Below are 112182 nucleotides of genomic sequence, written 5' to 3'. Positions count from 1 at the left end.
TGGCCGACCGCAGCGCGCACATCGCGATCAACCTCGCCGCCGAAGACATCAGCAGCGGCCGCGCCCTGAAGATGATTTCCCGGCACATGGCCGGCAGCGGCATCCTGCCGCAGCAGATCTGGATGGAGGCCACCGAGCGCGGCTTCCTCGACCTGGACCGCGCGCGCACGATGCTGGCGCAGGCGCGCCGTACCGGGCACAGCGTGGCCATCGACGATTTCGGCGTCGGCTTCTCCAGCCTGCAATACCTGGAACAGCTGCCGCTGGATGCGCTGAAGATCGACAAGTCGTTCATCGATGCGATCGGGACCGAAAGCGCGACCAGCCCGGTCACGCCGCACATCATCGACATGGCCAAGGAGCTGGGCCTGTGGGTGGTGGCCGAGGGCGTGGAAACCGAAGCGCAGCTGGCCTACCTGCACAGCCGGCATGTGGAGTTCGGCCAGGGTTGGCTGTTCTCGCGGCCACTGCCCCGCGATGAGTTCGTCGCCTTCCACCACAAGCGGCAGCAGCAGTACGGCGCTGCACGCGAACACATGCAGAACCCGCGCAGCGTGCCGATCGAGCGTGAGGGGATCGAGTAGGACGGCCAACGGCAGAGCCCCTCGTGGTGGGTCGCGTACAGCTATCCCGGAGTTGGCCGGGGCGGTCGGGTTCCGACTGCGTCCCATCACGGAATCAACAGAAGTAAAGCAAAAGCAAACGCGGGTCGCTGCGCTCAGTAGTTCCACGCCATGCGTGGATGGCGTGGACCACGGTAGTGCCGGCCGCTGGCCGGCACCGCGTCACCGTTGATCGCCGCCTACGCCCACGCCTTCGGCCGTGCCAGCAGCCACGCCACGGTTACCGCCAGCAACAGCAACGGCAGCCATCCCAGCTGGCGTGTGCCGCTGGCCTGCAGCAGCACGCCGCCTGCCACGCCGCCGGCGGCAATGGCCAGGTTCCAGCCGGTCACCAGCATCGACTGTGCCAGGTCCGCGGCGGCACCCGCACGGCGTGCCAGTGCGGTCTGGAACAGCGTTGGCACCGCGCCGAACGCCACGCCCCACAGGATCGTCGCCAGCAGCAGCGCGCTCGCCGCACCCGGCCATACCAGCAACGTCAGTACCGGCACGATGAAGCCGATCACCGCCGCCCACACCAGCGCACGCAGGTGGCGATCCACGCCCCAGCCAGCAATCCCGATGCCGGCAATCGCCGCCACGCCAAACGCCAGCAGCAGCCGGTCCAGCCACGCACCGGCACCCGCATCGACCGCCAGCGGCTCGATGTAGGTGTACAGCACGTTGTGCGCCAGCACGTACAGCACCATCACCAGCAGCGTGCTGCGCACGCCGGGCATACGCCAGACCGTAGCCAGCGAGCTGCGCTGGCCGGCACCGGCCGCCGGCAGCGCCGGCAGTGTCCAGCGCGCGTATGCCAGCAGACCCACGCCCAGCACGCTCATCAATGCGAACGCCCAGCGCCAGCCGATCTGCTGGCCGAGCAGCGTACCGGCCGGCACCCCCAGTGACAGCGCCAACGGCGAACCCACCATCGCCACCGCGATGGCCCGCCCCTGCAACGACGGCACCACCATGCGCGCGGCGTAACCGGCCACCAGCGACCACAGCAGGCCACCGCTCACGCCGGCCAGGAAGCGCGCGGCGAGGATCAGCGCGTAACTGCTGCTCAGCGCGGTCAGCGTGTTGACCACCACGAAACCGGCAATGGCGGCCAGCAGCAACGGACGCCGCGGCAGGCGCTGGGTCAACGCGGTCATCGGCAGTGCGGCCATCACCGAACCCAGCGCATACACGCTCACCAGCTGGCCAACCGCCGCATCGCTCACGCCCAGGCTGTCGCCCATCGGACGCAGTACACCGGCCGGCAGGGTCTCGGTCAGCAGGGTGATGAAGCCACCACCGGCCAACGCCAGCAGGCCCGCCCATGGCAGACGCGTGGCCTCACCGGCCGGGCTGGCCGCATCAATGGCATGGCCACTCATCGCACGGTCTCCAGATCGGCGTACACCGCATCACGCAGCTCATCGACGAAGGCCCCATCCATGCCTTCGTACAGGGTGTTGGTCAGTGCCACCACGCTCAGCCCACGCGACGGGTCGACGAACCAGCTGTGACCATAGGCGCCGCCCCAGCGCCAGGTCCCTTCGCGCTGCGGTGTGCCACTGGCAGTGGCATCGCGCAGCAGCGCAAAGCCCAGCCCGAAGCCCCAGCCGGCCGGTTCCGGCGGCCCCTGCTCGCCCACCTGCGGGCTGGCCATCTCTGCCGCCAGCGCGGGCGGCAGCAGGCCGGAGCACTGCACATCACGCAGCGCCTCCAGCACCGACATCACTTCATCGGCGGTACCCACCAGGCCGGCGCCCGCCGAAGCGTACTGGCTGGCGTCGGTGGCACGCGCGAGGCTGTACTCGATGCCGACCGTACCTTCGAACGGCGCGACCACTTCGCCTTCGCGCAGGCGATGCGGCTGCGGGGTGTCGCTCACATAGGGCGTGGCCAGCCGCGCACCCTCGCGCGTGGCGAACGCGGTATCACGCAGGCCCAAGGGGGCGGCCAGCAAACGCTCGAACAGCACCTGCAGCGTTTCACCGGTCGCCGCTTCGGCAACCGCACCGGCCACATCCACGCCCAACGAGTACAGCCATTGGCTGCCCGGCTCGAACAGGAGCGGTGCCTGCGCGATGCGGCGTACGTTCTCGGCCAGGGAAAGCGTGTTCGCATCCAGGCCATCGCTGACCCCAGCGCGCGCATAGGGGCCCTCCGCATCGGCTTCCAGGAAGCGGTAGCCCAGCCCGCTGCTGTGGCTGAGCAGCTGGCGCAGGCTGATCGGCGGCATGCGGCCATCGGCCAGCGCCGGGCGGAACTCCGGCAACCAACGCTGCACCGGCGCATCGAGGTCGAGCACGCCCTCGGCCACCAGGCGCAGGATCACCGTGGTCAGCAGCGGCTTGCTGACCGATGCCAGCCGGAACAGCTGGTCGCGCTGCATCGGCAGGGCCGACTCGCGATCGGCCAGCCCGGTCGCGCTGGCATGGCGCAGCATGCCGTGCTCGCGCACCAGCACCACCGCACCGACCAGGCGCAGGGGGTGGACCTGCTGCAGCAGCCGCTGCACCAAGGGCAGCGTCGGTGCGGGTTCAAGGGAAAGAGCGGCATTCATCGCGGTGATCCGTGGGGAGAGGCCCGCCACGTTAGGCAGCACGGCTCGGCGCAAAAAGCCGGTTGCCGCTCCGGGCATCATGGACCGTGCAGTCCGCAATCGGCATCATGGCCGGAACTGCAAGGCCGCAACGGCCGGCGACCCCGCCCCGCACCACAGTGTTGCGGTGGCGGCGCCGCCCGCCGCGATCGCGCCCCCCTACCCTGCTGCTTTCATCGCCCGCACGCCCATGTCAGTCCTGGACAACCTCGCCAACCTGCAGACCTTCGTGCACGCCGCCGACACCCGCAGCTTCGTCGAGACCGGGCGCCTTCAGGGCATCTCCGCCTCGGCCGCCGGCAAGTGCGTTGCCCGGCTGGAGCATGCACTGGGCGTGCGCCTGTTCCATCGCAGCACGCGCAGCATCACCCTCACCGCCGAGGGCCAGCTGTTCCTGGCACGCTGCCGGCGCATCCTCGACGAGCGCGATGCCGCGCGCACCGAACTGGCGCAACCGCACGCTGCACCGAGCGGCACGCTGCGCATCGGCCTGCCGTTGGTGGGCGACCTCACCCTGCCGTTGATGGCCGAATTCATGGCCGCGTATCCGGACATCCGCCTTGACCTCGACTTCAGCGACCGGTTGGTCGATGTCATCGAGGAGGGTTTCGATGCGGTGCTGCGTGTTGGTGAACCCAGCGATTCGCGCATGAACGCACGTCGCCTGGGCGTGTTTCCACGCCGCATCGTCGCCTCGCCGGCGTACCTGCAGCGCCGCGGTACGCCACGCACACCCGCCGAACTGCTGCAGCACACGCTGCTGCACTACCGCTTCCCCAGCACCGGCAAGCTGGAACTGTGGCCGATCCACTGGCCCGATGAGGGAACCCCGCAGGAGCTGCCGGTGCACATGGTGGCCAACACCATCGAGGCGCGGGTGGCGCTGGCGCTGCGCCACGTCGGCCTGGCCTTCGTGCCGGTGCACTCGGTGCGCGATGCGCTGGCGGACGGCCGCTTGGTTACCGTGCTGGACGAACACGTGCATTCCTGCGGCATCTTCCACCTGCTGTGGCCCTCGGGCCGCCACGTACTGCCGAAGCTGCGGGTGTTCATCGATTTCGTCAGTGCCCGCCTTGAAACCGTGCCCTAGGCGCGATACCCCCATGCCCGGCCCACAGTAGATCCACGCCATGTGTGGATGCCCTTGTAGAGTCGAGCCATGCTCGACCTACCGGATGCCCGACCCACCACACCCGGCCCACAGTAGATCCACGCCATGCGTGGATGCCTTTGTAGCGTCGAGCCATGCTCGACTTGCCGGTTGCCCAGCCCACCACACCCGACCGTTCAGCCAGCCCCGCTATACTGCCCGCTCATTCCTCCAAGAGGCTCGCGACCAATGCGCCATTGATGCCGCCGTCTTCCCACCAGACGGCCTGACTCTTCCCGCCCCTGCGCGCAGGGGAGAACCCGGCATCCATGGAGGTCGCATGACCACACATTCCCTCACGCTCGATCGCGTGTCGTATCGGCTGGCCGACGGCCGCCCGCTGTTTTCCGATCTGTCGTTTTCCTTCGAACCGGTCGCCACCGGCCTGGTCGGTGCCAATGGCACCGGCAAAAGCGTGCTCGCACGCCTGCTGGCCGGCCACCTGCTGCCCGACAGCGGGCAGATACGCAGCAGCGGCCGCGTGTTCCTGTTGCCGACGCCCGGCTATCCCCCCACCGGCACCGTTGGCGAACTGGCCGGCGTCGGCGCGGAACTGGCCGCACTGCAACGCATCGAAGCCGGCAGCGTGGACGAGACCGACTTCGCCTGCGTCGGTGAACGTTGGGATCTGCGCGAGCGCCTGCAGCAGCAATGGCAGGCGCTACGGCTGCCCGGCGATCTCGATCCTGCCCAACCCGCCGCGCGCCTCAGTGGCGGCCAGGCCATGCAGGTGGCGTTGTCCGGCGCCTGGGCCAGCGGCGCCGATTGGCTGATCCTGGACGAGCCCAGCAACCACCTCGATGCCCGTCATCGCCAACAGTTGTACGAACACCTGCAGCAGTGGCGTGGCGGCCTGCTGGCAATCAGCCACGATCGCGAGCTGCTGGCGCACATGCAGCAGATCGTCGAACTCGACGCGCGCGGGCTGCATCGCTATGGCGGGCCGTGGCAGCACTACGCGGACACGCGTGCCGCCGAACGCGAAGCCGCTGCTGCACAGCTCGACCATGCACGCGCCCAGCACCGGCAGCAGCAACGCAGCGCACGCGAACAGCACGAGCGCCAGCAGCAACGCCAGGCACGCGGCAATCGCGATGCGAAGCAGGCCAACCAGGCGCCGATCCTGCTCGGCCGGCAGAAGCAGCGTGCCGAGGCCAGCCACGGCCGCGCGCAGCAGGTACAGGCCGAGCGCCTGCAGGCCAGCGCCGATCAGCTGCGCGTCGCAGCCTCGGCGGTTCATGCCACGCCGGAACTGGCGCTGTTTGCAGGCGACGGCGAACGCGGCAGCGCGCGTCTGCTGCAGGTGGACTCGCTGGTACTGCCGCATGGCTGCAGTGCGCCGTTGCAGCTGGAGATCCGTCGAGGGCAGCGCATCGCCGTGGTCGGTGACAACGGCAGTGGCAAGTCCACGCTGCTGCGCGTGCTGGCCGGCCAGCTGCCCGCACGCAGTGGCGCCGTGCAACGCCATGCACCGCTGGCGCTGCTCGACCAGCAGCTGCTGGGGTTGTCCGGCGAGTGCAGCATTCTCGACACCGTGCAGGCCGCCAACCCGGCGGCTGATACCGGTGAACTGCGCACACGGCTGGCCCTGCTCGGGCTGGACGCGCAGCGCATCCAGCGTGCAGCCCACAGCCTCAGCGATGGCGAACGGGTGAAAGGCGCCCTGGCCAGCGTGCTGTATGCCGACCCCGCACCGCAGCTGTTGCTGCTGGACGAGCCCGGCAACGCACTGGACCTGAGCGCGTTGCAGGCACTGGAAGAGCTGCTGGCGGCATGGCCGGGTGCCCTGGTGATGGTCAGCCACGACCAGCACCTGCTGCAGGCGTTGCAGCCGACGCAGGTGTTGCAGGTCACCGCCAACAGCTGGCAATGGCGCGACGCCTTGTAGATCCACGCCATGCGTGGATGGATGCATGGCGGGTAGTGCCGGCCGCTGGCCGGCAACCCTTGGATCCTCAATGCACCGTCACCGCTTCCACACCGGGAACGCCTGCGGCAGCTGATGCCACAGCAGCGGGCCGGCACGCAGCTCCTGTTCGTTGAGCAGGCAGGCATCCAGCTCCGCGCGCACCGCACGCTCATCCATGTGCACGCCGATCACCACCAGCTCCTGGCGGCGGTCGCCCCACAGCGGGTGCCACAGCCGCCGCATCGCCGAATGCGCGGCCGCATCCGGGAATTCTTCCAGGCCCGGCAACGGCGCGCTCCAGCAGTCGGCCTGCTGCCGTGCCCACCCCAGGTCGCTGTACGGCAGCGGCGTCGGTGGCAGCAACGGCGCGGTGTCCTCCAGCCCGGCGCGCACGCGATCGCGCGCGGCGTACCAGAATCCCGCCGCCTGCGTCCGCGTCGCGGCACCCACGCTGTTCAGCTCGCCCACCCAGTCCATGCGGTTGGCCAGCCAGAACCAGCCCTTGCTGCGGATCACGCCGGGCATGCCCGACTGCAGCGCGCGCGCGAAGCGCGCGGGATGGAACGGACGCCGCGAGCGGTAGACGAAACTGGCGATGCCGTATTCCTCGGTTTCCGGCGTGTGCTCGCCACGCAGTTCCTTCACCCAACCCGGCGCACGTTGCGCACGCTCGTAATCGAAGCGGCCGGTGTCCAGCAGCTCGGCCAGCGGCACATCACCGAAGCTGGACAGCAGCAGCTTTGCGTCGCGGTTCAAGCCACGCAGCACGGCCAGCGTGTCCTGCAGCACTTCGTCATCCACCTGGTCGATCTTGCTGACCACGATCACATCGGCGAACTCCACCTGCTCGCACAACAGGTCGACCACGCCGCGATCATCGTCCGGCCCGGCCTGCTGCCCGCGCTCGGCCAGGCGCAGCGTCGAACCGAAGTCGGCCAGGAACGCACTGCCATCCACCACCGTCACCATCGTGTCCAAGCGCGCGATGTCACTCAGGCTGAAGCCCTGCTCGTCGCGTACCGCGAAGGTGGCCGCCACCGGCATCGGCTCACCGATTCCGGTCGACTCGATCAGCAGGTAGTCGTAGCACCCGGCATCGGCCAGCCGCCGCACTTCCTGCAGCAGGTCGTCGCGCAGCGTGCAGCAGATGCAGCCATTGCTGAATTCCACCAGCGTCTCTTCGGTGCGGCGCAGTTCGGCGCCGCCTTCGCGCACCAGCTGCGCATCGATGTTGACCTCGCTCATGTCGTTGACGATGACCGCCACGCGCAGGCCCTCGCGATTGCGCAGGATCTGGTTGAGCAGGGTGGTCTTGCCGGCCCCGAGGAAGCCGGACAGCACGGTGACCGGAAGGCGACGGTCGGCGCGGGAAACAGTGTTCATGTCGGAGCGGGTTGGCTGCGGAACGGAAATGTTACTGTATAACAATTGTTGCGCAAGGAACCTCCCCCAATGAAGTCGCCTTCTGCCGCCCTGCTCGATGCTGGCGCGGTCGCCCTGTCCAGCCTGTGCCTGCTGCACTGCCTGGCGCTGCCGCTGCTTGCCGCCGCGCTGCCACTGCTTGGCACCTGGGCCGAAGCGGAATGGGTGCACCTGCTGTTCGTGGCCATCGCCCTGCCACTGACCGGCTACGCGCTGTGGCGGGCCGAGCGCCGTCACCCACTGCCCGTGCTGGCCTGGGCCACTGCCGGCGCCGGGCTCGGCCTGCTGCTGGCCGGCGCGCTGGCGCTGCCTTCGCACGACTGGGAAACGCCGATGACCGTCACCGGCAGCCTGCTGCTCGCCGCCACGCACATCTGGAACGCGCGGCACCGGCACGGGTAGTGCCGGCCGCTGGCCGGCAACCCCATGAACGCCGCACGCAACCTGCAGGTGCCGGCCAGCGGCCGGCACTACCCCTGCTATTTGCCGTAGCGGCGCAGCAATTCCACCAGCACCGCGGCCTCGTCCGCCCGCTGCTGCGGGTCTTCGGCGCCCACCACGTGTTCCTGCAGGTGCTCGTGCAGCAGCTCCATCAGCAGGCTGTGGGCGGCACCGCGCACGGCGGCAACCTGCACCAGCACGTCCGCACAGTCGCCGGCCTCACCCTCCGGCCTGTCCAGCGCCTGCTCCAACGCCGCCACCTGGCCGCCGATGCGGCGCACCCGGGTCAGCAGCTGCTTTCGATGCTTGTGTACATGAGCCATGGCCGGATCATATACCCTATGGGGGTATCCACTCCACCCTTTGACCCCCATGCATCTGGACGCCCTCGCCGCCGCCCGTCGCCACGAACACCGTTTCGACGACGGCAACCCGCTGGCCGAACGCAACACCCGCCGCGCCCTGTGGCTCACCGTCTGCATGATGCTGGTGGAGATCGTCGGCGGATGGTGGTTCAACTCCATGGCCGTGCTCGCCGACGGCTGGCACATGAGTTCGCACGCGCTGGCGCTGGGCCTTTCGGTGTTCGCCTACCGCTGCGCGCGCCGCTACGCGCACGACCCGCGCTTCGCCTTCGGCACCTGGAAGATCGAGATCCTGGCCGGCTATACCAGCGCCATTGCCCTGCTCGGCGTCGCCGCGCTGATGGCCGTGCAATCACTGGAGCGGCTGTGGGTACCGGCACCGATCCACTACAACGAAGCCATCGCCATCGCTGCGGTCGGGCTGGGCGTGAACCTGCTGTGTGCCTGGTGGCTGCACGACAGCCCGGGCCACGCACATCACCACCACGGGCATGAGCATGGCCATCACCACGGGCATGACCACGATCACCACGATCACAGCCATGCGCACGGCCACGACCTCAACCTGCGGTCGGCCTATGTGCACGTGCTGGCCGACGCCGCCACCTCGGTGTTGGCCATCGTCGCCCTGCTCGGCGGCAAGTTGCTGGGCCTGACCTGGCTGGACCCGGTGATGGGCCTGGTCGGCGCCGTGCTGGTGACGGTGTGGGCGATCGGCCTGCTGCGCGACAGCGGCCGCATCCTGCTCGACGCGCAGATGGACGCGCCGGTGGTGGCCGAAGTGCGCGAGGTGATCGAGCAGAGCCCGTGGCCGGCACGCCTGGCCGACCTGCACGTCTGGCAGGTCGGCCGCGGCAAGTACGCGGTCAGCGCCAGCGTGGTCACCAGCGACGCCAGCCTCGATGCCGATACCGTGCGCAACGCGCTGGCCATCCACGAAGAGCTGGTGCATGTAACCGTGGAGATCCATCGCAGCGCGTGACCCGCGCCGGGTAGTGCCGGCCGCTGGCCGGCATGGCATGCTCCGGCCGCCGATGCCCAGTAGAGCCAGGCCATGCCTGGCTGCGTTACCCACAAGTCGAGCATGGCTCGACTCTACAACTAGAGCTTCAACATCATCCGCAGCAGGTACATCAGCAGCGGCAGCGCGCTCAGCACCGCGCCAGCAATGCCGATCCACGGCCAGCGCTCACCGCGCACGCGCGAGGCCACTGCCAGGCCGCCGCCCACCAGCGCCGCACCCAGCACGCCCACGCCCAGCCCTGCGGCCATGCCATTGCCACCCGCAGCGACGGCCGCCTGCGCCGCCACGGTGCCCGCGCCCCACCCCACTGCAATCCCCAGCCAACTGGCCACGCCGCACCACGCTGCCTTGCCCTGCGCCATCCGAAAACCCCTGTGTTCTTGCCGAATTTCTGTACGGGCCGCGCCCGCGTGCTGCCTACACTAGCCGCACCCGCCCTGTAGGGACATCCCATGCGCACGCTCCGCCTGCTGCTGCCCGGTGCCCTCCTGCTGCTGACCGCCGCCTGTAGCGGTGACGCCGGGCTTCCCTTCTCCGCCGACCCGCTGCAGGGCTGCTTCGCCACCAGCGCGCGCAAACCCGCCGACTTCCGCATCGACAAGGAAGGCGGCCAGTACTTCGTCTCCTTCAGCCGTGGCGAGCAGTGGCAGCGCGAGCCCAATGCCCTGCACAAAGCCAACCGCAGCGAGATCAGCCGTTACTTCCGTGATGATGCCGACCAGATCGACAGCGCGTTGATCCGCATGGCTGGCGGCTTCGGCATCTTCCACTTCAACAAGGGCGCCACGTTGAAGGGCAAGGCCAGCGACAGCGATTACATGGCGTTGATGCTGATCGGGGCTGGGCCGGTGTATGCGGTGAAGTGCCTGTAATCCGCAACGATTCTGATGGCTGCATGGACCGGCGTCGGCACATCCTGTCTTCTTTGAGGATGGACGCGGATGCTGCTGTTCCTGCTGCTTGCGGTGAGCGCCCCGAAGACCCAGGGCGCCTATGACGAGGTCCGGGAACTGCCCGATGGCCAGATCCTGATAATGCGCACCCTGGACTGGGACCTCGGCGAAGGCACGAAGGAACGCGTCACCGTGCACTGGCTGCTGCAGGATGACGGCCGCATGCGCTACGACTTCGATCGACAGCCACCGGAAACCCAGGAGGCCCATCGCCGATCGTGCGCCCGGCTGGGTATGCAGCCTTCACGCGGGGTTGGCATGATTGCAGGAGAAGGCGCCACGCACGGCTACAGCTGTACCAGCGGTAGCGTCGGGCCCACGCTCGACTCCGCCCTGCCTGCATCCACGCATGGCGTGGATCTACTGTGACATCGGCTTGGCGCTGCAACAGCTGCGGTACCATGCCCTCCCCCGAACCGCCCCGGTACCCGCCGTGTCCCATTACACCGGCCCCCTGCTGACCCGCGACAGCGCCGACACCCTGCGCCGTGCCCACGACAAGGGCGCCGCCGAATGGCAGGGCTCGCTCGACCTCGGTCGCAGCCAGGACACCGTGGTACTGCACGCCGACGGCTTCCACTTCCGGGGCCAGCCCTACCCGTGGCCGGGCAAGCTGAAGGACCGCACGCTGTACTACTGGGATGGCGATGCGTTCGAGCCGATCTCGCGCTACAGCGGCTCACTGATCAAGCTGGTGCCGACCGAGTGGGGCGCACCGACCTTCGAGATCGACGGCATCAAGATGCTGCCGACCTCGAAGCTGTCGCCGTTCGAGGATGCGCGCCGCAAGGTCGAGCTGGTCACTCCCGCCGGCAAGGTCATCCTCGATACCTGCGGCGGCCTGGGCTACTTCGCCGCCTGCGCGCTGGAGGCCGGTGTCGGCCAGATCCGCTCATTCGAGAAGAACGCCGATGTGATGTGGCTGCGCACGCTCAACCCGTGGTCGCCGGATCCGGACTCCGCTGCCGCCGGTGGCCGCCTGCAGTTCAGCCACGGCGACGTATCGCAGCAGATCGAACAGGTGACCAGCAACAGCGTCGACGCGATCCTGCACGATCCGCCGCGCTTCGGCATCGCCGGCGAGCTGTACTCGCAGGTGTTCTACGACCACCTCGCCCGGGTGATCCGCAAGGGCGGTCGGCTGTTCCATTACACCGGCGCACCGAACAAGCTGACCAGCGGCCGCGACGTCCCACGTGAAGTGGCCAAGCGGCTGGAGAAGGCCGGTTTCAAGGCCGAGCTGGCGCTGGACGGCGTGCTGGCCGTCAAGCGCTGAGCCTTACTCCGAATCGACCTTGGCCAGTTTCATCACCCACGCCGGCACCTCGGGTTCGCCGGCGTAGAAGTCCTTCGGCTTTTTCTCCGCCATCGCCCAGCGGTGCAGCCAGCTCGGGCCGTAGCGGCCGTTATAGCCTTCGGCACCACGGGCATAGGCCGGGTCACGCATCGCCTCGTCCAGTGAAATGAAGCGATAGCCGCGGCGCTTCGTGGCCGCCACCAGTTCGGCAAACGTGGCCGCGTTGAGCTCATTGGCGTGCATCAGCCACACCTGCGGCAGCGCGTACCCCAACAGCGCCTGCGACTGCTTCTCGTAGTAATCCAGTTTGTTCAGCATGTACGGTACGTAGCCTTTGCGCAGCTGCGCCAGCGTCACTTCGCGCGCAGGTGAGTCCGCCTGCTCGTTCATCACGTTGGCATAGGCGAACGCCCACACCCACTCGCCGTTGTCCACCGTCACCGGCGCCACGCGGTAGCCGTGCTGCTTGAAGAACGCATCCATCTGCGCACGCTCTTCCGGTGTTCGCCCGGCGCGCAGGTAGGGATGGCGCATCCACTGCGGCGCCTGCCCCTTCTCGGCCAGCAGCGGCCGCAGCACCGTTTCGCCGCGCAGGAAATCCTGCTGGAACGCCGCCACACCCTTGGCATTCAGATCCATATGCGAGTACGTGTGGTTGCCCAGCATATAGCCGGCGTCCCGCCAGTCGCGCAGCATCTGCACCCGCGCCGGCTGCACCTGCCCGTCCACTTCAAGCTTGTTCTCGTTGACGAAGCCGACCACCGGCACGCCCGCCTGATGCAGCTGGGCCATCAACGCCGCATGCCGCGCCTGCAGGTCCGGCGGCATGATCTGGTCCAGCCGTGCCCATGGCAGGTCATCGATGGTCACCGCAATCCGGCGGTCCACTTCGGCGGCATGCACCGCCAGCGAACACAGCAGCAACGGCAACGCACGCAGCAAGAATCGCATCGGGTCTTCCCTGGAGTGGCGAGGCGTCGACTGTAGCGCGATTGCCGCGCGCCGCCGAGCGTGTGCTCAGCCGGCGATGTACTGCGGCGGCACGTGCACGGTCAGCCACACGCCATTGGCCGAACGGTGGAACACATGGCCATCGGCATGCATGCGCCCGGCATTCACGCTGAGGATGACCGGCGCACCGCGGCGTGCGCCCACCTGCTGCGCGGTCTGGCGATCCAGCGACAGGTGCACGTGCTGGCGCTCGCCAGGCCGCAGGCCCTGCTCACGGATGGCACCGACGAAGCGAGCCACCGTGCCGTGGTACAGCCATGCCGGCGGCTGCAGCGCCTCCAGGCCCAGATCCACCTGGATCGAATGCCCCTGGCTGGCGCGGATGCGCAGACCGTCGTCGCTCAGCGCGAAGCGCTGCTTGTCATTGGTCTCGACCACCGCCTGCAGGGTGTGCCGGTCCAGCGCCACGCCATGACCGGCCATCCGCTGCAGCAGATCATCGACATCGGCCCAGCCCTGCGCATCCAGCTGCAGGCCGATCTTCTCTGGTTCGTGGCGCAACACCAGGCTCATGAACTTGCTGGCGTGCTTGTGTGAAGTATCCGTACTCATCGGCATAGGCTGCCGCAGATCACCGCCGGATGCCAGTTACGCCCCTGCCGATCGTGCCGCCCGGGCCCGCGCGATCGCGCGCCAAAGGGCAACGCCGCCGGCCATCGCGGCCAACAGCAGCACAGTCAACACCAGCGCCAGATCATCCGGATTGCGCAGAAATGGCGCGTTCACCCGCGTCAGGATGTGGAACACCACGCGCTGTGCCTGCTCCAACGGCACATCGCCCTCCGACAACAGCTCCACCAGGCACGCCGTGGGTGACAGCCGCGCCACATTGCTCCACGCATTCTCATACAGGTGCAGCACCCATCCGGCCAAGCCCAGTGCGCCACCGTGCAGCACCATAAGCGCCACGTTCGCCGTGCGCAGCCGATCGCGCAGCCACAGTGCACGGCTTGCGCACACCGCCATGGCCCCCAGCAGCGCCAGCACCACGCCCACCCATGGGATCCAGCCCAGGGGTTGCCAGTCATCCAGCGCGCCCGCGCGCGCCATCACCTGTTCGGCAACCTGCAATCGCGCCTGCGCGTCCGGGCCCCCACAGGCCACCGTCACCGGCTCCAGCAACAGCTCCACACGGTAATGGAAGAAGCCGGCGGCCAGCACCACAGACAGCAGCGCGACCCACTGAAGCATCAACAGGATTGGCCCCTGCCCACAGATACGACGAATTCGGGACGTGGCAGGGCTCATCGGTTCATCCATGACAGCAAAGGGCCATCCTACCCAAGCGCTCCGTGCGTGTCGGCTGGCGGATGCGACAACGATGCCTGCTCAACCGCACCCATCTTCTGCCCCAGATCCGATATCGACCTTCGCGCGCCGATCAGCATCAGGAACGCCCAGACGCTCACAGCACCCAATAGGAACAACGAAGCTGAAGGCATAGCTCCCCTTCAATGTTTGATTGCCCGAACCGAGCAGCCGGCTCGATTCGGGCTCAGCACACTGTACGCAGCCGAAGCGGATCAGTCCTGGGAGCGTCGGATCCTGTCGAAGATATCGGTGTCCTGCACATCGACGAGGTCCAGGCTTTTCACATCGAAATTCAGATAAGTCCCTGACTGTTTCTCCTGCAGAACGGGTACCCCATAGAGGAACACGACACAGGGTGCATTGCTTTCCGCAAAGCGCAGAAGCCGCCTGGCATGCAGGGATTTCATTTCCGACGCCGCCAGTACACTGTTCCAGATCATCGCCGTTGGGCGCAAAGGCTCCTCAAGCGTTTCACCGGCAAGGGACACCACCGGTTCACAGAAAGTGATCCTGAAACCATCGTCGGTCTTCCGGATCCACGCCTTGCTCCAGTACACGCGCGTGTTCCCGGAAAGATGAGGGCGCTTCTCGAAGAAGTTCTCGAACAGTTCCCGATAACTCAAGGCTTCCTGCGTACCCGCGCTGACCATCATCGTGTCGTCCACGGCGTCCCGCCTGGCCTTGAGCCAGCGCGATACCAGCGCAGCGAGCGAGTAGAACTGGGTGCGCCGGCTGCGCGTCCCTCCGGGTTCACCGCTGCCGCTGCGGCCACCCGCGCCAGCGCCAGGCCCACCGGCTGTTCCCTGGCGAACATCGAAATGCCCCGCGGGGCGCGTCAGCAGGAACCGGTCTGGCGCCGGCTGCCCCACTTCGCTGGGGCGGCTTTCTCCATTGCCGCCCCGGAGCTCAAGCTCAGCGATATGGGGGCATCCCTCCCTGTGCGGCGGGCTGTCATGCTGGTTGCGGAAATGGGGCACCTGCTTCAACTGAAGCTGTTCGGTATCCATGTTCGCGCAGGTGTACTTTGCAGGACAGCCGCTCTCGTGCTCGGGGCAGAGGAACGCGCGCTTATCGGCAATTACGTCCGCCCAGTACAACTCGTAGGCGCGCTCGGCGTTGATGGTGTCGTTGAATTCCGTGCTGAAAGCCAGTTCCGTTGCCATTTTCATCTCGCTGGAGTACCGGCAGCGGTATCGACCCGAACGAACGGATCTTCATTAACTCCAGCCAAACACGCCTGAAACCACGGAGTAAATCACATCAATAATGGGAAACGCATCACTCAACGAAGGAAATTCAGCAGCGCCAGATTGAAATGATCCGCATGGCTGGTGTTGCAGCCATGCGGCGCGCCTTCCAGGATCACCACCTCGCTGCCCGCAATCGCCTCATGGGTGCGCTGGCCGGAGCCCTCGAACGGCACGATGGCGTCACTGTCACCGTGCAGGATCAAGGTCGGCACCGTGATCTTCTTCAGGTCATCGCGGAAATCGGTAGTGGCAAACGCCTTCATGCAGCCCAGCGCCGCCACCTGGTCGGATTGATGGCACAGCGCGATCGCAGCCTGTCGCGTCTCTTCGGTCACCATCAACTGGCCGTTGGCGCTGAAGAAATCACGGGTGAACCCATCGAAGAACGCCTCGCGGTCCTTCTCCAGCCCACTGCGCATGTCATCGGCCTTGGCCTGCGTCAGCGGTCCCTCGGGGTTATCGTCACTACGCAGCAGGAACGGCGGTACCGCCGCGGCGAACACCACACTGTGCAGGCGCTCCTGGCCGTGGTTGGCCACGTAGCGCGCCACCTCGCCACCGCCCATCGAGAAACCGACCAGGGTGACGTCGCGCAGGTCACGTTCCTCGATCAGCCCCGCCAGGTCCGCCGCCAGCGTGTCGTAGTCATAGCCTTCGGCGGGCTTCTCGGAACGCCCGAAACCACGCCGGTCGTAGCTGATCACCCGGTGCTGGGCATCGCGCAGGATCGACACCTGCGGTTTCCAGGCATCGGCGGACAACGGCCAGCCATGGATCAGGATCACCGGGCGGCCGTCGCCACCACTGTCTTCAACATGCAGGCGGATGCGGGAAGCAGGCATGGGAGCTCCTGTGGAAGGGGAGGATTGCAGGCTAGCGGCCACGCCCTATGGCAGCCGTGAGGGAATCGCGCCCGCCCGTGACATCGCGTGCACACGCCTCCGCACAGCGCCGCACCGGCATTCCCGGCCTTCGCACCGCGCCTTCCCGGTTTCGTCGCAGCGCCGTACCGCCGTGGTCACCGGCATGCCAGCCTGCGCACATCACTCCCGGGAGTTTCGCCATGTTGCTGCTCACCCTGCCCCTGCTGGCCGCCGGCCTTGCTGCCGCACCGCCGCCCGCCGATGACCTGCGCGAACAGATCCGCCAGGCCGATACCCAGCTGTTTGCTGTGGCCTTCGAGGCCTGCGACGCCGACAAGGCCGCCGCGATGACCACCGAAGACATGGAGTTCTTCCATGACAAGGACGGCAAGTCGGCCAGCAGCCGCGAGGACTTCCGCCGCAGCGTGGCCAGCATGTGCGACAACGCGCGCAAGGGCGGCTGGCACCTGCGCCGCGAGCTGGTGGAGTCCTCGCTGCAGGTGTTCCCGCTGCACGATGAGCGGGCGCTGGAAATCGGCGACCACCGCTTCCACGAGCGCGGCAAGGACGGCGTGGAACGCTGGGTCGGCCAGGCCCGCTTCATCCAGATCTGGCGCCGCGTGGACGGGCGCTGGCTGGCCGAACGGGTGATCAGCTACGACCATCACGCAGCGGACTGACCCATCGGGCGTGCTTCACGGGCCGGATCTATACTGGCGGGGTCCACCACGACCCACCGCAACCGTTCGATCGCCATGGCAGAGATCACCCCCAACCATCCCGAGTACGGCCTCAACCAGCAGATCCGCCAGGGCGTAGCCGCACTGGACGCCCAGCATGGCCGTCCGTTCGACCAGACCAGCGAGCGCCTGACCGCCAGCCTGACCGTGCTCGCCCGCGAGCAGGGCCTGCAGCAGGTCGACCATGTGCTGGTCAGCAATGCGACGGCCCAGCACCCGGCCGGGCACAACGTCTTCGTGGTGCAGGGCGACCCGGCCAACCCCGCCCACCTGCGCGCGATGATGCCGACCGCTGTGGCCGCACAGACGCCGGTGGAGCAGTCCATGCAGAAACTGGGGCTGGGTGTACAGCCGCCGGTGCAGGCCGAGCAGCAGACGCTGGATGCACAGGCGCAGGACCCGCAGCAGAATCCCGTGCATCGCCTGGGGTGAATGCCACCAGGCGTCGATGCCATTGACGCCTGTGGAAAACCCTGTATCAGCCCATTCGCGGCTGGGCGTGCTGCGTCTGCTGCTGCAGCTGATCGTCCTGCGCGACGCGGCTGGCCTCGCGGCTCTGATGCTGCACGCTGGCGAGCTGGTACACCTCTTCAACCGTGCCCTGCTGGGCATCGGCCAGCGAAAGGCGCTGGCGGTTCGCCGCCGGATCCGGTGATGCGGTCTCGCCCGTGCGCTGCAGAAAGACATAGCCCGGCGAATCCGCCGCACCGCCACTGCTGAAGGCCACCTGCAAGGTGTCGCGCTCGGTGTAGCCTCCCTGCACCGCCAAGCGCGTCAGGTGGCCCGCCAGCAGTTCGGGCTGCTGTCCCGGCGGCAGCCCCTGCCGATCGGCGGCCTCACCCAGCGCCGCACGCACGCGCTGGTCCAGCGGATGCAACGCATCACCCGGCGCACGTGCGTCGTTGGCCAACCGCTCACCACTACGCTCACCCAAGTCGTCGTTCTCGCTCAGCAGGTGCTGCTTCCACGTGCGATCGGGCATCGGGTTGGTTTTCGTACGGTTGAGCTCGCTGCCGGGGAACGGCGGATCGATGCTTTCGACGCCGTGGATGTTGCGCAGCGGACGATAAGCGTCCTTGCCTTCGCCCTTCATGCCCAGGGGAATGCGCACATCCGGAAGAAGCTGCGCGGCAGGACCGACCAGCCCGTTCACGTCGATACTTCTCTTCCGCTCGATGCCGGCGTGATTCAGTGCTTCCCAGGTGAAGTCCACGCAGTTGTGGCGAACATCCTGATAGTGCTTGCTGAAGCCGAATTTCTCCGGGTCCGAGCCGAACTGCTGGAGCTTCTTGTACTGATCTTCACTGATCTCGAGCGTGCGCGTATAGCGCGGGTCCTTATAGACCGTTGCGTCGTCCTCCATGATGGTGCCCGGACCATTCATGCTTCCATGCTCCTTGGGAGCAAATCCATAGCTCTTCGCAGGCACGCCGGGTGCATGCAGGACGTAGAACATATGGCCGGGGGCGGACGTCTGCGGAATGCCCTCCGCGTCGACGGCCTGCTTGTGCGTCCTGGGGTCGATCAGCGGTGTGCCAGGTGCAGCGATAACGATCTCTACGGTATAGCGTGGCTTGTCCATAAGGTGGTTCCTTCGTTCCTTCCAGTGGTGAGGTTGTTTACTTGCCTGGCGGCCGGGCTGCGTGTACCCGCAACTGAGCCGCGTAGTGCTGCAGTTCCGGCGTGGCCTGCACAGTGCGAACCTGTACGCGATAGCGCGTATCAGGCTCCAGTGGCAGAGCAACCAGGCTCAGCGTGTACTGGCCGTCACTGCCCATGTGCGGCGACGTATACCGCCATTCGCTGGATGCATGCCATTCCGGAAGCGGCTCACCTGCATTGAGCACCCCGGCTTGATAGCTGTCGTAGGTGGGCACATCCCTCCAGGCATCAGCGCCCCATTGCTGCAGGGTCACCTCGAACGGGACCCTCATCGTGCCCACGTCAGGCTCGTCGGGCCTTCGCGTCGATTGGCGCTGCAACTCCAGCTCCAGCGCATACGTGCGCCCCGGCTGGAAGTTGCGGGCATTCGTCTCGAACTCGAACCGCACCGCCTGGCCGGGTTCGGCCACGTCGATCGGCTTGACCAGATCCAGTGGCTCCGGCGCATCCGGTATGCGGCTGTTGCAGGCGCCGAGTGCGCTCGCCAGCGTGAAGATCAGGCCGGCACGCAGCCAGCGATGGATACCCAGCATGATTCAGACCCTTTGGCTCCCTGCCATGGGCTTCAACCCTAGCGGGCGGCCTCCAGCACTGCAACCGGGCAAGGAAAAAGGCAGGGTCTGCACCCTGCCTTCTTCACGCGGCACGTCGACGGGCGGGGCCCGGCGTCAGCGCCTTACAGCTGAATCCGCGCCACGCTCTCGTCAGCGCCCTTGTCATCCTTCTCGCCGTTCTTGATGCTCACGAACAACACGTTGTTCTTCGCATCCAGCGCCAGGCTGTTCGGGTGGGTCGGCACCGTGTAGGTCGCCACCTTCTGGTAGCTGTCACTGTTGTAGGCGGTCACCGTACCGGCTTCGCGGTTGGTCACGTACAGGCGCTTGCGCGGTGCATCCAGCAGGATGCCCAGCGGGCCGGCGTCGGTCGGGATGCTGGCCAGTTCCTTGCCGGTGCTGCGGTCGAGAACCAGCACGCGCTGGCCCGGGTGCTTGCTGACCAGGCCGCTGCTCTTGGCCTGGTAACCACGCAGGAATTCCGAGCCCTGGTCGGTCACGAACAGGCGTTTGCCGGCCGGGTCCAGCGCGATGTTCATCGGCTGCTCGGCGGCGATCTTGTGCTGCGCCACCACCTTGTTCGAATCGGTGCCCACCACCACCAGGTCGGCCAGCAGGTTGCTGGTGTAGACGCGCTTGTTGGCCGCATCCAGCGCCAGGCCCGGTGCCTTGGCATTGCCCAGGCCGTCGATGGTGTTGATCACCTTCAGCGTGGTGGTATCGATCACGAACAGCACGCTGCTCACGTCCGGCTGGCTGCTGTGGCCGGTCACGTACAGGCGGTTGGCCGCGCTGTCGACCACCAGCTCGCGCAGGTCATGGGTGTAGGCGGCCTTGCCGTCCTTGCCGGTCTTCTTCTCCATCAGCTGGATGGTGCCCACGGCCTTGTTCTGCGCGGTGTCGACCACGGTCACCGACAGGTCCACGGTGTTGCCCACGTACAGGCGGTTGTGGGCGTCATCCAGCACCACGCCGAACGCCTTGCGCTCCAGCGGGATGCGGGTTTCCACGGCCAGCGTGGCCGGGTTCAGGCGCAGCACCTGGGCCGGGCCGGCGTCATCGCCGAAGCCTCCGGACGAGGCCACGAACACGGCGTTCTGCTTCGGGCTGTAGGCCAGCTCGTACAGGCCCTTGGCCACGGCCTGGCGCTGCACCGCGGTGGTGGCGCTGGCGGCAGGTGCGTTGTCGGCGAACGCCGAAGGCACGCCGACGCTGAGCGACACAGCGAGGGCCAGGGCGGCCGAACGGAAGAGAGGATTACGGAACATGCGAGCGTCCTTGAATGGGCACGGGAAGGTGTCCTGGCTCGCTGGGCCGTACTGCGACGGCCCGACCTGCATCTGTCTGCGCGGGTGGGCTGGCTGGGGTTGCGGGGGAATGGTAGCAGGAGGGGGGCGTGGCGTGCGTCTGCCTGCGTATGGCAGACGCGCGGATTACTGCTCCTTCAACCGCAGCGAATCAGCCACATCGGTCTTGGCCGCCACCTCGGTGGCGATGCTGGCGCGGCGGTGCCCCGGGTCGTTGCGGTCGCCCTGCACGATGAAGATGCTCTCGGCGGCATGGCTGTTTTGGGTCGGCTGGCTGAGCAGCACGTGGTCCACGCGCGAGAGATTGTTCTGCTTGGCCAGCACCAGCAGGCTGGCACTGATGCGCTGGCTGGCCGCATCGAACGGACGGCCATGCGCGGCGTCCAGCTCGGCTACCTTCTGTATCAGCTGCGAGAACAGGCGATGGTCCGGATGCGAAGGGTCCAGCAGCGTGCCGGCCACTTCAATCGGCGTCGGCGGCGGCTCGTCGCTGGCACGGTCGCCCTGGCGATGATGCTCGGCCTCGCGCTCGGGCATCGCATGATGGGTTTCGGCATTCAGATCGCTGCCCGGGAACGGCGCGGCAATGCACTGGATTTCCGGCAGGTTGAACAGCACCGCGAACTCGCCCAGGTTGCTGCCGCCATCCAGTGGCGCCGGCAGCGGATGCAGGCCGGCGTAGTGCAGGGCGGCCCAGACGAAGTCGCTGCAACGGTTGATGGTGGCCGGGCGATCCACATCGAATTCGAACTCGGCCGGTTCCTCGGCGAAGTCACGCAGGCAGCCGTAATGCTCCTCGGTGATTTCCAGGGTGCGGCTGTAGTACGGCTGCAGATGCTCGTCGGCATCGTCGTGGCGCACCTGCGCGTACTGCACGCCGGTGCGGGTCTCGCCCGGCGCCTGGCGCGGTGGTGCGAAGCCGTAGCTGTGGGCCTCGTCGCCCGCCGCCACCTGCAGGTACATATGGCCGCGCGGCGAGATGCCCCCACTTTTCAATGGGGTGCCGGGCGCGGCCAGATAAAGCGTTGCTGTGTAGCGTGTTGCCTGCTCCATGCCTGTTCAGCCTTGATGGGTGCTGCGGTCCTGGGCGGATGATGGCATAGGTGGGATGGCGGGCAGGTGGAGGAATAGAGGAGGCCGATCGCGGCTTGCTGAATTTGTGAGCCAGCGTGCAGTACCAGCGCCCCGAAAGCTCGCGGGTGGCGGCACTAGCCCATCTGCATGCCGCCGGACGTCTGTGCAGCCGCCTCGCGCTGCTGCGTTTCCTGACGGGTCTGCTCAGTCACTCGCGTGTCGATCTGCTGACTGCGGGCCAGCCCCTCCTCAAGGCTTTGCTGAGCCTGGTTCAGATCCACCATGGCCCTGAAGCCGGGCGTCGTGCCCATCACGAAGATCTTCTCTTCCTGCAGCACCACATCGCGCAGCTGTTGCGGCTGGTGGATGCCGTTCTCCCGCGCAGCAACCATCGCTGACATCACCTGCGCATCGCTCACCTTCTCAGGCAGGTCCAACCGCATGCGATCAAACAGCCGCTGCGATTCCGGCGAAAGTACAGCTACCCGCTCGTGCGGCGGCAGTTCACCCTCCACCTCGGTCAACAGCTTCTGCAACGTAGTTTGCTTCTTGGGAAGGGGATTCTCGTGCGTCGAATTGAGCTTGCTATCAGGGAACGGCTTGGGAATGCTCTTCAGCGCATCGATGTTCGGAAGCACCTTCATCGTCCCCTCGAAGCTGGGATCGGGCTTCTCGAGCTTGGGCCGCAAACCGGCCTGACCAAGGCCTGTCCACACGTAATCGACGCAGCTGTTCGACAAGCCGTTGTAATAGAGATTGAAACGGTCCTGATCGCGATTGACGCTCGCCTCGCCATACGCCTTCAGTTTGTCGTACTGATCCTTGGTGATCTCGAGCGTGTAGGAGAACCGAGGGTTCTGGTAGTTCTCGAATTCCCCCTTCACCACGTGCCCAGGCCCGGTGATCCCCGTTTTTATCGGCGAGAACCCATATCCGTCTTTCTTGTCACCATCGGCAACCATGAAGTAGGCATGGCCCGCCGAAGATGAGTGGGTCGTCCCATCCTTGCCTGCAACAGGTGTCCCCGGAGCAGCGAGGTAGAGCGTGACGGTGTAAGGGCCCTTCTTGCCTTCCTGAGGTGCGGCTGCACTATTCGATTGACTGTCCATAGTCCTATTTCACGTTGTAGTTGGCGACGAGAAGCTCGATGTTGAGATGTGCAACTTCCGGGTTGCCCTGAAGGTTTGTCACCTTCAGCCGGTACTTCCCGGCCGTGAGATCCCCGGAATCGGCACGGGCCACCTCATATTCCCTGTAGGCCAGGGACATGTCGTACTTTCCTGCGTTGACCAGACTGTTCGAATCCGCGCCGACGGCACTCCTGTACTCGTACACATCGCCCTTGGCCGGTTGATATCGACTGCCCTGCCAGACAGCAGGCAGATCGCGATTCAATACCTGTAGCGCTATGGGTGTTTCGGTGTCGCCCTCCAGCTTCCACAGCTGCACCTTCAGGGGAATCCGGGCGTCTTCAAGGAAGGCGACATCGCCCGGTTTCATATCCGGGCGCTTGGCGGGCCCACCGGTACGGAATCCAATCAGGAACGTGCGAGGTTTGGGATCCTTCTCCCAAGGCGGCGGCAATTCAAAACGCGCCTCCACCGTCGCACCTGCATGGACCAGATCCATCGGCTTGGCAACGGGGAAACCATCGCCATACATCTGGGGTGCCTGCGAACCACAGCCGCCCATAAGCAGGGGCAGCAGTACCATCCATGGCCTCAGTAGGTGTCGCATCCGTTCCTCACATTCGGGCACTCACGTGTCGGCAGTTTATACACCGCACCGGCCGGCAGGACCTGAACTGGCTTCACAAAGCCCCAGGACGGGATGGGGATTCCTGCCGATGAACATTGCACGGGCCAGTTCTGGTGTTAGCAAGCACGCGATAGTGCAGGCACTATTCCTGCACTCAGGAGAATGACCATGACCAAGATCCACCCCGCATGGCTGGATGCCTTCGACAAGGAACTTCTCCACCTGTTCGCCATCGACCATCGCGATGCCGGCATGGATGAGTACCTGCTGGGCTGCTAAACAGACCTGCCGCCGCGCGAGACGGCGTTGGCGTTCGGCAGCGACTACGACCTAGAGCGTGACGATGCGCTGTGGCCACGGCCGGGCGTGCCTATGTGATCCGCGCAGAAATCCCGCACACCGGTATTCAAGGCAAGCGATGCCAGGGGATGGCCGCTATGCTGGCAGCGCACCGGAATGGAAACCACGTATGTCCCGCTTCAACACCGCCCTAGCACTGAACCTCGTTCTGATGCTGCTGGGCGCTACACCTGCCACGGCCATGGCGGCAGACCCGCAGGTTTCCACTGAAGTGTTCGTAGAGGCCGGTGACAACCCCTCCTTCAAGCTGCAGCAGGCGCCCGCCATTGAGTATTCAACGGCCCCTGCCACGCCACCCGATACCTTCCTGCAGGCTCCCATGGCGGTGCTGCTGGTTGCTCAACTGGATGAGCTAGGCCAAGTCTCCAACGTGATGGTGGCGCGGTCCAGCGGACTACGGGAGATGGATCGTGTGGCCCTTGCCGCAGTGGACCAATGGCGCTTTGATCCGGTCGTGGTTGAGGGCGTCGCGCGGCAGGCGCGGGTACGGGTGCGTCTGACCTTCATGCCCACGGCCGAGGCGCCGCCCGGCTGAACCACTGGTCCAATCTGTCGCGATTGGCCCTAGGCCATTGCCCTGGCTGCGGGCATTCCTGCGCTTGGAGCCAATAGCGCCAAGCCCTTCAAGACCGTTGCGGCGCAATCGCTTGCTGGCTTAACACCGTGTGCGACAATGCCGAAAGCGTCAGGACTGGCAATCGCCGGTTCTACAGTTTCTTGGCATTTGGCAGCTGCGCGGGTATCTCTTGGCGTGCCACCGGAAAAGGGTGGCGCGGGACTCGAAAACCCGTGTTTATGCCAGCTGTATACGCTTGTCAGTCGGCGTCACCTTCGGGTGACGCCGGCTGGCAATCCGTTCGCGTTCCATGGCGGGCGGTGCGTGGGGGCCTTCGGGCCCGCCGGTCTGGCATTAACCGGTTTTCGAGCCCGCACCGTCCGCCACCTTTATTGGTGGCGCTGCTATCTGTCCTGTACGGAGCATTGCCATGAACACATCGGACTTCCGTTCCCTGCACGCGCAGTACGATCCGGACAACGCCGAACCCGAGCGCGAACCGTCCGTCGATCCCAACGCCTTCGTCGCCACGCTGCGCCGCATCGGATCTGGTGCGGCTGCGGATGGCCAGCCTTGGCCGGAACGGCATCAACTGCCTGGGCGTTGCCTTCAGCTGGCGGATGCGGATTGTGCGTTGGCTGGCCTGCGCGTGGTGGCGGAGCTGATGCTGGCTGCAGAGCGGACTCGGCAGAATGGTGCGCCCGAGGAGTACCTGGGGGATCGGGTGATGGAAGGGTTGAAGATGGCGTGCGTGGCGTTGACTGCGCAGGTGACTGAGCGGTTGCAGGTGAGGGAGTAACCCAGTTGGACGTGGCCATCTGTCGCTTGGCTGGTGGTCACCCACGCGTTATCAGCGGACCGTTCGCCTTTTGGTCCATCCCCTATTTGCAGAGCGTCCAATGAAGCCTGTGATCTATGGCGTCGTGCTGCTGGCGGCGCTGTCTGCCACGATCGCCAGCCGGCATGTACCCAAGGCAGGCTTGGAGCTGCGGACGTTTCGGAAGGTGTCCGACGCTGAATTTGCTGTCATGCGCGAGGAAGCCGTTCGACTGGTGCGCGGGGGCCTGGTGCTGCCCGCGCGGTACGCGGGGGAGAGGTACTTCGAGGTCAGCTGTCACGGCATACCCGTGATGTTGGTGGATAACTCGCTGGAGCAGCTTGTAGTTGTGCTGTATGCGGATAGGGAAATTGATGTTCCCTGCGTTGTGCCGCTGCTGTCGCATTGGAGTGGGCGGCTTGTGGCGGAGCGAGCGCGCACATAGCGAATGTAAGTACAGCGGGATGGGAGACCACGCTGGACCACCTCTGTAAGGCCCACATTCTGATACGACCATCTCCCACCACTGTGCCCCGCATCTGAATCTCATGTTGCACACGCTCGTCGTCCGCATGCAGTGGCCTGGCGCCAATTGCACCCTAGGCGCCCTAGTCGAAATGGACTTAGCTGAGAAACTCACGCGGCAGAGAGGCAGGTCCGAGAAGCGCTTGGTCGACCGGCAGATGGAGGGGCTACTGATGGCGGTGCTTTCGTTGACGGTGATGGCCAGCGAGTGGGTGCAGCGGCAGCGGTGGGAGCCTGCACCGGTATCCCCTCGATCAAGCACCACAGGCCATCTGTTTGGCACCGTAGGTACTTGCGCCCCAAGGTCAAAACCAACAGGCTCGGTTGGCCCATGAGGTAAAGGCGTCCACCTGAGCGGCGCTTGCTGCTTCGGCTGGCCACACACGCCGTGTGTGGCCCATGTCACAAGCCCGGCTGTCGATGTTCACAGCCCTTCAGTGCGGGCCAACGGGCGACGCTCGGCCGAAGGCTGAAGATCCGTGGGGATAGCCCAATTTGAGACCGAATGCGACCAAATGGTGGTTGCATGGACGGTTTTTGTCGTAAACAATCAGAGACAAGGGTCACTCTCTCACGACCCTCCCAAAGGGCATGGATGTCGCAGGGGGCGCATTCGGCTCGATGCCTGTCGCCGCCCCCAGTTTACGAATGCGCAGGATGCCGACTTGAATACACAAGTAGAAGCCCTCTCGACGATTATCCGGGAGAAGCTCCCAAGTTACGACACCTTGGACGCGGCCGCGGCGGCGGCGCGACAGGCCCTCGAAACGGTAATGGGCCCATTCCCTGAACAGATGAATGCCAACTTCCAGGCGGCTATCGAGTTGGTGCGTTCGTCGTTCCAGAACGTGGAAATTCTGCGCAAGAACTCGCTGATCAAGCCACGGCCGACCTGGTACAAGGGGCCGACGGAACATGACAAACACTGGCCCGCGCTCCTGAACTATCTCCGCGAAGTCAAGAAGTGGAAGGATGCGTCCGAATCGCTGGATGACTCCTCCTCCGAAATAGTCTCTCTGCTAGCGAATCCAGCCGAGGACGAGTTCAGATGTCGAGGATTGGTCGTTGGCTATGTCCAGTCCGGAAAGACTGCAAACATGACCGCGGTCATCGCCAAGGCCGTGGATGCTGGCTACAACCTGATCATTCTTCTCGGTGGCGTCACAAACAAGCTTCGTGCACAGACTCAGCGCCGCATCGAAGCAGATGTTGTAAACAGGCACGGCACCCTGTGGCAGAAGTACACCACTGCGGAAGACAATGGCGACTTTGTCAGGCCTCCAAACGGTCAGTTTGTGATGCCACACAAGGGGGGCGCTCAGCTGGCTGTAATTAAAAAGGAGTCTACGCGCCTCGAGAAGTTGCTCGAGACTGTGACAAATACGGCTCGGCCAATTAAGCGAAAGCTCAAGGCACTGATCATCGATGACGAGTGCGATCAGGCATCCGTGAATTCCGGTGCCGATGATGAAGAGATGACTCGGATCAACGAAGCGATCCGAAGGCTGATAGCAGCGCTACCTTGCGTTTCGTACGTCGGCTATACCGCGACGCCGTTTGCAAATGTATTTATCAATCCGTTCCCGGTTCGCGCAGATAAACTGGATGATCTCTATCCTGAGGACTTCATTACCGCACTGCCTCGTCCCAAGGGCTACTTCGGCACACTTGAGGTCTTCGGTGAGGCCGACGCATCCGCCGACGATGATGCTGTCGACTTCGGACGGGACATGTTCCGATCCATACCGTCGGAAGAGGTCGATCTGCTGGTTCCTAAGGGAAAGAACGGCCACAAGACGTTCACGCCCGATGTGACGCCTCAGCTTCAGAAGGCAATCGTCTGGTTCCTGATCACTTGTGCCATTCGCCGCGCGCGAGGGCAGCAGAGCGAGCACATGACGATGCTCGTTCACACCTCCGCATACATTGCACAGCACGACAGCATGGCTGATGCCATTCGCGCCTGGCTGGCAACTAATCGGCGCTCTATTGAATCGCTCTCCGGAGCCGCCGGAGACTTGGTGCGCCAAGTATTCTCAGAGGAGATTGTCAGAAGCCCTCTGAGTGACCAAAGCGATCCAACACTCTTGGACAGCACACTCAAGCCCCTCCTCCCGGAGGTTCTGGAAGCCTTGGAACTCGTTGTTGAGAACGGGGAGAGTCTCGAGCGCCTGGACTTTACCGGCGATGCAAAGACCTACATTGTCGTGGGTGGATCGGTGCTGGCGCGCGGACTTACTCTTGAAGGACTCTCAGTGTCGTTCTTCCTGCGGACCTCTCGCCAGTACGACACGTTGCTACAAATGGGGCGCTGGTTTGGGTTCAGAAAGGGATACGAGGATCTCCCGCGCCTCTGGACGACCCAAGACCTGATATCAAACTTCCGGGCGCTGGCACAGGTAGAGGAGGAAATCCGAAAGGAAATTTCCACCTACCGTTCGGCAGAGGTTTCGCCACTGGACTTCGCAGTGAAAGTTCGATCAATTCCCGGGCTAGCGATCACATCAGCGGCGAAGATGCGGCATGCAATCAGGACGAGCATCAGCTTCGACGGAAAGCACGAGCAAACGACTCGCTTTGATCACACCGACTCAGACGTGGTTTCCAAGAACTGGAGCGCCGCGGCGAGCCTTGTTGACCAGCTGATTGCTGAGAAGTACTCGCGGATAAAGGAGAACGTCTTCATGGATGTTCCCGGCACTGTAGTGCGAAAGTTCCTAGCCAACTACAGCATGTGCGACAAGCAGCTGAATCTCACCAAAGAGATGTTGCTGACCTACATTGATGGATCCGCCAGTCGCATGCCGTTCTGGAATGTCGCGATTGTGAGCTCCAGCAGGGCTGAGCGGCGAGTCCACTTGGGTGGCCTGAGTGACATTGGACCTGTCATTCGTTCCAGGTTGCCCGAGTCGTCTGACTATGCCGACATCAAGGCTTTGATGTCGAAACAAGATGTGCTCGCTGATGTTGAGGAATCCGATGCTCAATCGACCGATGGATGGGAAAAGCTGAAGAGCTATCGTCCCGATACGCCCCTTCTCTTGGTGTACCCGATAGACAGCGTCTCTGAACCGAGCAGGGCCGGCGATCATCGCGTAGCACTGAACGCCAAGGGCGACCTCATCGGCCTCGGATTCGTATTCCCTGGTCGCATTGACCGAACCGGTCGCTACTTCAGCGTGGAACTGAACGTCCCTACACCAGATCAGCTCGAGGATGGGGAAGCAGGCAACACAGAGCAGGCGCAGGATGCGTGAGACTGCCCACGAGCACTGGCTCTCGCTTCGCAGCAGCACGCGGCGGAGCGACGGAGCGGATGTCGCAACAGTGACCTCAGGGGTTGACTCCGGGTTTGGCGCCATTCGGTATGCACTTACACCTGAAGCAGCTCCGAGACTGCTGATTCCAGTGTCATCTGGAGGGTCGGCTTCTGACGTGCGAAAGCTTGGGGGACCCAGCGTTGATATATCTATCACGCGACTTTCGCTCAGTGGCATCTGGTCGCTCTACGTCGACATTGGTCTTCGCGAGCGGCGACTGGAAAGTCCTTTTGGCGATCTCTGCACGCAAATCGTTTCAAGAATCGCAGACGGCATACCTCCGCTGGCCGCCGTCGCGTCTTGCATCAGAGATTTTCGAATTCTACTGGCAGAGGAGCCTCAAACTCCGGTTGACTTGAGCACGGTGCTCGGCTTGCTCGGCGAGCTTGTGGTTCTTCGAGAGGGTGCAAGGCGAAGCGCGCAGGCAGTTGACTCCTGGACCGGCCCACTGGGTCATCGACACGACTTTCGAGGTCCGGGCGGCGCGTTGGAAGTCAAGTCCACCGCCTTTCTGCAGAGCTCAACTGTGCACATCCATGGGCTCGAACAACTCTCTCCGCCCGCTGACACCCCGCTTTGGTTAGCTCACGTAGTGCTTGAGAGGTCTGCAGCCGGAAATGTTTATGTAGAGCAGCTCTGCAAAGAGTTGATTGCATTGGGAGTTCAGGAAGATGCCATTGTCAGTCGTCTGGCATCGATGGGCTGTCAGGACTCCAAGGCTCCGGAGTGGAACGCTCTGCGCACCACCTTGGAGGCCATCAGGCTTTACTTGGTCTCTGACAACTTCCCAAGGCTCACCACCAACCTGCTGCCAAATGGGCAACTGCCGGCCGGCGTTGGCGATGTCCAATACACGATTGATTTGGGTTCAGCCGCGGACCAGTTGGTACCGAGCACTCGGCATGAACACGTCTACGAGGCAGTCTTCTCATGAAACTTGAGCTGTACAGCGAACCCTTCTCAAAGAATGGGAACCTCGCGGGGGAAGGCTTCAAGCGACTGTTGGGCAGACCCAACCTCAACCTCCTTCAGACATTGGTGCGCGAGAGTCTGCAGAACGTAATTGATGCAACCCTGCCCGGACGATCCCCTGAGGCACGTATTCGCCTGCGGAAGTTGAGGGACACTGAGCGGAATGCCCTGTCGAACTCAGTGTTGGCCCAGATGCCAGCCGGCGGTCCATCCAAGCAGGTTCTCAGCGACTCTTTGGAGAAGCCCGAGCTCTGGGTTTTTGAGATTGCCGACTTTGGTACGGCGGGCCTTTCTGGCCCTGTAGAGGCTGATGTCGCGCCGTCAGGAGAGGAGCGGGCTAACTTCGTCAACTTCCTCAAGAATGTCGGAGCAGCCCGAGACAGCCACCAGGGTGGCGGCACCTACGGCTATGGAAAGAGCTCGCTCTATGCAATGAGTTCGTGCTCGCTTGTCCTGGTTGATAGCCAAACTTTCAATGAAGGAGAGCCGGTTCGCCGTCTTATGGCCTGCCACTTGGGAGAGGCTTTCGACGCGAGTGTGGGAACTGGCATTCGGCGTTTCACGGGTCGCCACTGGTGGGGCATACCCGCGGGCAGCGACAGCGTGGCTCCCGCGATCGGAGCAGATGCACTCGACTTGAGTGGCGAGTTGGGGATGTTCTCTCGATCCGAAGCTGATAGCGGGACCTCGATCGTTATCGTAGATCCAGAGCTTGAAATCTCTTCCACCCAGGAACTGGGGCCTGAGCTGATTACGTGCGTACTCCTGAACTTCTGGCCAAGAATGTCGGAGACGACCGCGGCTGACCGCCGCCTGACGGTCAGCATTGAGATTGACGGCCAGCCGCTGGATGTTCCTGCGCCTGAGGCTTTCCCGCCACTGGACCTCTTCTGCCGCGCACTCGCCGACATTCGCTCCAATGCGGGTTCATTGAAGGAAGTTCGTTCTCAGCGTCCTGCAAAGGCTTTGGGCAAGCTCGCATTCGCCCCAGGGGTTGCGGCGCAGAGGCATCCGCTGGCCTCTTCCAATGGTGAAGACATCCTGGCAGGTGCATCACACATTGCCTTGATGCGCCCTGTCGAATTGGTGGTGAAGTACATGCGCGGCGCCCCCTATCCGGACTCCTTGCATGAGTGGGCTGGGGTTTTTGTCTGCTCGGCTGAGTCGGAGGTGGAGGAAGCCTTTGCTCAGGCGGAGCCGCCAACGCACGATGACTGGGCACCGGACAATCTTCCCAAGGGGAAGCAGCAGACGATGGTTCGAGTCGGCATGCGGGCTCTCAGAACCCATGCCGATACATTTGTGCCCACCAAGTCGCTCAGCAGATCAGCGGACCCTGCATCCCCCAGTCTCGCGGCAACTGCTGGGCAGATGGGGCGCTTTCTCTCGCCTACAAGCGCCCGTGGCGCTGGAAAACCTGAAGTATCCAGGCGCGGTGGTCCATCATCCAAGAAGGGCGTCCGGCTGTCGTCCCCCGAGATGATTGGACTCTCTCTTGCTCAGGACGGTGCGGCTCTTGCGACGTTCAGGGTTGATCTGACCAATGACGGGAGCCAAGGGCCGCTCACGCTCATCGTCGAGCCGAAGCTGGTCGCTGATGGCAATGGAATCAGTGCAGAAGACGTACCCTCGAATCTGCTTCCACGACTACACAGCGTGTCACTGGAAGCCCATGACCTGATCAGCAAGGATCAGATCCTCGACGTCGGGCTATTGAGCGGGAAGGTTACCGCGGTCGTTCGAATGGTGAAGGGCGCTGCTGTGACTGTCGCAGTCCGAGTACTTAGTGAGGACGCGGCATGAGCAGAATCGCGTATCCGTACCTAAGAATTCCCGATGAAGCGGTCCAATTCAGTGGCTGGTTTGTGGGAGACCCCAATGCTCCCCTTCTTCCTGCGCCCGAAGTCCTGGCCGACTGGGACTACGCCCGTGACTTGGTCGTACGAGGGAGTGTTCAAATCGATTGGGATTCCGCGTCCAAGTCGCTTCAGTTTGGAGAGGAGGATTGGCTGGCATCCGCGCAGCTGCTGATTGGAACAGGGCAGGGTCAGTTGCCCAGGCAAGTTCAGTACGCACAGGCACTGCCACTCTCCAAGCAAAACCCATCAGCCCTTCTGGAGGCATCGGTTCCAGGCAGCACGCTGTCCTCTCAGCTGGTCATGCGCTTGACGATTGCGTTGACCGCGCCGTCCGCTGAAGCAACGCCACTTTCGCCAGTGCTGAAAGGGTCTCGCTTGTGGGAGAACAGTTGTGATGTGCTGATCGAAGATGGAGGCTCTTCCAGATTCCCTGTCTCCGCCATTGGCTTTGGAGCTGCCTTCGCCGGCAAGCCGCATGAGCATGCCCCTTGGTATGTCGAATGGCGGCCAGAGGATCTTTCCGGCGACTTTTCCTCGAAGGTCGTTCTCTATGTCAACTCTGACGAGGAGACATTCCTTGAGAAGTTCCTGTTGGGTGATCGCGCGACTATCCAGGCGGTCCTTGGCGGCGTCGCCTCACACATGTGCTCGACCATTCTCCTGCGTAACGGCAAGGACTTGGATCTCGAGGCGTTCGAGGAAGGTTCGGTTGGCGCGGTGGCGAATCACTGGCTCAGTCAGGCCTTCCCCAATGAAGGCGGGCTGACAGGTATCGTCCGATTGCTCGAGAGTGACCCTGGCGCATTCAACGCTGCACTGATTGCATCCGCCGACGTTGGAGAGCAGACCGCATGACCACCATTCTTCTCCCAAGATTGTCCCGCTTGGGCGTCAATCGCCTGATGGCGGAGCTCGGCACGTGTTACTCGTCCGACGATGCCGTAGCCTTTGTGAATGACCACGCCTCGCTATCGAGCTTTGCAGCAAGTGGGGGGGTCAGAGAGCATCGTGTGGCTGAGGAGATCGCCGCGACTATTCGCAAGACTGCGGAAGGGTGTGGGTTTCCCACCTTGTCGGGGCAGACCGGGCGCGCCAAGTTCGATCGTGACGCAGCCATTGCCCTTGCGTCGTTTAGCTCACTGGCAAGTGGCGAAGGGTTGCGGGATGACGTTTGGGCCTATCTGACCACTGTATTGCTGCCCGACGTTGTACGCTGGCGATTCGAGAGCAAGTCTCAAGATCGATTCAGCGGCGGGGTACGTAATGCCCTGCAGCGGCTCTACATGCGAGCGTCAGCGCTTGACTTGGGACCCGAAGCGGGCGTTGATCGGTGGCGCCTGCTGAGAGCTCTGACAGAGGACGCCCACGTAGCGATCTTTGAGCGTCCACTGATTGGCGGGAACCCGGTACTTGCAAAGGCTATCGCTCACGGTTGGGCCCAAGCGGCAGCAAGCGAGTCCAAAGGGAACATGGAAGACATCATGCGTTGCGCCATAAAGCTCCTGCGCCTCAGGTACCAGATCGTTGATCTTGGCGTACTGGAAGGGCAGGAGCTCGCTGACACCGTTGCGAGCGTATTCAAGGACGCAGCGGCCCAAGTGGCCGAAGTGGTCTGATCCTTATTGAAAAGTGCCCCAGGGCATGACATCCTGGCGGCGTTAGAGGGGCGCATCTGCGCCCCTATTTATAATTGTGAAGCAAGGCATGCACATCCCAGTCGTCGACATCTTCGCGGGCCCCGGTGGGCTGGGCGAAGGGTTCTCCGCTTACACCCCTTCCCGCTCTTCGAAGTCACGCCCGTTCAAGATCGCCATTTCGGCCGAAATGGAGGTCAATGCAGCCAAGACGCTTCGACTTCGCGCGTTCTATCGCCAATTCGCGCCCCACAAGGTGCCGGATAGCTATTACGACTACGTGGCAGGACGGGTAGACCGACCTTGGACGGAGGCGACCAAGACTGAGTGGGAGAATGCCTGCCATGAGGCTAGGCAGTTGAAGCTCGGTGATCCCGAAGACGACAAGGTGCTTCATGCCCGCATTCGCGAAGTTGCGTCGCAGGAAGACCCGTGGGTTCTGATTGGTGGACCACCCTGCCAGGCGTACTCCTTGGTCGGACGCGCCAGAAACCGTGGCGTAGTGGGCTACAAGGCAGAGGAAGATCCGCGCCACTTCCTCTACCAGCACTACTTGAAGATCATCAAGAAGTACTCACCCGCTGCGTTTGTAATGGAGAACGTCAAGGGCATTCTCTCCTCGAAGGTGGGCGGTGAGCTGATGTTCCCGCGCATTCTCGCGGACCTTCGAGCTCCTGGTGGTCGCAACGGCCCACGCTACCGAATTATCCCTTTGGTAGCGGATCAGAGTGGCCTGTTCGACGACGACGATGGACGCCGGTACATTCTGAGGGCCGAAGAGCTTGGTGTTCCTCAGGCGAGGCACCGCGTTGTTCTTTTCGGTGTCCGGGAAGACGTTGACGCTTCATCGCTACGCCAGATCAATCGCGCGCCAGCCAAGTACAGCGTGGGCGAAGTGATCGGCGGAATGCCTCACCTCAGAAGCGGCATCACCAATGTCGATTTCGAGAATTGGCCCGATGCCGCCAGGGAGATTCTGCTCCGTGCGGCAGAATTGTCTGACGATGCGAAGGTTTCAGCTGAACTACGCAGCCAAGCGAAACTGGTACCTGCGCTTGATGCAGGCGCTGGCGGCAGGGCTAGGCCGTGGACGGCATCCGTGAATGAGGTTCCGGAGCATCTCAAGCCGTGGTTGCTGGACGAGCGCCTCGGCTACATTCTGAATCATGAGGTTCGCCCTCATATGTGGATGGATCTCGTCCGCTATGGTTACGCATCGGCTTTCACAAGGATTCATGGCAGGTCGCCGCGTGGTGCTGGCGAATTCCCTGAAGGAATGCATCCAGATCATGACAACTGGACAAGCGGAAAGTTTGTCGACCGTTTCAAGGTTCAGCGCAAGGATGAGGCAAGCTCTACAGTGACAAGCCATCTTCAGAAAGATGGCCACTACTTCATTCATCCGGATCCCACGCAGCTCAGAAGCCTTTCCGTTCGTGAGGCAGCGAGGCTGCAGACGTTCCCAGACAACTACTTCTTTGAAGGCTCTCGAGGCGCTCAGTTCCGGCAAGTCGGAAATGCGGTTCCACCTTGGATGGCTCGACAGATCGCTGATGTCATTTATTCGGTCCTAGATCACTAAAAGCTCGAGAACTGCGCATAAACTCGGCTCGAGAGAACGAACCCCCTTAGCTCACGAAGCGAATCATCTGGAGAACATTTGAGTGCGCACTCCCACACCACTGCAATGCGCCATCCCAGTTGAAGAAGGTTTTGCTGAACCACCGAATCCCTAGCTACATTCCCATCTAGTTTTTTGACCCAGAATTCAGGCCTAGTCTTAGGCATTTTCGCGAATTTGCAGCCTGAATGATGATGCCAAAAGCAGCCGTGAACGAAGATGACGAGATGATGCTTCTTCATCACCATATCTGGCGCCCCCGGCAGATCCTTAACATTGATCCGATAGCGAAATCCGTTAGAGAAAAGGAATTTTCGAACGATCATCTCAGGCTTAGTGCCCGTGCGCTTAATACCCGACATCATGATTGAACGCTGGCGTCTGTCAACTATATCCATAAAGAACACCTGAGCGCCTTAGATAGTTAAAATTTAGATAGCCAAATTGGGGGTAACGATTTGTGAGATTCTTCCCGGCCGAACCAGATATATCGACTATATTCAACAGAATTGTAGACAAGGACATTGATCTTCAACCTGACTTCCAACGCGGTGAAGTCTGGCCAGTCACAAAGCAACAGCGCCTTGTTGATACTATTCTCCGAGGATGGGTTGTACCTCCGATCCTCCTCATCGCGCAGACCCACGGGGCCAAACAGCAGGTACTCGATGGTCAGCAGCGCCTTGCAGCAATTAGAGACTTTAAGTCTAACAAATTTAGAATTGATGGAAAAATAAAACCTCACTCGAATGAGATAAGCATGCTCCACGGAATGATGTTTGACGATCTTCCGGAGCAGACGAGGAAAAAATTTGATCGTACAACACTTCGCGTCTATGAGGTCGCAGACTATTCTCCTGAAGAACCCGCGGAGATTTTCTTTAGACTGAACCAGCCCACAGCGCTTACTTCAGCAGAGAAAAGGAATGCATTCTTCGGCCCAGTTCGCGATCAAATTCGCGATATAGTCGATATCTTCGAAAGCGCCATCGAAAGCCACTCGGCCCTTGGCTTTAGCAATAGCCGCATGGCGTACGACGACGTCTTTGCCAGGGTTGCTTGTACATTGGAATACGGCACGCTGCAGAAGAAAATTACTGCCACTGGCGTTAACGAGATGTATCGTCGCAATGAGCCGTTGTCGCCTAGAATTCACAAGAAGATACTTCTGAGAGCCAGATTTCTCGCAAAATCCCTTTCGATCGCCACACGCGGCGATTATGCTCATCAGATAAAGCTGAACAAGGCAACACTTTATTCTTGGATGCTATTTTTGTGCCGCGCAGACAAGGCGCCAGACCGAGATTTGACGTCAAAATTCATTGTCGATTTCGAGACATCAAGACAATTCAATCAATCAGCCAGCCATAGGCCAATCCCAGGAAGAGAGAGGCCTACTGAAAGTTCAAGACATATTAATGAGATCCTCTCAATCTATTCTGACAGGGCGACCTCTCGAGTATCTGACGTATCGTCAGTTCTAGCCAGGGACTTTGCGATATGGGCATTCTGGACCCACCTGGGATTATCCACGGTGTCAGAAAATAAGTTCGACGACTTGGCCCAAGTCGAGCAGCTCCTTAATGAGAATGGCATCCGAGATGAGTGGTCAATTCTGTCATTTATCTCCAGATCTGACTGGGGTTCTTGCATATGAGCCTCAGAAAGGCCGACATCGATATCGCTTGGAAGCACTGCAGGACTGACACGAGGAATCTGTCTGTCGACACCATCAGTTTTTCAAGCGGCCACGGATCAGTAGATATAAGAATAGGCTCACGCGTGACCGTTCTTGTGGGACACAACGGCTCGGGAAAAACAAGATTTCTTGCATCGCTTGAGAGCGAGCTTCGCAGCAGCGGCGACTTGCCGGTGATCAGTGCCATCTCTGGAAGCTACCGAGGCAAGAAATTTTGGACAACTCCCTCCATTTCGAAAGGGAGTGAAAAATCCGGACCGTGGCCGCCTACTGAATTCATAGATCCTACCCTAGAGGCGCACAAATGCCTTGATCTCTTAGCCATGCAGGCAGCGAACTTTGAGGAACTACTCGAGCAAAACGATCCCATTTTCTATGAAGACAATGTGATTCAGCAATTCAGACATATATGCGGAAAGAATTATGAATCTATTCACGCATGGGAGCTCGAAGGACTTTCAGTCAGTACGGACACGAGCGTCGAAAGAGAGGAATTTGAGGACGAAGATGGTGCGCCCACGCCATACTTTAAAGTTAAGGCCGATGGACTGGAGTACGACACAACGACAATGGGGTTTGGGGAATTATGTAGCTTCTACTTGATATGGAGGCTTCTGCGTCAGAAGGCAAACAGCACAGTATTCATCCTGGATGAGCCGGATTCCCATCTTTCCCCGCTATCTAAGATCGCGCTCTTTGATGTCCTCGCTTTCTATGCGGATAAGAATAAGCACCATATAGTGATATCAAGCCACTCTCCAGACGCACTTTATAGAGCATCCGAGAATGAGGTACTCCTGATCCACAGAGGTATGACATCACTTGGCGGCCTGATGATATCGCCAGCCTCAACTAAGAGATCTGCAATGCGGGAGTTGGGGTTGAATGCTCCTTGCCAAGTCTTAATTCTCGTTGAAGACGTAGATGCCTTGGAGGCTGTTCGCCAAACTCTTAGCAAGCTAGGACCAGGTTTGGACCGAAGTTTCGAGACGACGATTGCGCCTGGCGGCGCAAGCGAGATATTGAAACTACTGGAGAGATTTCCGCCCGACACCAGAAGTGTCCGGGTGGTGGCAGTCTTGGACGGTGACAAGGCGAATAAGGACTGCACGGACCCTAGAATTTTTTATCTGCCGGGCCAGCAGGACCCAGTAGTTGAGGCGCTGGCCGCGATTGGGCGAAGCAAGGCCAAATTCTGCAAAGCACTTGGCATCGATAGTGCGCGATTGGCCCGGGCCCTCAGTACGGTTTCCTATGCCAACCACCACGATTTTTATTCCAGCCTCCAATCTGCGCTGGGAATAGCAACTGAAGTGAGAGATATACGGTCTGCCGCGACAGCGGTATGGTTGTCGGATACAAAGGTCAAAAAGAAGTTTCAAAAACTCTGCGACAATTTGCATTTGGAGTTGGAGAACATGCCGCTCGATTTCGGGCACGGCTAGAAATTCAATAAAAAAAGGGGCGGCCAGTGGCTGCCCCTTTTCCTAAACAAGATATTGGCAGGAATCAAACCCCAACAGGGTTAGCCTTCTCCGGATCAATCTTGTACTGCTTGATCGCCCGGGCCACATCCTTCGCGGTCATCTTCCCTTCCTTCGCCAGCGCCGCAATCGCGGCATGGGCGATGTAGTACCGATCCACCTCAAAGAACCGGCGCAGGTTCGCACGCGTATCCGAGCGGCCGAAACCATCGGTACCCAGCACGGTGTACGACATCGGCACGAACGCGCGGATCTGGTCCGCATACGCACGCACATAGTCGGTAGCGGCAATCGCCGGGCCCTGGCGGCCTTCCAGCAGCTCGGTCACGTAGGCCTTGCGCTGCTCACCTTCCGGATGCAGGCGGTTGGCACGTTCCACGTCGAAACCATCGCGACGCAGTTCGTTGAAGCTCGGGCAGCTCCAGATGTCGGCGGTCACGCCGAAGTCCTTGTCCAGCAGCTCGGCGGCGGCAATGGCTTCGCGCAGGATGGTGCCCGAACCCAGCAGCTGCACGCGCAGCTCGCCCTTCTTCGGCTTGCCGGCGTCGGTCAGCAGGTACATGCCCTTGACGATGCCTTCGGCCGCGCCTTCCGGCATTTCCGGGTGGGTGTAGTTCTCGTTCATCAGGGTGACGTAGTAATACTCGTCCACCTGGTCTTCCATCATGCGCTTGGTGCCGTGCTGCAGAACCACCGTCACTTCGAAGCCGAAGGTCGGGTCGTAGCTGCGCACGTTCGGGATGCCACCGGCCACCAGATGGCTGAAGCCATCTTCGTGCTGCAGGCCTTCACCGTTCAGCGTGGTGCGGCCAGCGGTGCCACCCAGCAGGAAGCCGCGGGTACGCATGTCCGCTGCCTGCCAGGCGATGTCGCCCACGCGCTGGAAGCCGAACATCGAGTAGTAGATGTAGAACGGCAGCATCGGCACGTTGCTGACCGAGTAGCTGGTACCGGCGGCCATCCACGAGCTGATCGCACCCGGCTCACTGATGCCCTGCTGCAGCACCTGGCCACTCTGGTCTTCGCGGTAGAACATCAGCTGGTCGGCGTCGACCGGCTTGTACTTCTGGCCGAACGGCGCGTAGATGCCGATCTGGCGGAACAGGCCTTCCATACCGAAGGTACGTGCTTCGTCGGCCACGATCGGCACGATGTGCGGGCCCAGTTCCTTGTCACGCAGGGTGATGTTCAGGCTCTGCACGAATGCCATGGTGGTGGAGTAGCTGCGCTCGCCGCTGCTCTTCAGCAGGCGGTCGTAGGCTTCCAGCTTCGGCGCCACGAAGGTCTTGTCGGCCTTGCGGCGGCGCTGCGGCAGGTAACCGCCCAGTGCGGCACGGCGTTCCTGCAGGTACTGCACTTCCGGCGAATCCGGGCCCGGGTGGTAGAACGGCACCTGGCCGTCGGCCAGCTGCGCGTCGGTCACCGGAATGTTGAAGCGGTCGCGGAAGTGGCGCACCGCTTCGTCGTCCAGCTTCTTGGTCTGGTGGGTCGGGTTCAGTGCCTCACCGGCGCTGCCCATGCCGTAACCCTTCACGGTCTTGGCCAGGATGACGGTCGGCATGCCCTTGGTGTTCACGGCCTGGTGGTAGGCGGCGTACACCTTGTGCGGGTCGTGGCCACCACGGTTCAGGCGCCAGATGTCGTCGTCGCTCAGGCCGGCAACCATCGCTGCGGTTTCCGGGTACTTGCCGAAGAAATGCTCGCGGGTGTACGCGCCGCCGAAGGCCTTGCAGTTCTGGTACTCGCCGTCGACGGTTTCCATCATCAGCTTCTTCAGGACGCCGTCGCTGTCCTTGGCCAGCAGGGCATCCCAGTAACCGCCCCACAGCAGCTTGATCACGTTCCAGCCGCCGCCACGGAACACGCCTTCCAGTTCCTGGATGATCTTGCCGTTGCCGCGCACCGGGCCGTCCAGGCGCTGCAGGTTGCAGTTCACCACGAAGATCAGGTTGTCCAGGCCTTCACGGCCGGCCAGCGCGATGGCACCCAGGGTTTCCGGCTCGTCGCTCTCGCCGTCGCCGATGAAGCACCACACCTTGCGGTCGGACTTCTCGATCAGGCCACGGTTTTCCAGGTAGCGCATGAACTGCGCCTGGTAGATGGCGGCCAGCGGGCCCAGGCCCATCGACACGGTCGGGGTCTGCCAGTATTCCGGCATCAGCCACGGGTGCGGGTACGAGGACAGGCCACCGCCGTCCACTTCCATGCGGAACTTGTCCAGCTGCTCTTCGCTGATGCGGCCTTCCAGGAAGGAACGCGCGTAGATGCCCGGGGCGCTGTGGCCCTGGATGAACAGCAGGTCGCCCGGGTGGTTCTCGCTCGGGGCGCGCCAGAAGTGGTTGAAGCCCACGTCGTACAGGGTGGCGCCGGAAGCGAACGAGGCGATGTGGCCGCCCAGGTCACCCGGCTTGCGGTTGGCGCGCACCACGGTGGCCATCGCGTTCCAGCGGATGATCGAACGGATGCGCCATTCCAGCTCGGCATTGCCCGGGCTCTTGGCCTCGAGCTGCGGCTCGATGGTATTGACGTACTCGGTGGTGGGAGAGAACGGCAGGTAGGCGCCCGAACGACGGGTCAGTTCCACCATGCCTTCCAGCAGCTGATGCGCGCGCTCGGAGCCCTCGACATCAATAACGGCCTTCAACGACTCGATCCACTCCTGGGTTTCCACAGGATTCGGGTCGTTGTTCAGCACCTCGTTCAACCAGTTCATTAGCGCTCCCATAACCGCACGCACGCGCGCGACTGTTGTATAGATTTCTAGACCGCAAAGTGTAGCGCACCAAGGGCTTTCGTCACTTGGCTACGCAGGCGTATGGATGCAACCGGCCAGTGTCCGCAAGGGGCTTGCCGGGCCCGCTGACGGCCCTGCGGCGGGCCTTGGCGGCTGCGCGGGCTGTCGCTTGCGGGCCGCTGCGCCCATGTGCAGGACGCAGTGTTACCGCTGCCGATGACGGTTGTAGGGCAACCCCGGCACCACCGTAGGTGCGTCCCGGGCGGGTGTACTGAACCGGCGACAACATGTCGCATCTGCCTCTGGAATGGTGCCGGCAGCGGGTCCAGCGTGGGTCGCGAGTGATGGGCCTGGCGGCCCTGCTCCCTTCCACAGCATCGCCGGGGCGCCCTGCAAGGGGCGCCCCTTTTGCTGTGCGCGTGGCCGGCCGTGGCCCAAAACGGGCCTGCTTGTGGCCGGATCGATGATTGCCGGCTTCGATATATCGATATATCGTTTGCACACTCGTTTACCGATATATCGAAATGAGCCGTACCGCTTCTCCCAGAGCCCGTTCCATCGATCCGGCGGTGCCCCGCCGCAACGGCCAGCCACGCGTGCTGAGCCGCGGCGACCTGCGCCTGCTGGTGCTGGCCCTGATCGGCGAGCAGCCGCGCCATGGCTACGAGCTGATGCAGCTGATCAGCAACCAGTTCATGCAGGCCTACACGCCCAGCGCCGGCACCATGTACCCGCTGCTGGCCAGCTTCGAGCAGGCCGGCTGGATCGAGGCCGAGGAAGTGGATGGGAAGCGGATCTTCCGCATCACCGCCGCCGGCGAGTTCGAGCTGAAGGTGCAGCGCACCCAGGTGCGGCTGGCGCAGCGACGTGCCTTCGACCGCGCCCGCGAGATCACCAAGGCCTCGCTGCCGCCGCCGCTGGCCATGGCCCTGCGCGAGTTCAAGCGGGCGCTGGTGCACCACCACGGCCGCTGGGCCGAGGGTGAGGCGGACGAGGTGGCTGCGCTGCTGACGCGGGCCTCGACCCTGCTGAACGGCACTGCCGGTAGCGAGAGCCCACCGTTTTCAACGACCCAGCCAGACTGAATCCAGCCAGGTCCTCCCCCATGCCGCGCGCCCCCGCGCGACACCTTTGCAGGTATCCCCATGACCGAACACAACAACACGCGCCTGCGCCTGGATGTGCGCTTCCGTGAACTGACCGTGCTGCGCACCGAAGAAGTCACCCCGCACATGCGCCGCGTGGTGCTGGGCGGCGACGATCTGGCCGGCTTCGATTCGCCCGGCGCCGACGACCACATCAAGCTGTTCTTCCCCAACGCCAGCGGCGAAATGGTGCTGCCGGTGCTGACCGCTGAAGGCCGCAGCTACCCGGCCGGCAAGGAGCCCTCGCCGTCGCGCGACTACACCCCGCGCTGGTGGGACCACGAAACCGGCGAGCTGGCCATCGACTTCGTGCTGCACGACCAGGGCATCGCCGGGCCGTGGGCCGAGCAGGCGCAGGCCGGCGACGTGCTGGTGATCGGCGGCCCGCGTGGCTCGTTCGTGGTGGCCGACAGTTACGACGCCTATGTGCTGATCGGCGATGAAACCGCGCTGCCGGCCATCGCCCGCTGGCTGGACGTGCTGCCGGACGGCGCCGAGGTGCAGGCCTTCATCGAAGTGAGCGACGAGGCCGAGCGCCAGGACCTGCCGCAGTACGAGAACGTGCGCATCCACTGGCTGGAGCGCAATGGCTTCCCGGCGGCCAGCAGCACGCTGCTGGAAGACATGCTGACCGACTTCGAAGCCCCGGACGGCGATGTCTTCTACTGGATCGCCACCGAATCGCGCCGCGCACGGATGATGCGCAAGTTCATCGAAGGCCACCTGGGCGTGCCGCGCGACTGGATTCGTTCCACCGGCTACTGGAAGGCCCACCCGGACGAAACCGACGGCGATTGAGCAAAAGACGGTAGGTGCGGACCGTTGGTCCGCACGCCCTCCGATGGGTAGTGCCGGCCGCTGGCCGGCAACCTCATGAACCCTCGGCAGGAACCCGCAGCTGCCGGCCAGCGGCCGGCACTACCACGCTGGATGCCACCTGCAGCGCGATGATCAGCAGCGGCAGCAGCCCGAAACCCGCACGCATCGCGCTGCGCGCGATGAGTCGAGCATGGCTCGACTCTACAGGGGCTACGCCGCCGCTCATGCACTTTCTTGCCTGGCTGGGTAGTGCCGGCCGCTGGCCGGCAACCTCATCAACCTTCGGCAGGAACCTGCAGTTGCCGGCCAGCGGCCGGCACTACCGCGTTGGATGCCACCCGCAGCGCGATGATCAGCAGCGGCAGCAGCCCGAAATCCGCACGCATCGCGCTGCGCGCGATGAGTCGAGCATGGCTCGACTCTACAGGGGCTACGCCGCCGCTCATGCACCTTCTTGCCTGGCTGGGTAGTGCCGGCCGCTGGCCGGCAACCTCATCAACCTTCGGCAGGAACCTGCAGTTGCCGGCCAGCGGCCGGCACTACCGCGTTGGATGCCACCTGCCGCGTCCACCCGAACCGCTGGGCGGCCCAGATCTCCAGCGCCACCAGCAGCGCGATGATCAGCAGCGGCAACAGCAGCCCGAAGTACACGCCGGGCATCATGCCGTTGATCTGCGCCTTCACCAGCCGCAGCACGCCACGGGTGTGCAGCAGCTCATCGACGTGCATGGTCAGCGCCTCACGCACCACCTTGGGCTCCAGGCCGATCGTGCCGGCCTTGTCCACCAGCGTGTCTTCCACCATGCCGCGCAGCAGGCCTTCGCGCACCTTGCCGACCACCCAGCCGGTGCCGCGTGCCAGCGGGCCGTTGCCGAGGCGGTCGAGACCGGGCAACGGATGCTCGCTGAGGTAGGCCGAGGCGATGGTGTCGGCTACGTCGCCCACCGTGCCCTGGCTGCGCAATGCCTCGCGCATGCGCGGGTCGTCCAGTGAATCGGTGAAGCCTTCGCTCCAGCCTTCCACCAGGGTCTGCAGGTGCGGCTGGAAATGATCGAGCTGCTTGAACAGCGCGCGGTGAGCACCGGCGGTGAAGCCCAGCTGCAGGCCGAAGAAAGCCGTCACCAACGGCAGCAGCACCACGTAGCTGGCCAGCAGCCAGTGATGCCAGCGCTTGCGCCGCTGCAACCAACCACGGCGGTGCAGCCAGCGCCAGGCGACGATGCCCAGCACCAGGCCCAGCAACGTGCCGAGCAGGCTGCCGCCCAGCAGATCGAGCACGCTCAGGCCCGTCCAGAATTCGTTCAACCAGTACTGCGCGTCCTGCATGGATCTTCCTTCCGTGGGTGGTACAGCGGGCCATTGTAGAGCCGAGCCCATGCTCGGCTGCTCTTCGTTTCGCCATCGGAGAACCCTCGCGCTGCGCGCGATGAGCCGAGCATGGGCTCGGCTCTACAGGGATTCCGCCGCCCGGTTCAACACATCAGCCGGCAAGCAATGCGACAATCGCGCTCCTTTCCTGCAGCAACGAGGCCCACATGGCCAAACTGACCCTGGCCAGCGTGGACGCGCTGCGTACCCGCTTTGCCGATGACGCCGCCTGCGATGCGGCACTGGCTGCTTTCGCCGACACCGCTGCCCTGCGTGTACCGCTGCGTGAACTGGTGGAGGCACAGCACCGCTACCTGCAGGCCGAATTCGAAGTGGGGCAGGTGGCCGATGTGCTGCGCCGCGACCAGAAATATGCGCCGGTCGGTCGGCCTTCGATCAACATCGTGCAGCTGCGCAAGCAGCAGGCCGCGACCAAGCAGGCGGCGCTGATCGCACGCCAGGTGGTGGCACAGGCCGCGCAGACCTTCGTGCGGGTGAGCGGGCTGGCGGTGAAGGCCAAGCAGAGCCCGAGCGAAGCGTGTGGGGTGTGGTTGGGCGCGCTGCGCTGAGGGATCGTGCGGACCAACGGTCCGCACCCACCAGATGCAGGTCCGCTCCCAGCCGATGCAGGTTGGCCCCTACCGGGTAGTGCCGGCCGCTGGCCGGCAACCCATCAGCATCGGGCACCTCGCATGCAGCACCCAAAAAGAAGGCCCGCTTTTCAGCGGGCCTTCTGCCTTCTCACGACGAGTGAGTTGGGTGCATCAAGCGGCCGGCTTTTCGCCGGTGGCTTCGGTGGTGATGCGGATCTTCACTTCATCGCTGACGTTCGGGGCATAGGCGCCGACGCCGAAATCGCTGCGCTTCAGGGTGGTGGTGGCATCGAAGCCGGCGGCCGGAACCTTGGCCATCGGGTGCTCGCCGCCGCCGTTGACGGTGACGTCCAGGGTGACCGGCTTGGTGATGCCCTTGATGGTCAGGTCGCCGGTGACGGTCAGCTTGTTGGTGCCGGCCGCTTCCACCTTGGTGCTCTTGAAGGTGGCATCGGCGAACTTGGCGGCGTCGAAGAAGTCGGCGCTCTTCAGGTGCTCGTCGAACTTGGCGGTGAAGCTGTTCAGGCCGCTCAGCGGCAGCTTCACTTCCACGGTGGACTTGGTCACGTCTTCGGCGTTGTACACCAGGGTGCCTTCGACGTTGCCGAAGTGCGCGCTCGGGTTGGAGAAGCCGAAGTGGCTCCACTGGGCCAGCACGTCGGTGTGGCTCGGGTCCAGCTTGTAGGTGCCCGAGGCGATCTTGATCGCTTCAGCGGCCGGCGCAGCGGCGGCGGCATCGGCAGCCGGGGTGGCGGCCTGCTCGGTGGTGGCCGGGGCGGCGGCATCGGCCGCCGGGGCAGCGGTGTCGGCCGGCTTGGAGCAGGCGGCGATGGCCAGGGTCAGGGCCAGCGGCAGCAGCAGTTTACGGGTGGCGCTCATCTCAGGAACTCTCCGGATCGTAGGGTGGGTACAGCAGGGACCGCCAAGGGGGCGGCCCGGAATCGATACAGCGACTTACTCGATGCGCGCCGCTTCGTCGAACGACAGGCGCGGCAGACGCGGGAACAGGCCCGCCGGGTCACCGTAACCCAGGTTGACCAGGAAATTCGACTTGATGGAGGTGCCGGCGAAGAAGGCTTCATCCACCCTGGCCGCATCGAAGCCGGACATCGGGCCGGCATCCAGGCCCAGCGCGCGCGCGGCCAGGATCAGGTAGGCACCCTGCAGGCTGCCGTTGCGGATGGCGGCTTCGTGGCGGCCCTCCTGCGGGCCGTCGAACCAGGCCTTGGCATCGGTGTGCGGGAACAGGTACGGCAGCTTCTCGTGGAAGTCCAGGTCGAAGCCGATGATGGCGGTGACCGGGGCGGCCATGGTCTTGGCCAGGTTGCCTTCGGACAGGGCCGGGGCCAGCTTGTCCTTGGCTTCCTTCGAGGTGACGAAGACGAAGCGGGCCGGCGTGGTGTTGGCCGCGGTCGGGCCCCACTTCACCAGGTCGTACAGTTCCTGCAGCAGGCTGGCCGGGACCGGCTTGTCGAGGAAGGCGTTCTGGGTACGGGCAGTGCGGAACAGCTGATCGAGGGCAGCAGCGTCGAGCGCGTGGGACATCGGTGGATCTCCAGGGCGGCTAAGGGAAGTCAGTGCCCGCGGGCGGCGCGGGGCGAATCGACGAGCCGCAGTGTAGAGTGTCGCGACTGTTGCAACACCCAGCAGGGCTGAAACGAATTAATGCCAATGGTGAAACGATCGAGCGCGCCCTGGACGGTCACGGACGGCCGTGCGGGCAATGTCCGCCAGGCGGTCGCGCTGGCCTCGGCACTGCGCCAGGGCACCCATCGGCCGCTGCTGCTGCAGCCACGCGCGCCCTGGCGCTGGCTGTCGCCGCGACGCCTGCCCGGTGATGTGAACGGCTACGGCGAGGCCTTCGCGACGCTGGCTGCCGACGCCCCGGCGCTGGCGATCGGTTGTGGCCGACAGGCCGCCGGCGCCCTGCGCGTGCTGCGCGCACGTGGCAGCCAGGTGGTGCAGATCCTCGACCCGCGTATCGGCGCGCGTCACTGGGATGTGGTGGTGGTGCCCGAACATGACGCCCTGCGCGGCAGCAACGTGCTGACCCTGCTCGGCAGCCTCAACCCGGTGGACGATGACTGGCTGGCCTGGGGCCGCGCCGCGTTCGCCGGCTTCAGTACCCTGCCCGGCCCGCGCACCGCGCTGCTGGTGGGCGGCCCGACGCCGCTGGCACCGTGGGATGAGACGGCGATGGTCGGTGTGTTCCAGGCGCTGGCCGACCAGATCCGCAGCGAAGGCGGCAGCCTGCTGGCCACCACCTCGCGACGCACGCCGCCGGCCTTGGCCGAGATCCTGCGCGCGAAGTTCGCCGACCTGCCGCACGTGATCTGGGGCGATGGGGGCGACGGCACCAATCCCTATGGCGGCCTGCTCGGCTGGGCCAACCGCGTGGTGGTCTCGCCCGATTCGGTGAACCTGCTCTCTGAAGCCTGCGCCACGCGCATGCCGGTGATGGTGGCGCTGGCCGATACCGTGCAGGGGCGGCTGGCGCGCTTCCAGCAACAGCTGCGCGAGCGTGGGCGATTGCAGGCGCACTGGCTGGACTGGCAGTACGACCGCATCGAGCCACTGCGCGAAACCGCGCGGGTGGCGGCAGAAGTGAAGCAGCGCCTGGCATTGCGGTAGTGCCGGCCGCTGGCCGGCAACGCTGTACGCATTGCCGAACACCTACCCTTGCCGGCCAGCGGCCGGTACTACCCGGGGTGCCCAGCGATTTCTGAACATTTCGATCCAGCTGCGCGGGTAGAGTCCAGCTTCCCCCATCACTCTGAACGTCTTCATGCGTACCCTGCTCCTGCTGCCCCTGGCCCTGCTCGCCGCGTGCTCCACCGCGCCCACCGAGCTGGACCCGATCTCCTATCAATGCCAGCAGCAACTGGACGCCTACCGCGAACAGCCGGCGCTGCGCGATCCGAAGACTGGCGAGCGCCCACCGCTGCCGATCGCCCCGATCAGCGATGCCTGCGACAAGGAACTCAAGCGCAAGGGCGTGGATCGCCCGCTGCGCTGAGCAGCGTATGATCGGCGCGCGGGCCTGCCCGCCGTTGAAGGTACCGACATGGATCGTTTTTCCCGCCTGCCCCGCGCCGCGCTGCTGATCGCCAGCCTGCTGGCGACCACAGCTGCATGGGCCAACAGCACCGAGTGCCGCGAGCGCTACCCCAGTGTGGCGTCGCAGGCGGCAATGCTGGACGTGGCCTGGACCACCGCCGAGCGGCTGGACGCGTTGCCCGACGTGGACGTGGTGGTGGCCGCGCGCGGTGGCCAGGACCTGAGCCGCTACGGCCTGCGCCACAGCCACCTGGCGTTCCTGCTGCGCGAGGACGACGGCCGCTGGCGCGCGATGCACCTGCTCAACCGCTGCAAGACCGACAGCTCGCAGCTGTACCACGAGGGCCTGGGCAACTTCGTCGGCGAGAGCGGCGGCCATACCGACCTGCGCATCGGTGTACCGTCGGCCCCCTTGCGTGCAGCGCTGCGCGCGATGCTGGTGTCGCCCTCGATCCAGCCCAAGGCGCTGCACGAAACCAGGTACAACGTGGTCGCCTACCCGTTCGCCACCGACTACCAGAACTCCAACCAGTGGGTGCTGGAGGTGCTGGCCGCGGCGATGGCACAGGCCGAAGGCGCGCCGGCCATCGTCAAGCGCGAACAGGCGCAGCAGTGGCTGCGCCAGCAGAAGTACCAGCCCAGCGTGCTGCATATCGGCCTCGGCAAGCGCGTGGGTGCGCGCCTGTTCGTGGCCAACGCCACCACCACCGACCATCCGGCCGGCGAGCGCATCTCCGGCAACTATTCGGTGGTGACGGTGGAATCGGTGTTCGACTTCCTGCACCAGCGCAGCCAGCTGCTGCAGGAACTGGTGATCCCCCACGTGCCGGTGGCCGGTGCCGCCGCAGCCTCGCCCTGAATCCCGCAAGGAGAACGACATGCGCCTGCTGCACAACTCCCTGGTATCGATGCTGATCGTCACCGCGCTGGCCTGGTCATCGGCCGCGCACGCCGAGCGCCGCATCGTGATCATCCACGACCCGGGCCCGCAGGGGCCGAGCCTGGAGATGTCCACGCAGATGGTGGCCTCGGCCCGCGCGGCGGCGGCGGCGGAGGAAGCCAAGGATGCGGCCGATGCCGGCCAGCCGCTGGCCCGCCCGCAGCAGATCAAGCTGCCGCAGATGGAGGTGAGTGGAATCGCCACCACCGTCGATGGCCGCCGCGAAGTGCTGCTGCGCGATGCCAACGACCCGCAGAACACCGCATCGATGCAGTACCCGCGCGGCATCGGCGATCCCGCCGTGCAGTTCACCGTGGGCCAGACCGTGAACTTCGAGCCGACCGGCGCCGACCAGGGCTGGCAGCTGAAGGACAACCAGGGCCGCCCACTGGAATACCTGCCCGAGGCCACCGGCCCGCGCGACATTTTCGATAACCGGCGCTGAGCCGCCGTCCCCACCCTGACCAGGAGGTCTCCATGTTCCGTTGCCTGCGCGTTCCCGCTTCTGCCCTGCTGCTCTCGGCGCTGCTGGTGCCCACCGTCCATGCCGGCGCCGCGCCGCAGTTGAACAGCAGTGAGGCCAGCGTGCTGATCACCTCGCTGATCGTGGTGTCGGTCCCCCTCGCCGCGTCGGCGGGCCTGTCCGAGCTGTCGAAGGCGCCGTTCAAGGCCAGCGAACGCAATGCCAGGGCTGCCCGCACCAAGGCGGTGCCGCTGCCGCCGATGGAAGTGAAGAAGGTGGAGACCACCCCGGCGGGCGAGCGCCAGGTGCAGCTGCAGGTGCCCGACAAGGCCGACCAGACCGCCACCCTGCGCTGGCCGGCGCGCGTGCACGAAGACCAGACGGCGGCGTTCGTGGTCGGCCAGCAGGTGCATTTCGACCCCACCGAGGCCGGTGCCGGCTGGACCGTGAAGAGCGCACAGGGCCAGGCGCTGGCCTATGTGCCGACCGCCTACGCCGCTGGCGACGTGATGAGCGAAGCGCTGTAAAGCTGAACGACCGGTTTTGGCTTTGCCGCGGGCCGGGCGGATAATGGGCGATTCCCTTTGTCCCCCTGGCTCGCCATGTCCGTGCGTCCTGCCCCTGTGTTTGCCCCGTTGACCGCCCGCGCCCTGGTGCTGGCGGTACTGGCCATGGCCGCGGTGGTGCTGCTGTCCAACGTGCTGGTGCAGTACCCGATCAACGACTGGCTGACCTGGGGTGCCTTCAGTTATCCGGTCGCGTTCCTGGTCAGCAACCTGATCAACCGCCGCTTCGGCCCGGGCCCGGCACGACGCGTGGCGTGGATCGGTTTCGCGGTGGCGGTGCTGCTGTCGATCTGGGTGGCGACGCCGCGCATCGCCATTGCCTCGTGCTCGGCCTTCATCGTGGCCCAGCTGCTGGACATCACCGTGTTCGACCGCCTGCGCCGTGGCAGCTGGTGGCGCGCGCCGATGGTGGCCACCACCTGCAGTGCGACGGTGGATACCACCATTTTCTGGTCGATCGCGTTTGCCGGTTCCACCCTGCCGTGGGTGAGCTGGGCCGCCGGCGACCTGGCGGTGAAGCTGGCGATCGGCGTCTGCCTGCTGGCCCCGTTCCGTGCCCTGCTGTGGAAGATGGCGCCGCTGCGCGCGGCCGGCTGACCGCCGTCGCCCTGGTAGGTGCCGACCAACGGTCGGCACCTACCAATAGCAGACCATCGCCGGGCCATTGATCCGGTAGTTGCCAACAGCGGGGCATCACCGGGCCAATGATCTGGTGGGTGCCGACCGTTGGTCGGCACGCTCCTTCAGCGTTCATCGCTGCTGACAGATTGTGCCGACCAACGGTCGGCACCTACCAATAGCAGACCATCGCTGGGTCATTGATCCGGTAGTTGCCAACAGCGGGGCATCACCGGGCCAATGATCTGGTGGGTGTCGACCGTTGGTCGGCACGCTCCATCAGCGTTCATCGCTGCTGACAGATTGTGCCGACCAACGGTCGGCACCTACCAATAGCAGACCATCGCCGGGTCATTGATCCGGTAGTTGCCAACAGCGGGGCATCACCGGGCCAATGATCTGGTGGGTGCCGACCGTTGGTCGGCACGCTCCTTCAGCGTTCATCGCTGCCGACAGATTGTGCCGACCAACGGTCGGCACCTACCAATAGCAGACCATCGCCAGGCCATTGATCCGGTAGTTGCCAACAGCAGGGCATCACCGGGCCAATGATCTGGTGGGTGCCGACCGTTGGTCGGCACGCTCCTTCAGAGTTCATCGCTGCCGACAGATTGTGCCGACCAACGGTCGGCACCTACCAATAGCAGACCATCGCCGGGTCATTGATCCGGTAGTTGCCAACAGCGGGGCATCACCGGGCCAATGATCTGGTGGGTGCCGACCGTTGGTCGGCACGCTCCATCAGCGTTCATCGCTGCTGACAGATTGTGCCGACCAACGGTCGGCACCTACCCAAAGCAGGCCATTGCTCGGGCGGGTGCAATCGCTCAGGCGAACGGCAGCTCCGCAGCACTACACGCCGCCGTAATCGCGGCACACGCCTCTTCAATCGCGGGCGTGGTCGGGGCCAGTCGCGGGCGCCGGTCCAGCGTGCAGGCCAGGCCCACCTCCAGCAACGTGGCATGTGCTGCATGCAACGCCTGCGCGGTGTCTTCCGGCAGGAAACCAACAACGGCCAACGCATCGATCAACGATGGCGTATCGCGCGGCTGCAGCAACGCCACGTGCTGCGCACTGCGCGCGAGCACACCGGTCTGCAGCAGGAACTCCAGGTCCACCACGCCGCCAGCACCCTGCTTCAGGTCCAGCCGCGCGGCATCGCTGCGGTCCAGTTCGGTGCGCATGCGGCCGCGCATCTTCAGCACGTCCGCATACAGCACACCCATGTCGCGCTCACGCCCCAGCGTCTGCGCACGCACCTGCTCGAAGTCGGCCAGCAGGCTGGCATCGCCGGCCACGCCACGCGCGCGCACCAGCGCCTGGTGTTCCCAGGTCCACGCACGTTCGCGCTGGTACTCGGTGTAACTGGCCAGCGAAGACACCAGCGAACCCTTGCCGCCATCCGGGCGCAGGCGCACGTCGATGTCGTACAGGCGCCCGGCAGCGGTGACCGCACCAAGCAGCGCCATCACCTTCTGCGCCAGCCGCGCATACCAGCGCCCCGGCTCCAGCGGACGCGTGCCATCGCTGGCATCCACGCCGGCCGGATTGTCGTGCAGGAACACCAGGTCCAGGTCGGAACCGAAGCCCAGTTCAAGCCCACCGAGGCTGCCATAGCCGATGATCGCGAAGCGCCCGCCAGGGATCTCGCCGTGCGCGGCGCGCATGTCCGCCTCGGCCATCGCCAGCACGGTGACCACCACCGCCTGCGCCAGCTCGGCCAGTTGCCGCGTGCTGTCCACCGCGCCCTGGCGGCCATCCAGCGTGGCCATCGCCATGCGGAAGCTGAGTGCCAGTCGCGTTTCATTGAGCCAGCGCAGTGCGGATTCGGGATCTTCCACCGCCAGCACCTGCTGGCACTCGGCCAGCATGCCGGCGGCATCCGGCATCGGCCCGGACACGCGCACGTCCAGCAGTTCGTCCAGCAGCAGCGGGTACGCGGCCAGGCGCTCGGCCAGCAGCGCGCTGCGCGCCAGCACATCGACCAGACGCGCCAACGCGCTCGGCTGTTCGTCCAGCAGCGCGAGATAGCTGGTCCTGCGCAGCACCGCCTGCAGCAGGCCAAGCACGCGCTTGAGCGCGGCATCGGGCTGCGGCGAACGCGTGGCCGCATGCAGCAACGCGGGCAGCACGCGATCCAGCCGCGCACGCGCGGCATCGGACAACGACTTCACGCCGGTGCCCTGCGCGAAATCGCGCAGCGACTGGTCGGCGCCATTGGCATCGAGGAAACCGGCTTCGGCCAGCAGCGGCGCGTTGCTGCCCTCGGGCAGGCTGCGCCAGTAGTTGGCCAATGCATCGGGCGCGGCCTGGCCCTTGCGCGGTGCCAGCAGCGCTGCGAATTCAGTACTGACCCGCTGCTGCTGCACGGCCAGTGCCGCGCGCAGCACCTCCCAGTCCGGGTAGCCCAGGCCGACGGCGATGCGCTCGCGGTCCAGCGCATCGCTGGGCAGCACGTGGGTCTGCGCGTCGCGCAGCATCTGCAGGCGGTTTTCCAGCCGGCGCAGGAACAGGTAAGCCTCGCGCAGCGCGCTGCCATCCTCGGGCGCGATCTGCCCGGCCGCCACCAGCGCGTCCAGCGCCACCAGCAGGCGACGCTCGCGCAAGGTTGGTTCGCGGCCACCGCGGATCAGCTGCAGCGCCTGGCACAGGAATTCGATTTCGCGGATGCCGCCGGCGCCGCGCTTGATGTCCTCATGCAGTTCGCGGCGCGCGACTTCGGCGGTGATCGCCGCCTTCATCTCGCGCAGGCCGTCGAGCGCGGTGAAATCCAGGTAGCGGCGATACACGAACGGGCGCAGGGTCTGCAGCCACGCTTCACCGGCGTCGATATCGCCGGCCACCGCGCGCGCCTTCAGCCACGCATAGCGTTCCCAGTCGCGGCCTTCGCGCTGGAAGTACTGGTCCATCGCGGCGAACGACAGCGCGACGCGACCGGCGCTGCCGAACGGGCGCAGGCGCAGGTCGACGCGGTGACTGAAACCATCGACGGTGGTTTCGTCCAGCAGCTTGGCCAGGCGCTGGCCGAGGCGCGCGAAGTATTCTTCAGCGGCCAGCGCGCGCGGCCCGTCGGATTCGCCGCCGTGCGGGTAGGCGTAGACCAGGTCCACATCGGAACTGAAGTTGAGCTCGCCACCGCCGAGCTTGCCGAGGCCGAACACCACCAGCTGCTGCGGCGTGCCTTCGCCATCGCGGACCACGCCGTGGCGCTGGGCGAATTCCTGCTGCAGGGCGTCCAGCGCCAGCCGCAGGCAGTCTTCGGCCAAAGCGGTGGCGCCGGCCAGGGTCTGCGCCACGTCGTCCAGGCCGGTCAGGTCGCGCCAGATCAGCCGCGTCGACATGGCGGTACGCCAGCGCCGGATCTGCGCCGGCCAGTCGCTGGGCTGCAGCGGATCGAGCACCGGCCCCGGGATCGGCGGGCAGCCGGGTGCGGCCAGTTGTGCCAGCAGCGCCGGTTGCCGCACCAGGGTGTCCAGCGCGAAGTCGCTGGCCACCGCCAGCCGGGTCAGCAGCGGCAGCAGCTCGGCAGGAACGGGCTCGGGCAGGACCTGGGCCAGGCGCGCCAGGGCGCGGTCGACAAGGGGCTGCAGGGACGCGGGAAGGTCGGCGGGGGCGAGGGTCATACCTCGATTCTCGCGGGGTCGGATCCCTTTGCCAACGGCAAAGGGCTCTGACCCCGGATTGCTGGCACTGCGCGGGTCAGAGCCTTTTGCCCGTGGCAAAAGGATCCGACCCGGCGTGTCGCGCGCATTCATAATGGGCGACAGGCAATAAAAAAGCCCGCTTGCAGCGAACTGCCAGCGGGCTCTGCTCCCTCCCCCACGTCGGGATGCAGGGCCATCGTGCGGGCTGCGAAAGCACTTTGCACGCTGCACTGCAAAACAAAACCGGTGGGTATGGGTGACCCCTGTGGGGAAAAGCCATTCCACGAAGGTAGAACCCCCCGTACGGATGAGGATGGCCGATAATCGGCTTTCCCCCCAGAAACACTGTCGTCATGTCTGTTGATCGCATCGCCAACGCGCGTCTCCGTGACCGCGTGGTCTCCGCCGAGGCCGCAGCCGCGCTGATCCAGCCCGGTGAAACCGTGGCCATGAGCGGCTTTACCGGCTCCGGGTATCCCAAGGCCGTTCCCGTGGAACTGGCGCGTCGCATCGAAGCGGTGCACGCCCAGGGCCAGCCCTTCCAGATCAAGCTGATGACCGGCGCCTCCACCGCGCCGGAGCTTGATGGCGCGCTGGCCAAGGCCGATGGCATCGCCATGCGCATGCCGTTCCAGAGCGACCCGGATGCGCGCAACCGCATCAACGAGGGCAAGCTGGATTACATCGACATCCATCTCAGCCACGTCGCCCAGCACGTGTGGTTCGGTTTCTACGGCGAGATCGATACCGCCGTGATCGAAGTCTCGGCCATCCGCGAAGATGGCTCGCTGGTGCCCTCCACCTCGGTCGGCAACAACAAGACCTGGCTGGACCTGGCGAAGAAGGTGATCGTCGAGGTCAACGAATGGCAGCCGGCCGGCGTCGACGGCATGCATGACATCTACTACGGCACCGCGCTGCCGCCGCACCGCAAGCCGATTCCGCTGGTGAACGCCAACGACCGCATCGGCGACACCGCGCTGCGCTGCGACCCGGACAAGATCGTGGCGGTGGTGCGCACCAACGGCCCGGACCGCAACAGCCCGTTCAGCCCGATCGATGCAACCAGCGAGCAGATCGCCTCGCACCTGATCGAGTTCCTCAAGCACGAAGTGAAGAAGGGCCGCCTGCCGCCGAACCTGCTGCCGCTGCAGTCGGGCGTGGGCAATATCCCGAACGCGGTGCTGGCCGGCCTGGCCAAGAGCGGTTTCCGCGACCTGGCCGCGTTCACCGAAGTGATCCAGGACGGCATGCTCGACCTGCTGCGCGACGGCGTGTTGAGCTACGCCTCGTGCACCGGCTTCGCGCTGAGCCCGCAGGCCAACGAGACGTTCAAGGAACACATCGATTTCTACCGCGAACGCATCATCATGCGCACGCAGGAAATCTCCAACCATCCGGAACTGGTGCGCCGCCTCGGCTGCATCGGCATGAACGGCATGATCGAGGTGGACATCTACGGCAACGTCAACTCGACGCACGTGATGGGCACGCGGATCATGAACGGCATCGGTGGTTCCGGTGACTTCGCCCGCAACGGTTTCCTGTCGGCGTTCCTGAGCCCGTCCACGGCGAAGAACGGCACCATCTCGGCGATCGTGCCGATGGCCAGCCATGTCGACCACACCGAGCACGATGTGTCGGTGATCGTGACCGAGCAGGGCCTGGCCGACCTGCGCGGCCTGACCCCGCGCAAGCGCGCGCAGGTGCTGATCGACAACTGCGCGCACCCGGATTTCCGCCCGCAGCTGCAGGACTACTTCGACCGTGCCAGCCGCGAGAGCTACGGCAAGCACACCCCGCACCTGCTGCCGGAAGCGCTGTCGTGGCACCAGCGCTGGCTGGATACCGGCACGATGAAGGGCTGAGACCCGCTGTTGTAGAGTCGAGCCATGCTCGACTGCTTTTCTCGGCAGCCGAGCATGGCTCGGCTCTACAGAGGGCAGCGCCATGACCCCAGGCACGGACATCGGGTAGAGCCGGCCGCTGGCCGGCTTCCCCTACAGCCGGCCAGCGGCCGGCTCTACCATCAAACGATGCGCAGCGCCGCCAGCGACTCAGCCTGCAGCCGCTCGTAGATCTCGAACTCGTCGTTCACCGCCACGCCCAAGGCCTGCTCGAAGGCCTCGCGGTTGGCATGCGCGGCATAGGCACGCTGTTCTTCACCGCCCAGGTTCGACTGGAAGATGCCCGCGGCACTGACCGGCAGGAAATCCTCGTAGACGATCGGGTCGGCGGTGGCCAGGCCCGCGGCCACCAGCACTTCAGCCGGCAGATCAGCCACGCGCTCCGGCGCGGCGCGGCCGGCGTCGGTCAGCTGGTAGCGGTAATAGCCCAGGCCTTCCTGGCGCAGCGTGTCGTGGTCATCCGGGAAGCTGGCGAACACCGCCTGCAGGCGCTGGCCGTAGTCGCCGCCGGTACTGCCTTCGCCACCGGCATCGCGTGCCTGCGACAGCAGCTGGTCGTACAGCGCGCGGCCCTTCGGGGTCAGCGCAAGGCCACGTTGTTCGATCTCGCCGAAGCGCGCGGTATGCGTACCGGCATCACCACCCTCACTGTCCGGGAAATGCACGGCTTCTTCCAGTGCCTTGAAGCTGGTCTGGCGCAGCAGGATCGGGCAGGCGCGGCGCGGCGGGCCTTCGATCACCGCCTTGGCCGCCATGCCTTGTTCGATCATCGCGGCCTGCGCCGCGTCGATATCCAGCGTGCGCGGGGTCAGGTGGTTGATGTGCGGGCCCCGGAAGCTGACCACGTCGGCCACCAGGCGATGCGCGTTGTGCAGGGCGTGGTAGGTCGGCAGGTCGACGGTGGCATCACCGTGCCAGCGGAAGGTTTCCAGTGCTTCATCGACGAAACGCTCGGCATCGGCCTGCGACAACCCGCCGTCACGCTCGGCCTGCTCGATCAGCGCCAGCGCGCCGTCGGTGAAGATGCGGCGGCGTTCGAGGATGCGCGCCGATTCGGCACGCAGGGTTTCGTCTTCGATCAGCTCCAGGCGCAGCAGCGAGGTGAACACGCGGAACGGGTTCTGCGCCAGCGCGGCGCCGGTCAGCGGCCGGAACGCGGTGGAGTGCACCGGCACGCCAGCCACCGACAGGTCGTAGTAGCCGACCGGGAACATGCCCATCACCGCGAACAGGCGGCGCAGCGTCGCCAGTTCCTGCACGGTGCCGACGCGGATCGCGCCATGGCGCTCCTCGTCCAGGCGCGCACGCTCGTCGTTGCGCAGCAGCTGCGCGGCTAGCGCTGGGTCCTGGTCAAGCACCTGCGCGTTGATCCGCTCCACCAGTTCCACCAGCGTGCCGTACAGCGGCACTTCGGTGCGGTACATGCGGGACATGGCCTGCGCGAACAGGCGGCGGATCACATCAGGCGAAACGAAAGAGGCGCTCATCAGTCACTCGATTACGGGAACGGGGAACAGCTCGAACCCGTATTGTCGCCGGAGCGCGCGGCGGCGGCGATATGCACAGCAACATGAAAGAAATCGGTAGTGCCGGCCGCTGGCCGGCAACCCCCGGATGCCTGGAAGGGTGCAGTTGCCGGCCAGCGGCCGGCACTACCGCTTGAGCTGGCGCTTCAGGGTGGCATCCAGGGTGATCGGCCGGTCCCAGTGCTGGTAGCTGGCCACGATGGCGTGGCGCAGCGCGCGGTAATGCAGGTTCTCCGGCTTGGTCGGCATCCGCTTCACCACCGCCTCCCAGCCGCCGGCCGGGTCCTGGCTGAAGGCGCGCACGCTGTCGCGGCAGGTCTGGCCGCTGGCCTTGGCCCAGAAGCAGGCGAAGTAGATATCCCCGGCCTGCCAGCCATGGGTGGTGAACAGTGCGCTGATATAGCCGCGCGGTACGTCGGCATAGCGCGACACCTCGTCGAGGAAGGCGTCGGGGTAGCGCTCGGCGTAGTGGTTGATGTCCTGCAGCTGGGCATCGACCCAGCTGTCACCGGTTTCCACCGCGTAGGCCGCCGAACGCTCGGCGGTCTGCTGGGCCAGCACGGTGGCCGGCACCAGCAGCAGGGACAACAACAGCGCGCGCAGTCGGACGTTCATGCCCCGATTCTGCCGCAGCCGCCGCGCCCTGTCAGGCCGCTGCAGCGGCCTTGGCCTCGATCGCCGCCAGTGCAGCCGGCCAGTCGTGGGCGGTATCGGCGGTGACCATGCGCGGTTCATCGTCGGCCACGCCATGCTGGGTCTCGTGGGCCCAGGTCACCGCGTACGGGGTATGCACGCCCCAGCCACCCAGGGTCACCACCGGCTCGATGTCCGAGCGCAGCGAGTTGCCGACCATCACGAAGCGCTGCATCGGCAGGTCGAATTCGGCCAGCACGCGGGCGTAGGTCTCCGGGTCCTTCTCGGAAACGATCTCGATGCGCGGGAACAGCTCGGCCAGGTTGGCCACCTTGATCTTCGCTTCCTGGTGGAACAGGTCGCCCTTGGTGATCAGCACTACCGGGTAGTGCTCGGCGATGGCCGCCACCGCTTCGCGCACGCCGTCGATCAGCTCGACCGGGTGGCGCAGGGTGTCATGGCCGATCTCCAGGATGCGCTGGATGTCCTTGGCCTCGATGCGCTGGCCGGTGATGTCGATGGCCGCTTCGATCATCGACAGCGTCATGCTCTTCACGCCGTAACCGAAGGTGCCCAGGTGGCGCTGCTGCACTTCCAGCAGGTGGCGCGCGGTCTGGGTGTCATGCACGTCGACGTAGCGCGACAGCAGGTCAAGATAATCCTGCTCGGCCTTGCGGTAGTAGTCCTCGCTCTTCCACAGCGTGTCGTCACCGTCAAAACCGACCAGGCCGATGGCGCGCGACGGCGCAGGCGTGGGGGTAGTCATCGCACAAGGATACCGCCGTCCCGGCACGTGGGACACCGGGCAGGCTCAGTCGCCGTGCTGGCGCTGGTAGACCAGCAGGTCCAGTGCCGGGGCCTGGCCGGTCAGTTGGGTCAGCAGGGTATGTACCTGGCCGCGGTGATGGGTCTGGTGGTTGAACCAGTGTGCCAACCCGGCGTCCACCCGCTGCAGCTGCGGTTCGGGCGTGGACACGCGTCGATAGGCGACACGGGTCGCCAAGGCCGCATCGGACAGCCCGAGCACGAACGCGACGATGCCGGCATCCTCCTCGATCCGCGCCTGACGCAGCGCGGTGAAATCGGTGAACAGCAGCGTGTCCAGTGCATAGCCGGTATCGCCTTGCCCGGCCAGCCGGCGCAGCCAGATGCGATCCGTCACCAGCAGGTGGTTGAGCGTACGTTCGACGGAACCGAAGAACGCGCCGCACGGCCTTCGGTAGTCCTCGTCGGGCAGTGGCTCCACGGCGGCGTACAGGCGCTGGTTGGCCCAGGCGTTGTAGCGGGCCATGGTCTCGAAATGGCGCTTGAGGGTTGCCATGCGCGGATGGTCGTGCCCGGCGCAGGCGCCGTCAATACGGCAAAACCCGGGCGGCCGCAGCCGCCCGGGTCCCCATGCACCGGTCTTCCCGAATCAGGTCTGGATCAGCGGCCCTGCGCCGCGCCGGCACCAGCGCCGGCCTGCTGCGCGGCCACGTAGGCCTTGTACTCGTCGGCGCTCAGCTCGCCGTCCTTGTTGGTATCGGCCTGGTCGAACACCTGGGCCAGGCCGGCGTTCACCTGCGCCTCGGTCTTGCTGATGGTGCCGTTGCCATCGGTATCGATGCTGGCCCAGGTCTGGCCACCGCCGTTGGCCTGCGCCGATGCCGCTGCGGCCGCGTCGGTCGCCTGGTCAGCCGCCTGCCCGGCCTGTGCCGCCGCCTGCTGGGCCTGCGCCGCTTCATTCTGCGCATGCGCGGCCTGCTGCTTGGCCGACTGTGCCATCGCCGGTATGGCCAGCACACTGCCGGCGGCGACGATCAGGGCGATCAGGGGCTTGCGGTTGCGAATAGTCATCAGGGGTGTCTCCTACCAATTGGGTGGTGTTGCGCGGCCTGTTGCTTCCGCACGGCACCTACCCTGCCACCGCCTTTCTGAATCGATTTTGGGCCGCGGCCAGCCTCCACACGCGCGATTAACCACTCGCCTCCACGCATGCTTTAGCGCGCTGGTTAGCGGGGAGTGAGTGGCTCATGAGATGCGCATTCAGCGCCTCTGGATTTAACCGGCAGGCAACGAAAAACCTGCGTCAGTCGACGGTTTTTTCCAATGACCGCGAACTGAACAACACCCATCCCAGGGCGACACCGGCGAGTGCGCCGGCGATTTCCAGCACGACACGGCTACCGAGTTCGTTCGGATCGTGGATGGTGGCGAGGAACAGGCGCGCGTACAGCGGCGACTCCAGCCGCACGATGCCCATGTAGAACAGCTTCCACGCGTCGATGCCGGCGGAGGCCACCACCGAGATGACGCAGGACCAGCCGATCGCATGCCCCACCGACCAGTGCAGCAGCCGGCACAGCCACGACCACAGGAAATACACCAGCAGGCCGACCAGCAGGGCGATGGCGCCGGCCTCCAGGGTGCCGAGCAGGCCGAAGTGCAGGGGAAGGTTCATCGGGCGGGCTGGGATGAGAAGGCGGCCAGTGTAAGGGATCTGCCCCGGACCCGATCCGGTGGCCACGGTAGATCCACGCCATGCGTGGATGAATCTCCATCGAGATCGAATATCTCGACGATTGAAAAAAGAGCAGCCGAGCATGGGCTCGGCTTTACAACGGACTCCGCGGGAAACTGTCAGAGGCGGGGCGGTGCCGGAGTGCGGGGTGTCAGCCGCATGGATGCGGCTGCCAAGCCTCCATGGACGGATTTACGGTGTCCCCGCACTCCGGCACCGCCCCGCCAACCCACGGAACGCACGCTGTTGCTGTTGCTCCTGATGTTGCCGGCCAGCGGCCGGCACTACCGCGGGTGCAGGGCGCAGCCCTGCCGAAACCCCCTAGAGCACCGGAACGTCGTACGCGGTGCCGGGATCCGGTTCCGGCTGCAGGGTGTAGTGCCACCACTCCTGCGGATAATTGACGAAGCCCCGCCGCGCCATCGCGCGCACCAGCTGCTGGCGGTTCGCCTGCTGTGCATCGCTCAACCCGCTGGTCTGCGTATGCGCGCGCGGCCCGAAGAAATCGAAGTCGGTGCCCATGTCCAGCGGCGTACATGCACCACTGCGGCAATCCAGCAGCCCCAGATCGACCGTGGCGCCGCGGCTGTGTCCGGAACGTTCGGCGATGTAGCCGTCAGCCAGCAGCCGCGGCTTGTCCAGATCCGGGTACTGCAATGCCTTGCGCGAGCGCTCGCGCGGGTCGTTCACCCAGGCCATGAAGGCCTGCACCGAGCGCACCGGGCGGTAGCAGTCGTAGATCCGCAGGCCGAATCCATCCGCACGCAGGTCCTGTTCCACCTGCGCCAGCGCCTTCGCCACCGGCGCCAGCAGGTAGCACGAGGGCGCCTCGTAACCCGGTACGCGCGCGCCGGTGAAGTTGTTGGCGCTGGCGTAGCGGATATCCATCTCGATGCGTGGCGACAGCGAACGGATCTCGACCAGACCGGCACTGGCGGCGTCGATCGCCGGCGAAACGCGCGGCGGCTCAGCGGCGCTGGCGCTCGCTGCCAGGGCAGTCGCCAGTACGAGTGAAATGCAGGTCCTGGAAGTCATAGCTGAAGTCGATGTCCGGGTCGATGGCACGCAGGTCTAGTGTGGGCGGCGCACCGTCACCGGGCTGCAGCCAGGCCTGTGCGTCTTCGCCCAGCGTATCCCAGCGCAGCAGCCAACGCCCCTGCAACTGCAGCACCGTGGCCTGCAGTCGGGGCGACTTGTCGACGCTGAAACGCAGGCCGTCCGCGCCCGGGCACAGTGAGGCCGGGCCCAGCCACGGATCGCGGTAACGACCCTGCCAGCGGGACAGGTCCGTGCGGCTCGTCACCTGCGCCGCAGCGGTGGATGGCCGCGAATGGCCGCTCGCGGCCCGCGTTGCCTGGTCCGCCTTCAGTTCGGCCAGGTACTCCATCGCCGGACGCGCATCGTCGGGGGTGGTGAAGCGCTTCAGCGCTGCCTGCATCAGCGCTGTGCGTGCATCCTCGCCTTCACCGTTGATCAGCATCACCACACCCACCTTCCGGTCGGGCAGCAGCGCCAGCGACGAGTACATGCCCGACAGCGTGCCGGTGTGCGCTACCTTCCACTGCCCGTCCATGTCCGACACGCGCCAGCCGTAACCGTAGCCGTAGAAATGCGCGTTGTCCCAGCGCTGCTGGCGTTCACCCAACGGCATCGGCATGTGCAGGGTCCACAGCGTGCGGCGTTGCGTGCTGTCCAGCCAGTCCGGCACCACGGCAGGATCCAGCAGTACCTGCATCCAGCGCGTCATGTCGCGCAGCGAGCAACGGATGCCACCGGCCGCCATCGACGGCAGGTCCGGGCTGATATCACCGTCGGCGTTCACCACCTCATTGCGATCACCACGCCATGCATGCGGCTGCGCGACATTGCCCACGCGTTTCACCGACCAGGCCCCGACCTGACAGCGGGTCATGCCGAGTGGTTCGAACACCTGCTCGCGCATCAGCTGGTCATAGGGTTTGCCACCGGCCGCAGCGGCCACTTCCCCGGCCACCACGTACATCAGGTTGTCGTAGGCATAGTGGCTGCGGAAGCTGCTGACCGGCTTGAGGTGCGCCAGTCCGGCGATGATGTCGGCACGGGTGAACGTGTTCGGTTCCGGCCACAGCATCAGGTCGCCGGCGCCCAGGCCGAGACCGCTGCTGTGGATCAGCAGGTCGCGCACCTGCATCTGCTGGCCGACCCATGCGTCCTGCATGCGGAACCCGGGCAGGTACCGCTGCACCGGATCATCCCAGCGCAGCTTGCCCTGCTGCACCAGCCGCGCCAGCAACGCGGCGGTCATCGCCTTGCTGTTGGAGGCGATCTTGAACAGGGTGTCCTCGTCGATGCGGCCGCCATCGCCGCGCGCCCCTTCCGCATGGCGATAGACCACGCGCCCGTTCTCGACTACTGCCATGGCCAGCCCGGGCAGATGCTCGACGCGGACCACGGCGGCGATATCCGCATCGATGGATGCGGTATCGACCGCCGAAGCGGAGGGTGCGGCCAGTGCCGCCGCGAGGATCAGCAGATGATGCATGCACGCTTCCCTTCCAATGCCCGCGCCGCCCACACGGACGGCACGGGATGCAGCCTCAGAAATTCCAGGTCACCACCAACTGTGTATAGCGCGGAGCCTGCCAGCGCGTCCCGGTGGCGAACGTCGCCTCGCGGTACTGGCCGGGCTGCGCTTCATAGCGCTGGTGCACGTTGATGGTCTTCTGATTGTTGAACAGGTTGTAGACCGACAGCCGTGCGCTGAGGTCGATGCCTTCCACCGGCAAACGCCACGTCACATTGGCGCCCATGGTCCACGTCCATGGCAGGCGACCGAACGCGCCGCGCGGACTGTACTCGAACTGTCGCTGGTTGTATGGGCCGGAGCAGTTGGCCACGCACAGCCAACCGGTGCCACCGCCACTACCTTCACTGGAGGTACTGCCACCGGCGATGGAGTCGTTTGGCCACATCACGCCATACGCAGTGATCGGGCCACCGGACTGCACCTGCAACGTGGTGCCAAAGGACCATTGCTTGTTCAGTGCGTACGCAGCTCGCAGCTTGAACTGGTGGCGGAAGTCGTTGAACAGTACGCCGTAGCGCTCGTTGGTGGCGGGGTGGTCCCAGAACTGGACCATGCCGGTATCACCGTAGTTGGTATCGGAGTTCACTGGTCCTTCGAAGTTGCCTTCACTCTTCGACCACAGGTAGGACGCGTTGAACATCCACTTCTCGTCCCATGCACGGTCGATCTGGAACTCCAGCGCCTTGTAGGTACGCTTGGGCTTGGAGTAACCGATTACCTCGCCGCTGCCGCCCTTGCGATAGCCCCTGTTGGCGGTATCGATGGTGATCCAGCCTTCGTTGGCGCAGCCGATGCTCTTGTCGCCCCAGATTGTCAGGCTCTCGCCCGGATTGGCGATCGGCCACAGCGTGCTCGGGGTCGGGCCGCACGGGGTGTAGTTGATGCGGATGTCATCCAGCGCACGGGTCATCCGTCGATAGGTGGCGTTGACGCCCCAGGACCACGCCTGGTTGATCATGTTCTGGAAGCCCAGGATGTACTCGTCCTGGTAGACCGCCTTGAGATCGCGGTCCACGCTCTGGCGCAGGTCGGCACCGCCGGTGTTCATGCGGGTGTCGGTCGGCCCGATCTGCTGGCCGACGATCGGTGCCATGTACGGCGAGCCTGTCGGCGAGGTCTTCTGTTCCCAGCCATTGAGCACGTAATAGCTGTATTCGTCGGTGAGACCACCGGCGAAGTTCACGTTGATGTTGTTGGTAACCGGCAGGTAGTAGCGGCCGGCGTTGCCGAAGAGCTTGGTGCTGCCATCACCGCGCATGTCCCACGAGAAGCCCACACGCGGCGCGACCAGGTCGTCCATCTTGATGAACGCCTTGCCGGCGGCGGTGCGGTTTTCGAAACGGTCCCAGCGCACGCCGAGGTTGAGCATCAGGTTCGGAGTGATGTTCCAGATGTCTTCCACGTAGAAGGCATTGGCTTCAGTCTCGAACGTGCCTCCCGACTTGCGGTTGCGCGCACGCAGCATTTCGGTAACGCCTGCTGGCACGTAGGCATTGGCACCGTCCCAGACTTCATCGCCAGGTCGCGCTACGTAGGCCGTGTAGCTCAACTCGGTCGGACCGGGGTAGCGGGTGGACTGCTTTGTGGTCATCAGCTCACGGTCGACACCGAAGCGTAGCAGGTGATCACCCAGCTGCCATTCGAAGTCCAGTCGCGCCACGTCACGGGTATCGTCACGCTCGGCCACTGCCGTGCCGGTGGGGTGGCAGCCTGCGCGCAGGCCCTGCAGCTTGCCCAGGCGCGGGCCGTAGGTGCTGTCGGTGAACACCGGGCTGCACGCCTGATCCAGCGACGAATTGGTGAACGCACGCTGGTTGTTCTGGCCGACCATGGCGCGGGCGGTGAAGTTCTGGCCGAAGTGGCCGGTATAGGTGGCCGACCAGTTGCGACCACCCGTCTCGGTGACCGAATCACCGCCCCATGCACCGAGCTGGTCTGCGTTCCAGTTGTAGCCATACGAGGCGTTGGTGACGTCACCTTCGTCGGAGAACGCCAGCAGCGCCAGGCTGTGGTTGTCGTTGATGTTCCAGTCCAGCTTGGTGCCCCAGAAGCCGTTGCCGGAATCATTCTTGAACCAGGTACTGCCATCGGACGAGGTGTTGTGCCCTTTGTCACTGCGGTCTTCATACATCGCGAACAGGAACAGCTTGTCCTTGATGATCGGACCGGAGCCCCACACGTTGGTCTTCAGGAACGAGTTGTTGTCGCGGCTGCCATACGAATGCGGGGTTCCATCACGATGGAAGTGGTCGCCGCCGCTGGAGCGCCATGCACTGGGTTCAGCGGTGACTTCCACGCCGCCTTCGAACTCGTTGCTGCCCGAACGGGTCACCGCATTGATCACGCCACCGGTGGAGCGGCCGAACTCGACCGAGTATCCGCCGGTCTTGACCTGAAACTCCTTGAAGAAGGCGAACGGCGCGGTACTGAAGCCGCGACGGGTGTACATGTCGGTGACATTCAGGCCATTGATGAAGACGGCATTTTCAGCCACCGACGAGCCGGCGAAGGACAAGCCACCAAAGGACGAGTTGCCGCCGACCACGCCAGGCGCCATCAGTGCGACCGCAGACAGGTCCTGCGCCACAGGAAGGCGCGAGATTTCCTGTCGATTGATGTTGAAGGATGTTTCGGTGGAATAGACATCCACGCGATTGACCACGCGTGTGCCGACCACCTGCAGTGCATCGAGATTGGTGACGCCGCCGCCGCTTGCCAGATTGACCGTGGTGGTGCCGCCGATCGCGACGCTGACAGCAACCTGATCACCCAGCTTCTGGCCATCACGGCTGAGCTGCAACTGGTAGTCGCCCACCGGTAGCTGGCCAAGGCGATAGCTGCCATCGGCACCGACCGTGACAGAGCGGGTCAGGCCCGTGCTGTTGCTGACCACGGTCACCTGATCACCGGCGGTGGCGCGGCCCGCCACCGCGCCGCTCACGTTCTGCGCCATTGCTGTGCCGGGCAGCATCATGCCCAGACACGCCCCGAGGGCGACGCACAACGCCGCCCGCTTGATGCTGTAAGCCTTCATCCCCTGCTCTCTCCTGCAAGAATTGAATGGTGTGGAGTGCGATGTGTCGCGCTAGCGTTGCCTGGCTGGCAGTACCCGCCACTGGAAGTCGTAGCTCCATTGGTCGAAGTACAGGTTGCCGCCTGCCCACTCGGCCTCGCCGCGCTGCGAGTCGACCGTTTCCGAGCGGAAGTGCTGCTTGGCCGGCACGAAGGGCTGGCCGAAATCATCGTTGAAGGCGATGCGGTAGCCGTCGAGGCCACCCAGGTAGAAATCGCGCAGGGCCGGCACGTCGCTGGCCAGTGCCCCGGTGGTCACGTCCATCGGCAGCCAGCCATACGGCGCCAGGTAGACCTGCCCCCAGTCATGCAGGTTGTTGTAGCCGCTGCCATCGTCGGAGAACACCATGCCCGACTGCCAGCGCGCGGGAATGCCGTTCAGGCGCAGCAACGCTATCAGCAGCAGGGTCTGCTGCCCGCAGTCGGCATGGCCGGAACGCAGCGCGTAATCGCTGATGTTGCTGATCGTGGAGTATTCGCGCGCACCGGCCCAGGGAATGCGGTCGACCGCAGCAAACAGCTTGCGCACCACTTCATACGGGCGCGTCTCGCCCTGCAGCACCTGGTCGGAGAACAGCTTCAGCGCAGGGGTGAAGCGCACATGCGGCAGCTGCTCGGCCAGATAGGGCTTCAACGCCGGATCAGCCGGGGTCGGCCGCACCCTGGCCGGATCGATCGCGGTATGCCGGGCGAAGATCGTGACCGCGTAGCGGACCTCGAAGCGGGTCGGCTGCCCAGCCACCGCTTTGGCTTCCAGATAGGCCGTGCGTTGCAAGGTGCTGGCCGGTGCCACCCGCGCCTTGCCCGGGCTGCCGCCCAGCCACTGCACCTGCTCCTGCTGTCCCGGGATTTCGCGCGGGTACGGAATCCAGGCGCGTACGGTTTCGCCGGCCGGCACGGCATCGGCTTTCACTGTGAGCGACTGGGTGAATTCAATGCGCTGCGGCAGCACCGACGCCTGGCCACTCTGTTCGGCTGCGGCAACCGCGCGCGCGTGGTGGGCGTTGAGCACTTCGTTGGGGCCCGGAGGCGGCATCGGTGCATCCGCGCGGCGGCGTGCACGCGCCTCATCACTGAGCAGGAACAGGTTCGATGGTGCGCGCTTGAAGTACCAGCGCGTGCCATCGATGTCGAGGTGTTCGATCAGTCCAAGCTGGTCCCAGCGTGCGAATTCCTCGTCGGTCAGGTCGGGAATCCAGCGGCGCACGGCAGACTTGACGGCGGCTTCGTCGAGGGAAAAATCCAGGCGGATGCGGCGCATGCGCTCTTCCTGGAACGCGATGTCGTCGAAACTGACGCCAGGCTCCGCCGCGTCCGCAGCCGACCAGGTGTTCAGTTCGCTGCCGGCTTCGGAGAACCGTCCCGCGTCGATCATCTGCACGACCCGCGCAAACTGGATGGCCGAGGGTGGCGGCTCCGCTCCCGCCGACCACGCCCACAGCAGCAGCGCGGCACACAGGCCGGCAGTGGCAGGCAGACGTGGTTTGCGAACGGCAGGATCCACAGCGACACTTCCCCAGCGCGGGTGGTAACGGCTGTGTAACACGGGCCGGGATGCTGGTCAATAATTTATTCTTGCTTTCGTGGCCAAAAGGAATAAATATTCCAAAAGGCATTCGAGGAGGGTGTGCAGCGCATGATCCTGGCTTCCCGCGAACGGCATCGGCATTGGCCACGCCGCTTGACCCTGGCCCTGTGCCTGCTGGCCGCACCAGCCCTTTCACAGGCAGCCCCGTCACCCGATCCCGGCGCACCGCTGCCCTATGTGATCGGCCTGCACGAGGCCTACCTCACCCCGCAGTACTGGGCCGCGCGCCTGGACAACGCCGACGTGCCGGTCCTGGACCGCAGCCAGATCGAGGCACAGAACGCGCGGATGCGGGCACAGGACAGCCACATCCAGGACATCGCCGCATTGCCAGCCCAGCTTGATGCGGCGACGGTGCGTGCCAGCATCACCGCGCTGTCGAGCTGGCCCAGCCGCACCCTGTACAACGACAAGGGCCAGGCCATCACGCCGGCACTGCGCAGCACGATCGAAGCAAACCTGGGCCTCGATGGGATTCCCGCCCGGACGGCACCGCAGTATGGGCTGGTGGTGAAGCGCGCAGCTCTGCGCACCTTCCCAACCCGCGAGCGCGTCTTCAGCAGCATCGGCGATACCGACATCGATCGCTTCCAGGAATCGGCGCTGTTCCCCGGCGACAAGATTGCCGTGGTCCATCGCAGCGCCGACGGCCACTGGCTGTTCGTGCACAGCGAGCGCTACAGCGCATGGATCGAGTCCGATGCCATCGCCAGCGGCGACAAAGCCACCGTGCTCGGCTATGGCGCCAAAGGCCCGTACCGGATCGTCACCGGTGCCACCGCGCAGACCGCCTACACCCCGGAAGAACCGCGCGTCTCGCGCCTGCAGCTGGACATGGGCGTGCGCCTGCCGGTACTGGCCGGCTGGCCTGCTTCAGAGCCGGTGAACGGCCAGCAGGCGCATGCGTCGTGGGTGGTGCAGTTGCCGGTACGCGAAGCCGACGGTCGGTTGAAGCTGGTGCCGGCGCTGCTGCCACGTTCGCAGGACACCGCCGCCGACTACCTGCCGCTGACCCCACGCCTGCTGCTGCAGCAGGCCTTCAAGTTCCTCGGCGAGCGCTACGGCTGGGGCCACGACTACGACACCCGCGACTGCAGCGGCTTCGTATCCGAGATCTACCGCAGCTTCGGCGTGCTGCTGCCACGCAATACCAGTGCACAGGCGGTCAGCCCTGCCCTGGATCGCCTGCCGTTCACCGGCAAGGACGGCAAGGCGGTGCGCGACCGCGCCGTCACCGACCTGCAGGTGGGCGATCTGGTCTACATCCCCGGCCACGTGATGATGGCCATCGGCCACGTCGACGGCCGTACCTGGGTCATCCACGATACGGCGGGCGGCAGCTGGTTCGGTGCCGACGGCACGCGCGTGCAGGCCCATCTCAATGGTGTTTCGGTCACGCCGCTGGAACCGATGATGGCCAGCGATACCGTCCGCTACATCGACCGCATCACCAACATCCAGCGCCTGCGGGCCAAGACTCCTGAATGAAGATCACCGCCATCGAACTGGGCATGCTGCGCGTGCCGTTGAAGACACCGTTCAAGACCGCCCTGCGCACGGTGGAGACCGTGGAAGACGTGGTGGTGCTGATCCGCACCGACACCGGTCACACCGGCTACGGTGAAGCCCCGGCCACCGCAGTGATCACCGGCGATACGCACGGCTCGATCATCGAAGCAATCCGCCACTTCATCGCGCCGCGCCTGATTGGCCAGGACGTGGTCAACCTCAACCATCTGTGCACGCTGGTGCAGACCGCGATGGAACGCAACACCAGCGCCAAGGCGGCGGTGGAGATCGCGCTGTATGACCTGTGGGCGCAGCTGCACGGCGCACCGCTGTACCAGATGCTCGGCGGTGGCGACCCGGTGATCACCACCGACATCACCATCAGCGTGGACTACATCGACAAGATGGTGGCCGACTCGCTGTCGGCGATCGAACGCGGCTTCGAGTCGCTGAAGATCAAGGTCGGCAAGGACATCGGCCTGGACATCGAACGGGTCAAGGCGATCCACGCCGCGGTGGAAGGCCGCGCCCTGCTGCGGCTGGATGCCAACCAGGGCTGGACCGCCAAGCAGGCGGTGCACGCGATGCGCACGCTGGAGGAAGCCGGCGTGGTTCTTGAGCTGCTCGAGCAACCGGTGAAAGCAGCCGACATCAGCGGCCTGAAGTACGTCACCGACCGCGTCAACACGCCAGTGATGGCCGACGAAAGCGTGTTCAGCCCGAACCAGGTAATGGACCTGATCCAGCAGCGCGCGGCCGACATCATCAACATCAAGCTGATGAAGACCGGCGGCCTGTCCAACGCGATCCGCATCGCCGACATCGCCGGCATCTACGGCGTGCCGTGCATGATCGGCTGCATGATCGAGTCCAGCATCAGCGTGGCTGCGGCCGTGCACCTGGCCGTGGCCAAGAGCGATGTGATCACCAAGGTCGACCTGGACGGCCCCTCGCTGGGCCAGTTCGACCCGGTCAGCGGTGGCGTGCATTTCAACGAATCGGAGATCAGCATCAGCGACGTGCCGGGGCTGGGCATCACCGAAGTGCGTGGGCTGGAGATGCTGGGGTGACCCGCGCAGTCGAGCATGGCTCGACTCTACAAGAGCCCCGCGCCAGTAGATCCACGCCATGCGTGGATGCTCTTGCTTCTGCCCTGCCCCGTAACCCCTTCACGGCTGGCACGCGCGCGATGTGTCCGAGGTCGGGCGGGTGGGGCTTGCAGGGGTGTCCGCGCCATGGGCCCGAGGCATGCCTCGGGCGGGTTGGGCAGGACGCCCAACCCCGGTCTTGCCGTTTGCGCAGGACAGCGCAAACGAGCAAGCGCGGCCAAGCCTCCATGGACGGATTCACGGCGTCCCCTGCAAACCCCGCCCGCCCGACCCACTCCATGACACGCTCTACGCGACCAACCGCAACGCGCCTACCCATGCCCGGACACCCCGCATGCCGCCCCTGCTGAAGATCCGCTCCGAGCGCGGGCAGATGTCGGCCATCGAGCGCCGCATCGCCGACTTCATCCTCGACAATGCCCACCTGCTGCGCGACTACTCGTCCCAGCAGCTGGCCAGCGCGCTGGGCATCAGCCAGTCCAGCGTGGTGAAGTTCAGCCAGAAACTCGGCTTCAAGGGCTACCCGGACCTGAAGTACTCGATCGGCCAGGACGTCGCCCGCGCCGGTGCCGACCCGCAGCAGGCGCCCAGCGAACCCGACAGCGGCGATGACTACCTGCGCCTGGGCGAGGCCCTGCGCCGCAGCAAGGCGCAGGCCGAGGAGGAAACACGGCAGGCCAATCCACGCGAGGAAATCGAGCGCATCGTGCAGCTGCTCGACGGCGCACCGAAGCTGTTCGTCTACGGCCTGGGCGACGACGGCCTGTATGCCCGCGAGTTCGCCATGCGGCTGTCGCTGCTCGGCCTGTTGGTGGTACCACACACCGACCCGATCCTGATGCTGGCCAACCTGTCCGCCGCGCGCCCCGGCGATGTGCTGCTGGTGTTCTCCGAGTTCGGCAACCTGCCCCAGCTTTCGCAGCTGTCGCGGCAATTCCAGGACATGGGTGGCAAGGTGATTTCCATCACCCGCCACACCGCCAACCCGCTGCGCGCGCATGCTGATGCGGCACTGGTGGTGTGTGCGCACGACCGCACGCCGCAGGTCGCGCAGCTGCTGTACCGTAGTGCCATGCACGCCCTGCTCGATTTCCTGTTCGTGCTGCTCTGCCACGCCAATCCGGACCGCCAGCAGCAGCTCGCGGTGAACCTGGAGCGGATCGACCACCTGCTGGATTCCTGACCGGAGCGCATGTTGATGAGATCGCTGGTCCGCCTTGCCACTACCGCACTGCTGCTTGCCGCGGCGGTGTCCGTCCACGCCGCGCCACTGGACGGCGCGCGCCAGCTGATCGTGGTCACCAGCGAAGGCTGGGACAGCACCGAGGGGCAGCTGCAGGCCTATGTGCGCGACGGCAAGGGCTGGCACACGCATGGACAGGCGTTCCCGGTCGCGCTCGGCCGTACCGGCAGTGCCTGGGGCCTGGGCCTGCATCCGGCACAGGCCGAGGGTCCGCAGAAACAGGAAGGGGATGGCCGCAGCCCGGCCGGCATATTCGCGCTCGGCAGTGCATTCGGCTATGCCGTCACCCGCCCCGGCACCGCGATGCCCTACCAGCCGATGCTGGACAGCAGCTACTGCATGGACGTGCCCAGCTCGCCGTTCTACAACCGCATCGTGGATGAAAAGAAGGTCGGCAGCGCAGCGGTCAAGGGCTCCACCGAGCCGATGCGGCTGGACCTGCACAACAAGGGCGATGTGCGCTACCGGGAAGGTTTTGTCATTGCCCACAACCCGGGCAACCAGCCCGGCAAGGGCAGCTGCATCTTCGCCCATCTCTGGCGCCAGCCCGGTGAGGCCACCGCCGGCTGTACCGCCATGCCACAAGCACGCATGCAGGCACTGCTGGACTGGCTGCGGCCGCAGGATACGCCGCGCTTCGTGCTGCTGCCGCGCGCCGAGTACACGCGCCTGCAGGCCCAGTGGCAGCTGCCGGCACTGAGCGGAGATGCCCGTTGAGCGCGCAGGACGAACCGCAGCTGCAGCGCGCAGTCAGCCGCTGGCAGATCGTCGGCCTGTCGATCAATGACGTGATCGGCAGCGGCATCTACCTGCTGCCAGCCGCCACCGTCGCCCTGCTCGGCCCCTTCAGCCTGTGGGGCGTCGTCGCCGCCGGCATCGTCGTCGCGCTGCTGGTGCTCTGCTACGCGCAGGCCGCCAGCTACTTCGATGAACCCGGTGGCAGCTACCTGTACGCCCGCGAGGCATTCGGCCGTTTCGCCGGGTTCGAGATCGGCTGGATGATCTGGCTGACCCGCATCAGCTCGGCAGCCGCATTGAGCAACGCGCTGGCCGATGCGGTCGCGCGCTTCTGGCCGTGGGCCGGCGCCGGCATGGGCCGCATCGCGGTGATCGTGGTGTCGCTGGGCTTCCTCACCGGCGTCAACATCATCGGCGTGCGTTCTGCCGCGCGTACCGGCGTGGTGCTGGTGATCGGCAAGATGCTGCCGCTGCTTCTGTTCGTGGCCATCGGTGCGTTCTACATCGATCCGCAGCTGGCCTTCTCCGGCCAGCGCCCGGACCCTCATGACCTGCAGCGCATGGGTGAAGCCGCGTTGCTGCTGCTGTACGCCTACGCGGGCTTCGAGAACATCCCGGCCGCCGCCGGCGAGTACCGCAATCCGCGCCGCGATATTCCGTTCGCCCTGATCACCATGATCATCACCGTCACCGTCATCTACGGCGCGGTGCAGGTGGTGGCGCAGGGCACGCTGGCCGGCCTGTCCAGCTCGGCGACGCCGCTGGCCGATGCCGCCGCCGGCTTCGGTGGCGAGGCACTGGCACTGATCCTGACCATCGGCGCCACCATCTCCATCCTCGGCACCAACAGCAACACGATGATGATGGGCCCGCGTTTCCTGTTCGCGCTAGCGCGCGATGGCTACGGGCCGAAGATCCTGGCGCAGGTGCATCCGCGCTTCCATACCCCGGCGGCGTCGATCCTGTGCCAGGGCCTGATCGCACTCGGCCTGGCCCTGTCCGGCTCGTTCGTGCAGCTGGCCCTGCTGTCGATGACCACGCGCCTGTTCGCCTATATCGGAACAGCCGCGGCAGTACTGGTACTGGCCAAGCGCTACGCCGACCGCCCCGGTGCGTTGAAGTTGCCGGGTGGCCCGCTGATTCCGGTACTGGCGCTGCTGCTGTGCCTGGCCCTTTTCGCCAGTGCCAGCTGGCAGAACATCGCTGCTGCACTGGTCGCGTTCGCCATCGGCGCGGTGATCTACAAGCTGCCGCGCAAACCCGAACTGTAGAGTCGAGCCACGCTCGACTGGGCTTTGGGATGCATGAGTCGAGCATGGCTCGACTCTACAGACTCGCCCTTCACGCTGCCGGACCGGGCCGTTAACCGCCACGCAGGCACGATCAGGCTTCGTCCACAACGGAGCCCTCCCATGACCGAGTACCAGATTCCCGGCCGCGTACCGGACGACAGCACACCGCGCGACGCGGTCAGCAACTACTGGCGCGAGCGCTACACCGCCGAGCCGTACTACGACGACCAGCTGTTCTTCGAGGACTATGAGCCGGCCTATCGCATCGGCCACGCCGCGCGTGCGCAGGACATGATCCGCGCCTACGAGGAAGTGGAGCGCGAGCTCGAATCACGCTGGGCCAGCGAACGCGGCCGCAGTCGCCTGGACTGGGCGCAGGCACGCAACGCGGCGCGTCGTGGCTGGGAGGAAGCTCAGCTGGCGGATCCGCGGTTGAATCGATAGCGCCAGGCTGCTGTAGAGCCGAGCCTACGCGCGGCTCTCGCACCACGTCTGTAGAGTCGAGCCATGCTCGACTGAGCCGAGCATGGCTCGGCTCTACACCGGATCGATCAATCCTGTTCCGGCAGCGGCGGCACGATCGCGCTGCGCTTGCTCTCGCCACCACCGGCGGCGATCAGGTCACGGGTGTTCTTCTGCACCGCCACCGCGCCGAACAGCGACAGCGCGTACGCCATGCCATAGAAGCCCTTCTCGCTCGGCGCCAGCGTGGCATTCCACAGGCCGACCAGCAGCAGCATCAGCGCCGACAGCAGCGCGAACCAGCACAGCGCGTAGTACAGGCCACTGACCGGAATGCCTTCGACGCGGTCGCGCACGCTCTTCTGCAGCGACACCGCCGCGAACAGGCCGAACAGCAGCAGCGTCAGGTAGTAGCCCTTCTCGTTGAGCGCCATCGTGGCGTTGAACAGGCCGATCAGGTAGGCCGCCGCACCCAGCAGCAGGGCCACCCAGGAGGCGGCAATGAAGGCGGTGGACGGCTTGTGGGGCATGGCAGTGTTCATTGCAGATCCTTGGCAGGCAGACGGGCACGCTTTGCCCGGGCGTGCCCACCCTAGACGATCCCGCTGCCGACGCACAGGGGGGCGCAGGACCTTCGGGCCACGACGGTCACCGCTGCAGTGGTATACAAGGGACAGCCCGGCCATCCGCATCCCCGCCCTGGAGATACCCATGACCCGCACGCCCCTGCTGCTCGCCCTCGGCCTCGTGCCGATCCTCGCCACCTCCGCCTGCAATGCCGCCGATCCGGCTGCCGGCGGCGCGCAGACCGCCGCACCGGCCGCTGCCGCAACCGACCAGCGCCCGTTCACCGCCACCGAAGTCAGCCGCTTCGACCAGCCCTGGGCGATGACCTTCCTGCCCGACGGCAGCCTGCTGGTCACCGAAAAGCGCGGCAAGCTGCAGCACCTGGACCTGGCCAGCGGCCAGAAACACGAGATCACCGGCGTTCCGAAGGTTGCCTACGGCGGCCAGGGTGGTTTCGGCGACCTCATCCTGCACCCGGACTTCGCCCGGAATCATGTCATTTACGTCAGCTACGCCGAGGAAGGCACGCTGGATACCCGCGGTGCCGCCGTGGCCCGGGCCACGCTGGCGCTGGACGCCAACGGCGCCGGCCAGCTGAAGGACCTGAAGGTGATCTGGCGACAGACGCCCAAGGTCAGCGGCGAGGGCCACTACGGCCACCGCCTCGCCTTCGGCCCGGACGGCAAGCTGTGGATCAGCTCCAGCGAGCGGCAGAAGTTCGATCCGGCCCAGGACATGGGCAGCAACCTCGGCAAGATCATCCGCCTCAACGATGATGGCAGCCTGCCCGCCGACAACCCGTTCGCCTCGCAGGGCGGGGTTGCCGCACAGGTGTGGTCGCTGGGCCACCGCAACATCCTGGGCATGGCCTTCGATGCCAACGGCAAGCTGTGGGCGCACGAGATGGGCCCGGCCGGCGGCGACGAACTGAACCTGATCGTGCGCGGCGCCAACTACGGCTACCCGATCGTTTCCAACGGTGACCACTACGACGGCCGCCCGATTCCCGACCACGATACCCGGCCGGAATTCGCCGCCCCGAAGGTGACCTGGACGCCGGTGATCTCGCCGGCCGGCTTCGTGATCTACAGCGGCAGCCTGTTCCCGCAGTGGAAGGGCAGCGGCTTCATCGGTGGCCTGTCCTCCACCTCACTGGTGCGCGTGGCCTTCGACGGCGACAGCGCGCGCGAAGCCGAGCGCTTCAACATGGGTGAGCGCATCCGCGAAGTGGAACAGGGCCCGGATGGCGCGCTGTGGCTGCTGGAAGATGGCAGCAAGGCGCGCCTGCTGAAGCTCACGCCGAAGACCTGACAGGGTGGAAGTGCCGGCCGCTGGCCGGCATGTTTGCCCGCAACGGCCCCGCACGCGGGGCCGTCTGCGTTCACTGGATGGTGATGACCTTCACCTCGGTCTGCGCACAGGCCTTGTCCAGGCACTGCCCGTTCAACCACACCTGCCCGTCACCGATCATCACGCCCTGCTGGTTGACGAAGACCTTGCCGAAGTCCTGCTCGGACACCGCCTTGACCACCGCCGGGGTGATGATCTTCTCGTAGTTGCGCTGGAACTCACCGGGGCCGGTGATCTTCTTTCCGCCGCTGATGTTCAACGGAAAGCGCACTTCCTCCACTACCGCAGCGCGATCACCGCCGACCACCGCAGTCTTGAATGCGTTGAAGACCTTTTCGTACTGCGCGGCATCACCGAGCACGCTCTCGATGCGCGCACGTGCATCTTCAGCAGGCGCGTCCGCTGCAGGAGCAGCCGGTGCAGTTGCAGCGGGTTCGGCAGCAGGCATCGCCGGTTCAGCCGCAGGCGTCGCAGCAGCATTGGCCTCCATCGGCGGCGGCGCATCCGCCGCAGGCTCGGCCGGCGGTGCCGGCTGCGAACAGGCCGCCAGCAACAGGGCGGGAATCAACACAGCGATCGTACGCATGCGCGGGCATCCATCGGTTCAAGAACACCGATGGTAGCGCCGCCGCAGTGAGGACAACAAAAAAAGGGGACGGAGGGGATTAAGTCGTTTTGGCACAAACGACTTAATCCCCTCCGTCCCCTTTTTGCGTTGATCAGGCCTTCAGCAGCTCGAACTGCACGGCGTCACCTGCCGCCGACGAGGCGCAGACCCACAGATCGAACTGACCCGGCTCGGCACGCAGCACGCCGTCGCGGCCGGTGAACGCCAACTGCTCGCGGGTCAGGGTGAACACCACCTCAGCCGACTCGCCCGGTTGCAGCGCCACCTTGCGGAAGTCCTTCAGTTCGCGCACCGGACGTACACGGCTGGCCACGCGGTCATGGATGTACAGCTGCACCACTTCCTCGCCGGCCACCTCACCGCTGTTGGTCAGCGTGGTGGTGATGGTCAGGGTGTCGTCCCAGCCAAGCTGGGCTGCACTCAGCTGCGGCACGCCGTAAGCGAAGGTGGTGTAGCCGATGCCATGCCCGAACGGATACAGCGGCTCGTTCGGAATCTCGCGCCAGCGTGCCTTGAACTCCGACATCGTCGGCAGTTCCGGGCGGCCGGTGCGCGGGTGGTTGTAGAAGTACGGCTGCTGGCCGGACACCTGCGGGAAGCTGACCGGCAGGCGGCCGGACGGGCTGTAGTCACCGAACAGCACATCGGCCACCGCATGGCCGGTCTGCGTGCCCAGGTACCAGGTCACCGCCACGGCCTGTGCATTGCGCACCGCGCCCTGAAGTGCCAGCGCGCGACCATTGCGCAGCAGCACCACCAGCGGCTTGCCGGTCATCGCCACGGCCTCGGCCAGCGCCTGCTGTGCCGGCGGCAGGGTGATCTCCACGCGCGACTGCGCTTCACCGCTGTAGCGCTGCGGTTCGCCCAGCGCCAGCACCACCACGTCGGCGCGCAGCGCGGCCGCCACGGCCGCTTCGGTGCCGCCCGCAATCGCGGCTTCCAGATCGCAACCCGGCACGATCTCCAGCAGCGCCTCGTCGCCGATGGCGGCGCGCACGCCGGTTTCCAGGTCCACATAGCGCTGCTTGTCGCCGAACAGCGTCCAGCAGCCTTCGATGTTCTCGCGGTCCTGCACGAACGGGCCGATCAGCGCGATCTTCTGCCCGTTCTTCTGCAGCGGCAGCACGTTGTCACGGTTGTTCAGCAGCACGATCGAACGGCGCGCGGCATCGCGCGACAGTGCGTCATGTGCGGCGATGTGCGAAGCATCTGCTTCGCGCGCCGGGTCCAGCGAACGGTACGGGTCGTCGAACAGGCCGATGGTTTCCTTCAGCCACAGGATGCGGCGCACGCCTTCATCCAGCACCGCCATCGGCACGTCGCCGCTCTCGACCAGGCCCGGCAGGTGTTCGGCATAGAAGCCGCTCTGCATGCTCAGGTCCAGGCCGGCGGTGAACGCCTTGGCAGTGGCATCACGGTCATCGGCGGCATAGCCGTGCGCGACCAGTTCCATGTCGGCGGTGTAATCGGAGATCACCACGCCCGGGAACTTCCACTCACCGCGCAGGATGTCGGTCAGCAGCTCGGCATTGGCGCTGGCCGGCACACCATTGATGTCGTTGAACGAGGACATCACGGTGATCGCGCCCGCATCGAAGGCCGCCTTGAACGGCGGCAGGTGCACGTCGCGCAGGGTCTGCGGCGAGATGTCCACCATGTTGTATTCCATGCCCGCCATCACCGCGCCGTAGGCGGCGAAGTGCTTCGGCGTGGCCAGCAGCGAATCGGCGGCGCGCAGGTCACGGCCCTGGAAGCCACGCACGCGGGCGGCGGCGAACGCACACCCCAGCACCACGTCCTCACCGGCACCTTCGGCGCCACGGCCCCAGCGCTGGTCGCGGGCGATGTCCACGGCCGGTGCATAGGTCCAGTGCAGGCCAGCGGCCGTGGCTTCGATGGCGGTAGCACGCGCGGTGCGCTCGGCCAGGTCCGGCTCGAAACTGGCGGCCTCGCCCAGCGGAATCGGGAACACGGTGCGCATGCCATGGATGACGTCGGCGGCCAGGATCACCGGAATGCCCAGGCGGCTCTCCTCGGTGGCGACCTGCTGGATGCGGCGGCCCAGCTCGGCGCCGACGCCGTTGAACAGGGAACCGACCTTGCCCTCGCGCACCTGCTGCAGCACCTGGTCGGCATTGCGCACGTTGGCTTCCGGGTTCACGTCCGGGGCGAACGGGCGGACCATGTCCGCGAAGACACCCAGCTGGCCGACCTTTTCCTCGACGGTCATCTGGGCAATGAGGGATTCGATGCGATCGGAGGCCACCAGCAGTCCTTGATGAAAACGTTTACAAGCCCGGCATTCTAGCGGTCCCGAGCCATTTGGCGAGAGGTTTCGTCATTCAGTTTCAGCCACCAGCGGGGTCCGTATGGCCCCGCCGGAGGCATCGCAGCTTACTCCGAGCCGGCCAACTGGCGCTGCCCGGCCATCAACATGGCGTCGCTGGAGGCCTGGAACACCCGCAGGCCGAACGCCGGCAGGATCGCCAGCAGGTGGTCGAAGATGTCCGATTGCACTGCCTCGTACTCGCCCCAGGCGGTGCTGCGGGTGAAGCAATAGAGCTCCAGCGGCAGGCCCTCGGTGGTCGGCTGCAGCTGCCGTACCAGCAGGGTCATGTCGGTATGGATGCCCGGGTGGCTGCGCAGGTAGCGCTCCACATACGCACGGAAGGTGCCCAGGTTGGTCACCCGGCGGCTGTTGACCTCGGCCATGCCCTGCTCGCGTAGGCGCCCGTTCCACTGCCCCAGTTCCTGCTCCTTGGCCTGCAGGTAGTCACGCAGCAGCGCGAATTCACCGAGGAAGGCCAGGTCGCCCTCGTCCAGGAAACCGACGCTGTGCTGGTCCAGGTACAGCGCGCGCTTGATCCGGCGGCCCCCGGCCTCCTGCATGCCGCGCCAGTTCTTGAACGACTCGGTCACCAGCTTCTTGGTCGGGATGGTGGTGATGGTCTTGTCGAAGTTCTGCACGGTGATGGTGTGCAGCGCGATGTCGATGACGTCGCCATCGGCGTTCTGGCTGGGCATCTCGATCCAGTCGCCGATGCGCACGCGGCCATCGCCACTGATCTGCACGCTGGCCACCAGCGACAGGATGGTGTCCTGGAAGATCAGCATCAGCACCGCCGTGGCCGCGCCCAGGCCGGTGACCAGCGGGCCCAGCTTCACCCCCAGCAGGGTGGCGACGATGGACAGGCCGGCGGCCACGAACACCACGATCTTGACCACCTGCAGGTAGCCCTTGATCGGCTTGTTGCGCGCATCGGGCTTGCGCTCGTACAGGCTGTTGGCCGCGTCCAGCGCATGCGAGAACGCCATCGACACCGTCAGTACGGCCCACACGATGCACAGCTTGATGATGACGTTGACCAGGCTGGTCGGCAGGTCGGGGATGAGGGTGATGCCCGAGGCGATCACCTGGCTGGGCACCACGTTGGACAGGCGCGAGATCACCCGCATCAGGTGGCTGCCGCGCCCGGACTCGGCGCCCGGCAGGCGCTGCAGCAGGCGCCGCAGGCCACGCACCAGGATGCGCTTGGTCACCCAGTTGGCCAGGCCCGCTGCGATCAGCAGGGCCGAGATCATCAACGCCAGGTAGGCGCCGGGATAGGGTTCCAGTGTGTTCTGCAGCTTTTCCAGCCACTGTACCGCCACCACCGCGTCCACCATCCGTTGTCTCCTTGCTTTGTCGTTGTTGTTGGGGTTGCCGGCCAGCGGCCGGCACTACCGGGTCAGTCCCGCGAGCGCTCGATGATCACGCCCACCGCGCGCGCGCCGCGCACCGCGCCTGGCTTGCTCAGCTTCAGGCGCAGCCACTTCACGTCGAATTCGTCCAGCACGATCTGTGCGCAACGCTCGGCCAGGGTCTCGACCAGGCCGAACTCCGACTCGCGCACGAACTGCTCCAGGCGCTTGCTGACCGCCTTGTAGTTCAGGGTGTGGGCGATGTCATCGGTGGCTGCGGGGCGACGGTTGTCGAAGCCCATTTCCAGGTCGAACACCAGGTCCTGGCGGATCCGTCGTTCCCAATCGTAGATACCGATCAGGGCGTCGATCGTCAGCCCCTCGATGAAAACCTTGTCCATTGCGCTTACCAGCCCGAATACAGGGGGCCATGGTAACGGCACGGCGGTGAGCCTGCCCGGAACGGGCGGCGGGCGGCCGACAGGGGTGCGGCTCCAGAAAAGACAAAGGGCCCTGCTAGCGGGGCCCTTTGGTACTACCGTTTGTCCCCGGGGGGAGCTGTTGAACAGCCGCGAGTCCCGGTGGCGCAGGCACGCAGATTAGGCAAGAACCCGATCGCCGGTCAAGGCCAATTCCGACAGGGCAGGTCAGGTAGTCGTCCGAGGCCAAACGCAGAAAATCAGCCGCGCGGACAACGACGTTCCCTGATGGTGGTCGCCGCCCACTCTCGCGAACATCGATTCCTCCTTCACCACCGCACATGGCGATGGCTCCATACGATGTACTGCGGCGCGCGTTGTCAGCGGAGCGTCTGTCTACTTACGAGAGAATCGCATCGACCTGCAGCCCCGACGTCACAGCCGAATCCCTGTACCTCTGGAACATGCGGATGTGCGGTGCTCTGATGATGCCGGTCCATCTGTGCGAAGTGGTCACCCGTAACGCCGCTGCTACCGTGCTCGCCCGGCAGCATGGCCCGCGTTGGCCTTGGAATGATGCCTTCCGACGCAGGCTGCCAACCTCGTCCTGTACTTCCGCACGTGCAGCACTGGAACAGGTTGCTGGCCGCACGACCGATACACCCGAAATCGTCGCCAAGCTGCCGATGGTGTTCTGGCAGCAGCTTTTCACCTGTCGCTTCGACGCCACGCTGTGGATACCCGCACTCAACGGAGTTCTGCGGCATGCACCCTCAGCTCATCCCAGCGTCATCAGAAAAGCCATCCACGCTGACATCGGACGCATCCGCCACCTGCGCAACCGCATTGCGCACCACGAACCCATCCTGGAACGCGACATCGGCGCTGACCTGGCCGCGATCGGGCGGCTGATCCACGCCCGCTGCCCGCATACGCTGGGCTGGCTGCAGCGCCATGAGCGAGCGACGACGGTGTTGGCGGCGTCGCCGTTGGCAGGGCGTCCGTAATGCGTTCGCCGGGCGTGGCCCGGCGCTACAGGCTCAAACCGCCGGCAGGGTCGCCATGTCCCAGCGCGGGGTCACGTCCACCTTCGGCGGGTTGTGCTGGCCGGCCTGCAGCCGCAACGCGCCGGCGAAGGCGATCATCGCGCCGTTATCGGTGCACAGTGCCGGCCGCGGGAAGCAGGCACGGCCGCCGAGACGCTCGGCCATCTGCTGCAGGCGGGCGCGCAGGCGCTTGTTGGCGCCGACACCGCCGGCCACCACGATCACGTTGGTGCCCGCCGCTTCCAGCGCGCGTTCGCACTTGATCGACAGGGTCTCGACCACCGCGTCCTCAAAGCCCCGGGCGATGTCGGCACGGGTCTGCTCGCTCTGGTCGCTGTCGCGCCAGGCCATCAGGACCTGGGTCTTCAGGCCGGAGAAGCTGAAATCCAGCCCCGGGCGGTCGGTCATCGGCCGCGCGAAGCGGTACGCGCCCGGCGTGCCCTGCTCGGCCAGCCTGGCCAGCTGCGGGCCGCCCGGGTACGGCAGGCCCATCAGCTTGGCGGTCTTGTCGAAGGCCTCGCCAGCCGCGTCGTCCAGGGTCTCGCCCAGCAGGCGGTACTGGCCGATGGCGTCCACCGCCACCAGCTGGGTGTGGCCACCCGATACCAGCAGCGCCACGAACGGCGCTTCCGGCGGATCGTCCTCCATCAGCGGGGCCAGCAGGTGGCCTTCCATATGGTGTACACCCACCGCCGGCACCTCCAGCGCCCAGGCCAGCGAGCGGGCCACGCCGGCGCCAACCAGCAGCGCGCCGACCAGGCCGGGGCCGGCCGTGTAGGCCACGCCGTCAATGTCGTCTACGCCGAGGCCGGCGTCGGCCAGGGTCTGGCGCACCAGTGGCAGCAGCTTGCGGACGTGGTCGCGGCTGGCCAGCTCGGGCACCACACCACCGTACTCGGCGTGCAGGGCGATCTGGCTGTAGACCGCATGGGCGCGCAGGGCCGCGCTGCCGGCCAGGTCGGTGTCATACACCGCCACGCCGGTCTCATCACAGGAAGATTCGATGCCAAGGACTCGCATGCCTGCTATTATGACGCCCCTGCCGCCCCCTCGGGGGACGTGCAGATCTCACTGCTTTCGAACCCCCGGCCCGTATTCAGGGTTGGCCGCTTGCAGTTTGTCGTTTCGCCGCTATAATGTGCGGCTCGCCGGGCGTGACCCGGTTCTACTGTGTCCCGGAGATTCCATGCCCAGCGTCAAAGTCCGCGAGAACGAGCCCTTCGAGTTTGCTCTTCGCCGCTTCAAGCGCACTTGCGAAAAGGCCGGTGTGCTGGCCGAAACCCGCAAGCGCGAGTTCTACGAAAAGCCGACCCAGGAGCGCAAGCGCAAGGCCGCCGCTGCTGTGAAGCGTCAGCTGCGCCGCTCGTCGCGCGACGTCACCAAGCGTCAGCGCCTGTACTGATCGGACGCATCTTCATTGCGGCGGGCTTGCCTGTCGCGATGGAGCCGAAGCCGGCACGCGCGAGCGTCGCCGGCTTTTTGCGTTTCCGGGTTCGGGCATCCGCCCCGCCCCACCTACCACCACGAGGTTCCTCATGAGCATGAAGCAGCAGCTCACCGAAGACATGAAGGCCGCCATGAAGGCGGGCGAGAAGCACAAGCTGGGCGTGATCCGCCTGATCAACGCCGCCATCAAGCAGCGCGAAGTGGACGAGCGCATCGAGCTGGATGACACCGCCGTGATCGCCGTGCTCGACAAGATGGTCAAGCAGCGCAAGGACTCGGTCAGCCAGTTCGAAGCCGCCAACCGCGAAGACCTGGCCGAGATCGAGCGCGCCGAGATCGTGGTCATCGAAGCCTACCTGCCGGCCAAGATGGGCGAAGCCGAGATCGTGGCCGCCATCCAGGCCGCCATCGCCGAGACCGGTGCCGCCGGCCCGGCCGACATGGGCAAGCTGATGGGCGCGCTGAAGCCCAAGCTCGCCGGCCAGGCCGACATGGGCCTGGTCTCCAAGCTGGTCAAGCAGCTGCTGGCGTAAGTCATTGCCGGGGTCGGATCCCTTTCGCAACGCGAAAGGGCTCTGACCCCAATGTGGAACTGGCAGGGTCGGATCCCTTTCGCTCGCGAAAGGGCTCTGACCCCATCGATGCACCCGCTTCACCGCACCTTCGACCTCCGGCTGCTACAAAGTCCTCATGGTCGAGCCATCGCACTCCCCCGCCGACACGCGTCCCCACGGCATCCCCGCACGGCTTCGCCACTACGCTGACCGCCTGCAGGACAGCTTCCCGATGGCCGTCGCCAAGCGCTTCGTCGAAATCGACGTGCTGACCCAGGCCGCCTCGGTCTCCTTCTACGCCCTGCTGTCGATGGCACCGCTGCTGGTGCTGCTGCTGTGGCTGACCGCCTCGCTGTATCCGCCCGCACAACAGGCACTGATCGGCCAGATCGGCTCGGTCGCCGGCAGCAGCGTGGCCAGCGTCGCCGACACCGTGCTGCACAATGCCAACAGCCAGCCCAGCGTCGGTTCGCTGGCCGGGCTGTGGAGCACCCTGCTGCTGTTCGTCGGCGCCACTGCGGTATTCGCCCAGCTGCAGAACGCGCTGAACCGGATCTTCCACACCAGCGGCCAGCGCCTGGAAGGCGTCAAGGCCTGGCTGCGCAAGCGTGTGTTCTCGTTCGGCGTGGTGCTGGCGCTGGGCTTCCTGCTGATCCTGTCGATGACCGCCACCACCGCCCTGCAGGTGGTGTTCGCGCAGCTGCCCTCGGTACTGCCGGCGATCGGCTACCTGACCTCGCTGCTGCTGTACACGCTGGCCTTCGCCTTCCTCTACCACTACCTGCCGGACCGCCGCGTGGCCTGGCGCCAGGCCTTCATCGGCGGCGCCATCACCTCGGTGCTGTTCACCCTCGGCCGCTACGGGATTGGCGTCTACATCGCCACCGTGGCCCCGGGCAGTGCCTACGGCTCGATGGGCGCGCTGGTGATCTCGCTGGTCTGGATCTACTACGCCACCGCCGTGTTCTTCGTCGGTGCGTTGATGACCGCGGTGATCGACGAACGCCAGCATGCACGGGCGCAGCTGGCCAGGGCCGGCGTCGACGCCGACGCCGACGCCGAACAGGCCAGCCCCGGCACCGCCAGCGAGTAAACTAGGGGAATCCGCCGCCCCTGCTGCGCGCCCTGGCGGCCGCGCCCTGCCCTGTTGCCCATGGCCCGTATCCCCGACGCTTTCATCGACGACCTGCTGGCCCGCACCGACATCGTCGAGGTGGTGGGCAGCCGCGTGCCGTTGAAGCGCCAGGGCAAGGAGTACGCCGCCCGCTGCCCGTTCCATGACGAGCGCTCGGCGTCGTTCACGGTCTCGCCCACCAAGCAGTTCTATCACTGCTTCGGCTGTGGCGCGCACGGCACCGCGATCAGCTTCCTGATGAACTACGACCGCCTCGAGTTCCTCGACGCGGTGGATGAACTGGCCAAGCGCGCCGGCATGGAAGTACCGCGCAACGAGAACCCGCGCAGCCCACAGCAGCAGGACGACAGCCGCGAGCTGTACTCGGCGCTTGAGGCGGCCACCAAGTTCTTCCAGAACAACCTGCAGGGCAGCGACAAGGCCCGCAGCTACCTGGATGGCCGTGGTGTGGATGAAGAGAACCGCGCGCGCTTCCAGATCGGCTACGCACCGGATGGCTACAGCGGCCTGCGCGATGCGCTGGGCAAGGACGAGCGGCGCATGAAGCTGCTCGACCGCGCCGGCCTGTTCTCCAAGAACGATCGCGGCCACGTCTACGACAAGTTCCGCGACCGGGTGATGTTCCCGATCTTCGACCGCCGTGGCCGGGTGATCGCCTTCGGCGGCCGCGTGTTCGAGAAGGACGACGGCCCCAAGTACCTCAACTCGCCCGAGACCGCGCTGTTCCACAAGGGCCGCGAACTGTACGGCCTGTGGCAGGTGCGCCAGGCCAACCAGAAGATCGAGCGGCTGATCGTGGTCGAGGGCTACATGGACGTGGTCTCGCTGTTCCAGTTCGGGGTCACCCAGGCGGTGGCAACGCTGGGTACCGCGACCACGCCGGACCATGCCGAGCTGCTGTTCCGCAACGCACCGGACGTGTTCTTCTGCTTCGACGGCGACGCCGCCGGCCGCCGCGCCGGCTGGAAGGCGCTGGAGTCGGTGCTGCCGCGCATGAAGGACGGCCGCCAGGCCTTCTTCCTGTTCCTGCCCGATGGCGAAGACCCGGACACCATCGTGCGCAAGGAAGGCGCCGAGGCGTTCAACGAGCGCCTGAAGCAGGCCACGCCGCTGTCGCAGTTCTTCTTCGACGAACTGACCCGCGAGATCAACCTGGGCACGCTCGATGGCAAGGCACGCCTGGCCGAGAGGGCCAAGCCGATGCTGGCGCAGATTCCCGACGGTGCCTTCGGCGACCTGATGAAGCAGCAGCTGGCGCAGCTGACCGGGCTCGGCGGCAACGCCCCGTCTGCACGCGCGCCGATGCCGCAACGGCAACCGCAGCGGACGATCCAGCCCGTGGCCAAGCGCAGCCTGGTGCGCGGCGCGATCGCCGTGCTGCTGCAGCAGCCGTCGCTGGCGCTGACGCTGGGCGGCAAGCACCACTTCCAAGGCCTGCGCCTGCCCGGCGTGGAACTGCTGCTGGAGCTGCTGGGCCTGGTCGAACAGCGCCCGGACATCAGCACCGGCGCCCTGCTGGAGCACTTCGACGGGCGCGAGGAACAGGCGTCGCTGCACACCCTGGCCGCGCAGACGCTGCCCGGCGACGACGCGATGTGGACCCAGGAACTGCACGATGCCGTGGCCCAGCTGGAGAAACAGCTGCTGGTGCAACGTCTGGAGGAGTTGTTGGCAAAGCAGCGCCAGCAGGGCCTGGACGATACTGACAAGTACGAACTGCGCGAGCTGCTGAAGGCGCGCGCCGGACTGCGCCTGTAGCGGCAGAACGTTTTCACGGAGAGGACCATGCTGCTGCGCCTGACCTGCCTGCTGTTGTTGTCGCTCTGCCTGCCGCTGACGGCCCTGGCCGAAGACGCGCCCCTCAACGAAGTCCGCCCCGGCCTGTATGCCGGCGGCCAGCCCAGCGCCGCACAGCTGCAGGCCTTGGCCGCACAGGGCGTGCGCACCGTGATCGACCTGCGCCAGCCCGGCGAGGACCGGGGTTTCGATGAAACCCGCGCCGCCGAATCACTGGGCCTGCGCTACGTGCGCATTCCGGTGGCCGGTGCCGAGGGGCTCGATGCCGCCAACGTGCGCGCCGTGCACCAGGCCCTGCAGCAGAGCCAGGGGCCGGTGCTGCTGCACTGTGCGTCCGGCAACCGCGCCGGTGCCGTGCTCGGCCTGGTCAATGCACGCTACGAACATGCCAGCCCCGAACAGGCCCTGCAGCTGGGCCAGCGTGCTGGCCTGAGGTCGCTGGAAGCCGCCACCCGCCAGCGCCTGGCCACGCCGGTCACCTCGCCCTGAACCCTCCGCACCAAGGACTCTGCCCACCATGACCCGCTGGTGGTCGCGCCTGCGACCGGACAACTTCACCCTCGCCCTGCTGTGCACCGTCGGCCTGGCCTCGCTGCTGCCGATGAAGGGCGCCGCCGCCATCGTGCTCGACGATGTCACCACCGTCGCCATCGCCGCGCTGTTCTTCCTGCATGGTGCGCGCCTGCCGCGCGAATCGATCATCGGCGGCATGCTGCACTGGCGGCTGCACCTGACCATCCTGGCCTGCACCTTCATCCTGTTCCCGCTGCTGGGGCTGATGTTCAAGCCACTGTCGGGCTGGCTGCTGACGCCGGAGCTGTACCTGGGCGTGCTGTTCCTGTGCACGCTGCCCTCCACCGTGCAGTCGTCCATCGCATTCACCTCGATGGCACGCGGCAATGTACCCGCAGCGGTGTGCAGCGCCTCGCTGTCGAGCATCCTCGGCGTGTTCCTGACCCCGCTGCTGCTGACCGCGTTGGCCGGCACCTCTGGCGGCATCCATGACCCGTTGCATGCGATCGGCGGCATCATGCTGCAGCTGCTGGTGCCGTTCGTGGCCGGCCACCTGCTACGGCCGTGGATCGCCGGCTGGGTGGAAAAACAGCGCGCGCTGCTGCGCTACACCGACCAGGCGACCATCCTGCTGGTGGTGTATTCGGCCTTCGGCGAGGCGGTCACCGAGGGCCTGTGGAGCAAGACGCCGCTGCTGTCGCTGCTGGCCGTGGCGGTGGTCGCCGCCGTGCTGCTCGGCATCGCCATGCCGCTTATCACCTTCATCGCCCGTCGCCTGCGCTTCAACCGCGAGGACGAGATCGCCATCGTGTTCTGCGGCTCGAAGAAGAGCCTGGCCACCGGCGTGCCGATCGCCAAGGTGCTGTTCGCCGGCGGCAGCCTGGGAGCCATCGTGCTGCCGGTGATGATCTACCACCAGATCCAGCTGATCGTCTGCGGCGTGATCGCGCAGCGGTATGCGCGGCGCGCGCCCTGACAGGGCGCACGGGTCGTTCCGGGTAAACCATCCACGCATGGCGTGGATCTACTCCAAACCACGGATGGCGTGAACCTACAGTAGATCCACGCCATGCGTGGATGCGCCCACCATCAGACCGGGTCAGAGCCCCGACGGGGATCCGCCCCCGAGTCGAGCATGGCTCGACTCTACAACCAGGGCAGGATCCAGTGGTCCACCAGCAGGAAGGCGAACAGCGCCATCAGGTAGACGATGGAGTAATAGAACATCTTCATCGAGAACAGCTCGTCCGGCGGGTCCAGCATGCGCCAGGCGTACCAGAGGAACACGGCGTTGAGCACGATCGCGCCGCCCAGGTAGAACGCACCGCTCATGCCCACCAGGTACGGCAGCAGGCACACCAGCGCCAGCACCACCGAATACACCATGATCTGCTTGCGGGTGTGCACCACGCCATGGGTCACCGGCAACATCGGGATCTCCGCCTTGGCGTAATCCTCGCGGCGGAAGATCGCCAGCGCCCAGAAGTGCGGCGGTGTCCAGATGAAGATGATCAGCACCAGCAGCGACGAATACGCCCAGTCCGACGAACCCTGCATGCCGGTCACCGCAGCCCAGCCCAGCATCGGCGGCATCGCGCCGGCCAGGCCACCGATGACGATGTTCTGCGAGGTCGCACGCTTGAGGTACACGGTGTAGATCACCGCGTAGCCGATCAGCGAGGCAAAGGTCAGCACCGCGGTGATCAGGTTCACCCACAGCACCAGGATGGTCATCGACAGCACGATCAGCACGCCGGCGAACACCAGCACCTGCCACGGCTTGACCTTGCCCACCACCAGCGGGCGCCACGAGGTGCGGGCCATCTGCGCATCGATGTGCGCATCGAGCAGTTGGTTGATCGCGGCGGCGGCCGAGGCCGCCAGCCAGATACCGAGGAAGCCGAGCACGCCGGCGCGCACCTGCTCCCAGCTGGGCACGCCGGGGATGGCCAGGACCATGCCGACCAGAGCGGTGAAGACAATGAGGGCAACGACCTTGGGCTTGGTCAGGTCCCAGTACTGGCGGTAATTGGAAAACATGGAATCAGTCCGGGGCACGCAGGCGGGCCAGCAGGCTGACCAGCACGAACAACAGGGCAACGGCCACGCCGTTGTGGGCCACCGCCACTTCCAGCGGCAGCGCCAGCTTCACATTGAGGATGCCGAGGGTGACCTGCAGCACCAGCAGCGCGATCAACGCGCTGGCCCAGCCACGCATGCTCGGCAGCCGGAACAGGCGCACGCCCAGCCACAGCAGGTAGACGGCCACCACCACCGCGAACATGCGGTGTGCCATCTGGATGGCGATGCGCGAGGCGCCATCCAGCACGCCGCCTTCGTAATCCACGCCGATACCACGCCACAGGGTGAAGCCTTCGACGAAGTTGTGCTGCGGCCACCACTGGTTGGCGCAGCGCGGGAAGTTGTCCAGCGAGGCGCTGCCGCCGCCGCAGGCGAGTGCGGCGTAGTTGGCGCTGACCCAGCCCCCCAGTGCGATCTGGGTGACCAGCACCGCCACGCCGATGCGCAGCAGCCACTTCAGCTTCGGCGCTTCAGCCAGGGTGATCGGCATGTGCGTCGCGCGCCAGGCCATCCATACCAGCAGGCCGAACATCAGCATGCCACCCAGCAGATGGCCCATCACCACGATGGGTTTGAGCAGCAGGGTCACCGTCCACATGCCCAGCAGGGCCTGGAAGATCACCACGGCCAGTGTCAGCAGCGCCGCACGCGCCAGGTCGATGTTGCTCCAGCGCAGCGCGGCGATCAGCAGGATCGCCTCGCCGATCAGCGCCAGCACGCTGGCCGTGCCATGCCAGCCCATCATGTACAGCGGTATGCCGGCGGCCACCAGTACGCAGGCGGTCACCACCGCCGTGCTTCCGAACCGCCGCTTGCGCGTGGCCAGCAGCGCCAGGGTCAGGATCTCGATGCCCAGCGCGCCGGCCAGGAAGCGGTGCACCTGTTCACGCCAGGCCTTGTGGGTCTCCAGCGGACGGATCTCCGCCGCCGGGTGGCCAATGGTTTCTTCCACGTGCTGTGGCCAGGTGGCCTGGCCATAGCAGGTCGGCCAGTCCGGGCAGCTCAGGCCGGCATCGGACAGGCGCACGAACGCGCCGAACATGATCGTGCTCGCGGTCATGATCATGGCGAACCACGCCAGGCGGTGGAAATTGCGGTGCAGCGCCGGACGCGCGGAAAGGCTCATCAAACGGGACTCACTTCAGTTTCAGCAACGTGGCCATGTCCTTGCGCAGGCCACCGAGGTCGGAACCCGGGGCATGGCGCATGATCACGAAGCCGTTCGGATCGATCACGTAGACCGGCAGTCCCGCCGGATCATCGACGCCCGGCAACGCCGCGCGCAGGGCTGGCGACGGAGCCAGCGGCCGCAGCGCGGGCAGCGAGGCGATCGACGCCGGTGGCGTACCCAGCCACAGGATCTCGACATTATCGGCGTTATGGCCGAACAGCTGCCACACCTTGCCCAGTCCCTGCGACAAAGTGACGCACTGCGCGTCGCAGGCGCCAGGCGGGGCCACCAGCAGGCGCCAGGTGCGGGCCTCGGGGTTCCAGGGATACGGCTGACCGCTGGCCAGGGTCGGCGCCTGCTGCCGCAGGTCCACCGGCGGCTTCAGCAGCTGGCCAGCATTGCGGTGCCCGGTCGGCTGCCAACCGGCGAAGCGCAGCACGGCGGCCAGCGCCATCGCCCCGAAGAACACGGCAAACAGCAGCACCAGGGTCCGGCGGCCGGAACCGCGCGCCTGCGGGGACGTAGCAGTGTTCATGCGGAGCATTTTCTCATGGTTGGGAAAGGGATGCCGGTAGTGCCGGCCGCTGGCCGGCATCGAGGAAACCGGGGGTTGCCGGCCAGCGGCCGGCACTACCGGGCGATGGGGCGTCTCCTGCGCCGCTCCTGCACCACGGCCACCACCAGCACGGTCAGGGCCAGCCCGAACCACTGCACGGCGTAGCCCAGGTGACGCTGCGGCGGCAGCGTGTTCGGCAGCAGGTCCAGGTCGCGCTCATCGCCGAATGGCAGCGCCGGGTCCAGGCGCAGGACGCGGTCGGGTAGCGCCTGCAACCCCAGCGCGCGTGCCAGGCCGTCGGCCGGCAACCGGCTGGCCAGCCAGCGCCCGGCCTCACCGGTGGCGGAGAACGCGGGGCCCAGTACCAGTCCCGCCGACGGCGGCGGTGCCAGCAACCCACGCACCGCCACCGGCGAAGGCGGCGCCGGTATGTCCGGCAGCGTGCGATCTGGCGGCAGCGCACGCCAACCGAGGTCGACCAACAGCACGCTGCCGTCGTCACTGCGGAAGGGGCGATAGATCTTCACCCCGGCGCGGCCATGCCGGGTCTGGTTGTCCAGCAGCACCACGCCGGGCAGGAAGCGGCCGTGGTCGACCACGCCGTGCAACGCGCCGGGCGCCGCCAGGGCCTGCGACAGCGGCAACGCCTGTGCCACGGCTGGACCCTGCGCATCCAACATTGCCTGTTTGGCATGCATGCGCTGCAGCTGCCACAGTCCCAACGCGCTGAAGCCCGCCATCGCCAGCACGGCCAGCAGCCATCCGATCACGCGCGTGTGCTGGCGCATCATGACAAGTCCGCGCAAACGCGGTCAGATAGGCACATCCACCCTGCCCTCGAGCCGCGCATGAGTGATTCGCTGAAGACCCTGCTGGTAATCGCGTTTCTGATCGTCATCGTCTGGAACCTGGGCGCCGGCCTGTACTACCTGGTGGTCGACCGCGGCCAGACCAAGCGCACGGTCAACGCACTGACACGTCGCATCTCGGTGTCGGTGGCGTTGATCCTGCTGGTGATCGTGAGCATCTACATGGGCTGGATCAAACCGCACGGCATCGGCGGCTGAAGCCACCGCTGCCTGCGCGGTCAAAGCACGTAGACGAACAGGAACAGCATCAGCCACACCACGTCGACGAAGTGCCAGTACCACGCGGCCGCTTCGAAGGCGAAATGGTTGTCGCGGGTGAAGTGCCCCTTGGCCGAGCGCAGCCACATCACGATCAGCATGATCGTGCCCAGCAGCACGTGCGCGCCGTGGAAGCCGGTCAGCATGAAGAACGTCGACCCGTAGATGCCGGAGCCGAGCGTCAGGTTCAGTTCCTTGTAGGCGTGGATGTACTCCTCCGCCTGCAGGGTCAGGAAGCCGAGGCCAAGCACCACGGTCAGGCCCAGCCAGATCAGCAGCTGGCGGCGGTTGCCAGCCTTCAGTGCGTGGTGGGCGATGGTCAGGGTCACGCCGGAGGTCAGCAGGATCAGCGTATTGATCAGCGGCAGGCCCCAGGCCGGGATGGTCTGGAACGCGCCACCGATGGCCGCCGGGCCATTGGTCGGCCATCCTGCGGAATAGCCCTGCCAGAGCAGCTCGTTGGTCATCACCCCGCGGCCTTCGCCACTGAGCCACGACAGGCCCAGGTTGCGGGTGTAGAACAGCGCGCCGAAGAACGCGCCGAAGAACATCACCTCGGAGAAGATGAACCAGATCATCCCCATCCGGAATGATCCGTCGACCTGGTGGTTGTAGTTGCCGGCCTGCGATTCGCGCACCACGTCGCTGAACCACCAGAACAGGGTCAGCACCAGCATCGCGATGCCGATGTAGAACGTCCAGCGTCCCCAGCTGGCATCGTTGAGCCAGCTGGCCACGCCCACCATGGTCACCATCATCGCGATGGAACCCACGAACGGCCATTTGCTCTGGGCCGGGACGAAGTACACGTTGGCGTCGGTCGGTGTCTGGGCCATGTCGGTATCCGGGTCAGGGTGCGGCGTGCGCGCCTTCCGAGGTGGCGGCCGGGGCCAGCCGATCGGACAGCGCGTCGTTGCGGTAGAAGGTGTAGGACAAGGTGATCGTCTTGATCTCCGGCGGCAGGTCCGGATCGACGATGAAGCGCACCGGCATGTCGCGCTTCTCGCCGGCCTGCAGCGTCTGCGCGGTGAAACAGAAACACTCGGTCTTGCTGAAGAAGCCCGACGCACGCGCCGGCGCCACCGAAGGTACCGCGCTGCCGACCACGGCAGCCGCGCTGTCGTTGCGGGCGAAGTACAGCGCCTCGTTGAGTTCGCCCGGCACCACGTCCATGGTCAGCTGCTCAGGATGGAACGACCACGGCAGGCGCGAATTGACGCCGCCATCGAACTCCACGCGCACGGTGCGCTTGCCGGCCGCGGCACCTGCACTGGCTTCGCCACCGGGGCCGCGCTCCAGGCGCACGCCGAACACCTTCTCGCAGGCGATGCGGTACAGCGGCACCAGCGAGAACGTCAGCAGGAACACCGCTACCGCCACACCGATCAGGCGCGGCAGCCCGGCGCTGCGGGACGGTGTGCTGGCCGGTGCCTCGCTCATCGGCCGATCACCCCGCTGAGGATGAAGCCGACGTAGACCAGCACGGCGACGGCGCCGACCCACATTGCCGTGCGCTTCGCACGCTGGCGCTGCTGTTCGATGCTTCCGCCCTGGTAGAGCCGACCGCTGGCCGGCTGCTCTTCGTTGTTGTAGAGCCGAGCCATGCTCGGCTGCTTTTCGTCAGTCGAGCCTGGCTCGACGCTACCGATCGGAAGCGGGCTCTCGTTATGCATGCCCCACCTCAATGCGTGATGTCGTCATGCGCGAGATCCCCCGGGCGGATGGTCGGCGGCGTGGTGAAGGTATGCGCCGGTGCCGGCGACGGCAGCGTCCACTCCAGGCCACGCGCGCCTTCCCAGGAACGGGCCTCGGCCTTCTCGCCGTTGCGCAGCGAGGACAGCAGGATCGCCGCCATCATGAACGGGGTGACGAACATGCCGAACGCACCGATCGAGCTGATCAGGTTCCAGTCGGCGAAGGCCACGCTGTAATCGGGAATACGGCGCGGCATGCCGGCCAGGCCGAGGAAGTGCTGCGGGAAGAACAGCAGGTTGACGAACACGATCGACCACCAGAAGTGCACCTTGGCCCACTTCTCGCTGTACATCCGCCCGGTCCACTTCGGCCACCAGTAGTACACCGCGGCGATCAACGCGAACACCGCGCCGGTCACCAGCACGTAGTGGAAGTGCGCGACCACGAAGTAGGTGTCGTGGTACTGGAAGTCGGCCGCCACGATGGCCAGCATGAGGCCGGAGAAACCACCGATGGTGAACAGGATGACGAAGGCCACCGACCAGAGCATCGGTGCCTCGAACGTCAGCGAGCCACGCCACATGGTGCTGACCCAGTTGAACACCTTCACGCCGGTCGGGATCGAGATCAGCATGGTGGCGAACATGAAGTAGATCTCGCCGCCCAGCGGCATGCCCACGGTGAACATGTGGTGGGCCCAGACGATGAACGACAGGAACGCGATCGCGGCGGTGGCGTACACCATCGCCTGGTAGCCGAACAGCGGCTTGCGGCTGAAGGTCGGGATGATCTCGCTGACCACGCCGAAGGCGGGCAGGATCATGATATAGACCTCGGGGTGCCCGAAGAACCAGAAGATGTGCTGGAACATCACCGGGTCACCGCCACCGGCGGCGTTGAAGAAGCTGGTGCCGAAGAACTTGTCGGTCAGCAGCATGGTCACTGCACCGGCCAGCACCGGCATCACCGCGATCAGCAGGAACGCGGTGATCAGCCAGGCCCAGCAGAAGATCGGCATCTTCAGCAGGTCGATGCCCGGCGCACGCATGTTGAGCACGGTGGCGATGATGTTGATCGCGCCCATGATCGAGCTGATGCCGGCCACGTGGATGGCGAACACGGTGAACGCAACGTTGTACCCGCCCTGCAGCGACAGCGGCGGGTACAGCGTCCAGCCGCCGGCAGGCGCACCGCCGGGCAGCAGGAAGGTCAGCAGCAGCAGGCTGAAGGCCACCGGCAGCAACCAGAACGACCAGTTGTTCATGCGCGGCAGCGCCATGTCCGGCGCGCCGATCTGCAGCGGGATCATCCAGTTGGCCAGGCCGACGAAGGCCGGCATCACGCCACCGAAGATCATCACCAGTGCATGCACGGTGGTCAGCTGGTTGAACACCTCCGGCCGGATGAACTGGATGCCGGGCTGTGCAAGCTCAAGCCGGATCAGCACGCTCATGAAGGCGCCGATGACGAACATGATGAAGCTGAAACCCAGGTACAGCGTGCCGATGTCCTTGTGGTTGGTCGAGAAGAACCAACGCTCGAAGAAACTCTGCTGGTGATGGTGATCGTCGTGCCCAACTGCCGAGTGCGCCATTGCAAAACACCTCTCAGAATCGGTTGTCACCACGGCCGCGGGCGGCCGCGGGCTTTACATCACGCGCCGCTCGCTGCGGTGGCAGGCGTGCTGCCGGTTTCGGCAGCGGCGGGTGCGGCCGGCGCAGCCGGTGCCTCGCCCGCCGGTGCAGTCGGTTCGGCCGGTGCCGCAGGCGTTGCCGGCGCGGCAGGCGGCGCCGGCTTGCGCTGCGCCAGCCACTGCTTGAACTCTTCCTTGGACACCGCCTCGACCACGATCGGCATGAAGCCGTGGTCCTTGCCGCACAGCTCGGCGCACTGGCCGCGGTACACGCCGGGCTGCTCGATGCTGGTCCAGGCCTCGTTGATGAATCCCGGAATGGCGTCCTGCTTCCAGCCCAGCGCGGGTACCCACCAGGCGTGGATCACGTCGTCGGAGGTGATGACGAAACGCACCTTGGTGTCGACCGGCAGCACCAGGCGGTTGTCGACATCCAGCAGGTAGTGCGGATGGCTTTCGCGCGTCGGCACCTTGCCGCTCTGCCGCATGCGGTCGGACTCGCGGTCCAGGCGGCTGGTGAAGGTGACGTTCTCGCCGAGGTATTCGTACTTCCACATCCACTGGTAGCCGGTGACCTTCACCGTCATCTCGGCATCGCGGGTGTCGTACATCTTGATCAGGTTGGCCGTGGCCGGCCACGCCATCACGATCAGGATGATCACCGGGATCACCGTCCAGATGATCTCCGCCTTGGTGTTGTGGCTGAAGGTGGCGGCGACCGCGCCCTTGGATTTGCGGAACTTGAAGATGGCGTAGGCCATCGCGCCGAACACGATGACGCCGATCACCGTGCAGATGATCAACGAGAGATTGTTCGATTCCCAGGCCAGGCGCGAGGTCTGGGTCACCCCCTTGCCCATGTTCAGCTGCCACGGCTTGGGATCGGCCGCCTGGGCCCAGGCCAACGCCGGCATCAGTCCCCCGGCCACCATGGCGGCGACCGCTGCAACGCACTTCGTGCCCCACCTGCTGCTTTGCTTCATTGCCTAGACCCTTAGCGTCGTCGGTTGCCGCCATCGCTGGCGGCGAGCAAGCTTTCAAGTGTCTCTGCGAGCGTCTGACGTTCGGCCGGCGCGAGGAAACTCCCCACCTCCACCTGCCGGCCGCTGGATGCCAGCCGGACCCTCTCATCGTCGGTGAGCAGGCGCACCCAGTGGGGGTGGGCCCGGAACACCGGCGATCCACCGGGTACGGGGATGACCTCCACGTACGCCGGTACTACCCGGATCTCCTCCTGCCGTTCACCACTGCGCCACAAGGCACGCAGCGCCGCCGCCAGCACCAGGCTGTACAGCAGCGCGAACAGGGGGGCGAATGCATTGCCGGCCAACCACCCGAAGGCGGACACCAGCCACATCGCACCCGACAACACGGTGAACAACAGGACGAACTGCCGGGCATCGAGCGCCCGTGGGGGACGCAGCCGCAGCTGCGTACCTGACCCATCCGGAGCTGGAAGCACCTCGATCATGTCGCAACCGCGTTCCTGCCGCGGGAAACGTCTCGATGGTAGCCCCGCCCTCTCGCCGGTAGCAAGGGTGCATTCACACTTTTTCCCATGCTGCAACACAGCATGAGGTCGGCGGCACGAATGACGAATTCAGCACAAATATTGCCGGGCTTGCTGAACACGCTGAATCCACCACCGTTAGGGGCTATCAGCCCTTCACGAAGGTGGCTGCGGGGCACTTCCGCAACCCGCAAAAATGATTAAAATCGCCAAGTTTTCCATTGGCCGGACCGGCATGAACGCACCTTCCTCCTCCCCTGCCGCCAGCGACGCCCCGCGTCCCGGCGCGCTGCTGTCGCCGGAACTGCCGGCGCCCCCCAACCCGTTCCGCCAGGCCATCACCGATGCCTGGTTGAAGGACGAGGCCAGCCACGTCCGCGAGCTGCTGGCGCAGGCCCGCCTGCCGGCCGAAGAGCAGGCCAGGGTGCAGGCGCTGGCCGCCGACCTGGTCGGCCGCGTGCGCGTGCGTGCCAAGGACCAGGGCGCGATCGAAGCCTTCATGCGCCAGTACGACCTGGGCAGCGAAGAAGGCGTGCTGCTGATGTGCGTGGCCGAGGCGCTGCTGCGCATTCCGGACCAGGACACCGCCGACAAGCTGATCCGCGACAAGCTGGCCGATGCCGACTGGGAAAAGCACCTGGGCGGCAGCGACTCGGTGCTGGTCAACGCCTCCACCTGGGGCCTGATGCTGACCGGCAAGCTGGTGCAGATGAACGACGCCACCCGCGCCGATGCACCCAGCGCGTTCAAGCGCCTGGTCGGCCGCGTCGGCGAGCCGGTGGTGCGCCTGGCCGTGCGCCAGGCGATGAAGATCATGGGCCACCAGTTCGTCATGGGCCGCACCATCAGCGAAGCGCTGTCGCGCTCGCACAAGGGCGACAACGCGAACTACCGCTACTCCTTCGACATGCTGGGCGAAGGCGCGCTGACCATGAAGGACGCGCTGCGCTACCTGGAAGACTACCGTCGCGCGATCCACGCCATCGGCGGTGATCACAAGGCACGCGGCGGCCGCCCGGAGGGCGACGTCAACAACGCCCCGGGCATCTCGATCAAGCTGTCAGCGCTGTACCCGCGCTACGAGCACGCCAAGCGCGAGCGCGTGCTGAAGGACCTGGTGCCGGGCGTGCTGGAACTGGCGCAGCTGGCCAAGAGCTACGGCATCGGCTGCACCGTCGACGCCGAAGAGTCCGACCGCCTGGAACTGTCGCTGGACATCATCGAGCAGGTGTTCTCCGACGCCTCGCTGGCCGGTTGGGATGGCTTCGGCGTGGTCGTGCAGGCCTACCAGAAGCGCACGCCGTACACGATCGACCACCTGGCCGACATGGCGCGCCGCGCCGGTCGCCGCCTGCAGGTGCGCCTGGTCAAGGGCGCCTACTGGGATGCCGAGATCAAGCGCGCGCAGATCGAAGGCTATCCGGGCTACCCGGTGTTCACCCGCAAGCAGAACACCGACGTGTCGTACCTGGCATGCGCGAAGCGCCTGTTCACCCATGCCGACGCGATCTACCCGATGTTCGCCACGCACAACGCGCACACCATCGCCGCTGTGCGCAGCATCGCCAACGGTGGCGTGTACGAGCACCAGAAGCTGCACGGCATGGGCGACGACCTGTACGCCGAAGTGGTGCCGGCCGATCGCCTGGGCCTGCCCTGCCGCGTGTACGCCCCGGTCGGTTCGCATGAAGACCTGCTGCCGTACCTGGTGCGCCGCCTGCTGGAAAACGGCGCCAACTCCAGCTTCGTCAACCGCATCACCGACGAGCGCGTGCCGATCGCCGACCTGATCCGCGATCCGGTCGAGATGGTCGCCTCGTTCGCTTCGATTCCGCATCCCAAGATCCCGCTGCCGGTAGACCTGCTACGCAGCCAGAACCACGACAGGAAGAACTCCATGGGCGCCAACCTCGCCAACGACAACGAACTGCGCGCCCTGGCCGAGCAGCTCAACGCGGCCGTGAAGCCGTGGCAGGCCGCCCCGCTGGTACCGGGTGCCAACCCGGCCGGCGCCGCGCTGCCGGTGACCAACCCGGCCGACACCCGCGAAGTGGTCGGCCAGTGGCTGGCCGCCGATGCCGCCACCGTGCAGAAGGCGCTGGCGAATGCCGTAGCCGCGCAGCCGGCCTGGAACCGCACCCCGGCCGCCAGCCGCGCCGCCATCCTCGAGCACGCCGCCGACCAGCTGGAAGCGCGCATGCCGGAATTCATGGCGCTGTGCGTGAAGGAAGCCGGCAAGAGCCTGCCCGACGGCATCGCCGAAGTGCGCGAAGCGGTGGACTTCCTGCGCTACTACGCCAAGCAGGCGCGCGAGCAGTTCAGCCATGCCGAGAAGCTGCCGAGCCCGACCGGTGAATCCAACGAACTGCAGTTGCATGGCCGCGGCGTGTTCGTCTGCATCAGCCCGTGGAACTTCCCGCTGGCGATCTTCCTGGGTCAGGTCGCTGCTGCACTGGCCGCCGGCAACAGCGTCATCGCCAAGCCGGCCGAGCAGACCAACCTGATCGGCTACTACGCGGTGAAGCTGCTGCACGACGCCGGCGTGCCGGCCGAGGTGGTGCAGTACCTGCCGGGCGACGGTGCCACCGTCGGCGCCGCGCTGACCGCCGACCCGCGCGTGGCCGGCGTGGCCTTCACCGGCTCCACCGACACCGCACGCGCGATCAACCGCGCGATGGCCGCACGTGACGCCGCCATCGGTGTTCTGATCGCCGAGACCGGTGGCCAGAATGCCTTCATCGCCGACTCCTCGGCGCTGCCGGAACAGCTGGTCAAGGACGCGATCGGTTCGGCCTTCACCTCCGCCGGCCAGCGCTGCTCGGCCGCGCGCGTGCTGTTCGTGCAGGACGACATCGCCGACAAGGTGATGACCATGCTGGCCGGCGCGATGAAGGAACTGAAGGTCGGCAACCCCGGCCTGCTGTCCACCGACGTCGGCCCGGTGATCGACGCCGACGCGCTGAAGATCCTGCAGGACCACGCCGAGCGCATGGACCGCGAAGCGCGCCTGATCGCCGCCGCCGAGCTGTCCGCCGAAGCAGCCAACGGCACCTTCTTCGCGCCGCGTGCGTACGAACTGAAGGATCTGGGCCAGCTGCACAAGGAGATCTTCGGGCCGGTCCTGCACGTGATCCGCTGGAAGGGCGACCAGCTCGACGCGGTGATCGACCAGATCAACGCCACCGGCTACGGCCTGACCCTGGGCGTGCATTCGCGCATCGACGAGACCGTTGATCGCATCAGCAACGGCGTCCACGTCGGCAACGTCTACGTCAACCGCAACCAGATCGGCGCGGTGGTCGGCGTGCAGCCGTTCGGCGGCCAGGGCCTGTCCGGCACCGGCCCGAAGGCCGGCGGCCCGCACTACCTGCTGCGCTTTGCCACCGAAAAGACGGTGACGGTGAACACCACCGCCGCCGGCGGCAACGCCTCGCTGCTGACCCTGGGCGACTGATCGCCCGCATCAGGCAGTGAACGAAAAACCCCGCGAAAGCGGGGTTTTTTGTAGGCGAGGGCTGCCCCCCTGTTCCTCGGGTATGCTCTGGAATCACCCGCAAGGAAGCAGGACATGGTCATCAGCGAAGAGATGCAGCGCGCGCTCCTGCAGTTCCCCGGCGCACGCCGTGCAGCCAATGGCGGTGTTCTTCTGCCCTTGGAGGACGGCGGTTTCTACCATGTGCAGGATATCGTCAACACATCCTCACTGCAGGGGCTGACAGCCAACGAGCAGTTCTTCGCGGCGTTCTGCAGCCGCACGGAGATCCTCCGCCTGCGCGAGCTTCGCAATGGCCACGACTACCTGTTGCGCCTGCGCGCCAATGCGCTGGTCGATTCCCCGCGCGGCGTCCGGGTCATGCGGGCGCGGCGCCAGGCATTCGAGTCAAGCGGACGGCCCTGGTCCCTCAGCGCGCATTACCACGCGTTCGATGCGCATCACAAAAGCTACATTTCGCTGCTGTCCCGTGCGCATCAGAAACAGTTGCGCAGCCTTCCCTGCGGAATGGCATGGATTCCGGAAATGAACGCGATGTGCGTGCGTTCGCTTGCTGGCGACATGATCGTTGCGTCGGAGAACCTCGAACATTTCTACCACTTCATGACGCTGGGTTTTTTCGGTGCCGACCTCGGCGTCCCGCTGATCGATCAGTTGCACGCGCTGTTGATTGCCGCACGCATCGCGCGAGGCAGCGAAGCGGCCGATTTCGATATCGATCCGCGTGGCCAGCTGGATCCGCCGTTGGCGCGGGAGATCCATAAACGTGTCCGCGCCCAGATGCAGTTCACCTTCGGCCATGAATTCGCCCATCTGCTTCGTGGGCACCTCGAACAGGACGACATCCAGGTCACTGGCGCCGGCGAGGCGCGAACGTATGCCCACGCCTTGGAGTTCGAGGCCGACGAGTACGCCATCCGCCATATCGAGCATGATCGCGAGGCACGCGCGGCCGTCGCCAGCAGCGCGACGACGGTGATGCTTTACCTGGAGTTCCTCAACCAGATCGCCGACCTATGCGGAATGCAGGCGATGGCATTGTCCGGCAGCCACCCGACCCCGCTGCACCGACTGCAGCGGCTGCACGCTGCACTTGGCAAGCTGTCCCCGCTAGCCGGTGCATCGCAGATCGATGCACTGATCGAGCACACCCTGGCCATGGCCGGCCGGATGCGGCAGTTCGTCGAGCAGTCGCCGAGGGCAGACATCATGACCTTCCATGGCTCGGCGTATCTTCCGAGCTACAGGCCCAAGCAGTTGCGGGACCGGATCGACTTCTAGCCCCGCTCTGGAAACCAGACGCTTGCGCCTGATTCACGTGCAGCGCGGCTGCTCATCCATCAGCGTCCGCCAATGGCGCAAGGCCACCAGCGCGTTGATCCAGAAGCCCACGTACAGGATCGACGTCAGGTGCAGGCCACGGCTGTAGTACAGCGGCACTGCAACGGTGTTCACCAGCAACCACACCCACCACGATTCCAGCTTGCGCCGCATCATCAGGATCTGCGCGATCACACTCAACACCAGCACCGCCGAATCGATATACGGCGCATAGGCATTGGTCAGTCGGGTCAGCATCCAGCCGTAGCCGAACGTGGCCACCACCGCCAGTGGCACCAGCCAGGCCCATGCCCGCGGCCGCAACGAGGTGATCGGCAGCGGCGCGCCATGGTCGCCGCGCAGCCACTGCCACCAGCCCAGCACACTGATGGCAATGAAGAAGAACTGCAGCACCATGTCCGCGTACAGGTGCGATCGTTCGAACACGGCGGCAAACAAGGCACAGCCAACGATGCCCAGCCACCAGGTATGCACGTTGTTGCGCCCGGCCAGCAGGATCGAGCCGGCGACGGCGATGTTGGCAGCCAGCTCCAGCTGGAAGTTCGGGTCGGACAGGTTCATCGCGCTATTGTCGTGGATCCGTGCGCTGCGTGGGCGACCCGGCAGATCCACGCCATGCGTGGATGCCCCACATACCGCCCCACAAAAAGAAAGGCCCCGCTTGCGCGGGGCCTCCTTCGTACTGTTTCAGGCAATCGCCCGAATCAGAACTTGTACTGCATCGAAGCAGCCAGCACGTCGCCGCTGACCTTGTACTTGCCGGTCACGGTGTTGGCGGTGGCCGAGGTCGAGTTGACGTTCGGATCCTTGGTGAACAGGTGGGTGTAGCCCACGCTGTATTCCATCTTGTCCGAAGCCGCGTAGGTCAGACCCAGCGACAGCCACTTGCGGGTGGTGTCCGGCACGCGCACGTCGCGGTGGGCGTCGGTGGTCGGGGTCTGGTCGTAGGCGAGACCGCCGCGCAGGGTCAGCTTCTCGTTCATGCGGTACTCGGTACCGATCGACGCGAAGGTGGTGTCGCGGTAGTGGAACGGCAGCACGCTGTCCGGCTGGTTGGAGTCATAGTCGACGACGACCTGGTCGAACTTGCTCCACGCGGTGCGCGAGACGTCGGCCATGATCTTCCACTGGTCGTTGACGCGGTGGGTGAAGCTGACGGTGGCGCTGGCCGGCAGGGTGATCGAGGCACGACCGTTGCTGTCGATGAAGGTACCCGGAGCGGCAGCGGCCAGGAAGGTCGCGGCGTTGCCCGGAATGGTGAAGTCGGCCTTGCCGTCGTTGATCTTGTGCTTGACCTGCGAGCGGTAGCTGAAGGCGATGTTGGTGCCTTCCACCGGGCTGACGGTCATGCCCAGGGTGTAGCCCATCGACACTTCGTCACCCTTGATGCGCAGGTAGCCATCGGCGGTGCCCGGAGCGAAGCCCTGCTGGGCCATGGCCACGGCGGCCTGACGCGAAGCGGCGGCAGCCTGGGCGGCGGTGCCACCGGCGGCCAGCACGGCAGCGGCAGCCTTCTGCTGGGCGCTGGCGTTGATCGCGGTGCCGGTGTCGACAGCGCTGGTCAGGTCAACGTTCAGGCGCTCGGCGAACACCGAAGCACCGAACGACAGGTACGGGTTGATGTCGTAGGAGAACGCGACGCCCAGGTCGATCGCCTGCAGCTCGGTCTTGACGCCGTTGTAGCGGCCGACCCAGTCACGGTCGTATTCGGTCTTGAAGCCGAACGGCACGGTCAGCGATGCACCGAAGTGCATGTTGTCGTTCTCGCCGAACGGCAGGTGGAAGTAGGCTGCCGGGACCGGGGCGATCATGCCGGCGTCGCCGCCGTTGCCGCCGGAAATCGGAGCGCCGTTGGCGTACTTGCCCTGGCCGCGGAACTTGGCGCCGAAGCTGATGGCGCTGACGTCGCCCTGGATCTGGGTGCCTTCGAGCAGGCGCATCGACGCCGGGTTGGTGGCGACCACCGAGGCATCGCCTTCAGCGGAGGTGGAGCCGGCGAACGCACGGCCGAGGCCCTTGGCGCTGTTTTCCTTCAGCTGGAAGGCGGCGGCGTTGGCATCGGCGGCGGCCAGCGCACCGGCAACGCCGACGGCCAGCAGGGTCAGACGGGCAATGGTGGAAGCGGTTTGCATCGTAGTTCTCTCTCCGGTAAGCGGTGATGTTGCTCTGAGTGCGCCTGCGCCCGGCCGGCCCTGGGGCCCTTCGGAGCGCGCCGGATTCCCCTCCCGACATACGACGCCGTATGCGAGTATTACCCAGAGCTGTTAATGAAACAATAACAGCAACGGCGCTTTTTTCGTCTCAAAAGCTGAACAGGACAATCCCCGCCGCAGGCGTCGTCACGCTAGGCTTATGCCCATGTTCGTCTCCCTCCCGTCGCGCAAGAAGGCGGCCCTGCGCTGGGCCACGCCCGTGCTGTTCGCGTCATTGTGGCTGGCATTCCTGTGGTCGATCTCGCGCCCGGACGATGCCCGCGGCAGCCTCTGGCTGGACTGGGGCGCCCTGTCCACCGGCCTGACCCACCCGCTGGACTGGTGGGCGACCCTGCAGGATGGCAGCGTGCTGCGCCTGTTCACCGCGCTGTTCCTGCACGCCGACTGGTCGCACCTGCTGGGCAACCTGGTGTTCCTGCTGATCTTCGGCCTGCCCGCCGAGCGCGTGCTGGGGCCCTGGCGGTTGCTGTTGCTGTTCCTGGTGGGCGGCGCGGTGTCCAATCTGGTGGCGATCTACACCATGGGCAGCCCGGACCAGATCATCATCGGCGCCAGTGGCGCGGTGTCGGCGCTGATCGGCGCCTACCTGGCCCTGTTCCCGGGCGCGCGGCTGGGCGTGGTGATCCCGCTCGGCCTGTTCCTGGAGTTCGTGCGCGCCCCGGCCTACCTGCTCATCGGCGTCTGGGCCGCGCTGCAGGTGGTGTTCGCCCATATCGGCCCCAGCTTCGGCATGGTGGCCTGGTGGGCGCACATCGGCGGCTTCCTGTTCGGCCTGCTGTATGGCGTGTACGTGCGCGCGGCGATCGCGCGCCGGCTGCGCAAGCGCCACGGGTTCTGACACTGGGTAGTGCCGGCCGCTGGCCGGCTCCTCGCTCACCCGCTCGTTCGTGGCGTCGAGCGTGCTCGACTCCTTCATCGATATGGATCTGCGCCGTCCGCGATGACGCCGAATGCGTCACTCGCGACTGACCACCAACGTGTTGTGGTGGGTATCGAACAGCAGCGTAGCGCCGTCATCCAGCACCAAGAAGTACTCAAAGAACGGCAACTCTCCGAGCAAAGGAATCAGTTCACTTGCCTGCAGAGTCCAGATCGGCCACGGCAATGCGCGCTCATCTGACGCTACCAGGCACATTTCGCCGTTCACTTCCGCCAGCAGTTCAGCCAGGCAGGAAAGGCCTTCGTCACTGCTGTCGTATTGGATCGTCTGATCAGACGTCGCTTTGCCTGCCCACCAATAGACAAAGCGCGGATCGATTCCATGGCGAACCGCCAGGGATTCAAGCAGGGTGGCAGCCCGGTCAGGTGGCAGCGGATCACGGCCAAGCAGTTGGCTGATCCTAGTCGCTAGGTTCGAATCGTCCATGGGCCGATTCTATCGGGCGACGCCTCGGCCGCGTCGCCTTGTGGATGAGCAGGGTGTCCGCCGGGCACAGCCCGGCGCTACCGTCAGGGCTTGGCCGGGACCGGAATGGGCTTCGCTTCCGGCTTCGCTTCCGGCTTCGGTTCTACCTTCGCCTCCGACTTCGCCGCAGCGGCCTTCGCGGCCTTGGCGGCATCCGCTTTTGCCGCTTCGGCCTTCAAGCGTGCAGCCACCGAACCCGGGTTCTTCAGCTCGGCCAGCGCGTCGTTGATCGGGCCATCGCCCGGCAGCACCGCACCGGCGTGGTAGCCCTCGGTGCCTTCGTCGTCGCCGCGCAGATGGCCCGGCAGGGTCGCTTCGCTGTAGTCGCTCAGGCTGGCCGGCAGGGCATCCTCGGCCGGCGTGGCGGCGGGCTTCAGTTCAACGTCCGGCACGATGCCGGTGGCCTGGATCGACTTGCCGCTGGGCGTGTAATAGCGCGCGGTGGTCAGCTTCACCGAATCACCGTTGTCCAGCGGCAGCACGGTCTGCACCGAGCCCTTGCCGAAGGTGCGGCTGCCGACCACGCGCGCACGCTTGTTGTCGCGCAGCGCACCGGCCAGCACTTCCGATGCGCTGGCCGAACCGGCATCGGCCAGCACGACCACCGGTGCGCCCTTCAGCAGGTCGCCCGGGGTTGCGTCGAATCGTGCATCGCTGATGCTGATGCGGCCACGGGTGCTGACGATGTTGCCCTTGTCGAGCAGATCATCGGCCACCTGCACGGCGGCGGTCAGCAGGCCACCCGGATTGCTGCGCAGGTCCAGCACCAGGCCCTTGAGCTGGCCACCGGACTGCTTCTGCAGCTGCTGCACGTGCTTCTGGAAGTCCGAACCGGTATCGGCCTGGAAGGTGCTCAGGCGGATGTAGCCATAGCCGGGCTCCAGCAGGCGGCTGCGCACGCTGGTCACGCGGATGGTCTGGCGGGTCAGGCTCACGTCGAACGGCTTCGGCTTGCCTTCGCGCACGATGGTCAGCACCACCTTGCTGCCGGCCGGGCCGCGCAGCGGCTCGCTGGCGTCGATCGCGCTGATCGGCTTGCCGTCGATGGCGATGATCAGGTCACCGGCGAGGATGCCGGCCTTGGCCGCCGGGGTGTCGTCGATCGGCGAGATCACCTTCATGCTGGCGTTGTCCGGCTGCTGCTGCAGCTCCACGCCGATGCCCTCGTAGGCACCATTGGCCTGCTCGTCGAAGGCCTGCGCGTCTTCCTTGTTGAAGTAGGTGCTGTGTGGATCGAGGTCGAGCAGCAGGCCACGCACGGCCGACTGCATCAGCTTCTTGTCATCGACCGGGTCGACATAGGCCGCGCGCACCGCGTTGTACACGGCCACGAAACGGCGGATTTCTTCCAGCGGCACCTTCGAGGTCACCGCCTCCTCGCTGTTCGCTGCCTGCCCGCTGGTTTCCTGGCTCGGGGCGGGCGCGGTCTGCTGCGCCCAGGACAGCGCTGGCAACAGGGCCAGCAAGAGGGTGGCGGTACGGGCTGCGCGCATGGATCACTCCTGTCGACGTTGGCATCGTGCCCAAGGCACATGCACCGATTATGCGCGAAGCACAGCTAAATTCCCGTTGAATCCGGCCCGCATCCGGCAGGCCTGGATTCAGCGCCGCTGCAGCCAGCTGTCCGGGTTGACCGGCTGCCCGCCACGGCGCAGCTCGAAGTACAGCGCGGTGACACCCTGGCCACCGGAATTGCCGACCTTGGCCACCGCATCACCGCGGCTGACCCGTGCGCCGGCATCCTTCAGCAGGGTGTCGTTGTGGGCATACAGGCTCATGTAGCCATTGCCGTGGTCGACGATCAGGATCATGCCGTAACCGGTCATCCAGTCGGAGAACACCACGGTGCCGTCGGCCACGGCCGTGACGGTGCTGCCGGCCGGCGCGCCGATCAGCACGCCGCTGCTGGTACGGCCATCGGGCAGCTTGCCGCCATAGCGGGCCAGCAGGTTGCCGGACAACGGCCAGCCCAGTCCACCGACCTTCGGCGCCGGTGCCGACGCCACCGCAGGCGGAACCTTGGTTGGCGGCGGCGGTGGCCGGCCCTGTGCGGCGGCCTGGCGTGCGGCCCGCTCGGCAGCGGCCTTTTCGGCGGCGGCTCGACGCGCTGCCGCGCGACGCTCGGCTTCGGCCCGGGCGGCAGCGGCACGCAGGTTGGCCAGCAGCGTTTCCAGCGCCTTGGCATCCTGGCCCAGTGCCTGTTCCTTCTCGCGCCGGTCCTTGAAGCGTTCGTCCAGCGAGGCCACGGTCTGCGCGCGGTCACGGCGGTCGGCCGCCAGCGTCGCAGCCTGCTGCTTCTGGTCCTGCTGCGCGCCCTGCAGCTTCTGCTTGCGCTCGGCGATCTGCGCCTGCAGCGCTTCCAGTTCCTTCAGGTCGGCGGTGAGCGTGGTGATGCGCTGCGCACGTTCGCGCTGCAGGTAGCGGTGGTAGGCCAGCGCACGATTGGCATCGGCCACCGTGTCCTGCGACAGCAGCAGCTTCAACGGTGCATGGTTGCCCAACTGGTAGGCCGCGCGCAGCAACCCGGCCAGTTCGCGGTGCTGCTGGGCCAGGTTGGCCTGCAGCGTGCTGCGGCGCTGTTCGGCTTCGGCCAGCGCCTGGTTCTGCTCGCGCAGGGCCGTCTCGGTCTGCGCAAGCGCGCGGCCACTGCGGGCCACCTTCTCGTCGGCCTCGCGCAGCTGCTGGGATGCCTGCCCACGCTGTCCCTCGATCTGCCGTCGTTCCTGCGCCACGCCCTTCAGCTCGGTGCGCAGTTTCTGCAGCTTGCGCTCGGTCTCGCGGGTGGTCTGCGCGGCGCCGGGCAGCGGCAGGGCCAGCGCCAGGACCAGCCCCAGCAGCAGGCAGCGCCCGCCGCGTACGGCGGCGATGTGATGTCGGCGTGATGGGAAGGCGTTGTCGCGCAAGGGCTTTCCAGTGACTTCAGGCAGTTGCGGGGGGTACCGGGGAATGGTGACATCTCCGCACGCGGCCTGCCAGCCGCACATCCATCGAGGTCCCCATGAAAACTCTATCCATTCCGCTGCTGTTGGGCGTACTGCTGGTCACCGGGCCGGTCTGCGCCCAGGAGAACATCAGCAAGGTCAACGGCAGCATCAGCGCCGAACCGGGTCAGCGCTACGGCAAGCTGGACACCGTCAACGGCGGCATCCGCGTCGGCGAAGGCGTCGAGACCGGCAGCATCGACACCGTCAACGGCGGGGTGAAGGTCGCCGACCGTGCGCGCACCGGCAAGATCGAAACGGTCAACGGCGGTGTCCGCCTGGGTCGCGAGGTGATCGCCAGCGGCGGCGTCAGCACCGTCAACGGCAGCATCTTCACCGATCGCGGCAGCCAGATCGAAGGCGGCGTCGAGACCGTGAACGGCGGCATCGGCCTGGTTGAAAGCCGCGTCGGCAAGGACGTGGAGACCGTCAACGGTGACATCACCGTCGGCATCGGTTCGCAGGTCAACGGCGGCGTGCATGTGCGCAAGCCGAACTTCAGTGTCTCGCTGACCGCGAGCCGCAAGCCGCGCGTGATCATCGGCCCGAACGCGGTCGTCAGTGGGCCGCTGCAGTTCGAGCGCGAGGTGGTGCTGTACGTGCATCGCACCGCGCGCATCGGCCCGGTCACCGGTGCCGAGCCGATCCCGTTCGATACCGAAACCGCGCCAGCCGACTGAACCCGTCGGACCTGCCGGTTCGGTGATACTCGCGTTTACCGGTCGCGCATGAGGTGCGACCACCCTTTGTTCTCCAGGAATCGACGATGCCCCGCAAACTCCTCCTGTGCCTGGCCGCCGCGGCCGCGCTCAGTGCCTGCAAAGGCGAAGACACCCCGGCAGCCACGCCGGCCACCGATACCGCTGCCGCGAAGCCGGCCGCCCATCAGTTCTCCCCGGAGATCAACGCCGGCGACTTCGCCGAGATGGTCAAGACCCTGGCTTCGGACGAGTTCGAAGGCCGCGCCCCGGGCAGCAAGGGCGAAGAACTGACGGTCAACTACATCCGCGACCAGATGCAGCGCATCGGCCTGCAGCCCGGCAACGGCGACAGCTGGTTCCAGGACGTGCCGATGACCGAGACCACGGCCGACGAATCGACCGTGCTGAAGATCACCCAGGGTGGCAAGACCACCGAACTGAAGTTCGGCACCGACATGGTGGTCGGTACCCGTACCGGCCAGGCCGAGGTGAAGGTCGATGCCAGCGACCTGGTGTTCGTCGGCTATGGCGTCGATGCGCCGGAGCAGAAGTGGAACGACTATGCCGGCCAGGACTGGAAGGGCAAGACGGTCGTGATGTTCGTCAACGATCCTGGCTTCCACGTCGACGACGAGAAGCTGTTCGACGGCAAGCGCATGACCTACTACGGTCGCTGGACCTACAAGTTCGAGGAGGCCGCCCGCAAGGGTGCTGCTGCCGCTCTGATCGTTCACGACACCGCCGGCGCGTCCTACGGTTGGGACGTGGTGAAGAATTCCTGGGCCGGCCCGCAGTACGACCTGCCCGCCAAGGATGACCCGGAGGCCCGGATCCCGGTGCAGGGCTGGCTGAGTGCCGACGCCGCCAAGGCGCTGTTCGCCGGTGCCGGCCTGGACCTCGCCCAGGCCTACAAGGACGCCAGCAAGCGCGGTTTCAAGCCGGTGCCGCTGAAAGCCACCGCTGCGGTCGACCTGAAGAGCCAGATCGCGCAGAAGCAGTCGCGCAACGTGGTCGGCGTGCTGCCGGGCAGCAAGCGCGCTGACGAAGCCGTGCTGTACATGGCGCACTGGGACCACCTGGGCAAGCATGAGGGTGAGACCGGCGACAACATCTACAACGGCGCAGTCGACAACGCCACCGGCGTGGCCGGCATCCTCGAGGTGGCCGAAGCCATGGCGCACCAGGAGCCGAAGCCGGAGCGCTCGGTGGTGTTCCTGGCGGTGACCCTGGAAGAATCCGGCCTGCTGGGTTCGAAGTACTACGTCGCCCACCCGACCTTCCCGCTGGACAAGATCGCCGGTGTGATCAACATCGATGCGATGTCGGTGGCCGGCCGTGCCAAGGACGTGACCGTCACCGGCTTCGGCAGCTCTGAGCTGGAGGACATCCTCAAGCCGCTGGCCGCCGCCCAGGACCGCACCCTGCACGGTGAGACCTCGGTGCAGAGCGGCTTCTACTTCCGCTCCGATCACTTCAACTTCGCCAAGGCCGGTGTGCCGGCCCTGTACGCCGATGGTGGCGAAGACCTGCGCGAGGGTGGCGTGGAAGCGGGCCGCAAGGCCGCGGCGGATTACGGCGCCAACCGTTACCACGGCCCGAAGGACGAGTTCGACGCGGCCACCTGGAAGCTGGACGGCACCGTCGAAGACCTGCAGCTGATGTACGGCGTGGGCAAGGAACTGGCCGGTGGCGATCGCTGGCCGAACTGGTATGCCGGCAACCCGTTCAAGGCGGCCCGCGACGCGATGATGAAGGACAAGGCCCCGGCCAAGTAAGTCGGGCCATGCTCGACTGAACATCGTCTGGAGCAGAGCGGCGCCCCACGGGGCGCCGCTTTTTTTTGCGCGCCGCCATTGGTGGGTGCCAGCCCTGGTTGGCACCTCTTTACACGGCGAGCGCCCCATCCACGCGTGGCGTGGATCTACCGGTAGTGCCGGCCGCTGGCCGGCAAGCGGCGGCGGGTGCATCGACTCATCCGCCGGCCAGCGGGCACCACCACCCGCATTTCCTGCGCACAAAGAAAAACCCCGCTGCGTGAGCAGCGGGGTTTTGGGTGTAAACCCTGGCGATGACCTACTCTCGCATGGCTTGAGCCACACTACCATCGGCGCAGCTGCGTTTCACTTCCGAGTTCGGGATGGGATCGGGTGGTTCCACAGCGCTAATTTCACCAGGGAGACGGTTGCAGCAGCGCTTGCAGCGCCAGCTTCGCGATCTTGCCCGTGGGGCGGAAGGGACCCGGAAAATGCAGTGCCTTCACTTAATAAGAAAAACCCCGCTGCGTAAGCAGCGGGGTTTTGGGTATAAACCCTGGCGATGACCTACTCTCGCATGGCTTGAGCCACACTACCATCGGCGCAGCTGCGTTTCACTTCCGAGTTCGGGATGGGATCGGGTGGTTCCACAGCGCTAATTTCACCAGGGAGGCTTTTGGAGAGTCGCACTCGTCCCGGTGGGACAAGGCGCCAGCCTCGCATAGTTCTTGTGACGTAGCGTGCACTTGGATGCTCTTACGACGCTGTCGTAAAGCCAAGGCAACTTGAGGTTATATGGTCAAGCCGCACGGATCATTAGTATCAGTTAGCTCAATACATTGCTGTACTTACACACCTGACCTATCAACCACGTAGTCTACATGGTTCCTTCAGGGGGCTTGTGCCCCGGGAGATCTCATCTTGAGGCGCGCTTCCCGCTTAGATGCTTTCAGCGGTTATCGCTTCCGAACATAGCTACCCGGCAATGCCACTGGCGTGACAACCGGAACACCAGAGGTTCGTCCACTCCGGTCCTCTCGTACTAGGAGCAGCCCCTCTCAAATCTCCAACGCCCATGGCAGATAGGGACCGAACTGTCTCACGACGTTCTGAACCCAGCTCGCGTACCACTTTAAATGGCGAACAGCCATAC

Annotated in this window: 106 protein-coding genes, 3 rRNA genes and 1 pseudogene (2 of these 110 running past the window's edge); 52 read left to right on the top strand and 58 right to left on the bottom strand. The window is 65.4% G+C overall.

The window, feature by feature from the left end; translation table 11 throughout:
* Window positions 1-584 carry the 3' end of an EAL domain-containing protein gene (locus AB1281_RS22415; protein ID WP_430347092.1) on the top strand. Its footprint begins 1033 nt before the window's first position, so 584 of the gene's 1617 nt are visible here — the last part of the coding sequence; the start codon falls outside the window, past its left edge; its stop codon occupies window positions 582-584.
* A gap of 218 nt (window positions 585-802) precedes the next feature.
* Here the strand turns inward: AB1281_RS22415 and AB1281_RS22410 are convergent, their stop codons facing one another.
* Together AB1281_RS22410 and AB1281_RS22405 are read right to left on the bottom strand one after the other, a co-directional pair.
* Window positions 803-1987, bottom strand: coding sequence for an MFS transporter (locus tag AB1281_RS22410; RefSeq protein ID WP_430347091.1), 1185 nt, complete (start codon window positions 1985-1987; stop codon window positions 803-805).
* On the bottom strand, window positions 1984-3162 hold the full coding sequence (locus AB1281_RS22405) for a serine hydrolase domain-containing protein (RefSeq protein ID WP_430347090.1): 1179 nt from the start codon (window positions 3160-3162) through the stop codon (window positions 1984-1986). The genes AB1281_RS22410 and AB1281_RS22405 overlap by 4 nt, the downstream gene beginning before the upstream one ends.
* Before the next feature lie 229 nt (window positions 3163-3391).
* Between AB1281_RS22405 and AB1281_RS22400 the strand changes: the two genes are divergently transcribed.
* Both AB1281_RS22400 and AB1281_RS22395 read left to right on the top strand, forming a co-directional pair.
* A complete protein-coding gene (locus AB1281_RS22400) occupies window positions 3392-4291 on the top strand; it encodes a LysR family transcriptional regulator (RefSeq protein ID WP_430347089.1) in 900 nt (299 codons plus the stop codon).
* A gap of 340 nt (window positions 4292-4631) precedes the next feature.
* Entirely contained in the window at window positions 4632-6239 is a 1608-nt protein-coding gene (locus AB1281_RS22395; RefSeq protein ID WP_430347088.1) for an ATP-binding cassette domain-containing protein, read from the top strand.
* A 78-nt stretch (window positions 6240-6317) separates the two neighbouring features.
* Here the strand turns inward: AB1281_RS22395 and AB1281_RS22390 are convergent, their stop codons facing one another.
* Window positions 6318-7643: a GTP-binding protein gene (locus tag AB1281_RS22390; RefSeq protein ID WP_430347087.1), complete on the bottom strand. Its 1326-nt coding sequence runs from the start codon at window positions 7641-7643 to the stop codon at window positions 6318-6320.
* A gap of 69 nt (window positions 7644-7712) precedes the next feature.
* On the opposite strand from AB1281_RS22390, the gene AB1281_RS22385 reads away from it, so the two are divergent.
* On the top strand, window positions 7713-8084 hold the full coding sequence (locus AB1281_RS22385; protein ID WP_014035801.1) for a MerC domain-containing protein: 372 nt from the start codon (window positions 7713-7715) through the stop codon (window positions 8082-8084).
* 77 nt (window positions 8085-8161) lie between these two features.
* On the opposite strand, the gene AB1281_RS22380 is transcribed toward AB1281_RS22385, so the two are convergent.
* Window positions 8162-8446 carry a metal-sensing transcriptional repressor gene (locus tag AB1281_RS22380; protein WP_075675501.1) on the bottom strand — a complete coding sequence of 95 codons (285 nt, stop codon included), beginning with the start codon at window positions 8444-8446 and terminating at the stop codon, window positions 8162-8164.
* A 49-nt stretch (window positions 8447-8495) separates the two neighbouring features.
* On the opposite strand from AB1281_RS22380, the gene dmeF reads away from it, so the two are divergent.
* Window positions 8496-9470, top strand: a complete 975-nt coding sequence (gene dmeF / locus AB1281_RS22375) for a CDF family Co(II)/Ni(II) efflux transporter DmeF (RefSeq protein ID WP_430347086.1) — start codon at window positions 8496-8498, stop codon at window positions 9468-9470.
* Window positions 9471-9589: 119 nt separating this feature from the next.
* Here the strand turns inward: dmeF and AB1281_RS22370 are convergent, their stop codons facing one another.
* Entirely contained in the window at window positions 9590-9874 is a 285-nt protein-coding gene (locus AB1281_RS22370; RefSeq protein ID WP_430347085.1) for a hypothetical protein, read from the bottom strand.
* 90 nt (window positions 9875-9964) lie between these two features.
* Between AB1281_RS22370 and AB1281_RS22365 the strand changes: the two genes are divergently transcribed.
* The 3 genes from AB1281_RS22365 to AB1281_RS22355 all read left to right on the top strand — a co-directional run bounded on the left by AB1281_RS22365 (window position 9965) and on the right by AB1281_RS22355 (window position 11741).
* The gene (locus AB1281_RS22365) at window positions 9965-10384 is read left to right on the top strand and encodes a hypothetical protein (protein WP_430347084.1); all 420 of its coding nucleotides are present in this window, start codon (window positions 9965-9967) and stop codon (window positions 10382-10384) included.
* A gap of 69 nt (window positions 10385-10453) precedes the next feature.
* Window positions 10454-10834, top strand: coding sequence for a hypothetical protein (locus AB1281_RS22360; protein ID WP_049443550.1), 381 nt, complete (start codon window positions 10454-10456; stop codon window positions 10832-10834).
* Window positions 10815-11741, top strand: coding sequence for a class I SAM-dependent methyltransferase (locus AB1281_RS22355; protein ID WP_430347083.1), 927 nt, complete (start codon window positions 10815-10817; stop codon window positions 11739-11741). Before AB1281_RS22360 ends, AB1281_RS22355 begins: the two co-directional genes overlap by 20 nt.
* Before the next feature lie 3 nt (window positions 11742-11744).
* On the opposite strand, the gene AB1281_RS22350 is transcribed toward AB1281_RS22355, so the two are convergent.
* From AB1281_RS22350 to AB1281_RS22330, 5 genes are all read right to left on the bottom strand, one after another.
* Window positions 11745-12713 (bottom strand): polysaccharide deacetylase family protein, encoded by a 969-nt coding sequence (locus tag AB1281_RS22350; protein ID WP_430347082.1) that lies wholly within the window; start codon window positions 12711-12713, stop codon window positions 11745-11747.
* A gap of 66 nt (window positions 12714-12779) precedes the next feature.
* The gene (locus tag AB1281_RS22345; protein ID WP_430347081.1) at window positions 12780-13325 is read right to left on the bottom strand and encodes an RNA 2'-phosphotransferase; all 546 of its coding nucleotides are present in this window, start codon (window positions 13323-13325) and stop codon (window positions 12780-12782) included.
* Window positions 13326-13361: 36 nt separating this feature from the next.
* Window positions 13362-14021, bottom strand: coding sequence for a hypothetical protein (locus tag AB1281_RS22340; protein WP_430347080.1), 660 nt, complete (start codon window positions 14019-14021; stop codon window positions 13362-13364).
* Between the two features lie 275 nt (window positions 14022-14296).
* Window positions 14297-15247, bottom strand: a complete 951-nt coding sequence (locus AB1281_RS22335) for a hypothetical protein (RefSeq protein WP_430347079.1) — start codon at window positions 15245-15247, stop codon at window positions 14297-14299.
* A 119-nt stretch (window positions 15248-15366) separates the two neighbouring features.
* Window positions 15367-16176 carry an alpha/beta fold hydrolase gene (locus AB1281_RS22330; protein WP_430347078.1) on the bottom strand — a complete coding sequence of 270 codons (810 nt, stop codon included), beginning with the start codon at window positions 16174-16176 and terminating at the stop codon, window positions 15367-15369.
* Between the two features lie 221 nt (window positions 16177-16397).
* On the opposite strand from AB1281_RS22330, the gene AB1281_RS22325 reads away from it, so the two are divergent.
* Window positions 16398-16877: a nuclear transport factor 2 family protein gene (locus AB1281_RS22325; protein ID WP_430347077.1), complete on the top strand. Its 480-nt coding sequence runs from the start codon at window positions 16398-16400 to the stop codon at window positions 16875-16877.
* A gap of 75 nt (window positions 16878-16952) precedes the next feature.
* A complete protein-coding gene (locus AB1281_RS22320; protein ID WP_430347076.1) occupies window positions 16953-17369 on the top strand; it encodes an XVIPCD domain-containing protein in 417 nt (138 codons plus the stop codon).
* Between the two features lie 46 nt (window positions 17370-17415).
* Here the strand turns inward: AB1281_RS22320 and AB1281_RS22315 are convergent, their stop codons facing one another.
* From AB1281_RS22315 to AB1281_RS22290, 6 genes are all read right to left on the bottom strand, one after another.
* A complete protein-coding gene (locus tag AB1281_RS22315; RefSeq protein WP_430347075.1) occupies window positions 17416-18519 on the bottom strand; it encodes a hypothetical protein in 1104 nt (367 codons plus the stop codon).
* 37 nt (window positions 18520-18556) lie between these two features.
* Window positions 18557-19132 (bottom strand): hypothetical protein, encoded by a 576-nt coding sequence (locus AB1281_RS22310; protein ID WP_430347074.1) that lies wholly within the window; start codon window positions 19130-19132, stop codon window positions 18557-18559.
* Window positions 19133-19275: 143 nt separating this feature from the next.
* Window positions 19276-20421, bottom strand: a complete 1146-nt coding sequence (locus AB1281_RS22305) for a YncE family protein (protein ID WP_430347073.1) — start codon at window positions 20419-20421, stop codon at window positions 19276-19278.
* Window positions 20422-20586: 165 nt separating this feature from the next.
* Window positions 20587-21513: an XVIPCD domain-containing protein gene (locus AB1281_RS22300; RefSeq protein WP_430347072.1), complete on the bottom strand. Its 927-nt coding sequence runs from the start codon at window positions 21511-21513 to the stop codon at window positions 20587-20589.
* A 155-nt stretch (window positions 21514-21668) separates the two neighbouring features.
* Entirely contained in the window at window positions 21669-22643 is a 975-nt protein-coding gene (locus tag AB1281_RS22295) for a lytic enzyme (RefSeq protein WP_430347071.1), read from the bottom strand.
* A 4-nt stretch (window positions 22644-22647) separates the two neighbouring features.
* Window positions 22648-23247: a hypothetical protein gene (locus tag AB1281_RS22290; protein ID WP_430347070.1), complete on the bottom strand. Its 600-nt coding sequence runs from the start codon at window positions 23245-23247 to the stop codon at window positions 22648-22650.
* Between the two features lie 213 nt (window positions 23248-23460).
* Between AB1281_RS22290 and AB1281_RS22285 the strand changes: the two are divergent.
* The 10 genes and pseudogenes from AB1281_RS22285 (at window position 23461) to AB1281_RS22240 (ending at window position 34917) form a co-directional block, all read left to right on the top strand.
* A pseudogene (locus AB1281_RS22285) lies at window positions 23461-23670 on the top strand (hypothetical protein).
* Window positions 23671-23761: 91 nt separating this feature from the next.
* On the top strand, window positions 23762-24187 hold the full coding sequence (locus tag AB1281_RS22280) for a TonB family protein (RefSeq protein ID WP_430347069.1): 426 nt from the start codon (window positions 23762-23764) through the stop codon (window positions 24185-24187).
* A gap of 451 nt (window positions 24188-24638) precedes the next feature.
* Entirely contained in the window at window positions 24639-25007 is a 369-nt protein-coding gene (locus AB1281_RS22275) for a hypothetical protein (RefSeq protein ID WP_153674947.1), read from the top strand.
* Window positions 25008-25107: 100 nt separating this feature from the next.
* Window positions 25108-25470: a hypothetical protein gene (locus AB1281_RS22270; RefSeq protein WP_430347068.1), complete on the top strand. Its 363-nt coding sequence runs from the start codon at window positions 25108-25110 to the stop codon at window positions 25468-25470.
* Window positions 25471-26215: 745 nt separating this feature from the next.
* On the top strand, window positions 26216-28807 hold the full coding sequence (locus AB1281_RS22265; RefSeq protein WP_204260640.1) for a Z1 domain-containing protein: 2592 nt from the start codon (window positions 26216-26218) through the stop codon (window positions 28805-28807).
* Window positions 28767-29804: a PD-(D/E)XK motif protein gene (locus AB1281_RS22260; protein ID WP_343202914.1), complete on the top strand. Its 1038-nt coding sequence runs from the start codon at window positions 28767-28769 to the stop codon at window positions 29802-29804. The genes AB1281_RS22265 and AB1281_RS22260 overlap by 41 nt, the downstream gene beginning before the upstream one ends.
* Entirely contained in the window at window positions 29801-31645 is a 1845-nt protein-coding gene (locus tag AB1281_RS22255; protein WP_430347067.1) for a hypothetical protein, read from the top strand. The genes AB1281_RS22260 and AB1281_RS22255 overlap by 4 nt, the downstream gene beginning before the upstream one ends.
* Window positions 31642-32556, top strand: a complete 915-nt coding sequence (locus AB1281_RS22250) for a hypothetical protein (protein ID WP_430347066.1) — start codon at window positions 31642-31644, stop codon at window positions 32554-32556. Before AB1281_RS22255 ends, AB1281_RS22250 begins: the two co-directional genes overlap by 4 nt.
* Window positions 32553-33317, top strand: coding sequence for a hypothetical protein (locus AB1281_RS22245; RefSeq protein ID WP_164117581.1), 765 nt, complete (start codon window positions 32553-32555; stop codon window positions 33315-33317). The genes AB1281_RS22250 and AB1281_RS22245 overlap by 4 nt, the downstream gene beginning before the upstream one ends.
* Window positions 33318-33405: 88 nt before the next feature.
* Window positions 33406-34917: a DNA cytosine methyltransferase gene (locus AB1281_RS22240; protein WP_430347065.1), complete on the top strand. Its 1512-nt coding sequence runs from the start codon at window positions 33406-33408 to the stop codon at window positions 34915-34917.
* Here AB1281_RS22240 and AB1281_RS22235 read toward each other — a convergent pair.
* Entirely contained in the window at window positions 34914-35354 is a 441-nt protein-coding gene (locus AB1281_RS22235) for a very short patch repair endonuclease (RefSeq protein WP_430347064.1), read from the bottom strand. The genes AB1281_RS22240 and AB1281_RS22235 overlap by 4 nt on opposite strands.
* Window positions 35355-35416: 62 nt before the next feature.
* Here AB1281_RS22235 and AB1281_RS22230 point away from each other — a divergent pair, with 62 nt between their 5' ends.
* Together AB1281_RS22230 and AB1281_RS22225 are read left to right on the top strand one after the other, a co-directional pair.
* On the top strand, window positions 35417-36613 hold the full coding sequence (locus AB1281_RS22230; RefSeq protein ID WP_430347063.1) for a DUF262 domain-containing protein: 1197 nt from the start codon (window positions 35417-35419) through the stop codon (window positions 36611-36613).
* Window positions 36610-38100 (top strand): ATP-dependent nuclease, encoded by a 1491-nt coding sequence (locus tag AB1281_RS22225; RefSeq protein WP_430347062.1) that lies wholly within the window; start codon window positions 36610-36612, stop codon window positions 38098-38100. Before AB1281_RS22230 ends, AB1281_RS22225 begins: the two co-directional genes overlap by 4 nt.
* Window positions 38101-38164: 64 nt before the next feature.
* On the opposite strand, the gene aceE is transcribed toward AB1281_RS22225, so the two are convergent.
* A complete protein-coding gene (aceE, locus tag AB1281_RS22220; protein ID WP_046984452.1) occupies window positions 38165-40852 on the bottom strand; it encodes a pyruvate dehydrogenase (acetyl-transferring), homodimeric type in 2688 nt (895 codons plus the stop codon).
* Window positions 40853-41397: 545 nt separating this feature from the next.
* Here aceE and AB1281_RS22215 point away from each other — a divergent pair.
* Window positions 41398-41958 (top strand): PadR family transcriptional regulator, encoded by a 561-nt coding sequence (locus AB1281_RS22215; protein ID WP_430347061.1) that lies wholly within the window; start codon window positions 41398-41400, stop codon window positions 41956-41958.
* A 60-nt stretch (window positions 41959-42018) separates the two neighbouring features.
* Window positions 42019-42816, top strand: coding sequence for a siderophore-interacting protein (locus AB1281_RS22210; RefSeq protein ID WP_119007553.1), 798 nt, complete (start codon window positions 42019-42021; stop codon window positions 42814-42816).
* 73 nt (window positions 42817-42889) lie between these two features.
* On the opposite strand, the gene AB1281_RS22205 is transcribed toward AB1281_RS22210, so the two are convergent.
* Genes AB1281_RS22205 through AB1281_RS22195 form a run of 3 tightly spaced genes read right to left on the bottom strand, consistent with a single transcriptional unit; the run spans window position 42890 to window position 44163 of the window.
* Complete coding sequence (locus tag AB1281_RS22205; RefSeq protein ID WP_430347060.1) at window positions 42890-43063, bottom strand: hypothetical protein; 174 nt, start codon at window positions 43061-43063, stop codon at window positions 42890-42892.
* Between the two features lie 49 nt (window positions 43064-43112).
* Window positions 43113-43283, bottom strand: coding sequence for a hypothetical protein (locus AB1281_RS22200; RefSeq protein WP_430347059.1), 171 nt, complete (start codon window positions 43281-43283; stop codon window positions 43113-43115).
* A 49-nt stretch (window positions 43284-43332) separates the two neighbouring features.
* Window positions 43333-44163 carry a hypothetical protein gene (locus AB1281_RS22195; RefSeq protein ID WP_430347058.1) on the bottom strand — a complete coding sequence of 277 codons (831 nt, stop codon included), beginning with the start codon at window positions 44161-44163 and terminating at the stop codon, window positions 43333-43335.
* 209 nt (window positions 44164-44372) lie between these two features.
* On the opposite strand from AB1281_RS22195, the gene AB1281_RS22190 reads away from it, so the two are divergent.
* Window positions 44373-44774, top strand: coding sequence for a hypothetical protein (locus tag AB1281_RS22190; RefSeq protein ID WP_430347057.1), 402 nt, complete (start codon window positions 44373-44375; stop codon window positions 44772-44774).
* A gap of 195 nt (window positions 44775-44969) precedes the next feature.
* Here AB1281_RS22190 and AB1281_RS22185 read toward each other — a convergent pair whose 3' ends face one another.
* Window positions 44970-45677 (bottom strand): YceI family protein, encoded by a 708-nt coding sequence (locus tag AB1281_RS22185; RefSeq protein ID WP_005415047.1) that lies wholly within the window; start codon window positions 45675-45677, stop codon window positions 44970-44972.
* A 75-nt stretch (window positions 45678-45752) separates the two neighbouring features.
* Window positions 45753-46343, bottom strand: a complete 591-nt coding sequence (locus AB1281_RS22180; protein ID WP_430347056.1) for a malonic semialdehyde reductase — start codon at window positions 46341-46343, stop codon at window positions 45753-45755.
* Between the two features lie 126 nt (window positions 46344-46469).
* Here AB1281_RS22180 and AB1281_RS22175 point away from each other — a divergent pair, with 126 nt between their 5' ends.
* The 6 genes from AB1281_RS22175 (at window position 46470) to AB1281_RS22150 (ending at window position 50421) form a co-directional block, all read left to right on the top strand.
* The gene (locus AB1281_RS22175; RefSeq protein ID WP_430347055.1) at window positions 46470-47429 is read left to right on the top strand and encodes a mitochondrial fission ELM1 family protein; all 960 of its coding nucleotides are present in this window, start codon (window positions 46470-46472) and stop codon (window positions 47427-47429) included.
* Window positions 47430-47583: 154 nt separating this feature from the next.
* Entirely contained in the window at window positions 47584-47814 is a 231-nt protein-coding gene (locus AB1281_RS22170; protein WP_014035769.1) for a hypothetical protein, read from the top strand.
* Window positions 47815-47862: 48 nt separating this feature from the next.
* The gene (locus AB1281_RS22165; RefSeq protein WP_430347054.1) at window positions 47863-48714 is read left to right on the top strand and encodes a DUF2145 domain-containing protein; all 852 of its coding nucleotides are present in this window, start codon (window positions 47863-47865) and stop codon (window positions 48712-48714) included.
* A 19-nt stretch (window positions 48715-48733) separates the two neighbouring features.
* Window positions 48734-49240 (top strand): hypothetical protein, encoded by a 507-nt coding sequence (locus AB1281_RS22160; RefSeq protein ID WP_430347053.1) that lies wholly within the window; start codon window positions 48734-48736, stop codon window positions 49238-49240.
* 32 nt (window positions 49241-49272) lie between these two features.
* Window positions 49273-49785, top strand: coding sequence for a hypothetical protein (locus AB1281_RS22155; protein WP_014035766.1), 513 nt, complete (start codon window positions 49273-49275; stop codon window positions 49783-49785).
* 75 nt (window positions 49786-49860) lie between these two features.
* A complete protein-coding gene (locus tag AB1281_RS22150; protein WP_430347052.1) occupies window positions 49861-50421 on the top strand; it encodes a queuosine precursor transporter in 561 nt (186 codons plus the stop codon).
* Window positions 50422-51269: 848 nt separating this feature from the next.
* On the opposite strand, the gene glnE is transcribed toward AB1281_RS22150, so the two are convergent.
* Window positions 51270-54065 carry a bifunctional [glutamate--ammonia ligase]-adenylyl-L-tyrosine phosphorylase/[glutamate--ammonia-ligase] adenylyltransferase gene (glnE, locus tag AB1281_RS22145; protein ID WP_430347051.1) on the bottom strand — a complete coding sequence of 932 codons (2796 nt, stop codon included), beginning with the start codon at window positions 54063-54065 and terminating at the stop codon, window positions 51270-51272.
* Window positions 54066-54439: 374 nt separating this feature from the next.
* Here glnE and AB1281_RS22140 point away from each other — a divergent pair, with 374 nt between their 5' ends.
* Entirely contained in the window at window positions 54440-55954 is a 1515-nt protein-coding gene (locus tag AB1281_RS22140; protein WP_014035763.1) for an acetyl-CoA hydrolase/transferase family protein, read from the top strand.
* A 161-nt stretch (window positions 55955-56115) separates the two neighbouring features.
* Here the strand turns inward: AB1281_RS22140 and hglS are convergent, their stop codons facing one another.
* The 10 genes from hglS to AB1281_RS22090 all read right to left on the bottom strand — a co-directional run bounded on the left by hglS (window position 56116) and on the right by AB1281_RS22090 (window position 67794).
* Window positions 56116-57480, bottom strand: coding sequence for a 2-oxoadipate dioxygenase/decarboxylase HglS (gene hglS, locus AB1281_RS22135; RefSeq protein WP_430347050.1), 1365 nt, complete (start codon window positions 57478-57480; stop codon window positions 56116-56118).
* A gap of 165 nt (window positions 57481-57645) precedes the next feature.
* Window positions 57646-58134, bottom strand: coding sequence for a hypothetical protein (locus AB1281_RS22130; protein WP_430344908.1), 489 nt, complete (start codon window positions 58132-58134; stop codon window positions 57646-57648).
* Window positions 58135-58165: 31 nt separating this feature from the next.
* Window positions 58166-58918, bottom strand: coding sequence for an HAD family hydrolase (locus AB1281_RS22125; RefSeq protein WP_430347049.1), 753 nt, complete (start codon window positions 58916-58918; stop codon window positions 58166-58168).
* 45 nt (window positions 58919-58963) lie between these two features.
* Window positions 58964-59473 (bottom strand): DinB family protein, encoded by a 510-nt coding sequence (locus AB1281_RS22120; RefSeq protein ID WP_430344907.1) that lies wholly within the window; start codon window positions 59471-59473, stop codon window positions 58964-58966.
* 104 nt (window positions 59474-59577) lie between these two features.
* Complete coding sequence (locus AB1281_RS22115) at window positions 59578-59988, bottom strand: EF-hand domain-containing protein (RefSeq protein WP_014035758.1); 411 nt, start codon at window positions 59986-59988, stop codon at window positions 59578-59580.
* Between the two features lie 232 nt (window positions 59989-60220).
* Window positions 60221-60592, bottom strand: coding sequence for a hypothetical protein (locus tag AB1281_RS22110; protein ID WP_430347048.1), 372 nt, complete (start codon window positions 60590-60592; stop codon window positions 60221-60223).
* Between the two features lie 381 nt (window positions 60593-60973).
* The gene (locus tag AB1281_RS22105; RefSeq protein ID WP_075675530.1) at window positions 60974-61687 is read right to left on the bottom strand and encodes a M15 family metallopeptidase; all 714 of its coding nucleotides are present in this window, start codon (window positions 61685-61687) and stop codon (window positions 60974-60976) included.
* Window positions 61620-63173 carry a serine hydrolase gene (locus AB1281_RS22100; protein WP_430347047.1) on the bottom strand — a complete coding sequence of 518 codons (1554 nt, stop codon included), beginning with the start codon at window positions 63171-63173 and terminating at the stop codon, window positions 61620-61622. Before AB1281_RS22100 ends, AB1281_RS22105 begins: the two co-directional genes overlap by 68 nt.
* Window positions 63174-63228: 55 nt before the next feature.
* Complete coding sequence (locus AB1281_RS22095; RefSeq protein WP_049421177.1) at window positions 63229-66252, bottom strand: TonB-dependent receptor; 3024 nt, start codon at window positions 66250-66252, stop codon at window positions 63229-63231.
* A gap of 51 nt (window positions 66253-66303) precedes the next feature.
* The gene (locus AB1281_RS22090; RefSeq protein WP_430347046.1) at window positions 66304-67794 is read right to left on the bottom strand and encodes a transglutaminase-like domain-containing protein; all 1491 of its coding nucleotides are present in this window, start codon (window positions 67792-67794) and stop codon (window positions 66304-66306) included.
* Between the two features lie 132 nt (window positions 67795-67926).
* Here AB1281_RS22090 and AB1281_RS22085 point away from each other — a divergent pair, with 132 nt between their 5' ends.
* The 6 genes from AB1281_RS22085 to AB1281_RS22060 all read left to right on the top strand — a co-directional run bounded on the left by AB1281_RS22085 (window position 67927) and on the right by AB1281_RS22060 (window position 74213).
* Entirely contained in the window at window positions 67927-69366 is a 1440-nt protein-coding gene (locus AB1281_RS22085) for an SH3 domain-containing protein (protein ID WP_430347045.1), read from the top strand.
* The gene (locus tag AB1281_RS22080; RefSeq protein WP_430347044.1) at window positions 69363-70457 is read left to right on the top strand and encodes a dipeptide epimerase; all 1095 of its coding nucleotides are present in this window, start codon (window positions 69363-69365) and stop codon (window positions 70455-70457) included. Before AB1281_RS22085 ends, AB1281_RS22080 begins: the two co-directional genes overlap by 4 nt.
* Before the next feature lie 373 nt (window positions 70458-70830).
* On the top strand, window positions 70831-71679 hold the full coding sequence (locus tag AB1281_RS22075; protein WP_164117747.1) for a MurR/RpiR family transcriptional regulator: 849 nt from the start codon (window positions 70831-70833) through the stop codon (window positions 71677-71679).
* A 15-nt stretch (window positions 71680-71694) separates the two neighbouring features.
* Window positions 71695-72456 (top strand): L,D-transpeptidase family protein, encoded by a 762-nt coding sequence (locus AB1281_RS22070; protein WP_430347043.1) that lies wholly within the window; start codon window positions 71695-71697, stop codon window positions 72454-72456.
* A complete protein-coding gene (locus tag AB1281_RS22065) occupies window positions 72453-73748 on the top strand; it encodes an APC family permease (protein ID WP_014035748.1) in 1296 nt (431 codons plus the stop codon). Before AB1281_RS22070 ends, AB1281_RS22065 begins: the two co-directional genes overlap by 4 nt.
* 141 nt (window positions 73749-73889) lie before the next feature.
* A complete protein-coding gene (locus AB1281_RS22060; RefSeq protein WP_430347042.1) occupies window positions 73890-74213 on the top strand; it encodes a hypothetical protein in 324 nt (107 codons plus the stop codon).
* 107 nt (window positions 74214-74320) lie between these two features.
* Here AB1281_RS22060 and yiaA read toward each other — a convergent pair whose 3' ends face one another.
* On the bottom strand, window positions 74321-74773 hold the full coding sequence (yiaA, locus tag AB1281_RS22055; protein ID WP_100471068.1) for an inner membrane protein YiaA: 453 nt from the start codon (window positions 74771-74773) through the stop codon (window positions 74321-74323).
* 169 nt (window positions 74774-74942) lie between these two features.
* Between yiaA and AB1281_RS22050 the strand changes: the two genes are divergently transcribed.
* Entirely contained in the window at window positions 74943-76109 is a 1167-nt protein-coding gene (locus tag AB1281_RS22050) for a PQQ-dependent sugar dehydrogenase (RefSeq protein WP_430347041.1), read from the top strand.
* Between the two features lie 70 nt (window positions 76110-76179).
* Here AB1281_RS22050 and AB1281_RS22045 read toward each other — a convergent pair whose 3' ends face one another.
* The 4 genes from AB1281_RS22045 to folB form a co-directional block, all read right to left on the bottom strand.
* Window positions 76180-76734, bottom strand: coding sequence for a hypothetical protein (locus AB1281_RS22045; protein WP_014035743.1), 555 nt, complete (start codon window positions 76732-76734; stop codon window positions 76180-76182).
* A 133-nt stretch (window positions 76735-76867) separates the two neighbouring features.
* Entirely contained in the window at window positions 76868-79042 is a 2175-nt protein-coding gene (locus AB1281_RS22040; RefSeq protein ID WP_430347040.1) for a glycoside hydrolase family 3 N-terminal domain-containing protein, read from the bottom strand.
* A 128-nt stretch (window positions 79043-79170) separates the two neighbouring features.
* A complete protein-coding gene (locus AB1281_RS22035) occupies window positions 79171-80442 on the bottom strand; it encodes a mechanosensitive ion channel family protein (RefSeq protein WP_430347039.1) in 1272 nt (423 codons plus the stop codon).
* 62 nt (window positions 80443-80504) lie between these two features.
* The gene (gene folB / locus AB1281_RS22030) at window positions 80505-80858 is read right to left on the bottom strand and encodes a dihydroneopterin aldolase (protein WP_005415016.1); all 354 of its coding nucleotides are present in this window, start codon (window positions 80856-80858) and stop codon (window positions 80505-80507) included.
* A gap of 359 nt (window positions 80859-81217) precedes the next feature.
* Here folB and AB1281_RS22025 point away from each other — a divergent pair, with 359 nt between their 5' ends.
* Window positions 81218-81883, top strand: a complete 666-nt coding sequence (locus tag AB1281_RS22025) for a hypothetical protein (RefSeq protein WP_430347038.1) — start codon at window positions 81218-81220, stop codon at window positions 81881-81883.
* Window positions 81884-81916: 33 nt separating this feature from the next.
* On the opposite strand, the gene tsaD is transcribed toward AB1281_RS22025, so the two are convergent.
* The gene (gene tsaD / locus AB1281_RS22020) at window positions 81917-82942 is read right to left on the bottom strand and encodes a tRNA (adenosine(37)-N6)-threonylcarbamoyltransferase complex transferase subunit TsaD (RefSeq protein WP_075675544.1); all 1026 of its coding nucleotides are present in this window, start codon (window positions 82940-82942) and stop codon (window positions 81917-81919) included.
* 166 nt (window positions 82943-83108) lie between these two features.
* On the opposite strand from tsaD, the gene rpsU reads away from it, so the two are divergent.
* From rpsU to AB1281_RS21990, 6 genes are all read left to right on the top strand, one after another.
* Window positions 83109-83324: a 30S ribosomal protein S21 gene (gene rpsU, locus AB1281_RS22015; protein WP_002808376.1), complete on the top strand. Its 216-nt coding sequence runs from the start codon at window positions 83109-83111 to the stop codon at window positions 83322-83324.
* A gap of 133 nt (window positions 83325-83457) precedes the next feature.
* A complete protein-coding gene (locus AB1281_RS22010; protein WP_014035737.1) occupies window positions 83458-83901 on the top strand; it encodes a GatB/YqeY domain-containing protein in 444 nt (147 codons plus the stop codon).
* Window positions 83902-84058: 157 nt separating this feature from the next.
* Window positions 84059-85015 (top strand): YihY/virulence factor BrkB family protein, encoded by a 957-nt coding sequence (locus tag AB1281_RS22005; RefSeq protein WP_430347037.1) that lies wholly within the window; start codon window positions 84059-84061, stop codon window positions 85013-85015.
* A 60-nt stretch (window positions 85016-85075) separates the two neighbouring features.
* Window positions 85076-86815, top strand: coding sequence for a DNA primase (gene dnaG, locus AB1281_RS22000; RefSeq protein WP_075675546.1), 1740 nt, complete (start codon window positions 85076-85078; stop codon window positions 86813-86815).
* Between the two features lie 27 nt (window positions 86816-86842).
* A complete protein-coding gene (locus AB1281_RS21995) occupies window positions 86843-87343 on the top strand; it encodes a fused DSP-PTPase phosphatase/NAD kinase-like protein (RefSeq protein WP_430347036.1) in 501 nt (166 codons plus the stop codon).
* 28 nt (window positions 87344-87371) lie between these two features.
* Window positions 87372-88343, top strand: coding sequence for a bile acid:sodium symporter family protein (locus AB1281_RS21990; protein ID WP_014035733.1), 972 nt, complete (start codon window positions 87372-87374; stop codon window positions 88341-88343).
* Window positions 88344-88513: 170 nt separating this feature from the next.
* Here the strand turns inward: AB1281_RS21990 and cyoE are convergent, their stop codons facing one another.
* From cyoE to AB1281_RS21970, 4 genes are all read right to left on the bottom strand, one after another.
* On the bottom strand, window positions 88514-89407 hold the full coding sequence (gene cyoE / locus AB1281_RS21985; RefSeq protein WP_014035731.1) for a heme o synthase: 894 nt from the start codon (window positions 89405-89407) through the stop codon (window positions 88514-88516).
* Between the two features lie 4 nt (window positions 89408-89411).
* Complete coding sequence (locus AB1281_RS21980; RefSeq protein WP_099551635.1) at window positions 89412-90575, bottom strand: COX15/CtaA family protein; 1164 nt, start codon at window positions 90573-90575, stop codon at window positions 89412-89414.
* 10 nt (window positions 90576-90585) lie between these two features.
* Window positions 90586-91155, bottom strand: a complete 570-nt coding sequence (locus tag AB1281_RS21975) for a hypothetical protein (protein ID WP_430347035.1) — start codon at window positions 91153-91155, stop codon at window positions 90586-90588.
* A gap of 95 nt (window positions 91156-91250) precedes the next feature.
* Window positions 91251-91967, bottom strand: coding sequence for an SURF1 family protein (locus AB1281_RS21970; protein WP_430347034.1), 717 nt, complete (start codon window positions 91965-91967; stop codon window positions 91251-91253).
* Between the two features lie 57 nt (window positions 91968-92024).
* On the opposite strand from AB1281_RS21970, the gene AB1281_RS21965 reads away from it, so the two are divergent.
* A complete protein-coding gene (locus AB1281_RS21965; protein ID WP_049444502.1) occupies window positions 92025-92243 on the top strand; it encodes a twin transmembrane helix small protein in 219 nt (72 codons plus the stop codon).
* A 20-nt stretch (window positions 92244-92263) separates the two neighbouring features.
* On the opposite strand, the gene AB1281_RS21960 is transcribed toward AB1281_RS21965, so the two are convergent.
* From AB1281_RS21960 to AB1281_RS21935, 6 genes are read right to left on the bottom strand one after another with little or no spacing between them, the layout of a single operon-like run.
* Window positions 92264-93139, bottom strand: coding sequence for a cytochrome c oxidase subunit 3 (locus tag AB1281_RS21960; protein WP_014035726.1), 876 nt, complete (start codon window positions 93137-93139; stop codon window positions 92264-92266).
* Window positions 93140-93152: 13 nt separating this feature from the next.
* Window positions 93153-93743, bottom strand: coding sequence for a cytochrome c oxidase assembly protein (locus tag AB1281_RS21955; protein ID WP_430347033.1), 591 nt, complete (start codon window positions 93741-93743; stop codon window positions 93153-93155).
* Window positions 93740-93976 (bottom strand): hypothetical protein, encoded by a 237-nt coding sequence (locus AB1281_RS21950; protein ID WP_075675551.1) that lies wholly within the window; start codon window positions 93974-93976, stop codon window positions 93740-93742. Before AB1281_RS21950 ends, AB1281_RS21955 begins: the two co-directional genes overlap by 4 nt.
* Window positions 93977-93984: 8 nt before the next feature.
* The gene (gene ctaD / locus AB1281_RS21945; protein WP_014035723.1) at window positions 93985-95592 is read right to left on the bottom strand and encodes a cytochrome c oxidase subunit I; all 1608 of its coding nucleotides are present in this window, start codon (window positions 95590-95592) and stop codon (window positions 93985-93987) included.
* A 59-nt stretch (window positions 95593-95651) separates the two neighbouring features.
* Entirely contained in the window at window positions 95652-96614 is a 963-nt protein-coding gene (gene coxB / locus AB1281_RS21940; RefSeq protein WP_075675552.1) for a cytochrome c oxidase subunit II, read from the bottom strand.
* A gap of 11 nt (window positions 96615-96625) precedes the next feature.
* Window positions 96626-97102, bottom strand: a complete 477-nt coding sequence (locus tag AB1281_RS21935) for a DUF2244 domain-containing protein (RefSeq protein WP_014035721.1) — start codon at window positions 97100-97102, stop codon at window positions 96626-96628.
* A gap of 274 nt (window positions 97103-97376) precedes the next feature.
* Between AB1281_RS21935 and putA the strand changes: the two genes are divergently transcribed.
* Window positions 97377-100595 carry a bifunctional proline dehydrogenase/L-glutamate gamma-semialdehyde dehydrogenase PutA gene (gene putA / locus AB1281_RS21930; protein ID WP_430347032.1) on the top strand — a complete coding sequence of 1073 codons (3219 nt, stop codon included), beginning with the start codon at window positions 97377-97379 and terminating at the stop codon, window positions 100593-100595.
* A 114-nt stretch (window positions 100596-100709) separates the two neighbouring features.
* Window positions 100710-101915, top strand: a complete 1206-nt coding sequence (locus tag AB1281_RS21925; RefSeq protein WP_430347031.1) for a hypothetical protein — start codon at window positions 100710-100712, stop codon at window positions 101913-101915.
* Window positions 101916-101948: 33 nt separating this feature from the next.
* Here the strand turns inward: AB1281_RS21925 and pnuC are convergent, their stop codons facing one another.
* Together pnuC and AB1281_RS21915 are read right to left on the bottom strand one after the other, a co-directional pair.
* Window positions 101949-102536, bottom strand: a complete 588-nt coding sequence (pnuC, locus tag AB1281_RS21920) for a nicotinamide riboside transporter PnuC (protein ID WP_430347030.1) — start codon at window positions 102534-102536, stop codon at window positions 101949-101951.
* 143 nt (window positions 102537-102679) lie between these two features.
* Window positions 102680-104107, bottom strand: coding sequence for an outer membrane protein transport protein (locus AB1281_RS21915; RefSeq protein WP_430347029.1), 1428 nt, complete (start codon window positions 104105-104107; stop codon window positions 102680-102682).
* 226 nt (window positions 104108-104333) lie between these two features.
* Here AB1281_RS21915 and AB1281_RS21910 point away from each other — a divergent pair, with 226 nt between their 5' ends.
* On the top strand, window positions 104334-105026 hold the full coding sequence (locus AB1281_RS21910) for a rhomboid family intramembrane serine protease (protein WP_014035716.1): 693 nt from the start codon (window positions 104334-104336) through the stop codon (window positions 105024-105026).
* Between the two features lie 117 nt (window positions 105027-105143).
* Here AB1281_RS21910 and AB1281_RS21905 read toward each other — a convergent pair whose 3' ends face one another.
* From AB1281_RS21905 to AB1281_RS21895, 3 genes are all read right to left on the bottom strand, one after another.
* Complete coding sequence (locus AB1281_RS21905) at window positions 105144-105554, bottom strand: hypothetical protein (protein ID WP_430347028.1); 411 nt, start codon at window positions 105552-105554, stop codon at window positions 105144-105146.
* 83 nt (window positions 105555-105637) lie between these two features.
* Window positions 105638-107086, bottom strand: coding sequence for a S41 family peptidase (locus AB1281_RS21900; RefSeq protein ID WP_430347027.1), 1449 nt, complete (start codon window positions 107084-107086; stop codon window positions 105638-105640).
* A 108-nt stretch (window positions 107087-107194) separates the two neighbouring features.
* Window positions 107195-108496, bottom strand: coding sequence for a murein hydrolase activator EnvC family protein (locus AB1281_RS21895; protein ID WP_119007581.1), 1302 nt, complete (start codon window positions 108494-108496; stop codon window positions 107195-107197).
* Window positions 108497-108591: 95 nt separating this feature from the next.
* On the opposite strand from AB1281_RS21895, the gene AB1281_RS21890 reads away from it, so the two are divergent.
* Both AB1281_RS21890 and AB1281_RS21885 read left to right on the top strand, forming a co-directional pair.
* Window positions 108592-109254 carry a hypothetical protein gene (locus tag AB1281_RS21890; protein WP_014645682.1) on the top strand — a complete coding sequence of 221 codons (663 nt, stop codon included), beginning with the start codon at window positions 108592-108594 and terminating at the stop codon, window positions 109252-109254.
* A gap of 86 nt (window positions 109255-109340) precedes the next feature.
* Window positions 109341-111050 carry a M28 family metallopeptidase gene (locus AB1281_RS21885; protein WP_430347026.1) on the top strand — a complete coding sequence of 570 codons (1710 nt, stop codon included), beginning with the start codon at window positions 109341-109343 and terminating at the stop codon, window positions 111048-111050.
* Between the two features lie 285 nt (window positions 111051-111335).
* On the opposite strand, the gene rrf (AB1281_RS21880) is transcribed toward AB1281_RS21885, so the two are convergent.
* From rrf (AB1281_RS21880) to AB1281_RS21870, 3 genes are all read right to left on the bottom strand, one after another.
* Window positions 111336-111450, bottom strand: a 5S ribosomal RNA gene (gene rrf, locus AB1281_RS21880).
* A gap of 133 nt (window positions 111451-111583) precedes the next feature.
* Window positions 111584-111698, bottom strand: a 5S ribosomal RNA gene (rrf, locus tag AB1281_RS21875).
* 126 nt (window positions 111699-111824) lie between these two features.
* Window positions 111825-112182 (bottom strand): 23S ribosomal RNA (locus tag AB1281_RS21870) (it continues 2522 nt past the right edge of the window).

It is taken from the genome of Stenotrophomonas sp. NRRL B-14846 (assembly GCF_050473585.1).
Taxonomy (GTDB): Bacteria; Pseudomonadota; Gammaproteobacteria; order Xanthomonadales; family Xanthomonadaceae; genus Stenotrophomonas.
The sequence above is the reverse complement of the archived record's forward strand: the minus strand, read 5'-3'. Positions and strand labels throughout refer to the sequence as shown.

What these genes read in the sequence shown, in the direction of transcription:
- AB1281_RS22325 (WP_430347077.1), top strand. Translation starts at nt 16,398, where the DNA reads ATGTTGCTGCTCACCCTGCCCCTGCTGGCCGCCGGCCTTGCTGCCGCA.
- AB1281_RS22130 (WP_430344908.1), bottom strand. Translation starts at nt 58,134, where the DNA reads ATGAACGTCCGACTGCGCGCGCTGTTGTTGTCCCTGCTGCTGGTGCCG.
- AB1281_RS21885 (WP_430347026.1), top strand. Translation starts at nt 109,341, where the DNA reads ATGCCCCGCAAACTCCTCCTGTGCCTGGCCGCCGCGGCCGCGCTCAGT.
- AB1281_RS22275 (WP_153674947.1), top strand. Translation starts at nt 24,639, where the DNA reads ATGAACACATCGGACTTCCGTTCCCTGCACGCGCAGTACGATCCGGAC.
- AB1281_RS22345 (WP_430347081.1), bottom strand. Translation starts at nt 13,325, where the DNA reads ATGAGTACGGATACTTCACACAAGCACGCCAGCAAGTTCATGAGCCTG.
- AB1281_RS21925 (WP_430347031.1), top strand. Translation starts at nt 100,710, where the DNA reads ATGGTCATCAGCGAAGAGATGCAGCGCGCGCTCCTGCAGTTCCCCGGC.
- AB1281_RS22120 (WP_430344907.1), bottom strand. Translation starts at nt 59,473, where the DNA reads ATGGCAACCCTCAAGCGCCATTTCGAGACCATGGCCCGCTACAACGCC.
- AB1281_RS21990 (WP_014035733.1), top strand. Translation starts at nt 87,372, where the DNA reads ATGACCCGCTGGTGGTCGCGCCTGCGACCGGACAACTTCACCCTCGCC.
- AB1281_RS22190 (WP_430347057.1), top strand. Translation starts at nt 44,373, where the DNA reads ATGGCCAAACTGACCCTGGCCAGCGTGGACGCGCTGCGTACCCGCTTT.
- AB1281_RS22390 (WP_430347087.1), bottom strand. Translation starts at nt 7,643, where the DNA reads ATGAACACTGTTTCCCGCGCCGACCGTCGCCTTCCGGTCACCGTGCTG.
- AB1281_RS22185 (WP_005415047.1), bottom strand. Translation starts at nt 45,677, where the DNA reads ATGAGCGCCACCCGTAAACTGCTGCTGCCGCTGGCCCTGACCCTGGCC.
- AB1281_RS22310 (WP_430347074.1), bottom strand. Translation starts at nt 19,132, where the DNA reads ATGCTGGGTATCCATCGCTGGCTGCGTGCCGGCCTGATCTTCACGCTG.
- hglS (WP_430347050.1), bottom strand. Translation starts at nt 57,480, where the DNA reads ATGAGCGCCTCTTTCGTTTCGCCTGATGTGATCCGCCGCCTGTTCGCG.
- AB1281_RS22050 (WP_430347041.1), top strand. Translation starts at nt 74,943, where the DNA reads ATGACCCGCACGCCCCTGCTGCTCGCCCTCGGCCTCGTGCCGATCCTC.
- AB1281_RS21910 (WP_014035716.1), top strand. Translation starts at nt 104,334, where the DNA reads ATGTTCGTCTCCCTCCCGTCGCGCAAGAAGGCGGCCCTGCGCTGGGCC.
- AB1281_RS22025 (WP_430347038.1), top strand. Translation starts at nt 81,218, where the DNA reads ATGGCGATGGCTCCATACGATGTACTGCGGCGCGCGTTGTCAGCGGAG.
- AB1281_RS22115 (WP_014035758.1), bottom strand. Translation starts at nt 59,988, where the DNA reads ATGACTATTCGCAACCGCAAGCCCCTGATCGCCCTGATCGTCGCCGCC.
- AB1281_RS21905 (WP_430347028.1), bottom strand. Translation starts at nt 105,554, where the DNA reads ATGGACGATTCGAACCTAGCGACTAGGATCAGCCAACTGCTTGGCCGT.
- AB1281_RS22270 (WP_430347068.1), top strand. Translation starts at nt 25,108, where the DNA reads ATGAAGCCTGTGATCTATGGCGTCGTGCTGCTGGCGGCGCTGTCTGCC.
- AB1281_RS22280 (WP_430347069.1), top strand. Translation starts at nt 23,762, where the DNA reads ATGTCCCGCTTCAACACCGCCCTAGCACTGAACCTCGTTCTGATGCTG.
- AB1281_RS22060 (WP_430347042.1), top strand. Translation starts at nt 73,890, where the DNA reads ATGACCGAGTACCAGATTCCCGGCCGCGTACCGGACGACAGCACACCG.
- AB1281_RS22410 (WP_430347091.1), bottom strand. Translation starts at nt 1,987, where the DNA reads ATGAGTGGCCATGCCATTGATGCGGCCAGCCCGGCCGGTGAGGCCACG.
- AB1281_RS22405 (WP_430347090.1), bottom strand. Translation starts at nt 3,162, where the DNA reads ATGAATGCCGCTCTTTCCCTTGAACCCGCACCGACGCTGCCCTTGGTG.
- AB1281_RS22315 (WP_430347075.1), bottom strand. Translation starts at nt 18,519, where the DNA reads ATGGACAAGCCACGCTATACCGTAGAGATCGTTATCGCTGCACCTGGC.
- AB1281_RS22165 (WP_430347054.1), top strand. Translation starts at nt 47,863, where the DNA reads ATGGATCGTTTTTCCCGCCTGCCCCGCGCCGCGCTGCTGATCGCCAGC.
- AB1281_RS21970 (WP_430347034.1), bottom strand. Translation starts at nt 91,967, where the DNA reads ATGATGCGCCAGCACACGCGCGTGATCGGATGGCTGCTGGCCGTGCTG.
- AB1281_RS22070 (WP_430347043.1), top strand. Translation starts at nt 71,695, where the DNA reads ATGAGATCGCTGGTCCGCCTTGCCACTACCGCACTGCTGCTTGCCGCG.
- dmeF (WP_430347086.1), top strand. Translation starts at nt 8,496, where the DNA reads ATGCATCTGGACGCCCTCGCCGCCGCCCGTCGCCACGAACACCGTTTC.
- AB1281_RS22210 (WP_119007553.1), top strand. Translation starts at nt 42,019, where the DNA reads ATGACCGAACACAACAACACGCGCCTGCGCCTGGATGTGCGCTTCCGT.
- tsaD (WP_075675544.1), bottom strand. Translation starts at nt 82,942, where the DNA reads ATGCGAGTCCTTGGCATCGAATCTTCCTGTGATGAGACCGGCGTGGCG.
- AB1281_RS22300 (WP_430347072.1), bottom strand. Translation starts at nt 21,513, where the DNA reads ATGGAGCAGGCAACACGCTACACAGCAACGCTTTATCTGGCCGCGCCC.
- AB1281_RS22160 (WP_430347053.1), top strand. Translation starts at nt 48,734, where the DNA reads ATGCGCCTGCTGCACAACTCCCTGGTATCGATGCTGATCGTCACCGCG.
- AB1281_RS22095 (WP_049421177.1), bottom strand. Translation starts at nt 66,252, where the DNA reads ATGAAGGCTTACAGCATCAAGCGGGCGGCGTTGTGCGTCGCCCTCGGG.
- AB1281_RS21955 (WP_430347033.1), bottom strand. Translation starts at nt 93,743, where the DNA reads ATGAGCGAGGCACCGGCCAGCACACCGTCCCGCAGCGCCGGGCTGCCG.
- AB1281_RS22080 (WP_430347044.1), top strand. Translation starts at nt 69,363, where the DNA reads ATGAAGATCACCGCCATCGAACTGGGCATGCTGCGCGTGCCGTTGAAG.
- AB1281_RS22240 (WP_430347065.1), top strand. Translation starts at nt 33,406, where the DNA reads ATGCACATCCCAGTCGTCGACATCTTCGCGGGCCCCGGTGGGCTGGGC.
- AB1281_RS22400 (WP_430347089.1), top strand. Translation starts at nt 3,392, where the DNA reads ATGTCAGTCCTGGACAACCTCGCCAACCTGCAGACCTTCGTGCACGCC.
- AB1281_RS22110 (WP_430347048.1), bottom strand. Translation starts at nt 60,592, where the DNA reads ATGAACCTTCCCCTGCACTTCGGCCTGCTCGGCACCCTGGAGGCCGGC.
- AB1281_RS21935 (WP_014035721.1), bottom strand. Translation starts at nt 97,102, where the DNA reads ATGATCGAGGTGCTTCCAGCTCCGGATGGGTCAGGTACGCAGCTGCGG.
- AB1281_RS22395 (WP_430347088.1), top strand. Translation starts at nt 4,632, where the DNA reads ATGACCACACATTCCCTCACGCTCGATCGCGTGTCGTATCGGCTGGCC.
- AB1281_RS22355 (WP_430347083.1), top strand. Translation starts at nt 10,815, where the DNA reads ATGGCGTGGATCTACTGTGACATCGGCTTGGCGCTGCAACAGCTGCGG.
- putA (WP_430347032.1), top strand. Translation starts at nt 97,377, where the DNA reads ATGAACGCACCTTCCTCCTCCCCTGCCGCCAGCGACGCCCCGCGTCCC.
- AB1281_RS22155 (WP_014035766.1), top strand. Translation starts at nt 49,273, where the DNA reads ATGTTCCGTTGCCTGCGCGTTCCCGCTTCTGCCCTGCTGCTCTCGGCG.
- AB1281_RS22175 (WP_430347055.1), top strand. Translation starts at nt 46,470, where the DNA reads ATGGTGAAACGATCGAGCGCGCCCTGGACGGTCACGGACGGCCGTGCG.
- aceE (WP_046984452.1), bottom strand. Translation starts at nt 40,852, where the DNA reads ATGAACTGGTTGAACGAGGTGCTGAACAACGACCCGAATCCTGTGGAA.
- AB1281_RS21950 (WP_075675551.1), bottom strand. Translation starts at nt 93,976, where the DNA reads ATGCATAACGAGAGCCCGCTTCCGATCGGTAGCGTCGAGCCAGGCTCG.
- AB1281_RS21995 (WP_430347036.1), top strand. Translation starts at nt 86,843, where the DNA reads ATGCTGCTGCGCCTGACCTGCCTGCTGTTGTTGTCGCTCTGCCTGCCG.
- AB1281_RS22100 (WP_430347047.1), bottom strand. Translation starts at nt 63,173, where the DNA reads ATGCATCATCTGCTGATCCTCGCGGCGGCACTGGCCGCACCCTCCGCT.
- AB1281_RS22105 (WP_075675530.1), bottom strand. Translation starts at nt 61,687, where the DNA reads ATGACTTCCAGGACCTGCATTTCACTCGTACTGGCGACTGCCCTGGCA.
- AB1281_RS22250 (WP_430347066.1), top strand. Translation starts at nt 31,642, where the DNA reads ATGAGCAGAATCGCGTATCCGTACCTAAGAATTCCCGATGAAGCGGTC.
- AB1281_RS22225 (WP_430347062.1), top strand. Translation starts at nt 36,610, where the DNA reads ATGAGCCTCAGAAAGGCCGACATCGATATCGCTTGGAAGCACTGCAGG.
- AB1281_RS21980 (WP_099551635.1), bottom strand. Translation starts at nt 90,575, where the DNA reads ATGAGCCTTTCCGCGCGTCCGGCGCTGCACCGCAATTTCCACCGCCTG.
- AB1281_RS22150 (WP_430347052.1), top strand. Translation starts at nt 49,861, where the DNA reads ATGTCCGTGCGTCCTGCCCCTGTGTTTGCCCCGTTGACCGCCCGCGCC.
- AB1281_RS22255 (WP_430347067.1), top strand. Translation starts at nt 29,801, where the DNA reads ATGAAACTTGAGCTGTACAGCGAACCCTTCTCAAAGAATGGGAACCTC.
- yiaA (WP_100471068.1), bottom strand. Translation starts at nt 74,773, where the DNA reads ATGAACACTGCCATGCCCCACAAGCCGTCCACCGCCTTCATTGCCGCC.
- pnuC (WP_430347030.1), bottom strand. Translation starts at nt 102,536, where the DNA reads ATGAACCTGTCCGACCCGAACTTCCAGCTGGAGCTGGCTGCCAACATC.
- AB1281_RS22290 (WP_430347070.1), bottom strand. Translation starts at nt 23,247, where the DNA reads ATGGTACTGCTGCCCCTGCTTATGGGCGGCTGTGGTTCGCAGGCACCC.
- AB1281_RS22195 (WP_430347058.1), bottom strand. Translation starts at nt 44,163, where the DNA reads ATGCAGGACGCGCAGTACTGGTTGAACGAATTCTGGACGGGCCTGAGC.
- AB1281_RS22045 (WP_014035743.1), bottom strand. Translation starts at nt 76,734, where the DNA reads ATGCGTACGATCGCTGTGTTGATTCCCGCCCTGTTGCTGGCGGCCTGT.
- AB1281_RS22235 (WP_430347064.1), bottom strand. Translation starts at nt 35,354, where the DNA reads ATGGATATAGTTGACAGACGCCAGCGTTCAATCATGATGTCGGGTATT.
- AB1281_RS22340 (WP_430347080.1), bottom strand. Translation starts at nt 14,021, where the DNA reads ATGAGCCCTGCCACGTCCCGAATTCGTCGTATCTGTGGGCAGGGGCCA.
- AB1281_RS22245 (WP_164117581.1), top strand. Translation starts at nt 32,553, where the DNA reads ATGACCACCATTCTTCTCCCAAGATTGTCCCGCTTGGGCGTCAATCGC.
- AB1281_RS22215 (WP_430347061.1), top strand. Translation starts at nt 41,398, where the DNA reads ATGAGCCGTACCGCTTCTCCCAGAGCCCGTTCCATCGATCCGGCGGTG.
- ctaD (WP_014035723.1), bottom strand. Translation starts at nt 95,592, where the DNA reads ATGGCGCACTCGGCAGTTGGGCACGACGATCACCATCACCAGCAGAGT.
- AB1281_RS22320 (WP_430347076.1), top strand. Translation starts at nt 16,953, where the DNA reads ATGGCAGAGATCACCCCCAACCATCCCGAGTACGGCCTCAACCAGCAG.
- AB1281_RS22180 (WP_430347056.1), bottom strand. Translation starts at nt 46,343, where the DNA reads ATGTCCCACGCGCTCGACGCTGCTGCCCTCGATCAGCTGTTCCGCACT.
- AB1281_RS21960 (WP_014035726.1), bottom strand. Translation starts at nt 93,139, where the DNA reads ATGGCCCAGACACCGACCGACGCCAACGTGTACTTCGTCCCGGCCCAG.
- AB1281_RS22305 (WP_430347073.1), bottom strand. Translation starts at nt 20,421, where the DNA reads ATGTTCCGTAATCCTCTCTTCCGTTCGGCCGCCCTGGCCCTCGCTGTG.
- AB1281_RS22200 (WP_430347059.1), bottom strand. Translation starts at nt 43,283, where the DNA reads ATGAGCGGCGGCGTAGCCCCTGTAGAGTCGAGCCATGCTCGACTCATC.
- dnaG (WP_075675546.1), top strand. Translation starts at nt 85,076, where the DNA reads ATGGCCCGTATCCCCGACGCTTTCATCGACGACCTGCTGGCCCGCACC.
- AB1281_RS22360 (WP_049443550.1), top strand. Translation starts at nt 10,454, where the DNA reads ATGCTGCTGTTCCTGCTGCTTGCGGTGAGCGCCCCGAAGACCCAGGGC.
- AB1281_RS22140 (WP_014035763.1), top strand. Translation starts at nt 54,440, where the DNA reads ATGTCTGTTGATCGCATCGCCAACGCGCGTCTCCGTGACCGCGTGGTC.
- AB1281_RS22295 (WP_430347071.1), bottom strand. Translation starts at nt 22,643, where the DNA reads ATGGACAGTCAATCGAATAGTGCAGCCGCACCTCAGGAAGGCAAGAAG.
- AB1281_RS21890 (WP_014645682.1), top strand. Translation starts at nt 108,592, where the DNA reads ATGAAAACTCTATCCATTCCGCTGCTGTTGGGCGTACTGCTGGTCACC.
- AB1281_RS21965 (WP_049444502.1), top strand. Translation starts at nt 92,025, where the DNA reads ATGAGTGATTCGCTGAAGACCCTGCTGGTAATCGCGTTTCTGATCGTC.
- AB1281_RS22010 (WP_014035737.1), top strand. Translation starts at nt 83,458, where the DNA reads ATGAGCATGAAGCAGCAGCTCACCGAAGACATGAAGGCCGCCATGAAG.
- folB (WP_005415016.1), bottom strand. Translation starts at nt 80,858, where the DNA reads ATGGACAAGGTTTTCATCGAGGGGCTGACGATCGACGCCCTGATCGGT.
- AB1281_RS22170 (WP_014035769.1), top strand. Translation starts at nt 47,584, where the DNA reads ATGCGTACCCTGCTCCTGCTGCCCCTGGCCCTGCTCGCCGCGTGCTCC.
- AB1281_RS22125 (WP_430347049.1), bottom strand. Translation starts at nt 58,918, where the DNA reads ATGACTACCCCCACGCCTGCGCCGTCGCGCGCCATCGGCCTGGTCGGT.
- AB1281_RS22205 (WP_430347060.1), bottom strand. Translation starts at nt 43,063, where the DNA reads ATGAGCGGCGGCGTAGCCCCTGTAGAGTCGAGCCATGCTCGACTCATC.
- AB1281_RS22075 (WP_164117747.1), top strand. Translation starts at nt 70,831, where the DNA reads ATGCCGCCCCTGCTGAAGATCCGCTCCGAGCGCGGGCAGATGTCGGCC.
- AB1281_RS22085 (WP_430347045.1), top strand. Translation starts at nt 67,927, where the DNA reads ATGATCCTGGCTTCCCGCGAACGGCATCGGCATTGGCCACGCCGCTTG.
- AB1281_RS22005 (WP_430347037.1), top strand. Translation starts at nt 84,059, where the DNA reads ATGGTCGAGCCATCGCACTCCCCCGCCGACACGCGTCCCCACGGCATC.
- AB1281_RS21975 (WP_430347035.1), bottom strand. Translation starts at nt 91,155, where the DNA reads ATGAACACTGCTACGTCCCCGCAGGCGCGCGGTTCCGGCCGCCGGACC.
- AB1281_RS22380 (WP_075675501.1), bottom strand. Translation starts at nt 8,446, where the DNA reads ATGGCTCATGTACACAAGCATCGAAAGCAGCTGCTGACCCGGGTGCGC.
- AB1281_RS22330 (WP_430347078.1), bottom strand. Translation starts at nt 16,176, where the DNA reads ATGCCTGCTTCCCGCATCCGCCTGCATGTTGAAGACAGTGGTGGCGAC.
- AB1281_RS22335 (WP_430347079.1), bottom strand. Translation starts at nt 15,247, where the DNA reads ATGGCAACGGAACTGGCTTTCAGCACGGAATTCAACGACACCATCAAC.
- AB1281_RS21915 (WP_430347029.1), bottom strand. Translation starts at nt 104,107, where the DNA reads ATGCAAACCGCTTCCACCATTGCCCGTCTGACCCTGCTGGCCGTCGGC.
- AB1281_RS22350 (WP_430347082.1), bottom strand. Translation starts at nt 12,713, where the DNA reads ATGCGATTCTTGCTGCGTGCGTTGCCGTTGCTGCTGTGTTCGCTGGCG.
- AB1281_RS22385 (WP_014035801.1), top strand. Translation starts at nt 7,713, where the DNA reads ATGAAGTCGCCTTCTGCCGCCCTGCTCGATGCTGGCGCGGTCGCCCTG.
- AB1281_RS22260 (WP_343202914.1), top strand. Translation starts at nt 28,767, where the DNA reads ATGGGGAAGCAGGCAACACAGAGCAGGCGCAGGATGCGTGAGACTGCC.
- glnE (WP_430347051.1), bottom strand. Translation starts at nt 54,065, where the DNA reads ATGACCCTCGCCCCCGCCGACCTTCCCGCGTCCCTGCAGCCCCTTGTC.
- AB1281_RS21900 (WP_430347027.1), bottom strand. Translation starts at nt 107,086, where the DNA reads ATGCGCGCAGCCCGTACCGCCACCCTCTTGCTGGCCCTGTTGCCAGCG.
- coxB (WP_075675552.1), bottom strand. Translation starts at nt 96,614, where the DNA reads ATGAAGCAAAGCAGCAGGTGGGGCACGAAGTGCGTTGCAGCGGTCGCC.
- rpsU (WP_002808376.1), top strand. Translation starts at nt 83,109, where the DNA reads ATGCCCAGCGTCAAAGTCCGCGAGAACGAGCCCTTCGAGTTTGCTCTT.
- AB1281_RS22035 (WP_430347039.1), bottom strand. Translation starts at nt 80,442, where the DNA reads ATGGTGGACGCGGTGGTGGCGGTACAGTGGCTGGAAAAGCTGCAGAAC.
- AB1281_RS22365 (WP_430347084.1), top strand. Translation starts at nt 9,965, where the DNA reads ATGCGCACGCTCCGCCTGCTGCTGCCCGGTGCCCTCCTGCTGCTGACC.
- cyoE (WP_014035731.1), bottom strand. Translation starts at nt 89,407, where the DNA reads ATGTTTTCCAATTACCGCCAGTACTGGGACCTGACCAAGCCCAAGGTC.
- AB1281_RS22370 (WP_430347085.1), bottom strand. Translation starts at nt 9,874, where the DNA reads ATGGCGCAGGGCAAGGCAGCGTGGTGCGGCGTGGCCAGTTGGCTGGGG.